115 protein-coding genes and 1 tRNA gene (1 of these 116 only partly in view) are annotated in these 112155 nt (G+C 67.5%); 63 read left to right on the top strand and 53 right to left on the bottom strand.

The genetic code is table 11. From position 1 onward, the window contains the following. Positions 1-524, top strand: the 3' end of a protein-coding gene (locus QLH51_RS05230; protein WP_125656247.1) for an amidohydrolase. Its footprint begins 1147 nt before the window's first position; 524 of the gene's 1671 nt are visible here — the last part of the coding sequence; its start codon lies beyond the left edge, outside the window; the stop codon is at positions 522-524. Between the two features lie 107 nt (positions 525-631). Next, positions 632-1297, top strand: a complete 666-nt coding sequence (locus QLH51_RS05225) for a L,D-transpeptidase family protein (RefSeq protein ID WP_125656250.1) — start codon at positions 632-634, stop codon at positions 1295-1297. Between the two features lie 172 nt (positions 1298-1469). Here the strand turns inward: QLH51_RS05225 and ctrA are convergent, their stop codons facing one another. After that, positions 1470-2171 (bottom strand): response regulator transcription factor CtrA, encoded by a 702-nt coding sequence (gene ctrA / locus QLH51_RS05220; RefSeq protein ID WP_055792254.1) that lies wholly within the window; start codon positions 2169-2171, stop codon positions 1470-1472. Positions 2172-2362: 191 nt separating this feature from the next. Then, positions 2363-3265, bottom strand: coding sequence for a LysR family transcriptional regulator (locus QLH51_RS05215; RefSeq protein ID WP_125656253.1), 903 nt, complete (start codon positions 3263-3265; stop codon positions 2363-2365). Positions 3266-3356: 91 nt separating this feature from the next. On the opposite strand from QLH51_RS05215, the gene QLH51_RS05210 reads away from it, so the two are divergent. Next, positions 3357-4055 (top strand): pirin family protein, encoded by a 699-nt coding sequence (locus QLH51_RS05210; protein ID WP_125656256.1) that lies wholly within the window; start codon positions 3357-3359, stop codon positions 4053-4055. 18 nt (positions 4056-4073) lie between these two features. Next, the gene (gene wrbA, locus QLH51_RS05205; protein ID WP_125656259.1) at positions 4074-4676 is read left to right on the top strand and encodes an NAD(P)H:quinone oxidoreductase; all 603 of its coding nucleotides are present in this window, start codon (positions 4074-4076) and stop codon (positions 4674-4676) included. Positions 4677-4721: 45 nt separating this feature from the next. Here wrbA and QLH51_RS05200 read toward each other — a convergent pair whose 3' ends face one another. Together QLH51_RS05200 and QLH51_RS05195 are read right to left on the bottom strand one after the other, a co-directional pair. Then, positions 4722-5801, bottom strand: a complete 1080-nt coding sequence (locus QLH51_RS05200; protein ID WP_164516102.1) for a hypothetical protein — start codon at positions 5799-5801, stop codon at positions 4722-4724. A 44-nt stretch (positions 5802-5845) separates the two neighbouring features. Beyond that, positions 5846-6565, bottom strand: coding sequence for a M15 family metallopeptidase (locus tag QLH51_RS05195; RefSeq protein ID WP_125656265.1), 720 nt, complete (start codon positions 6563-6565; stop codon positions 5846-5848). Positions 6566-6640: 75 nt separating this feature from the next. On the opposite strand from QLH51_RS05195, the gene QLH51_RS05190 reads away from it, so the two are divergent. From QLH51_RS05190 to QLH51_RS05175, 4 genes are all read left to right on the top strand, one after another. Further along, positions 6641-7294 (top strand): RluA family pseudouridine synthase, encoded by a 654-nt coding sequence (locus QLH51_RS05190; protein ID WP_125656268.1) that lies wholly within the window; start codon positions 6641-6643, stop codon positions 7292-7294. A 1-nt stretch (position 7295) separates the two neighbouring features. Continuing rightward, complete coding sequence (arfB, locus tag QLH51_RS05185; RefSeq protein ID WP_125656271.1) at positions 7296-7721, top strand: alternative ribosome rescue aminoacyl-tRNA hydrolase ArfB; 426 nt, start codon at positions 7296-7298, stop codon at positions 7719-7721. Positions 7722-7779: 58 nt separating this feature from the next. Further along, positions 7780-8262, top strand: coding sequence for a GAF domain-containing protein (locus QLH51_RS05180; RefSeq protein ID WP_125656274.1), 483 nt, complete (start codon positions 7780-7782; stop codon positions 8260-8262). Between the two features lie 125 nt (positions 8263-8387). Further along, on the top strand, positions 8388-9497 hold the full coding sequence (locus QLH51_RS05175) for an RcnB family protein (RefSeq protein WP_206428923.1): 1110 nt from the start codon (positions 8388-8390) through the stop codon (positions 9495-9497). Between the two features lie 4 nt (positions 9498-9501). Here the strand turns inward: QLH51_RS05175 and QLH51_RS05170 are convergent, their stop codons facing one another. Both QLH51_RS05170 and QLH51_RS05165 read right to left on the bottom strand, forming a co-directional pair. Next, positions 9502-10791, bottom strand: a complete 1290-nt coding sequence (locus QLH51_RS05170) for a M20/M25/M40 family metallo-hydrolase (protein ID WP_125656277.1) — start codon at positions 10789-10791, stop codon at positions 9502-9504. Between the two features lie 789 nt (positions 10792-11580). Beyond that, positions 11581-12036, bottom strand: coding sequence for a universal stress protein (locus QLH51_RS05165; protein WP_125656280.1), 456 nt, complete (start codon positions 12034-12036; stop codon positions 11581-11583). A gap of 129 nt (positions 12037-12165) precedes the next feature. Between QLH51_RS05165 and QLH51_RS05160 the strand changes: the two genes are divergently transcribed. The 7 genes from QLH51_RS05160 (at position 12166) to QLH51_RS05130 (ending at position 18499) form a co-directional block, all read left to right on the top strand. Further along, positions 12166-13521: a pyruvate dehydrogenase complex dihydrolipoamide acetyltransferase gene (locus QLH51_RS05160; RefSeq protein WP_125656283.1), complete on the top strand. Its 1356-nt coding sequence runs from the start codon at positions 12166-12168 to the stop codon at positions 13519-13521. After that, positions 13522-13746, top strand: coding sequence for a hypothetical protein (locus tag QLH51_RS05155; RefSeq protein WP_125656286.1), 225 nt, complete (start codon positions 13522-13524; stop codon positions 13744-13746). Continuing rightward, positions 13730-14122, top strand: a complete 393-nt coding sequence (locus tag QLH51_RS05150; RefSeq protein ID WP_206428924.1) for an acyl-CoA thioesterase — start codon at positions 13730-13732, stop codon at positions 14120-14122. Before QLH51_RS05155 ends, QLH51_RS05150 begins: the two co-directional genes overlap by 17 nt. A gap of 83 nt (positions 14123-14205) precedes the next feature. After that, entirely contained in the window at positions 14206-14619 is a 414-nt protein-coding gene (locus QLH51_RS05145) for an endonuclease domain-containing protein (RefSeq protein ID WP_206428925.1), read from the top strand. After that, the gene (gene lpdA / locus QLH51_RS05140) at positions 14612-16024 is read left to right on the top strand and encodes a dihydrolipoyl dehydrogenase (protein ID WP_125656289.1); all 1413 of its coding nucleotides are present in this window, start codon (positions 14612-14614) and stop codon (positions 16022-16024) included. Before QLH51_RS05145 ends, lpdA begins: the two co-directional genes overlap by 8 nt. Positions 16025-16090: 66 nt before the next feature. After that, a complete protein-coding gene (locus tag QLH51_RS05135; RefSeq protein ID WP_125656292.1) occupies positions 16091-17482 on the top strand; it encodes a porin in 1392 nt (463 codons plus the stop codon). A gap of 396 nt (positions 17483-17878) precedes the next feature. Further along, positions 17879-18499, top strand: a complete 621-nt coding sequence (locus QLH51_RS05130; protein ID WP_125656295.1) for a hypothetical protein — start codon at positions 17879-17881, stop codon at positions 18497-18499. Positions 18500-18776: 277 nt separating this feature from the next. On the opposite strand, the gene mfd is transcribed toward QLH51_RS05130, so the two are convergent. Both mfd and QLH51_RS05120 read right to left on the bottom strand, forming a co-directional pair. Next, the gene (mfd, locus tag QLH51_RS05125) at positions 18777-22235 is read right to left on the bottom strand and encodes a transcription-repair coupling factor (RefSeq protein ID WP_125656298.1); all 3459 of its coding nucleotides are present in this window, start codon (positions 22233-22235) and stop codon (positions 18777-18779) included. A gap of 167 nt (positions 22236-22402) precedes the next feature. Then, the gene (locus QLH51_RS05120) at positions 22403-22669 is read right to left on the bottom strand and encodes an FAD assembly factor SdhE (RefSeq protein ID WP_125656301.1); all 267 of its coding nucleotides are present in this window, start codon (positions 22667-22669) and stop codon (positions 22403-22405) included. Between the two features lie 69 nt (positions 22670-22738). Here QLH51_RS05120 and recG point away from each other — a divergent pair, with 69 nt between their 5' ends. Next, positions 22739-24799, top strand: coding sequence for an ATP-dependent DNA helicase RecG (recG, locus tag QLH51_RS05115; protein WP_125656303.1), 2061 nt, complete (start codon positions 22739-22741; stop codon positions 24797-24799). A gap of 275 nt (positions 24800-25074) precedes the next feature. Continuing rightward, positions 25075-25515 (top strand): DMT family transporter, encoded by a 441-nt coding sequence (locus QLH51_RS05110; protein ID WP_125656306.1) that lies wholly within the window; start codon positions 25075-25077, stop codon positions 25513-25515. A 170-nt stretch (positions 25516-25685) separates the two neighbouring features. On the opposite strand, the gene tyrS is transcribed toward QLH51_RS05110, so the two are convergent. Then, complete coding sequence (tyrS, locus tag QLH51_RS05105; RefSeq protein ID WP_125656309.1) at positions 25686-26909, bottom strand: tyrosine--tRNA ligase; 1224 nt, start codon at positions 26907-26909, stop codon at positions 25686-25688. Between the two features lie 101 nt (positions 26910-27010). On the opposite strand from tyrS, the gene QLH51_RS05100 reads away from it, so the two are divergent. From QLH51_RS05100 to QLH51_RS05085, 4 genes are read left to right on the top strand one after another with little or no spacing between them, the layout of a single operon-like run. Continuing rightward, a complete protein-coding gene (locus QLH51_RS05100) occupies positions 27011-28132 on the top strand; it encodes an anhydro-N-acetylmuramic acid kinase (RefSeq protein ID WP_125656312.1) in 1122 nt (373 codons plus the stop codon). A 10-nt stretch (positions 28133-28142) separates the two neighbouring features. Then, a complete protein-coding gene (locus QLH51_RS05095) occupies positions 28143-29315 on the top strand; it encodes a hypothetical protein (protein ID WP_125656315.1) in 1173 nt (390 codons plus the stop codon). Between the two features lie 35 nt (positions 29316-29350). After that, on the top strand, positions 29351-30445 hold the full coding sequence (locus QLH51_RS05090) for a DUF2336 domain-containing protein (protein ID WP_125656318.1): 1095 nt from the start codon (positions 29351-29353) through the stop codon (positions 30443-30445). After that, positions 30442-31854, top strand: a complete 1413-nt coding sequence (locus tag QLH51_RS05085) for a PAS domain-containing sensor histidine kinase (RefSeq protein WP_125656321.1) — start codon at positions 30442-30444, stop codon at positions 31852-31854. The genes QLH51_RS05090 and QLH51_RS05085 overlap by 4 nt, the downstream gene beginning before the upstream one ends. Positions 31855-31881: 27 nt before the next feature. Here the strand turns inward: QLH51_RS05085 and QLH51_RS05080 are convergent, their stop codons facing one another. From QLH51_RS05080 to gltX, 13 genes are all read right to left on the bottom strand, one after another. Beyond that, a complete protein-coding gene (locus QLH51_RS05080) occupies positions 31882-32463 on the bottom strand; it encodes a biliverdin-producing heme oxygenase (RefSeq protein ID WP_125656324.1) in 582 nt (193 codons plus the stop codon). A 105-nt stretch (positions 32464-32568) separates the two neighbouring features. Then, on the bottom strand, positions 32569-34269 hold the full coding sequence (locus QLH51_RS05075) for a hypothetical protein (RefSeq protein WP_125656327.1): 1701 nt from the start codon (positions 34267-34269) through the stop codon (positions 32569-32571). 42 nt (positions 34270-34311) lie between these two features. Next, positions 34312-35388: a protein-glutamate methylesterase/protein-glutamine glutaminase gene (locus QLH51_RS05070; RefSeq protein ID WP_125656330.1), complete on the bottom strand. Its 1077-nt coding sequence runs from the start codon at positions 35386-35388 to the stop codon at positions 34312-34314. Position 35389: 1 nt separating this feature from the next. Beyond that, positions 35390-36238 carry a CheR family methyltransferase gene (locus tag QLH51_RS05065; protein ID WP_125656333.1) on the bottom strand — a complete coding sequence of 283 codons (849 nt, stop codon included), beginning with the start codon at positions 36236-36238 and terminating at the stop codon, positions 35390-35392. Positions 36239-36304: 66 nt separating this feature from the next. Beyond that, positions 36305-36778 (bottom strand): chemotaxis protein CheW, encoded by a 474-nt coding sequence (locus QLH51_RS05060; protein ID WP_125656336.1) that lies wholly within the window; start codon positions 36776-36778, stop codon positions 36305-36307. Next, positions 36775-38559 carry a methyl-accepting chemotaxis protein gene (locus QLH51_RS05055; RefSeq protein ID WP_125656339.1) on the bottom strand — a complete coding sequence of 595 codons (1785 nt, stop codon included), beginning with the start codon at positions 38557-38559 and terminating at the stop codon, positions 36775-36777. The genes QLH51_RS05060 and QLH51_RS05055 overlap by 4 nt, the downstream gene beginning before the upstream one ends. Positions 38560-38580: 21 nt before the next feature. Beyond that, the gene (locus QLH51_RS05050; protein WP_125656341.1) at positions 38581-39096 is read right to left on the bottom strand and encodes a chemotaxis protein CheW; all 516 of its coding nucleotides are present in this window, start codon (positions 39094-39096) and stop codon (positions 38581-38583) included. Beyond that, positions 39083-41035: a chemotaxis protein CheA gene (locus tag QLH51_RS05045; RefSeq protein ID WP_125656344.1), complete on the bottom strand. Its 1953-nt coding sequence runs from the start codon at positions 41033-41035 to the stop codon at positions 39083-39085. The genes QLH51_RS05050 and QLH51_RS05045 overlap by 14 nt, the downstream gene beginning before the upstream one ends. Then, complete coding sequence (locus QLH51_RS05040; protein ID WP_125656347.1) at positions 41032-41400, bottom strand: response regulator; 369 nt, start codon at positions 41398-41400, stop codon at positions 41032-41034. Before QLH51_RS05040 ends, QLH51_RS05045 begins: the two co-directional genes overlap by 4 nt. Beyond that, positions 41397-41705 (bottom strand): STAS domain-containing protein, encoded by a 309-nt coding sequence (locus QLH51_RS05035; RefSeq protein ID WP_125656350.1) that lies wholly within the window; start codon positions 41703-41705, stop codon positions 41397-41399. The genes QLH51_RS05040 and QLH51_RS05035 overlap by 4 nt, the downstream gene beginning before the upstream one ends. A 266-nt stretch (positions 41706-41971) precedes the next feature. After that, positions 41972-42178 carry a hypothetical protein gene (locus QLH51_RS05030; protein WP_125656354.1) on the bottom strand — a complete coding sequence of 69 codons (207 nt, stop codon included), beginning with the start codon at positions 42176-42178 and terminating at the stop codon, positions 41972-41974. 1 nt (position 42179) lies between these two features. Then, positions 42180-43463, bottom strand: a complete 1284-nt coding sequence (gltA, locus tag QLH51_RS05025) for a citrate synthase (protein WP_125656356.1) — start codon at positions 43461-43463, stop codon at positions 42180-42182. An 18-nt stretch (positions 43464-43481) separates the two neighbouring features. After that, positions 43482-44912: a glutamate--tRNA ligase gene (gltX, locus tag QLH51_RS05020; RefSeq protein ID WP_125656359.1), complete on the bottom strand. Its 1431-nt coding sequence runs from the start codon at positions 44910-44912 to the stop codon at positions 43482-43484. A gap of 63 nt (positions 44913-44975) precedes the next feature. Here gltX and QLH51_RS05015 point away from each other — a divergent pair, with 63 nt between their 5' ends. Next, positions 44976-47123, top strand: a complete 2148-nt coding sequence (locus tag QLH51_RS05015) for a ComEC/Rec2 family competence protein (RefSeq protein ID WP_206428927.1) — start codon at positions 44976-44978, stop codon at positions 47121-47123. A 135-nt stretch (positions 47124-47258) separates the two neighbouring features. Here the strand turns inward: QLH51_RS05015 and dcd are convergent, their stop codons facing one another. From dcd to QLH51_RS04995, 4 genes are read right to left on the bottom strand one after another with little or no spacing between them, the layout of a single operon-like run. Further along, on the bottom strand, positions 47259-47813 hold the full coding sequence (gene dcd / locus QLH51_RS05010) for a dCTP deaminase (protein ID WP_110149249.1): 555 nt from the start codon (positions 47811-47813) through the stop codon (positions 47259-47261). Beyond that, positions 47810-48253 carry a cytidine deaminase gene (locus QLH51_RS05005; RefSeq protein ID WP_125656362.1) on the bottom strand — a complete coding sequence of 148 codons (444 nt, stop codon included), beginning with the start codon at positions 48251-48253 and terminating at the stop codon, positions 47810-47812. The genes dcd and QLH51_RS05005 overlap by 4 nt, the downstream gene beginning before the upstream one ends. Next, positions 48250-48918, bottom strand: a complete 669-nt coding sequence (locus QLH51_RS05000; RefSeq protein WP_164516103.1) for a GH25 family lysozyme — start codon at positions 48916-48918, stop codon at positions 48250-48252. Before QLH51_RS05000 ends, QLH51_RS05005 begins: the two co-directional genes overlap by 4 nt. Next, complete coding sequence (locus tag QLH51_RS04995; RefSeq protein ID WP_125656367.1) at positions 48918-49400, bottom strand: UPF0262 family protein; 483 nt, start codon at positions 49398-49400, stop codon at positions 48918-48920. Before QLH51_RS04995 ends, QLH51_RS05000 begins: the two co-directional genes overlap by 1 nt. 91 nt (positions 49401-49491) lie before the next feature. On the opposite strand from QLH51_RS04995, the gene QLH51_RS04990 reads away from it, so the two are divergent. From QLH51_RS04990 to QLH51_RS04945, 10 genes are all read left to right on the top strand, one after another. Next, on the top strand, positions 49492-51003 hold the full coding sequence (locus QLH51_RS04990; RefSeq protein WP_125656370.1) for a replicative DNA helicase: 1512 nt from the start codon (positions 49492-49494) through the stop codon (positions 51001-51003). A 232-nt stretch (positions 51004-51235) separates the two neighbouring features. Then, entirely contained in the window at positions 51236-52432 is a 1197-nt protein-coding gene (locus QLH51_RS04985) for an MFS transporter (protein ID WP_125656375.1), read from the top strand. Beyond that, positions 52429-53487, top strand: coding sequence for a sugar phosphate isomerase/epimerase family protein (locus QLH51_RS04980; protein WP_125656378.1), 1059 nt, complete (start codon positions 52429-52431; stop codon positions 53485-53487). Before QLH51_RS04985 ends, QLH51_RS04980 begins: the two co-directional genes overlap by 4 nt. Beyond that, positions 53484-54647, top strand: coding sequence for a Gfo/Idh/MocA family protein (locus QLH51_RS04975; RefSeq protein WP_206428928.1), 1164 nt, complete (start codon positions 53484-53486; stop codon positions 54645-54647). Before QLH51_RS04980 ends, QLH51_RS04975 begins: the two co-directional genes overlap by 4 nt. Next, positions 54644-55021, top strand: a complete 378-nt coding sequence (locus tag QLH51_RS04970) for a c-type cytochrome (protein WP_206428929.1) — start codon at positions 54644-54646, stop codon at positions 55019-55021. Before QLH51_RS04975 ends, QLH51_RS04970 begins: the two co-directional genes overlap by 4 nt. Further along, positions 55018-55932 (top strand): hydroxypyruvate isomerase family protein, encoded by a 915-nt coding sequence (locus QLH51_RS04965; protein WP_125656380.1) that lies wholly within the window; start codon positions 55018-55020, stop codon positions 55930-55932. Before QLH51_RS04970 ends, QLH51_RS04965 begins: the two co-directional genes overlap by 4 nt. A 14-nt stretch (positions 55933-55946) precedes the next feature. Beyond that, complete coding sequence (locus QLH51_RS04960; RefSeq protein ID WP_125656383.1) at positions 55947-56774, top strand: 3-keto-disaccharide hydrolase; 828 nt, start codon at positions 55947-55949, stop codon at positions 56772-56774. Then, positions 56771-57346 (top strand): gluconate 2-dehydrogenase subunit 3 family protein, encoded by a 576-nt coding sequence (locus QLH51_RS04955; protein ID WP_125656386.1) that lies wholly within the window; start codon positions 56771-56773, stop codon positions 57344-57346. The genes QLH51_RS04960 and QLH51_RS04955 overlap by 4 nt, the downstream gene beginning before the upstream one ends. Continuing rightward, a complete protein-coding gene (locus tag QLH51_RS04950; RefSeq protein ID WP_125656388.1) occupies positions 57343-58176 on the top strand; it encodes a sugar phosphate isomerase/epimerase family protein in 834 nt (277 codons plus the stop codon). Before QLH51_RS04955 ends, QLH51_RS04950 begins: the two co-directional genes overlap by 4 nt. A 24-nt stretch (positions 58177-58200) precedes the next feature. Further along, positions 58201-59877 (top strand): GMC oxidoreductase, encoded by a 1677-nt coding sequence (locus QLH51_RS04945; RefSeq protein ID WP_125656391.1) that lies wholly within the window; start codon positions 58201-58203, stop codon positions 59875-59877. A 300-nt stretch (positions 59878-60177) separates the two neighbouring features. On the opposite strand, the gene QLH51_RS04940 is transcribed toward QLH51_RS04945, so the two are convergent. The 9 genes from QLH51_RS04940 to QLH51_RS04900 form a co-directional block, all read right to left on the bottom strand. Further along, on the bottom strand, positions 60178-60651 hold the full coding sequence (locus QLH51_RS04940) for a hypothetical protein (protein ID WP_125656394.1): 474 nt from the start codon (positions 60649-60651) through the stop codon (positions 60178-60180). 55 nt (positions 60652-60706) lie between these two features. Beyond that, a complete protein-coding gene (locus QLH51_RS04935; RefSeq protein ID WP_125656397.1) occupies positions 60707-61492 on the bottom strand; it encodes a phosphoadenylyl-sulfate reductase in 786 nt (261 codons plus the stop codon). Further along, positions 61485-61910 (bottom strand): DUF934 domain-containing protein, encoded by a 426-nt coding sequence (locus QLH51_RS04930; protein ID WP_125656400.1) that lies wholly within the window; start codon positions 61908-61910, stop codon positions 61485-61487. The genes QLH51_RS04935 and QLH51_RS04930 overlap by 8 nt, the downstream gene beginning before the upstream one ends. Beyond that, positions 61907-62314 (bottom strand): Rid family hydrolase, encoded by a 408-nt coding sequence (locus QLH51_RS04925; RefSeq protein ID WP_125656402.1) that lies wholly within the window; start codon positions 62312-62314, stop codon positions 61907-61909. The genes QLH51_RS04930 and QLH51_RS04925 overlap by 4 nt, the downstream gene beginning before the upstream one ends. Continuing rightward, a complete protein-coding gene (locus tag QLH51_RS04920) occupies positions 62307-63941 on the bottom strand; it encodes a nitrite/sulfite reductase (RefSeq protein WP_125656405.1) in 1635 nt (544 codons plus the stop codon). Before QLH51_RS04920 ends, QLH51_RS04925 begins: the two co-directional genes overlap by 8 nt. A gap of 147 nt (positions 63942-64088) precedes the next feature. Continuing rightward, on the bottom strand, positions 64089-64385 hold the full coding sequence (locus tag QLH51_RS04915; RefSeq protein ID WP_125656408.1) for a DUF2849 domain-containing protein: 297 nt from the start codon (positions 64383-64385) through the stop codon (positions 64089-64091). Next, positions 64382-65170, bottom strand: a complete 789-nt coding sequence (gene cobA / locus QLH51_RS04910) for a uroporphyrinogen-III C-methyltransferase (RefSeq protein ID WP_125656411.1) — start codon at positions 65168-65170, stop codon at positions 64382-64384. Before cobA ends, QLH51_RS04915 begins: the two co-directional genes overlap by 4 nt. Before the next feature lie 227 nt (positions 65171-65397). Next, complete coding sequence (gene astD / locus QLH51_RS04905; protein WP_206428930.1) at positions 65398-66840, bottom strand: succinylglutamate-semialdehyde dehydrogenase; 1443 nt, start codon at positions 66838-66840, stop codon at positions 65398-65400. 49 nt (positions 66841-66889) lie between these two features. Next, a complete protein-coding gene (locus tag QLH51_RS04900; protein ID WP_125656413.1) occupies positions 66890-68395 on the bottom strand; it encodes a protein adenylyltransferase SelO family protein in 1506 nt (501 codons plus the stop codon). A gap of 18 nt (positions 68396-68413) precedes the next feature. Between QLH51_RS04900 and QLH51_RS04895 the strand changes: the two genes are divergently transcribed. From QLH51_RS04895 to QLH51_RS04880, 4 genes are all read left to right on the top strand, one after another. After that, positions 68414-69292, top strand: coding sequence for an alpha/beta fold hydrolase (locus QLH51_RS04895; protein ID WP_125656416.1), 879 nt, complete (start codon positions 68414-68416; stop codon positions 69290-69292). After that, entirely contained in the window at positions 69289-70425 is a 1137-nt protein-coding gene (locus QLH51_RS04890) for a glycosyltransferase (protein ID WP_125656419.1), read from the top strand. Before QLH51_RS04895 ends, QLH51_RS04890 begins: the two co-directional genes overlap by 4 nt. Positions 70426-70577: 152 nt before the next feature. Then, the gene (locus QLH51_RS04885) at positions 70578-71981 is read left to right on the top strand and encodes an NAD(P)H-dependent flavin oxidoreductase (protein WP_125656422.1); all 1404 of its coding nucleotides are present in this window, start codon (positions 70578-70580) and stop codon (positions 71979-71981) included. Next, positions 71981-72439 carry a hypothetical protein gene (locus QLH51_RS04880; protein WP_125656425.1) on the top strand — a complete coding sequence of 153 codons (459 nt, stop codon included), beginning with the start codon at positions 71981-71983 and terminating at the stop codon, positions 72437-72439. Before QLH51_RS04885 ends, QLH51_RS04880 begins: the two co-directional genes overlap by 1 nt. A gap of 34 nt (positions 72440-72473) precedes the next feature. Here QLH51_RS04880 and QLH51_RS04875 read toward each other — a convergent pair whose 3' ends face one another. Further along, positions 72474-72668 (bottom strand): hypothetical protein, encoded by a 195-nt coding sequence (locus QLH51_RS04875; RefSeq protein WP_125656428.1) that lies wholly within the window; start codon positions 72666-72668, stop codon positions 72474-72476. Between the two features lie 126 nt (positions 72669-72794). On the opposite strand from QLH51_RS04875, the gene QLH51_RS04870 reads away from it, so the two are divergent. Then, positions 72795-73472, top strand: coding sequence for a glutamine amidotransferase-related protein (locus tag QLH51_RS04870; RefSeq protein WP_125656430.1), 678 nt, complete (start codon positions 72795-72797; stop codon positions 73470-73472). Positions 73473-73874: 402 nt separating this feature from the next. Next, positions 73875-74372: a hypothetical protein gene (locus QLH51_RS04865; RefSeq protein ID WP_125656433.1), complete on the top strand. Its 498-nt coding sequence runs from the start codon at positions 73875-73877 to the stop codon at positions 74370-74372. Positions 74373-74387: 15 nt separating this feature from the next. Here the strand turns inward: QLH51_RS04865 and QLH51_RS04860 are convergent, their stop codons facing one another. The 3 genes from QLH51_RS04860 to QLH51_RS04850 all read right to left on the bottom strand — a co-directional run bounded on the left by QLH51_RS04860 (position 74388) and on the right by QLH51_RS04850 (position 76839). Beyond that, a complete protein-coding gene (locus QLH51_RS04860) occupies positions 74388-75212 on the bottom strand; it encodes a hypothetical protein (protein WP_125656436.1) in 825 nt (274 codons plus the stop codon). An 82-nt stretch (positions 75213-75294) separates the two neighbouring features. Continuing rightward, positions 75295-75819, bottom strand: coding sequence for an HIT family protein (locus QLH51_RS04855; RefSeq protein WP_125656439.1), 525 nt, complete (start codon positions 75817-75819; stop codon positions 75295-75297). A gap of 18 nt (positions 75820-75837) precedes the next feature. Next, positions 75838-76839, bottom strand: coding sequence for a 2-hydroxyacid dehydrogenase (locus QLH51_RS04850; RefSeq protein ID WP_125656442.1), 1002 nt, complete (start codon positions 76837-76839; stop codon positions 75838-75840). Positions 76840-76937: 98 nt separating this feature from the next. On the opposite strand from QLH51_RS04850, the gene QLH51_RS04845 reads away from it, so the two are divergent. Further along, the gene (locus QLH51_RS04845) at positions 76938-77420 is read left to right on the top strand and encodes an SH3 domain-containing protein (protein ID WP_125656445.1); all 483 of its coding nucleotides are present in this window, start codon (positions 76938-76940) and stop codon (positions 77418-77420) included. A 161-nt stretch (positions 77421-77581) separates the two neighbouring features. Next, positions 77582-79777, top strand: coding sequence for a S9 family peptidase (locus QLH51_RS04840; protein ID WP_283514402.1), 2196 nt, complete (start codon positions 77582-77584; stop codon positions 79775-79777). A gap of 19 nt (positions 79778-79796) precedes the next feature. Here the strand turns inward: QLH51_RS04840 and QLH51_RS04835 are convergent, their stop codons facing one another. Further along, a complete protein-coding gene (locus QLH51_RS04835; protein ID WP_164516104.1) occupies positions 79797-80087 on the bottom strand; it encodes a hypothetical protein in 291 nt (96 codons plus the stop codon). A gap of 100 nt (positions 80088-80187) precedes the next feature. Further along, the gene (locus QLH51_RS04830) at positions 80188-80562 is read right to left on the bottom strand and encodes a DUF6402 family protein (protein WP_125656454.1); all 375 of its coding nucleotides are present in this window, start codon (positions 80560-80562) and stop codon (positions 80188-80190) included. A 37-nt stretch (positions 80563-80599) separates the two neighbouring features. On the opposite strand from QLH51_RS04830, the gene QLH51_RS04825 reads away from it, so the two are divergent. Both QLH51_RS04825 and QLH51_RS04820 read left to right on the top strand, forming a co-directional pair. After that, positions 80600-81625, top strand: a complete 1026-nt coding sequence (locus QLH51_RS04825) for an aspartate-semialdehyde dehydrogenase (RefSeq protein WP_125656457.1) — start codon at positions 80600-80602, stop codon at positions 81623-81625. A gap of 82 nt (positions 81626-81707) precedes the next feature. After that, on the top strand, positions 81708-82409 hold the full coding sequence (locus QLH51_RS04820) for a methyl-accepting chemotaxis protein (protein ID WP_206428932.1): 702 nt from the start codon (positions 81708-81710) through the stop codon (positions 82407-82409). Between the two features lie 210 nt (positions 82410-82619). Here QLH51_RS04820 and QLH51_RS04815 read toward each other — a convergent pair whose 3' ends face one another. After that, positions 82620-83159, bottom strand: a complete 540-nt coding sequence (locus tag QLH51_RS04815) for a YitT family protein (RefSeq protein WP_125656462.1) — start codon at positions 83157-83159, stop codon at positions 82620-82622. Between the two features lie 250 nt (positions 83160-83409). Between QLH51_RS04815 and QLH51_RS04810 the strand changes: the two genes are divergently transcribed. Continuing rightward, positions 83410-84168 carry an alpha/beta fold hydrolase gene (locus tag QLH51_RS04810; RefSeq protein WP_206428934.1) on the top strand — a complete coding sequence of 253 codons (759 nt, stop codon included), beginning with the start codon at positions 83410-83412 and terminating at the stop codon, positions 84166-84168. Positions 84169-84298: 130 nt separating this feature from the next. Here QLH51_RS04810 and QLH51_RS04805 read toward each other — a convergent pair whose 3' ends face one another. Next, positions 84299-84967: a glutathione S-transferase family protein gene (locus QLH51_RS04805; RefSeq protein WP_206428935.1), complete on the bottom strand. Its 669-nt coding sequence runs from the start codon at positions 84965-84967 to the stop codon at positions 84299-84301. A 77-nt stretch (positions 84968-85044) separates the two neighbouring features. On the opposite strand from QLH51_RS04805, the gene QLH51_RS04800 reads away from it, so the two are divergent. After that, a complete protein-coding gene (locus tag QLH51_RS04800) occupies positions 85045-85662 on the top strand; it encodes an exopolysaccharide biosynthesis protein (RefSeq protein ID WP_125656465.1) in 618 nt (205 codons plus the stop codon). 130 nt (positions 85663-85792) lie between these two features. Here QLH51_RS04800 and yihA read toward each other — a convergent pair whose 3' ends face one another. The 6 genes from yihA to QLH51_RS04770 form a co-directional block, all read right to left on the bottom strand. Further along, positions 85793-86461 (bottom strand): ribosome biogenesis GTP-binding protein YihA/YsxC, encoded by a 669-nt coding sequence (gene yihA / locus QLH51_RS04795; protein WP_125656467.1) that lies wholly within the window; start codon positions 86459-86461, stop codon positions 85793-85795. After that, complete coding sequence (gene yidC / locus QLH51_RS04790) at positions 86458-88155, bottom strand: membrane protein insertase YidC (protein ID WP_125656470.1); 1698 nt, start codon at positions 88153-88155, stop codon at positions 86458-86460. Before yidC ends, yihA begins: the two co-directional genes overlap by 4 nt. Positions 88156-88177: 22 nt before the next feature. Continuing rightward, complete coding sequence (gene yidD / locus QLH51_RS04785; protein ID WP_125656561.1) at positions 88178-88390, bottom strand: membrane protein insertion efficiency factor YidD; 213 nt, start codon at positions 88388-88390, stop codon at positions 88178-88180. A gap of 29 nt (positions 88391-88419) precedes the next feature. Further along, entirely contained in the window at positions 88420-88755 is a 336-nt protein-coding gene (rnpA, locus tag QLH51_RS04780; protein ID WP_125656473.1) for a ribonuclease P protein component, read from the bottom strand. A 5-nt stretch (positions 88756-88760) separates the two neighbouring features. After that, positions 88761-88895 (bottom strand): 50S ribosomal protein L34, encoded by a 135-nt coding sequence (rpmH, locus tag QLH51_RS04775; RefSeq protein WP_055760664.1) that lies wholly within the window; start codon positions 88893-88895, stop codon positions 88761-88763. A 95-nt stretch (positions 88896-88990) separates the two neighbouring features. Further along, entirely contained in the window at positions 88991-89341 is a 351-nt protein-coding gene (locus QLH51_RS04770) for a hypothetical protein (protein ID WP_206428936.1), read from the bottom strand. A 77-nt stretch (positions 89342-89418) separates the two neighbouring features. Between QLH51_RS04770 and QLH51_RS04765 the strand changes: the two genes are divergently transcribed. The 4 genes from QLH51_RS04765 to QLH51_RS04750 all read left to right on the top strand — a co-directional run bounded on the left by QLH51_RS04765 (position 89419) and on the right by QLH51_RS04750 (position 92095). After that, positions 89419-90924, top strand: coding sequence for a YifB family Mg chelatase-like AAA ATPase (locus tag QLH51_RS04765; RefSeq protein WP_125656476.1), 1506 nt, complete (start codon positions 89419-89421; stop codon positions 90922-90924). 147 nt (positions 90925-91071) lie between these two features. Further along, positions 91072-91530: a DUF805 domain-containing protein gene (locus tag QLH51_RS04760; RefSeq protein ID WP_125656479.1), complete on the top strand. Its 459-nt coding sequence runs from the start codon at positions 91072-91074 to the stop codon at positions 91528-91530. Positions 91531-91578: 48 nt separating this feature from the next. Then, positions 91579-91663: transfer RNA gene (locus QLH51_RS04755), tRNA-Leu, on the top strand. A 60-nt stretch (positions 91664-91723) separates the two neighbouring features. Continuing rightward, positions 91724-92095, top strand: coding sequence for a PilZ domain-containing protein (locus QLH51_RS04750; protein ID WP_125656482.1), 372 nt, complete (start codon positions 91724-91726; stop codon positions 92093-92095). Between the two features lie 38 nt (positions 92096-92133). Here the strand turns inward: QLH51_RS04750 and QLH51_RS04745 are convergent, their stop codons facing one another. The 4 genes from QLH51_RS04745 to QLH51_RS04730 form a co-directional block, all read right to left on the bottom strand. Beyond that, the gene (locus QLH51_RS04745; protein ID WP_206428937.1) at positions 92134-93600 is read right to left on the bottom strand and encodes a tryptophan halogenase family protein; all 1467 of its coding nucleotides are present in this window, start codon (positions 93598-93600) and stop codon (positions 92134-92136) included. Positions 93601-93605: 5 nt separating this feature from the next. Further along, on the bottom strand, positions 93606-94634 hold the full coding sequence (locus tag QLH51_RS04740; RefSeq protein ID WP_125656488.1) for a cupin-like domain-containing protein: 1029 nt from the start codon (positions 94632-94634) through the stop codon (positions 93606-93608). Then, positions 94631-95311, bottom strand: a complete 681-nt coding sequence (locus QLH51_RS04735; RefSeq protein ID WP_283514388.1) for a SapC family protein — start codon at positions 95309-95311, stop codon at positions 94631-94633. Before QLH51_RS04735 ends, QLH51_RS04740 begins: the two co-directional genes overlap by 4 nt. A gap of 119 nt (positions 95312-95430) precedes the next feature. Continuing rightward, the gene (locus QLH51_RS04730) at positions 95431-98574 is read right to left on the bottom strand and encodes a TonB-dependent receptor (protein WP_125656494.1); all 3144 of its coding nucleotides are present in this window, start codon (positions 98572-98574) and stop codon (positions 95431-95433) included. Between the two features lie 360 nt (positions 98575-98934). Here QLH51_RS04730 and QLH51_RS04725 point away from each other — a divergent pair, with 360 nt between their 5' ends. From QLH51_RS04725 to QLH51_RS04655, 15 genes are all read left to right on the top strand, one after another. Next, positions 98935-100416 (top strand): methyl-accepting chemotaxis protein, encoded by a 1482-nt coding sequence (locus QLH51_RS04725; protein ID WP_125656497.1) that lies wholly within the window; start codon positions 98935-98937, stop codon positions 100414-100416. Positions 100417-100456: 40 nt separating this feature from the next. Continuing rightward, a complete protein-coding gene (locus tag QLH51_RS04720) occupies positions 100457-100720 on the top strand; it encodes an STAS domain-containing protein (RefSeq protein WP_125656500.1) in 264 nt (87 codons plus the stop codon). Between the two features lie 14 nt (positions 100721-100734). Next, positions 100735-102879, top strand: coding sequence for a chemotaxis protein CheA (locus QLH51_RS04715; protein ID WP_125656503.1), 2145 nt, complete (start codon positions 100735-100737; stop codon positions 102877-102879). Beyond that, positions 102876-103739 (top strand): CheR family methyltransferase, encoded by an 864-nt coding sequence (locus QLH51_RS04710; RefSeq protein ID WP_125656506.1) that lies wholly within the window; start codon positions 102876-102878, stop codon positions 103737-103739. The genes QLH51_RS04715 and QLH51_RS04710 overlap by 4 nt, the downstream gene beginning before the upstream one ends. Next, entirely contained in the window at positions 103736-104773 is a 1038-nt protein-coding gene (locus QLH51_RS04705) for a protein-glutamate methylesterase/protein-glutamine glutaminase (protein ID WP_125656509.1), read from the top strand. The genes QLH51_RS04710 and QLH51_RS04705 overlap by 4 nt, the downstream gene beginning before the upstream one ends. Then, a complete protein-coding gene (locus QLH51_RS04700) occupies positions 104761-105315 on the top strand; it encodes a chemotaxis protein CheD (protein WP_443018816.1) in 555 nt (184 codons plus the stop codon). The genes QLH51_RS04705 and QLH51_RS04700 overlap by 13 nt, the downstream gene beginning before the upstream one ends. A gap of 32 nt (positions 105316-105347) precedes the next feature. Continuing rightward, on the top strand, positions 105348-105710 hold the full coding sequence (locus QLH51_RS04695; RefSeq protein ID WP_125656515.1) for a response regulator: 363 nt from the start codon (positions 105348-105350) through the stop codon (positions 105708-105710). A 23-nt stretch (positions 105711-105733) separates the two neighbouring features. Then, complete coding sequence (locus QLH51_RS04690) at positions 105734-106171, top strand: chemotaxis protein CheW (RefSeq protein ID WP_125656518.1); 438 nt, start codon at positions 105734-105736, stop codon at positions 106169-106171. Between the two features lie 34 nt (positions 106172-106205). Further along, positions 106206-107207 carry a chemotaxis protein CheB gene (locus QLH51_RS04685; protein WP_125656521.1) on the top strand — a complete coding sequence of 334 codons (1002 nt, stop codon included), beginning with the start codon at positions 106206-106208 and terminating at the stop codon, positions 107205-107207. Further along, positions 107204-107485 (top strand): hypothetical protein, encoded by a 282-nt coding sequence (locus tag QLH51_RS04680; protein ID WP_125656524.1) that lies wholly within the window; start codon positions 107204-107206, stop codon positions 107483-107485. The genes QLH51_RS04685 and QLH51_RS04680 overlap by 4 nt, the downstream gene beginning before the upstream one ends. Before the next feature lie 627 nt (positions 107486-108112). Continuing rightward, on the top strand, positions 108113-108925 hold the full coding sequence (locus QLH51_RS04675) for a hypothetical protein (protein WP_283514381.1): 813 nt from the start codon (positions 108113-108115) through the stop codon (positions 108923-108925). A 4-nt stretch (positions 108926-108929) separates the two neighbouring features. Next, entirely contained in the window at positions 108930-109280 is a 351-nt protein-coding gene (locus QLH51_RS04670; protein ID WP_164516105.1) for a hypothetical protein, read from the top strand. Beyond that, a complete protein-coding gene (locus QLH51_RS04665; protein ID WP_164516106.1) occupies positions 109277-109591 on the top strand; it encodes an ASCH domain-containing protein in 315 nt (104 codons plus the stop codon). The genes QLH51_RS04670 and QLH51_RS04665 overlap by 4 nt, the downstream gene beginning before the upstream one ends. Next, positions 109588-110988, top strand: a complete 1401-nt coding sequence (locus QLH51_RS04660; RefSeq protein WP_125656532.1) for a hypothetical protein — start codon at positions 109588-109590, stop codon at positions 110986-110988. Before QLH51_RS04665 ends, QLH51_RS04660 begins: the two co-directional genes overlap by 4 nt. Before the next feature lie 3 nt (positions 110989-110991). Beyond that, the gene (locus QLH51_RS04655) at positions 110992-111405 is read left to right on the top strand and encodes a hypothetical protein (RefSeq protein WP_164516107.1); all 414 of its coding nucleotides are present in this window, start codon (positions 110992-110994) and stop codon (positions 111403-111405) included. Positions 111406-112155: the final 750 nt, after the last annotated feature.

Here is a 112155-nt window from a genome sequence, read left to right as displayed (position 1 = left end):
CGCAGGTGATCGATCCCGCCGACCTGCCGCGGCTGGGACGCAACGGCATCGTCGCATCGATGCAGCCGGTCCACGCGACCGGCGACCGGACCATGGCCGAGGCGCGGCTGGGGCCGGCGCGGCTGACCGGCGCCTATGCGTGGGCGACGGTGCTGCGCGATGGCGGGCGGCTGGCGTTCGGGTCGGACTATCCGGTCGAGAACCCGAACCCGTTCGTCGGCTGGGCGGCTGCGTTCACCCGCGAGGATGCCAATGGGCAGCCGCCGGGCGGGTGGCGGCCGGAGGAAAAGGTGACGCGCGAACAGGCGTGGAAGGCGTTCACCCAGGACGCAGCGTTCGCCGGGTTCGCGGAACAGCGTTTCGGATCGCTGCTGCCGGGGCAGAAGGCGGACTTCATCGTCGTCGATCGCGATCCGGTGACCGCGACGCCTGCGGAACTGCGGACGACCAGGGTGATCGAGACATGGGTCGGCGGGTACAAGGCGTGGCCGTTGAAGGAGGAGCCGAAGGCGACCGGGCGCTGAAAGTCATCCCGTGGCGGGGAGGATTAATGTGCCATCGCGGTACGGTCTGGATTGCCGGGGTGCGCGACCGGGGCGCTTGCCCTACATGGGTCCGGACAGGAGGATCGATGCGAGCGTCTTTGCGAACCGGATTGGGCGTGGCGTTGCTGGTCGGCGTGGCGGGCGCGACCGCGGGCGGGGCGGCGATGCTGCTGGGTGCGGCCAGGCCTGCGCCGGCCGCACTGGTCGCAAAAGTGGCGGCAGCGCCGATCGCCCGCCCGAGTCCGCAACCGGTCGCAACGCCGATCGCCCAGTCCACCCCGGCACCGGAAGCGATGGTGGTCCGCCGCGTGCTCGATATCGACGGGCCGTTCACCCATGGCCGCTGGGTCTGGGACGAGGACGGCGCACCGGCCACCGGCAAGCTGGTGGTGACCATCGACCTCGATGCGCAGGTGCTGTCGGTCTTCCGCGACGGCTATGAGATCGGCGCGGCGGTGGTGCTGTACGGCGCGGACTGGAAGCCGACGCCGCTCGGCGCGCTCAAGATCACGCAGAAGGATGCCGACCATGTCAGCAACCTCTATGGCGCGCCGATGCCGTACATGCTGCGGCTGACCAACGACGGCATCTCGATCCACGGCAGCGACGTGCAGGAAGGTGCGGCGACGCATGGCTGCATTGGCGTGCCGACGGCGTTCGCGAAGAAGTTGTTCAACGCGGCGCGGCTGGGCGATCGGGTCATCATCACCAACGGCAAGCGGTTGCAGATGGGTGGGGCGATTACGGCGTAGTTGGCCGCATTATCCGCCATCCGTTCGCTCCGAGCTTGTCGAGAACCGTAGTCGAGAAGGGGGCGCCCCGAACGGGGTTGCCCCGAACGGGGTGTTCTCGACAAGCTCGAAGCTGCTCGAACCGAACGGGGTAGGTAGCAACGAAGGCAGAGGTAGCGGTCGGGCAGCCGCCTTACGCGACCGCCGCCTCCACCATCTCGTCCGGTTCGCGCAGCACATAGCCGCGGCCCCAGACGGTTTCGATATAGTTGTCGCCTTCGCATGCCATGCTGAGCTTCTTGCGCAGCTTGCAGATGAAGACGTCGATGATCTTGAGTTCGGGCTCGTCCATCCCGCCATAGAGATGGTTGAGGAACATTTCCTTGGTCAGTGTCGTGCCCTTGCGCAGCGAGAGCAGCTCGAGCATCGCGTATTCCTTGCCCGTCAGGTGGACGCGCGCGCCGTCGACGTCGACCGTCTTGGCATCGAGATTCACCGAGAGCTTGCCGGTGCGGATCACCGATTGCGAATGCCCCTTCGACCGGCGGACCACGGCGTGGATGCGCGCGATCAGTTCCTCGCGGTGGAACGGCTTGGTCACGTAATCGTCGGCGCCGAAGCCGAACGAGCGGACCTTCGAATCCATCTCGTCAATGCCCGACAGGATCAGGACCGGGGTCTGCACCCGCGCCACCCGCAGCTTCTTCAGCACGTCATAGCCGTGCATGTCGGGCAGGTTCAGGTCGAGCAGGATGATATCGTAATCGTACAGCTTGCCCAGATCGAGGCCCTCTTCGCCCAGATCGGTCGTGTAGATATTGAATCCTTCGGTCGTCAGCATGAGCTCGATCGCCTTGGCGGTCGTCGGCTCGTCCTCGATCAACAGCACGCGCATCGGCTTACTTCCCCCGTTTCGCGGCGCGCTATCGTCCCTGACCGGCGCGCGACAAAAACATTAACGTAAAGACCTATGAAGGCAAAAGGTTAATTTCTTCCTAATCGAAAACACTTCGTAAATTCCGTTGGTTAAGCGGAAAGAAGGTTCCAGTCCCAGAAACGGCCGGATGCGGCGAAGGTTTAGGGAAATCAACGCAGGTTGCACGACCGCCGGAATCGGTCGGACAGATAGTCGATCAGCGCCTCGACCCGTGCCGGACGCAGCGTGCCGGGCGGGGTCAGCAGGTGCAGCGCCACGCCGCCGCTGCTCCATTCGGCGAGCACCGGTTCCAGCCGGCCTGCGGCGATATCGGCATCGACGAGAAAGTCGGGCAAGCGCGCGATGCCGAGTCCGGCGCACAGTGCGGGCAGCATCGCCTCGCCATTGTTGGTCGCCAGCGGACCGGTGGGGCGGACCGCGACCTCCTCCTCGCCGCGGCGGAAGTGCCAGATCGGGTTGGGGAGGTTGGTGTAGCCGAAACAGTCATGGTCGCCGAGATCGGCGGGATGCGTCGGGCGGCCGCGGGCATCCCAATAGGCAGGCGCGGCGACGATGCGGATCGCGACGGGGGCAAGGCGGCGGGCGCGCAGCGTGCTGTCGGGCAGGTCGGCGATGCGCAGCGCCACGTCGATCCCCTCCGCGACGATATCGACCTTGGCATCGGACAGCGTCAGATCGATCTCGACGCCGGGATGCAGTTTCAGAAAGTCGGCGATGGCGGGCGCGACATGGGCGAGTCCGAACGACATCGGCGCCGCGACCCGGACCAGCCCGGTCGGGGCGGCGGCGGCATCGCGCGCCTGTTCCTCCGCGCCCTGCGCCTCGGCGAGGATGCGCGCGGCGCGTTCGGCGAGCGACTGGCCGGCGTCGCTGAGCGTCAGGCGGCGCGAGGTGCGGTGGAACAGCGTGGTGCCGAGCGATGCCTCCAGCCGGGCCACCGCCTTCGACACCGTCGCCTTCGACACGCCGATCGACTGGGCGGCGGCGCTGAACGACCGATGTTCCACGACGCAGGCGAACATCGCCCAGGCTTCGAAATCGGGTAGTCGCATATGCCCTCCGTGCGAAACGATCGGTTTCCGACGTTTCCATTTACGTCATGATCGCGCCGCCTATCTTGGGGGTCAAGCAAGGAGATCGACGATGATCGAGAAACGCAATTTCGACAGCCTGGGCCATGCCGATCACGGCTGGCTGAACGCCCGCCATCATTTCAGCTTCGCCAATTACCACGATCCGGCGCGGATGAGCTGGGGCGCGATCCGGGTGTGGAACGACGACGAGATTGCCGCCAACAGCGGCTTTCCGGCGCACCCGCACAAGGACATGGAGATCATCACCTATGTCCGTTCCGGCGCGATCACCCATCAGGACTCGCTGGGCAACAAGGGCCGTACCGCCGCCGGCGACGTGCAGGTGATGAGCGCGGGCACCGGCGTGCGCCACGCCGAATATAATCTCGAGCCCGAGACGACGCGGATCTTCCAGATCTGGATCGAGCCGCGGCAGAAGGGCGGCGCGCCGGCATGGGGCGCCAAGCCGTTTCCCAAGGGCGAGCGGTCGGGGAAGTTCGTCACGCTGGCCAGCGGCTTCGACGAGGATGGCGACGCGCTGCGCATCCGGGCGGAGGCGCGGGTACTGGGCGCGACGCTGAACGCCGGCGAGAGCGTGGAACACAGCGTGGGGGCGGGGCGTCACGCCTATCTCGTCGCGGCGACCGGTGCGTTCACGATCGACGGCGTGGCCTTTCAGGCGCGCGACGGGGTCGCCTTGTCGGGCGGGCAGACCGTCACCATCACCGCGACCGAGGACAGCGAGATCGTCCTGGTCGATTCCGAATAACCGCAAGGGAGTAACCCCATGTCGAAGGTACTGGTTCTCTATTATTCGTCCTATGGCCATATCGCGACGATGGCCGACGCCGTCGCCGAAGGCGCTCGGGCCGGCGGGGCCGAAGTCGATGTCCGCCGGGTGCGCGAAACCGCACCCGACGAGGTCGCCAAATCGGCGGGCTTCCGGGTCGCCGATCATCACGACCTGCTGACCGATCCGAACGAACTGACCAACTATGACGCGGTCATCGTCGGCACCGGCACCCGTTATGGCCGGATGTCGAGCCAGATGGCGGCGTTCTGGGACACGACCGGCGGCGTGTGGGCGAAGGGTGGCCTTGTCGGCAAGATCGGCGGCGCCTTCACCTCCACCGCGACGCAGCATGGCGGGCAGGAGACGACGCTGTTTTCAATCATCACCAACCTGTTGCACCATGGCATGACCATCGTCGGGCTCGACTATGCCTATGAAGGCCATACCGGGCTGGACGAGGTCAACGGGTCGACCCCCTATGGAGCGTCGACGATCGCCGGTGGCGACGGCAGCCGCCAGCCGACCGAGATCGAACTGGGCGGCGCGCGCCATCAGGGCAAGCGGATCGCCGAGCTGGCGACGAAGGTGTTCGGGTAATCGAAGGGGGCGGCCGATGGGTCGCCCCGCTTCATCAAACTCGCTTCAGACGACGATGCAGTCGAGCGACAAGGACGTAGAATCCTTGCCGCCGCGTCCAAGGCGCCAGCGCTCGGCAATTGGGGCCTCGGCAAGTAGTTCGGGCGGGCCGTCGTCAAACTCGCCATACCACCATGCACCGTTGTCTAGCGAACGCAGGGTCGGCATTATGGCTTCGGCCACATCAAAGATTCGCTTCGTTCGCAGTTCGGACGTCTGGTCGTCAGTTCCGTCAGGGAAAGGAGCAACGGGACGGACCGATAGGGGGCGGTCGAATGCCTGCTGGGCAAGCGCGCCGTCGACGCCCACGAAACTTGCCAGATAGCTCGCCACCCGTTGAGCAACGCGATACCCCGGCCGGGCGCGGCCCGGCCCCCGGGGTGGCGGGCCGCTCGCCCATGCAGCCAAGCTGCGTTGCAGACGAACCTTGGCGATCTCCCCGATCAATCTTCCACCGATGTCGCGCGCTTCGAATGGAACCGGTTTGGATCGAATTTCTCGATGGCGGGGGTTGAGGTTGCTGACCGCGATAGCGCGTTCGATCCCATTGACGATCGGGTTATGTGCCGCGGCGGCATCGACATCCGGCACCGCGAAGAACAGTGTATTTGCAAGCAGATTTCCCAGCGCCCGTCGAACCTGCCGGTCTTCCGTCAGAAGGGGGAGTGCATAGATCGCACTATGCGGTGTGCCGGAAGCGATACCGGTCGCCCGCAACCGGCCATGCTGAGTCTTGTCGCTATTGTTATTGATTCCGAACAGCACATGCCGCGTCATGCTGCTTTTGGGCGAACCAAACGTGCTCCCGGGATACAGTGAATATGTCAGTTGCTTGCCCAGCTTGAATTGCAGGAAGGCAACTCGCGCCGGTCGTCCGGTAATGGCCGGCAAGTCCAGAGGTATATCCCATCCGTGGTGCTTCTCGCCCTTCAGACTCAGTCCCGTCGCATAGATTGAAGGGCCGACTACCGTCGAAGGTGCCATCGGACGGGGCATTGCACCCCACAGGATCGACCATATTCCGTGGCCCAACGACAGCAGTTCATGCGTCGTGTTGATTTCAAGTGTCTTTTCGGTCAGTCCCATGGCGACCGGGTCATATCGGCCGGTTTGGCAAACGACAGCGTTATTCAGTCCAATCCGGGTGCGGCCGGAAACCGCGTCCGCGCCTGCAGGAAGATCGCGCGGGCCGGTGCCGCACCTGCTTCGGTCGCGGCGGTGCCGACCCAGCGCCAGTGCCATGGCTCCCATTTCACCTGCTGCCGGTTGCCCCCCGGGAACGACATCTCGAACCCGTATTTCGCGGCATTGGCGCGCAGCCAGCGGCCGGCGGTGGTGGCGGCGAAGCAGGCTTCGGCGTTGCAGGCGGTCGAGGTGCTGGTGCCGAAATCGATGACATAGCCGGTCGAATGCTCGCTGTGCCCCGGTGGCGCGGAGGCCCAAGCGCGTTCGGCGAAGCTGCCCGACCCGTTCACGCCGATTCCGCCGCAAAAGGTGATGCGTTGCAACGCTTCCGACCGGTGGCAAGATACCGCGCGCAGCGTGCCGGCGACCGCCGGATCGGCATCGGCGGCGGCGAGCAGGCGGGCCAGATCGGGCAGCATCGCCGGATGCACCTTGCACGACCCGCCGAGCGTCGCCGGCGCCTCGATCAGCGCCGTTGCCGGCATGTCGGGATAGGGGAAATGGTTGAAGAGCCGGCCGTCGCCGGTCCGCTGCACGGTGCCGCGATTGCACAGCGCGACCGGTCCGGTCTGCGGTGCCGGCTGCACGGGCACCACGACCCGCGGCGGCGCGGTCGGCGCACAGGCCGGGAGGACGAGACAGGCGAGGAGCGGGGATCGGCGCACAAAAGTCTCCGGCAGGCGCGGCGGGGCCGCATACGCGCACTGGCATGGTGTCGCCAACGATGGCAAGGGAGCGCAATGCTCGACGACCTGGTACTGTTCATCGATGGCGAGGCGATCGTCCTCGACAAGCCCGCCGGCCTGCCGGTCGATCCGCCACGCGACGGGTCGCCGAGCATCGTCGCGCGGGCCGGCGAACTGCGCTTCACCTTTCAACGCGAACCGACACCGGTACACCGGCTGGACCGCGATACCAGCGGCTGCCTGTTGCTCGCGCGCAATCCCAAGGCGCATGCGCGGTTCCAGCAGGCGTTCGAACAGGGGCGGGTGACGAAGCGCTATCTGGCGATCCTCGACGGCATTCCGGCCGGCGAATCGGGTGAGATCGACCTGGCGCTGGCGAAGGTCAGCACCGCCGAGACCGGCTGGCGCATGGTCGGCGATGCGCAGGGCAAGCCGGCGCGGACCAACTGGCGCGTGCTGCGCACCATCGACGACCGGGCGCTGGTTGCGCTGTTCCCCGAAACGGGGCGCACCCACCAGATCCGCGTCCACATGGCCGAGGGGCTGGGCTGTCCGGTGGCGGGCGATCCGGTGTACGGCCGGGGCGGACGGTCGGGGATGCTGCTCCACGCCGTCGGACTGACGATACCGCGCGACAACAAGCCGGCGATCGACGTGACCGCGCCGTGGCCGAAGAGCTTCATCGCGGCGGGGTTCGACGAGGCCTGACATGCCGCGCATCCCGATCACGCGGTCGATTTCGATCGATAGCGGCGAGCTGGTGGAGAGCTTTACGCGCGCGTCGGGGCCGGGCGGGCAGCATGTGAACACGACCGACAGCGCGGTGCTGCTGCGCTTCGACGTCGTCGCGTCGCCGGGGTTGCCGGAGGCGGTCAAGCATCGGCTGGCGGTGCTGGCCGGATCGCGGCTGACCAAGGACGGGGTGCTGACGCTGCGCGCCGATGCGTCGCGCTCGCAGGAGATGAACCGGCGCGAGGTGCGCGAACGGCTGTTCGACCTGATCCGCGAGGCGACGATCGTTCCGAAGAAGCGCCGCGCGACCAAGCCGACCAGAGCGTCGCAGGTGCGGCGGGTCGATGCGAAGAAGGGGCGGGCGCAGGTCAAGGCGGGGCGGGGGAAGGTGAAGTTCGACTGACGTCGTCCCCGTGCCGGAGAGGATTGTGTGCCGCCAGCCCGGCGCTACATACACGCCCATGTACCAGTTCGACATTTCCGGCGGCGCCAAGGGCGACCTGTATCGCGATCTCCTCTCGGCGCTCGATGCGCTGACGGCGGACGAGCGCGACGCCATCGCCAACATGGCGAACGCGTCGGCGCTGTTGATGCAGTATCTGCCCGACCTGAACTGGGCGGGCTTCTATCGGCTGGTCGGGGACGAGCTGGTGCTGGGGCCGTTTCAGGGCAAGGCGGCGTGCATCCGCATCGCCATGGGCCGTGGGGTTTGTGGGACGGCGGCGGAGCGGCGGACGACGCAGCTGGTCGCCGACGTCCATGCCTTTCCGGGGCATATCGCCTGCGATGCCGACAGCCGCAGCGAGCTGGTGGTGCCGATCGTGGTCGACGACCGGCTGGTCGGGGTACTCGATCTGGACAGCCCGTTGCCCGGACGCTTCGATGCCGCGGACCAGGCGGGATGCGAGGCGCTGGTCGGGTTGCTGGCGTCGCGGATCGGCTGATCTGCCCCGGGGCGGGACGGTCCGCAGGGCAATCGATGGATTGGCCGGGAACCGGGGGGCGTGGTAAGGTTTCGGCAACCATAGTCATGCCCGCAGGGTGCGGGTTTCAGGGAGCCGACCGGCCGATGCGCACGCCGACCTTTGCCGCCGCCATGGCGATGTTCGCCACCACCGCCCTGTCGGGCGGGGTCGCCCAGGCGCAGCGCGTGGGGCAGGCGCCCGAGGCGCGGCCGGGGCGTCCGGCCTTGTATCCGGGACAGGCGCGGGTCAATCTGCCGGGGCCGCGTTGGGGCGGGAAGGTGCGCGGGCGCTGGTATGGCGGCAATTACGCGCCGGGTGGCTGGGCGGCGTATCGCACGCCGGTGCGCGGCTGGATGCTGCCGCGCTATTGGGTCGCGCCGAGCTTCTTCGTGCAGGACTGGCCGGTGTACGGGCTGACGCGGCCGCAACCGGGCTATGGCTGGTATCGCTATTACGACGATGCGGTGCTTGCCGATCGTGACGGGCGGGTGGTCGATTACCGCCGCGGGATCGACTGGGACGGGCGCGACGATGGCCGCTATGTCCGCGACGACCGCGCCTATGACAGCTATCGCGCGCAGCCCGACCTGCCGCCGCCGCCGGTGGTCGCGCGCCGTGACGACGGGGTCGGCGGGGCGGTGATCGGTGGCGTGGCGGGGGCGGTCGCCGGCAACGTCATCGCCGGACGCGGCAATCGACTGGGCGGGACGGTGCTGGGCGCAGGGGTAGGGGCGCTGTCCGGGACCGCGATCGACCGGGCGGAGGACCGCCGTGCGTCGCCGCCGCCTCCGCCGTTGCCACGGCGGGAACTGCAGCCGGGCTATGGCGCCGACTATCCGCTGCCCGGCGACGAGATGCCGGTGGCGCCGGACGATGGCTATTATGGCGAGCCGGGCTATGACGCGCCACCGCCGGGGGTGGTGTTCGGCCCGATGCGCGAACAGGTGCAGCCGGTCCGTCCCCGCGCGCGCGGTGGCTATGTCGAGCGGCATGTCGGCGCGCCGCCGGTCGCGCGCAGCTATACGACGACCACGACGACCGAAGGGCCGGGGGGGTATGTCGCGGACGGATATTATTATCCGCCGCGCACGGTGACGACGGTGACGGTCGAAAGCCAGCCGGTGGTCACGACCACGACCGAGGAGGTCGTGACTTATACGTCGGAGCGCCGGGCACCGCGCCGGGTACAGCGCTCGAAGCTGTTGCGGCGGTAGGCGATCAACGCGGGGCGCGTCCGGCAAAGGTCGGGACGCTCTCCGCGCCGCCGGCCGACAGCGACGAGACGGCGACGAAGTGATCGTCGACGATCACGCCCCTGAGCACTGCCTGCGCGCCGGTGACGTCGCGGCTGTCGGTCCAGCCCTGCGCATCGTTGCGCCGCCAGCGGATGCGATAGCCCGCCGCATTCGCCACGGGCGACCAGCGGACGGTCGTATCGGTCGATAGCGCGCCGTCGATCGATACGCCGGTCGGTGCGGCCGGGGCTGCGGCGAGGCGGGCGATCGTCGCGACGTTGATCGCGGTCACCTTTGCCAGATAGGGGAAGTCCATCCGGTCGATCGTGTCGCCATAGATGCGCGTGCCGTCGCGGCGCAGGTCCTGATGCTGCGCATCGTAATTCTCGACGCCGACCGAGAAACGGATCGCGGGATAGCCGAGCTTCAGGAAGGGTTCGTGGTCGCCACCGCGGCCGAACCGGTCGGGGCGGCGGTCGAGAAACACGTCGAGGCCGCCGGGCAGCGTCGCCGCGACCGAATCGACCGTCTTGGCCAGCGCGCGCGACGGACCGTCATCCTCGCCGCCCGCAGCGCGCCGGGCGATTTGCTGCTCGATCGTTTCCGAAGCGCGGATGCCTTCGGAAAAGACGCGGACGCGGTCGGCGACGCGGCGGCCGTCCTGGCCCAGCGTGTTGCCGACGATGTCGTTGTTCAGCACGGCGGTGACGGTCCAGCCGCGTTCCTTCGCGGTTTCGGCGAGGAGTTGCGCGCCCCACAGTCCCTGCTCCTCGCCCGACAGCGCGGCATAGACGATGGTCGCATCGAACTTCTCCTTCGACAGGATGCGCGCGGCCTCCAGCACCAGCGCCACGCCCGATGCGTCGTCGTTCGCGCCCGGCGCGTCGCTGGTCGCGTCCATGACGTTGCTGACGCGGCTGTCGATATGGCCCATGACGATCACGACGCGTTTCGGGTCGCTGCCCTGCTGGAACCCGAGCACGTCGACGACCTTTACCCCGTTTGGCGCACGCGGGCCGGTGAAGCCGCGCGCGATGTTGGCGACGGTGATGCAGTCGCCGCAGCCCGATCCGATCCGCGTCAGTTCGCTGGCGAACCAGCGTCGCGCCGCGCCGATGCCGCGCTTTGGATCATCGGGGTCGGAGGCGGTGTGCCGCGTGCCGAACGACACCAGCGTCGCGACATCGGCGCGCAGTCGTTCGCGGCGGGGGGTGTCGCGCGCGTCGGCGGCGGTGGCGAGGAACAGGGCGGACAGCAGGAGGATCGATCGCATCGGCGGAGGATGACGCCATCGCGAACCGGGTCAACCGGTTTCGCGCGATACCCATCCTCGCGTAAAACCCATCATCCAAATGGGCAATCGTGCAGAAATAGAATGTTCGGTTTCGTTTTTTGCAATTGCTAACGGATGCGTTGCGATGCACAACGACTGTGCCTTTCAGGCATCCTCTCCTAAAACTTTTCAAGGGTCGGTTCGCCGGCCCTTTTTTTTGTGCGCGCTCCGCGCTAACGGCCTCTCACCAGCGCTGCGCTGAATTATAAGAGAGGATGTGCCGGATACCCGGCGAACAGCAGCAGCCCGCGGGGGATCGAGCGCGAATCGCAGCTCTCCCCCGCACGGTATCCCTGAACATCGGCGGATCGCCATTCCGGTCCGGACGGCTGGAGTATTCGATTCGTCATACGGGACTTGTTCGGGGTTCAACGCGCGGCCAGCGGTGGAACTGGATGCTCCGGGGACCTATCGTTCGGCAGGGCGCACCCCGGAACAGGTCGAGACCTCTGCAGAAGCCTTCAATCCGTGTGCCGGCGAAGGCCGGGGTCCAGTTCGAAGACTTTTCCGTATCTTGCCAATGCCCCCAACTGGGCCCCGGCCTTCGCCGGGGTGCGGCGAGGAATCGGCTCTGTTCGAGACGTTCGCAGGGGTCTCGAACAGCTCCGGGATGACAAGAGGGCTGTAGAGAGCGTCCAGCCGGATCATGAAAGTGCTGGCGCGGTCAACGCACCGACATTGCTGCCGATCACACCCGTGTCGAACGCGACGTGCAGTCATGGCCGGACATCAGCTCAGCCGGTCGATCCCTGCGCGGTCGAGGCTGCCGGGAACGATCATCAGCGGCACGGGCAGCGCGCCGGCGTCGGTGCCGGCGAAGTGGGTGACGAGGGGGCCGGGCGATCCGGTCGCGGCGGCGCCCAGCACCAGCGCGGCGATCTCGGGATTGGCGGCGATCATCTCGCGCACGATTCGCGGGCCGTCGCCGATCCGCACCGTCAGATGCGGCTGCAGCCCCGATTCGGCGATCAGCGTGCCCGCCGCCGCCTGTACCAGCGCCTCGGCGCGTTCCTTCGCCTCCTCCTCGATCGTCGCCTGCACGCCGCCCCATGGCGCGAACTCCTGCGGTTCGACCAGCGCCAGCACCTCGACCCCGCCATTGGTCTTGACCGCACGCCGCGCGGCGAAGCGCAGGGCGACCGCGCTTTCCGGGCTTTCGTCGACGACCACAAGATATGTACGCATGTGCCTTCCCCTGACGCTACGGTTCATGCGCCGGTTCGGTCGCGGGGCGCAAGGGTGGTGGCGGGGCTTGACCCGGAGCCGCCCGGCGGCGAAGAGGCGCTCACGAGCCTGAGAGGACCACTCTGCCCCATGCCGATCGAGATCAAGATGCCCGCCCTGTCCCCCACCATGGAAGAGGGGACGCTGGCCAAATGGCTGGTGAAGGAAGGTGATACCGTCAAGTCAGGCGACATCATGGCGGAAATCGAAACCGACAAGGCGACGATGGAATTCGAAGCCGTCGACGAAGGCACGATCGGCAAGGTGCTGGTGGCCGAGGGCACCGACAATGTGAAGGTCGGCGCGGTCATCGCGATCCTGCTCGAGGAAGGCGAGGACGCCTCCGCCATCGACGCGGCGCCCACGAAGGCCGAAACCCCCGAGCCGGCCGACGACCAGTTCAAGGGCAAGCCCGACGCGACCGATCCGAACAAGACCGGCAGCGAGGCGAAGCCCGCGCCCGCCGGCACGTCGGACCATGGCCGCCCGGCCGGTGCCGGTGCCGCGCAGGCCGATGGCGGTCGCGTGAAGGCGAGCCCGCTGGCGCGTCGCATCGCCGCCGACAAGGGCCTCGAACTGTCGGGCATCGCCGGCAGCGGTCCCAACGGCCGCATCGTCAAGGCGGACGTCGAGAACGCCAAGCCGGGTCAGGCAAGCGGACCCAAGGCCGAAGCAGCCGCGCCCGCGCCGCAGGCTGCGGCATCGGCCCCTGCCGCCGAAGCGCCCAAGCCTGCCGCGGTGTGGTTCGACGATTCGATCCCGCACACGGTCGAGAAGCTGTCGAACATCCGCAAGACGATCGCGCGTCGCCTGACCGAATCGAAGCAGCAGGTGCCGCACATCTATCTGACGGTCGACATCCGTCTGGATGCGCTGCTCAAGCTGCGCGGCGACCTGAACAAGTCGCTCGACGCACGTGGCGTGAAGCTGTCGGTCAACGACCTGCTGATAAAGGCGCTGGGCGTCGCGCTGGAGAACAGTCCGAAGTGCAACGTCACCTTCCTCGGCAACGAGATGGTGCAGTATGCGCGCGCCGACGTGTCGGTGGCGGTGTCGACGCCGACCGGCCTCATCACGCCGATCATCCGCGATGCCGCGAACAAGGGAGTCGCGAAGATCAGCAGCGAGATGAAGGACCTGGCGGGCCGCGCCAAGGAGAACAAGCTGAAGCCCGAGGAGTATCAGGGCGGCACCGCGTCGCTCAGCAACATGGGCATGTTCGGCATCAAGCAGTTCGAGGCGGTCATCAACCCGCCGCAGGGCATGATCCTGGCGGTCGGTGCCGGTGAGAAGCGCCCGTACATCGTCGACGACGCGCTGGGCGTGGCGACGGTGATGACCGCGACCGGCAGCTTCGACCACCGCGCGATCGACGGGGCGGACGGTGCCGAGATGCTGAAGCTGTTCAAGGCGCTGGTGGAGTCGCCGCTCGGCCTGATCGCGTAAATGCGCACCCGGCTGCTGACCGAGATCGTGCATGTCGTCGCGGGGATCGCGGCGGCATGGGCGATCGGGTCGCTGTCGGCGTGGTCGTATCCGCTGGGGCGGCGCGATATCTGGACGGTGACATGGGTGGCGATGGTTGTCGTGCTGGTGCTGGGCGTCCGGCAGGTGCAACGCGCGATGGCGGACGAACGCGCGAAGGGGGCAGGGTATGATGGTCGACGATAACGCCACCCCGCCGACCGGCCAGCCCGCGCTGCGTGTGACGGCGATGCCGGCGGACACCAACCCCTATGGCGACATCTTCGGCGGGTGGATCATGTCGCAGATGGACATGGCCGCAGGGCTGGTCGCGGCACGCCATTCAAAGGGGCGGGCGGTGACGATCGCGGTCGACGCGATGCAGTTTTATGCCCCCGTCGCGGTCGGCGACGAAGTGTCGGTCTATACCGATCTGGTCAAGGTCGGCCGTTCGTCGATGACGATCGAGGTCGTGGCGTGGCGCCGCGACCGCTTCGGCGAGGCGCTCGATCGGGTGACGCAGGCCCGCTTCGTGTTCGTTGCGATCGACGACGACCGCAGGCCGCGGGCGATCGAGGGGTGAGCGGCGTGGCGTCGATTCCCTCCCCCCGCGTGGGGGAGGGAGGGGCCCGCCGCGAAGCGGTGGGAGGGAGAGGGGGTGTTCCCTTGGCCCGTGCCCGCACCATGCGGAGCAATCCGACGGATGCCGAACGCGCGCTGTGGCGGGTGCTGCGCAACCGGCGACTGGCAGCGTACAAGTTCCGCCGGCAACAGCCGATCGGACGCTACATCGTCGATTTCGTCTGTTTCGAACGACGGCTGATCGTCGAAGCCGATGGATCGCAGCACATCGACAGCGCCTATGATCGCGACAGCGACCACTGGCTGACCGAAGAGGGCTTTCGCGTCCTGCGACTGTTCAATACCGATATTCTCGACAATCCAGAGGGCGTCTGCACCGCGATCCTCGTCGCGCTGCACGGCGTGGGGAACGGCATCGAGCCGTCCCCCACGCCACCCCTCTCCCCAGCCCTCCCCCGCAAGGGGGGGAGGGAGCCCCAGGAGCATTTGAATGGCTGATACCTATGACCTCATCGTGCTCGGTTCGGGCCCCGGCGGCTATGTCGCGGCGATCCGTGCGAGCCAGCTGGGCCTGAAGGTCGCGATCGTCGAGCGCGAGCGGCTGGGCGGCATCTGCCTCAACTGGGGCTGCATCCCGACCAAGGCGCTGCTGCGGTCGGCCGAAATCTATCATTACATGATGCATGCCGCGCAGTACGGCCTGTCGAACGAGAAGCCGTCGTTCGACCTCGCCAAGGTGGTCGATCGCAGCCGCAAGGTCGCGGGCCAGCTGAACGCGGGCGTAAAGGGGCTGATGAAGAAGAACAAGGTCGCCGTCCACGAGGGCGTCGGCACGATCACAGCGAAGGGCAAGCTGTCGGTCAAGCAGGGCGACAAGACGACCGAGCTGGAAGCGAAGCACATCATCATTGCGACCGGCGCGCGCGCCCGCGACCTGCCGTTCGCCAAGGCGGATGGCGCCAAGATCTGGACCTATCGCCACGCGATGGTGCCGCCCGAAATGCCGACGAAGCTGCTGGTCATCGGATCGGGCGCGATCGGCGTCGAGTTCGCCAGCTTCTACAACGACATGGGCGCCGACGTGACCATCGTCGAGATGCTCGACCGGATCATGCCGGTCGAGGATGCCGAAGTCAGCGAGTTCATGCACAAGGCGCTGACCAAGCAGGGCATGACGATCAAGACCAAGTCGGGTCTTGAAAAGCTGGAAGCCAGCCCGGCGGGCGTGAAGGCGGCGATCAAGGGGCCGGACGGCAAGGTCGAGCAGGTCGAGTTCAGCCACGCGATCGTCGCGATCGGCATCGTGCCGAACACCGAGAATATCGGGCTGGAGACGCTGAAGATCGAGGCCGAGCGTGGCCACGTCAAGACCGACGGCTATGGCAGGACCAATGTCGATGGCATCTGGGCAATCGGCGACGTGACGGGTGCCCCGTGGCTGGCGCACAAGGCGAGCCATGAGGGCGTGATCGCCGCCGAGGCGATCGCCCAGGCGCTGGGCAACAAGGACGTGCATCCGCACGCGATGGACAAGAACAACATCCCGGGCTGCACCTATGCCCGGCCGCAGGTCGCCAGCGTGGGCTTCACCGAGGCGAAGGCCAAGGAAGCGGGCTACAGCGTCAAGGTCGGCAAGTTCCCGTTCATCGGCAACGGCAAGGCGATCGCGCTGGGCGAGGCCGAGGGCTTCGTGAAGACGGTGTTCGATGCGAAGACCGGCGAGCTGTTGGGCGCGCACATGGTCGGTGCGGAAGTGACCGAGATGATCCAGGGCTATGTCATCGCCCGCCAGCTCGAAACGACCGAGAAGGAACTGACCGAAACGGTGTTCGCGCACCCGACGATTTCCGAATCGATGCACGAGTCGGTGCTGGGCGCATACGGCCGCACGCTGCATATGTAGGACGTCATCGGAGCGTCATAATCGGCTCTTGACCCGTGCCGTGCCGCAGCGGCATGGCGCGGGTCCATGAAGTCCTTCCTGCCCGCGGCGATCGTCGCATCCTTCGTGGTCACACCGCCGGCCGCGGCGCAGACGGTGCAGGAATTGCAGCGGCAGATCGACGAGCTGAAGGCGGTGATCGCCGAGATGAAGGCGGCGCAGGCGGCCGCGAAACCGCCCGTCATGGCCGCCGCGCCCGCGACCCCGCCGGCCCCGGCCGCGCCGGAATCCGCCGTGCCGACGCAGGTCGCCGCCGCGCCGGCCGCTGCCGCCGCACCGCAACACGAGCAGTGGTACGACCGCATCCGCCTGCGCGGCTATACCCAGTTGCGGCTGAACGAGATCATCCGCGGCGACCGGACCGCGCCCGACGGCGTCGCACGGCTGCGGTCGGTGCACGACAGCGGCATCGGCGACGACACCGGCTTCACCTTTCGCCGTATCCGCCTGATCCTGCAGGGCGATCTGGGCGACCGGGTGTCGTTCTACCTCCAGCCCGACTTCGCGACCGCGGTAACCAGCCAGTCGGTCGGCGAGCGGCGCGAGGGGTTCCTGCAACTGCGCGACGCGTATGTCGACGCGTTCCTCGATCGCGACAAGCGGTTCCGCCTGCGCTTCGGCCAGTCGAAGGTGCCGTTCGGGTGGGAGAATATGCAGTCGTCGTCCAACCGGCTGACGCTCGACCGCAGCGACGCGATCAACAGCGGCGTGCCGAGCGAGCGCGATATCGGAGTCGTCGCCTATTACACGCCGACCTATGTCGAGGACATCTGGGAACGGCTGACCGACGACGGGCAGAAGCTGTTCGGCAATTACGGCGCGTTCGGCGTCGGCATCTATAACGGGCAGGGGATCAATCGCGAGGAAGCGAACGACGCGGTGATGGCGGTCGCGCTGGCGACATGGCCGTTCGAGATCGGCGGGGGCCGGGTGCTGGAGGTCGGCGGCAGCGCCTATACCAACCGCGTCCAGCCCGAGGTGCGCACCGGCGGGGTGAGCGAGGCGAGCTTCGCCGACGACCGCGTCGGGCTGCACGCGATCCTGTATCCCGCGCCGTTGGGGTTCCAGGCGGAATGGAACTGGGGACGCGGGCCGGAATATGACCGGGCGCTGCGCGCGATCACGACGAAGCCGCTGCACGGCGGCTATGTGCAGGCGATGGCGCGGATCAAGGCGTCGCCGGTCGGACCGTTCATGCCCTATGCCCGGTGGCAGACCTATCGCGGCGGGTGGAAGGCGGCGGTCAATGCGCCGCGGCTGGAAACCGACGAGATCGAGCTGGGGATCGAGTTCCAGCCGGTGCCTGCGCTGGAATGGACGATCGCCTATGCGCGGATGGACCGCGCCGAGGCGGACGAGCGGCGTTTGGGGCGCGCCGAGGGCGATGTGTTCCGGACGCAGTTGCAGTTGAATTATTAGGACTTTCAGGGCGTCGCGCCGCCAAAGGTCACAAAAGTCACACTCGTGCGCCATTTGCGCGGGGTGGGTAGCGGCAGTGTCAAAGAGCGCGGCCGGGCAATAGCTGGCGCGGAGACTGGCAGGAGTACGGACTGTAGGAAAGCAGGGTTTCCTTGTGGGATCGCCTGTCCGTTCGTCGATAGACAATGGGTGGCCGCCCGCGACGGGGTGGAACTTAATCAACGGATGGCAACCCGGGCCTTGTTCTGCGGTCCGAACGAGAGGGAGCAGTTGATGCCCCGTACCCGGGTAACCGTAACGCCGCAGCAGGTCCGCCGCCGGGCATTGGCGATCGCCCGCGTCCTCAAGATTTAAGCGACCAGCTACGCCGGACGTGAGCGCCAAGCATATCACATCATGTCGCATCTGGCGGGCATGCCGACCGTCCGGGATAAGGCACGGCGACGCGCCTATGGGACAGAAGTGCTGGAGAATGCCGCGAAGTTGATGCCGCTGGACCACCCCAGGAATGGTCAGTTCCATTGGCGACTTCGCGAGTTGGTTATTTCGATGCAGGAATTTCCAGCTTGGCACGCCATCCTTCGCAAGGACAATAAGTCGCTGGTCAATGACTATCTGAACCTTCGGCTGATAGTGGGTGGGATGAGCCTGGCAGGAATGGGTGGCCTTGCAGGTATCGGCGGTGATGCGATCAAGGGGGGGATTGCTGGCGGACAACGCGCCGCTACTGCCAGTGCCGGCCGCGTAGGAAATGTCGTCCGGGGCGCCCTAAGCGGCGGACGAGGCGCTGCTACCGGTGGATTGGCCGGTACGCTTGGTTTGGTATGGGTCGTAGGATCCGTGGCATATGTTGCAATCGAGCAGAACATGATCGACCTCGGTAATGAGATCACTCGAAGGTATCAGGAGCAAAAGATGCCGGTCGAGCTCTATCAAAAGGCGTTTGGAGAGGATGTGCCAGTGCCGGAACAGTTCCTGACGCGCGTGCCGAGATTAAGGGATTTCTTGTTTGGCTGAGTTGTACGTTGTTGATCGTTCTGGTGTTCCTTATTCTGCAGGACGTGATCTCCGGCATTTGGTTGCGAATGATTACTTCGGGCATAATCGTAATCGTTCTAGCCATCATCGTGCCGGCAAACCTTGCGGAGATTCGATCACGACGGTAAAGTGCAATTGGCAAAAGTGACGAGGTGCCTTTGGCGGAGGGTGTGCGGTAACGGCTCCTGTCATGTTCCGTTACCAAAAGATGCCGGCCGTTGCAGGAGTGGCGTCTGGTGCAACGGGAAAGCCGCTGCTACCCCGCCGCCTTCGCGAGTCCCCGCGAAATCTGGAGTGCGGCGTTCAGCCGGGCCTGTGGGTCGCCGAAGTTGCGGCTGATGACCAGTCGCATGTCGGGGCGGAGTTTGGCGGTGCCGTTGAGCTTGTCGACATAGGCGAGCAGCCCCTCGACGCTGGGGAATTTGTCCTCGTGGAAGCTGACGATCGCGCCCTTTGCGCCGACGTCGATCTTGGCGACGCACGCCTTTTTCGCGTTCAGCTTCGCTTCGATCAGTTGCAGCAGATTGGCGGTGGCGACCGGTAGCGTGCCGAAGCGGTCGATCAGTTCGGTAGCGAAGGCGTCGATGCCGGCGCGGTCCTCGACATCGTTGAGGCGGCGATAAAGGCCCATGCGCAGGTCGAGGTCGGGAACATACTCCTCCGGGATCAGAATCGGTGCATCGACGGTGATCGCGGGCGAGAAGTCCTTGGGCTTGTCGTCGCGCAGGCCGCCGGCCTTGGCGTCGAGGATCGCCTCCTCCAGCATCGACTGGTAGAGTTCGAAGCCGACTTCCTTGATATGGCCGGACTGTTCGTCGCCGAGCATGTTGCCGGCGCCGCGAATGTCGAGGTCGTGCGACGCAAGCTGGAAGCCGGCGCCGAGCGATTCGAGGTCGGACAACACCTTCAGCCGCTTTTCCGCCGCTTCGCTGACCAGCCGTTCGGGGGGTGTGGTCATGTACGCATAGGCGCGGGTCTTCGACCGGCCGACGCGGCCGCGCAGCTGGTAGAGTTGCGCCAGGCCGAACTTGTCGGCGCGGTTGATGATGAGCGTGTTGGCCGAGGGGATGTCGAGGCCGGATTCCACGATGGTGGTCGATACCAGCAGGTCGTAGCGCTTGTCGTAGAAAGCCGACATGCGTTCCTCGACCTCGGTCGGAGCCATTTGCCCATGGGCGACGACGTAGCGGATTTCGGGAATTTCCTGCGTCAGGAACTTCTCGATATCGGGCAGGTCGGCGATGCGCGGGGTGACGAAATACGCCTGCCCGCCGCGATAATGTTCGCGCAGCAACGCCTCGCGCAGCACCACCGGGTCCCATGGCATGATGTAGGTGCGCACCGCGAGGCGATCAACCGGCGGGGTCTGGATCACCGACAGTTCGCGCAGGCCCGACATCGCCATCTGCAACGTGCGGGGGATCGGGGTGGCGGTGAGCGTCAGGACGTGGACGTCGGCCTTCATCGCCTTCAGCCGTTCCTTGTGCGTCACGCCGAAACGCTGTTCCTCGTCGACGATGACGAGGCCGAGGCGCTTGAAAACGACCTGTTTCGACAGCACGGCATGGGTGCCGACCACCACGTCGATGGTGCCATTGGCGAGGCCGTCGCGGACCTTCTTCGCCTCGGTCGCGGTGACGAGGCGGCTGAGGCGGCCGATTTCGAGCGGGAAGCCTTCGAAGCGGGCCTTGAAGTTGTTGTAGTGCTGGCGCGCGAGGAGCGTGGTCGGGCAGACGATCGCGACCTGCATCCCGGCCATGGCGGCGACGAAGGCGGCGCGCAGCGCCACCTCGGTCTTGCCGAAGCCGACATCGCCGACGACCAGCCGGTCCATCGGGCGACCCGCGCCCAAGTCTTCGAGGACGTCGGCGATGGCGCGTTCCTGATCGTCGGTCTCCTGATAGGGGAAACGGTCGACGAAGGCGGGATAGCCGCCGCTGTCGGGTTCGGCGATATCGGCGGGGCGCATCGCGCGCTTGGCGGCGGTGGCGATCAGGTCGCCCGCGATCTCGCGGATGCGATCCTTCATCCGCGCCTTGCGCCGCTGCCATGCCTCGCCGCCCAGACGGTCGAGCGATGCGCCTTCCTCGCCAGCGCCGTAGCGGCTGAGGACTTCGAGGTTCTCGACCGGCACGTAGAGCTTGTCGCCGCCGGCATATTCGAGCTGGACGCAGTCGTGCGGGGCCTTTGCCACCGGCACCTGCGTCAGCCCGACATAGCGACCGATGCCGTGGTCGGCATGGACGACGAGGTCGCCGGGCGACAGGGTGGCGAGTTCCTGGAGAAAGGCGTCGGTATTCTTGCGGCGTTTGGCGCGGCGGACGAGGCGGTCGCCGAGCATGTCCTGTTCTGTCAGCACCGCGAGCGTTTCGGCGGTGAAGCCGTGGTCGAGCGGCAGGACGACGAACGACACGGTCGACTTCGCGCCGCCCAGCGCCTGCTGCCACGTCTCGACGGTCGACACGCCGGTCAGGTCGTGATCGGCGAGCAGGCCCATCAGCCGTTCGCGCGCGCCCTCCGAATAGCTGGCGAGAATCGGCTTGCGACCCTGTTTGCGCAGCGAAGCGATATGATCGACGACGGCTTCGTAGATATTCGCCTGTTGCGTGCGTTCGGGGGTGAAGTCGCGGGGGCCGTCGACCTCGAAATCCAGCGAGGTGGCGCTGTCGGGGGCGTGGAACGGCGTGACCTGATGCGCGGCGGTGTCCGACAGGCGGTCGGTCCATTCCTCCACCGACAGGTAGAGCGCATTGGGGAGCAGCGGGCGGTAGCTGCCCGGATCGCTGGTCTGCGCGCGGACACGGTTGGTGTGATAATCGGCGATCGATTCGAAACGCTGTTCGGCGGCGGCGGGGACGCCGGCGTCACGGACGATGACCGCTTCGGGGGAAAGGTGGTCGAAGAAGGTTTCCAGCCGGTCTTCGAAGAAGGGCAGCCAGTGTTCCATGCCCGACAGGCGGCGGCCGTCGCTGATCGCCTGATAGATCGGATCGCCGGTCGCGGTCGCGCCGAATTTCTCGCGGTAGCGGGTGCGGAAGCGCTTGATCGAGTCCTCGTCGAGCAGCGCTTCGGAGGCGGGGAGCAGGGTGAAGCCGTCGACGCGGCCGGTGGTGCGCTGGTCCTCTGGCGAAAAGGTGCGGACGGTTTCGATCTCGTCGCCGAAGAAGTCGAGGCGCAGGCCGACCTCGGAGCCCGAGGGCCACAGGTCGACAAGGCCACCGCGCACGGCGAATTCGCCCGCGTCGTGGACGGTATCGACGCGGTTGTAGCCGTTGGCCTGCAACAGCGCGGACAGGCGGGGGAGCGAGATGCGCTCGCCCGGGGCGAGGCGCGCGACGAGTTGGCGGATGCGGAACGGGGTCAGCGTGCGCTGGCTGGCGGCGTTGACGGTGGTGACGATCAGGCGCGGGCCCTTTGCCGCACCCTGCATCGCGTGGAGTGCCGCGAGGCGTTCGGCCATCGAGCGCAGCGTGGGGCTGGCCCGGTCATAGGGCAGGCAGTCCCATGCCGGGAATTGCAGGACGACCAGGTCGGGGGCGAAGAACGGCGCGGTCGTGGCGACGGCGCGCATCGCCGCTTCGTCGGGCGCGATGTAGATCAGGTCGCCCTTCGCGCCGCGCGCGAGGTCGGCGAGCAGGACAGGGAGAAAGCCGCCCGGAACGCCCGCAAGGGTCAGCGAACGGGGAGCGGAGAGGATTTTGGAGAGGTCGGGCATCGGGTTCCTGATCGGCGACGGCCATCGCGCATGTGCCGTTTGCCCTGAGTAGCTATTGAGCTTGTCGAAAGAGCGTATCGAAGGGTGGGTTCCGCACGGTGCTTCGATACGAGCCTTCGACAAGCTCAGTCTCTACTCAGCATGAACGGATTTTGTTCAATCTCCAGTCAGCGGCTGACCGGCACGAAATCCATTTTCCGCATCGCGTGCAGCACCGGATGGTCGAACGGCGCAGGCGCGGGCTGGACGCCCATCGCCCATGCCATGATGTCGACATCCTGTTCTTCGAGGAACACCTCGAACCAGTCCATGTCGGCGTCGCTCCACGTCGCCGAATGCGCATCGAAATAACCGCCGATCATCAGGTCGGCTTCGCGGGTGCCGCGATGCCAGCTGCGGAATTTCAGGCGCTTGAGGCGGGTTTCGCGGTCCATGGGCTTCCAATAGCGATTGACCGGCGGACGCTGGAAGCGGACGCCGGTTAGGATTAGGGCGAGATAGTCATGCGTCCCGATCTGCTCAACCCGCTGTTTGCCGAAGTCACCTCGTTAAAGGGGGTCGGCCCCGCGCTGGCCAAGCCGCTGGAGCGGTTGAAGCTCGGCCGGGTGGTGGATGTCGCGTTCCACCTGCCGACCGGCTGGGTCGAACGGTTGAAGCGCGACGAACTGATGGTGCAGGATGCCGGGCGGGTGATCGCGATTCCCCTGACCGCGACCGATTACCGGGTCAGCGCCGGGCGGGGACCGACGCGGGTGCAGGCGGCGGACAAGCACGGCAATATCGTCAACCTGACGTATTTCGGCGGATCGTCGGGATGGGTGAAGAAGCTGTTCCCGCTGGGCGAGACGCGGATCGTGTCGGGCAAGCTGGAGACGTACGGGCAGGAATTGCAGATGGTCCATCCCGACCATGTGCTGCCGGTGGACGAGGCCGACAGCCTGCCCGAGCGCGAGGCGATCTATCCGTTGTCGGAGGGGCTGACGTCGCGCCGGGTCGGGCAACTGGCGGCGCAGGCGATCGAACGCGCGCCCGAGATGCCCGAATGGATCGAGCCGAGCCTGCTGGCGAAGCATGACTGGCCGGCGTGGAAAGCGGCGCTGGCGCGCATCCATGCCGATCCGGCCGATGCGAAGGCGCGCGAGCGGCTGGCCTATGACGAGGTGTTCGCCAACCAGCTGGCGCTGTTGCTGGTGCGCGGCGAGGCGCGGGCGCGCAAAGGGCGGTCGCTGACCGGCGACGGGCGGCTGCGGGCGAAGCTCGACCTGCCGTACCAGCCGACCGGCGCACAGTCGCGGACGATCGGCGAGATCGAGGGCGACATGGCGCAGACCCAGCCGATGCTGCGGCTGCTGCAAGGGGACGTCGGGTCGGGCAAGACGCTGGTCGCGCTGATGGCGCTGCTGATCGCGGTCGAGGGCGGGGCGCAGGGGGCGTTGCTGGCGCCGACCGAAATCCTTGCGCGGCAACATTATGCGACGTTGCAGCGGCAGCTGGCCGGGACCGGTGTGACCGTCGCCGCGCTGACCGGACGCGACAAGGGGCGGGTGCGCGAGGGCGTGCTGATGGGGCTGGCCGACGGGTCGATCGATATCCTGATCGGCACGCACGCGATCTTTCAGGAAGCGGTCGGATATCGCGACCTGGGGCTGGTGGTGGTCGACGAACAGCATCGCTTCGGCGTGGCGCAGCGGATGATGTTGCAGGCCAAGGCGGTGCGCCCGCCGCACCTGCTGGTGATGACCGCGACGCCGATCCCGCGCACGCTGACGCTGGCGCAATATGGCGAGATGGACGTCAGCCGGCTGGACGAGATGCCGCCGGGGCGTGAGCCGATCGAGACGGTGGTGATGTCCGAGGACAAGCTGGACGCGGTGGTCGACGGGCTGGCGCGGCACCTGTCGGCGGGGAAGCAGGCGTATTGGGTGTGCCCGCTGGTCGAGGAGAGCGAGAAGTCCGACCTCGCCGCCGCCGAGGCGCGGGCGGAGGTGCTGCGGGCGCGCTTCGGCGACAAGGTGGCGCTGGTCCATGGGCGGATGAAGCCGATCGAGAAGGACGCGGTGATGGCCGGGTTCTCGGCGGCGCGCGCGGGTGTGCTGGTGGCGACGACGGTGATCGAGGTGGGCGTCGACGTGCCGAACGCCACGCTGATCGTGATCGAGGCGGCGGACCGGTTCGGGCTGGCGCAGTTGCACCAGTTGCGCGGGCGCGTGGGGCGCGGCGGAGGCAAGTCGGTATGCCTTTTGCTGCGGGGGAACGCGCTGTCGGAGACGTCGCGGGCAAGGCTGGCGCTGATGCGCGAGAGCAATGACGGATTCCGGATCGCCGAGGAGGATCTGCGGCTGCGTGGCGGCGGCGAGCTGCTGGGGACGCGGCAGTCGGGGGAGGCGATGTTCCGGCTGGCCAGCCCCGAAATGCTGGCCGAGCTGCTGCCAGTCGCCAATGCCGATGCGCGGTTGCTGGTGGATCGTGATGGCGGGCTGGAAGGGCCGCGCGGGCAGGCGGCGCGGGTGGCGTTGTACCTGTTCGAGCGCGATGCGGGGGTGGGGCGGTTGCGGTCGGGGTGACTCTTTCGTCACTCCCGCGGAGGCGGGAGTCCATATGCGCTGACGTTGCGGATGGAGCCGGACGGTTGGCGTGTATGGATTCCCGCCTTCGCGGGAATGACGATTTGGGAGCGGGTGCTCGCCCGAACCAACCGTCATTCCGGCGTAGGCCGGAATCCATTGTGTCGGGTGCTGGCGATCGTTCGCAACGTCACCTATCCATGGATTCCGGCTTTCGCCGGAATGACGTTGGGGTTGGTTGCGCGGTTGCGTCGCAGCCGATAGCGCAAGTGCCCATGAACGTCCTCGCCCCGCTCATCCTCGCCCTGCTCGGCGGTATCGGCCTTGCCGTGCAGCCGCCGACCAATGCGGCGCTCGGGCGGAGCGTCGGGTCGGTGCTGCTGGCGGCGCTGGTGTCGTTCGCTGTGGGGACCATGATCCTGATCGGGGTGTGGCTGGTCGCCGACCGGACGCCGCTGGCGAACCTGCGCGAGGCGCGGCCGTGGATGTTCCTCGGCGGGGCGTATGGCGCGTTCTTCGTCACGGCGGCGGCGTTTGCCGCGCCGCGGTTGGGGCTGGCGTCGATGCTGACGATCATGATCGCGACGCAGCTGATCGCCGCGCTGGTCATCGACCGGTTCGGGTTGATCGGACTGCCGCGGACGTCGATCAGCGGGTTGCGGCTGGTCGGGGTGGCGCTGGTGCTGGTGGGCGCGGTGCTGGTTCGGCGGGGGTAGGTCGTCCTACCTTACGCTCACTCCGTTTGCTTCGAGCGTAGGTTCGAGCCTGTCGAGAACCGTAGTCGAGAAGGGGTGCCCCAAGCGACCCGTTCTCGACGGACGCTTCTCGACAGGCTCGAAGCTGCTCGAACCGAACGGGTGGGCGGGGGGTGAGGGTAGGGTAAGCCCTACGCCGCCGGCGTCAGCAGGCCGTGATGCTTCTTGCCCGCCGACACGCGCACCGGCGAGTCGACCGCGATCACCTGTGCCTCGTCGACGACCTTCTCGCCATCGACGCGCGCGCCGCCGCCCTTGATGAGGCGGCGGGCCTCGCCCTTCGACGCGGCGAGGCCGAGTGCCACCAGCGCGTCGACGACGTTGATCGCGCCTTCGACGGCGAAGGTCGGCAGCGTGTCGCCCGCCGATCCCTCCTCGAAGGTGCGGCGGGCGGTTTCGGCGGCTTGCGTCGCGGCGTCGGCACCGCGGCACATCGCGGTGGCTTCGTTGGCGAGGATCTTCTTTGCCTCGTTGATCTCGGCGCCCGGCAGCGCTTCCAGCCGGGCGATCTCGTCGAGCGGCAGGTCGGTGAACAGGCGCAGGAAGCGGCCGACGTCGCGGTCGTCGGTGTTGCGCCAGAACTGCCAGTAATCGAAGTGCGGCAACTGGTCCTCGTGCAGCCAGACCGCGCCCGACATGGTCTTGCCCATCTTGCCGCCGTCCGCCGTGGTGATGAGCGGGGTGGTGACGCCGTACACCTCGGTCCCATCCATGCGGCGCGCCAGTTCGATGCCGTTGACGATGTTGCCCCACTGGTCGCTGCCGCCCATCTGCAACCGGCAGCCGTGGCGCTGCGCCAGCTCGCGGAAGTCATAGGCCTGCAAGATCATGTAGTTGAATTCGAGGAACGACAGCGACTGTTCGCGCTCTAACCGCAGTTTCACCGAATCGAACGACAGCATCCGGTTGACCGAGAAATGCTGGCCGACCTCGCGCAGGAAGGGGATGTATTCGAGCGCGTCGAGCCAGTCGGCATTGTCGACCATTACCGCGTCCGACGGGCCGTCGCCGAAGGTCAGGAAGCGTTCGAAGATGCGCTTGATCGACGCGACGTTGCTGGCGATGCCGTCCTCGGCGAGCAGCTTGCGCGCCTCGTCCTTGAAGCTGGGGTCGCCGATCTTGCCGGTGCCGCCGCCCATCAGCACGATCGGCTTGTGCCCGGCCTGCTGCATCCGGCGCAGCAGCATGATCTGCACGAGGCTGCCGACATGCAGCGACGGCGCGGTCGGATCGAAGCCGATATAGCCCGGCACGACCTGCTTCGCGGCCAGCGCGTCGAGGCCGGCGGCGTCGGTCAGCTGATGGATATAGCCCCGGTCGGACAGGGTGTTCAGCAGGTCGGAAGCATAGGTCATGCGCGCGTCTTTAGCGTCGCGATCGTACGCAAGTCCACGTATCTCGACTTGATGGGGCTGTGCGCGATACTAGGGGCAGTTAACGCGACCGGAGTTGCCCCATGCTTGCGATCGGCTTGATGTCTGGAACCTCGCTGGACGGCATCGACGCCGCGCTGATCGAGAGCGATGGCGAAGGCGGGGTGCGGCCGATCGCGTTCGTCGGCACGCCCTATGCCGACGCGGATCGCGCGGCACTGGTGGCGGCGACCGAGCTGGCGCTGCTGCTCGACGACCCGGGCGAGCATCCGTTGATCGCGCGGGCGGAGGCGGTGCTGACGCGCACCCATGCCGATGCGGTCGCCACGCTGCTGGACAAGGCGGGCGTCGAGGCGCGGGCGGTCGATGTGATCGGCTTTCACGGACAGACGGTGGCGCATCGCCCGGACAAGGGCTGGACGTGGCAGTTGGGCGACGGCGCGGCGCTGGCGACGGCCACGGGCATCGACGTCGTCGCCGACCTGCGCGTCGACGACGTGAAGGCGGGCGGGCAGGGGGCGCCGCTGCTGCCGATCTATCATGCCGCCCGTGCGGCGGGGATGGAGAAGCCGGTTGCGGTGCTCAACCTCGGCGGGGTCGGCAACATCACATATGTCGGCGAGGGCGACGAACTGATCGCGTTCGATACCGGGCCGGCCAACGGGCTGGTCGACAGCTGGGTCGAGGCGGAAAGCGGCGCGCGCTACGATGCCGGCGGGGCGCTGGCGGGATCGGGGCAGGTCGATCAGGCGGTGCTGACGGCGATGCTCGACCACCCCTTCTTCGACCTGGCCCATCCCAAGTCGCTCGACCGGCACGACTTCACGATCCAGCCGGCGCGCGGGCTGTCGGCGGCGGATGGCGCGGCGACGCTGACCGCGTTCACCGCCGCCTGCGTGGCCGAGGCGGTCGACCGGTTGCCGGCGCGGCCGAAACGGCTGCTGGTCGGCGGCGGCGGGCGGCACAATCCGGTGATGCTGGCGATGATCGCCGAGCGCACCGGGCTGGCCCCCGAACCCAGCGACGCGTCGGGATGGGACGGCGACGCGCTGGAGGCCGAAGGGTTCGCCTATCTGGCGATCCGGTCGCTGAAAGGGTTGCCGATCACCTTTCCGGGGACGACCGGGGTGGCCGCGCCGATGACCGGGGGAACGCTGTACCGCACGCAGCGCACGGGACTGGCGCTTCGCGTCGTCAGCGCCTAACCGCAACGCGATGCTGACCGGCCTTATTTTCGCGACCGAGGAAGCCGAGCACCAGCCCGGCGTGCTGGCGGCGACGCTGCCGTTCGGCGGCATGACGCTGATCGAATATCAGGCGCGGCTGCTGGTCGCGGCAGGTGCCGGGCAGTTGCTGGTCGCGGTCGGGCGGGTCACGCCCCCGCTGGCGGCGGCGGTCAACCGGATCGGGCGGCGCGGCGCCACGGTCGATATCGTCCGCACCGCCGAGGAGGCGAAGGCGAAGGTGCATCCGCTGGCGACGCTGGTCGCGCTGGCCGACGGGCTGGTCACGACCGATGCGGTGATCGCGGGCATGGCGCTGGAGCCGACCGATACGCTGCTGGTGACGCCCAATGGCGATGCGACCGCGGTCGAGCGGGTCGATGCCGATCATTGCTGGGCCGGGGTCGCGACGCTGTCAATCGCGCGGCTGGAGGATGCCGCGCGGCTGCCGCCCGAATATGATTTTCAGTCGACGCTGCTGCGCGTCGCGACGCAGGCACGCGCCGCGCACGTCCTGTTGCCGGCCAAGGCCGCGCGGTCGGGGCATGGCGTGGAGCGCGACGCGGGCACGCTGGAGGTGCGCAGCAAGGACGTGCTGGCGTCGCTGGCCGAACAGCGCACCGGGTGGATCGACCGCTATGTCTTCACGCCGGTCACCCGGCTGCTGCTCCCGCTGCTGGTGCGGCGCAAGGTGCCCGATGTCGCGATCGGCGCGGCGGGCGGGGTGCTGGGCGTGGCCGGGCTGGCAGCGATCCCGTTCTGGAGCGCGGGCGCGGCGACGGTGCTGTTGTTCCTGTCGATGGTGATCCTGTCGGCGGGGTCGCTGCTGGGCTGGCTGCGCGGCGAGGACGAACATGCCGCATGGCAGGAACGCGGGCTGGAGATACTGGGCGTGGCCGGGGTGCTGGGTGTCGGGCTGGTCCAGTCGCTGATCGTGCAGACGGGCACGGCGGGCGTGCTGGCGGTGGTCGGGGTGGCGGCGACGATCCTCGCGCGGCGGATGCCGGTCGCCCGTCCTCCATGGGCGGCGACGCCGGCGACGGCGCTGGTACTGCTCGCACCGTTCGCGCTGGCCGGAACATCGACGATCGGGCTGGCGTTGGTGGCGCTTCATTCGGGGGCGACGCTCGCACATGCCATCGAAATCCTGCGGCGAGAGGCTTAGCTTCGCCTTAACCGGGTAAGGTTAAAGCCAGAACCATGTCCATCGATCCGGTCGATCCCCGTGAAGCCAGCGCTTCCGCCCTCCTGCTGCTCGACCATGTCGCGGCGGCCGAACGGGCCGGGCATCGGCGCCTGCGGGCGGCGGCGGACCATTTCCACGTGCCCGACGATGCGCGGATCGACGATCGCACCGCCGCCGCGCTCGATTCGACGATGCGCGCGACGGTTGCCGGGGTCGATGCCGGGATACGCGACCATGCCGCGCGGCTGCTGACGTCGCGCGGGGAAGCGGCGCTGGCGCAGGGGCTGCGCACGGCGGGTTCGCCGTTCGACCGGGTGGTCCGGGCCGGACTGTTCCGCGATGCCGCGCTGTTCGGCGAACTGTACGCAAGGGTGCGGATGGACGCGCTGGCACGCGCGCTGCCGGTTACGGTCGCGGCGGGCGGCGACGGGCCGACGATGGTCGCGCGGCTGGCGCAGGCGAGCGACCGGCTGATCGCGGGTGCGGCGGTCGGGATGCTGGCGGCGCAGGCGCGGCGCGCCAGCGTGGTCGATGGCGTGCCCGCCGCGGTCGACCTGATCCGATCGCACCATGCCCGCATCGCGTGGTGGGTCGCGGCGGCGCTGCGCGAGATGGCCGGGGCGGGTGACCGCATCGCCGAGCTGGACGCCGCGCTGGCCGAATCGGTGCGGCGCGCGATCGATGCGCAGGGCGAACTGGTGCCGCTGGAAATCGCCGCGATGCGGCTGGCGCTGGCGGTAGAGCCGCAGGGCGACGAGGTGCCGGCGCTGCTGGGCGAGGCGATCGGCGACGGGCGGCTGGTGTTCTTCACCGCGATCGTGGCGCGTGCCAGCGGGCTGGCGTTCGAACGCGTGCGCGACCTGGTGATCGATCCCGACAGTGCGCGCTTGTGGGTCGTGCTGCGCGCGCTGGCGGTCGATCGCGCGACGATCGCGCGGATCGGCTTCGCGCTGGCCGAGGCGGAACCGGTCCGCGACGTCGAGGCGTTCGCCGACCGGATCGACAGCATCATGGCGGTGACGCCCGGCGCGGCGCGGGTCGCGCTGGCGCCGATGGCGCTCGACGCCGAATATCATGCGGCGATGCTGGCGCTGGGGGCGGCCGCATGAACGACCACCGGCCAGGCGCTTCGCCCGCGATCGGGCGATTGTCGGCGGACGGGCTGTTGCTCGACGCCGAACCACGTCTGGCCGAGCTGAACCGCCGCGCCGGTGGTGCGCCGGGGCAGCCGGTCGCGGTGCCGCAGATCGCGGCGCTGGTGCGGCTGGTCCAGCGGCTGGGCATCGCGCTGACCCGTCCGATCGTTGCCGCCGATGGCGAGGACGATATCGCGCTGACCGTGCGTGCCGAGCCCGACGACCTCGGCATCCGGCTGGAGGTGGGCGGGTGGCAGGCGGGTGCGCCGTGGGAGGCCGAACCGGCGGTGCGGCGCGAGGCGGATTTCCTGCGCGCCGATGCCGACTGGCTGTGGACCACCGATGCCGGGCTGCACCTGACACATGTGTCGGACCATGCCGGAGCCCGCTTCGGCTTCGATCCGCCGGCGGTGCTGGGTCAGCCGATCACGCGGCTGTTCGCGCTGAACAACGATGGCGATGGTGGCTTTCCGATCCTGAGCGCGCTGGCGGCGCAGGCATGGTTCGACGGACAGGAGGCCGCGATCCGCGGCACGACGCACCGTGTCCGTCTGTCCGCCGTACCGCGCGTCGATGCGCACGGGCAGTTCGCCGGGTTCGACGGGGCGGCGCACAGCCTGCCCGACAGTCCGCCGGCGGTGCTGGCCGAGGAAACCTCCACCGACCTGCCCGACGGGTTCAGCCGTCGCATCGGCCGCGCGCTGCGCGATCCGCTGGGGCGGATCATCGCCAATGCCGACAGCATGTCGGCGCAGACCGAAGGGCCGCTGCGCGACGATTACGTCGCCTATGCCGCCGATATCGCCAGCGCGGGCCGGCACCTGCTGGGGCTGGTCGACGATCTGGAGGATCTGTCGGCGATCGAGCGCGCCGATTTCGCGGTGGCGGTCGAGGACATCGACCTCGCCGATGTCGCGCGGCGCGCGGCGGGGCTGCTGGCGGTGCGCGCGGCGCAGGGCGACGTGCGGATCGACCGGCCGTCGTTCGACGACAGCCTGCCCGCGAGCGGCGAGTTCCGCCGGGTGTTGCAGATCCTGGTCAACCTGATCGGCAATGCGGTCCGCTATTCGCCGCCGGGCGGCACGGTGTGGATCCGGATGGAGCGCGACGGCGACGATGCCGCAGTAATCGTCGCCGATCAGGGCAAAGGCATCGCCGCTGCCGACCAGGAACGGATATTCGCGAAGTTCGGGCGGGTCGATCCGACCGAGGCGGGGGGCAGCGGGCTGGGGCTGTATATCGCACGGCGGCTGGCGCGGGCGATGCACGGCGACCTGCTGGTCGACAGCGCGCCGGGGCACGGGGCGCGGTTCGTGCTGTTGCTGCCGGGGCGGTTCCAGGAGCCGTCAGCTATCCACGGCCGATCCGTTCACCCTGAATAGCCATTCGGGTTTAGCCGCTCGACCGCATCACGCGAACGCCGCCTCGGTCAGGTCGCGAAACCGGGCAAAGGCGGCGCGGGCAGCGGCGAACATCCGCTCCTCTTCCGCCTCCGTCATGTCGATCGCGTCGATTCGCGCGGTGAAGCGGCGCCAATGCGCCGCGCGGCCATCGGGATGGCCGGCAAGGTGGCGCGCGCCATGATCGGCATCCAGACCGATCCGCTGGGCCGCCTTCAGCAGGAACGCGGCCCCCAGCGATGATCCTTCCGCGACATAGAGCCAGCCGAGCGATGTAGACATGTCGACAGGATCAACCGGCGGTGCGTCGGGCACGGCGGGGGGCGGCAGTCCGATGGCGGCGAGATCGGCCGCGATCGCGGCCGAGCGGTCGCGCTCGGGCAGGTCGGGCAGTTCGACGCGGAGCAGGGGCGCGGCGTAGAGCGGCGCGAGCGCATCGTGGAACGCCTGCTGCGCGCGCAGGAACCGCACATAGCGTTCGCGCGACGCGAACGGATCGAGCGCCATGATCCGCGCATCGAGCCGGTCGTGGATCGCGGCGGTCGCGGCCTTCAGTCGCTGTGACCGGGTCGGGGAGGGAGTGGTAGCCATCCGGCCGCTTACCCGCTTCGTCCTCCATTCGGAAGGATCGGGTCGGATCGACATTCGCCGGGTCATGGAAGGGGCTGCCCGGAACGGCTGCCTGTCGAGCGGCCGCTAGAACAGCCCGTCGTCGTCGTCCTCCTCCTCGACCACCGCGCTCGCCACCACGAAGTCCGCCGGTACGTTGGCGGCATGGACGTCGCGTTCCTGCGCCATGGTGTAGAGCGCGCCGATCTGCGGCAGCAGCGTGCCGAGCGCGAACGTCGCCGCATCGGACAGCGCATCGACCGGCGGGGTCGCCGACAGCACGATCGCCGCCTGGCGCATGGTCGCGCCCAGTTGCAGCTCGGCGCCGATCTCGTCCGCGGCGATCGCCAGCAGCTCGGTCAGCTGCCGCGCGTCGTCACCGCCTTCGCGCACCGCCATGTCGGTGCGCTGGCATCCTTCGCGGATGACCACCAGCGCCTGCGCCAGCTTGTCGCCCATGTCGCTGTCGCCGGTCCCGGCCCGTTTCGCGGCGAGTGCGCCGTTGGTTTCGGCCAGTTCGGCGATCGGCCGCGCGACGCCGCGCATCGCATTGCCCAGCGAATGGGCATAGATGTCGACCTCGCCCGCGACGACCGACACCGCCTTGCCCAGTTCGCCATGACGGCGGCACAGCAGGCGGGTGTTGGTGGCGATGTCCTGTACGTTGAACTGCACGCGTTGCAGCTGTGCCAGCCGGCCGGTCAGTTCGTCGACCGTCTCGGCGATCAGCCCCAGCATCGCTGCCGAGCGCTGGTCGGCTTCCTGCAACTGCACGGTGATGACGGCGACTTCGCCGACCGCCTCCTCGATCTGGGTCAGGAACGGGCGGCCGTTGCGCCCGGCATCGTCCTCGATCAGGTCGAGCAGCGCGGCGGTATCGGGACGCAGCGCGCGGAGCGAGGCGACCAGCAGCGCGGCGTCGCGATCGAAATCGGCAGCACTGGTTTCGAGCAGCGCGGCGAGCAGGCGATGGATCACCGCCGTCACCTCGACCTGCGCGGCGGGATCGGGCAGGTCGAGCGTGCAGCCGTCGAGCAGTTGCAGTGCCGACACGACGTGTTCGATCCGCTGGCGGGTGCTGTCGCCGACCTGCAACGCGCCGAGCATCGTCGCGACCCGCCCCTGTACCGTCCGCGCGATCTCCGCCACCTGCCGCGCCATCGCGGCGACGTCGCCCAGATGGGTGTGGAGCGCCGCGGCGTCACGGACCAGCCGCCTGGGCACCGCCGGCAGGATCTTGGTCGCTTCGGCGGCGAGCAGTCGTCCGGCCTGTTGCACCGTGCCGACGCTGCCCGACAGTTCCTTCAGCTTGGCGAGGAAGGCTTCGAGATGCTCTTCCCCGGTGGCAAGACGTTGCCCCATGTTGTTGACGAAGCCCACGAAAGCGGCCTCGCCCGATGCGGCGATCTTGATGTTCATGCCATAGATATGCAGCACGCGCAGCGCCTGGCGCATGTCCATCACATGGTCGCGCAGCACGCGCGACGCCGCGCCGATCCGCGCCATGTCCTTGTCGCGCCCCGACTGGATATCGGGCAGCGCCTCGAGCTGGCCGGCGACGTCGGTCAGGCTGGAGACCGCGATTCCCGCCACGCTCTCGTCGAGCGCGCCGGTCACCCCCTCGATCGAGGTGATGATGCGGTCGATCGTCTCGATCGCGGTGGCGAGCGTCGAACCGGCGCGGACGAAGCGCGCGTCCATCCCCGCCGCGACCAGAGCCAGCGTGCGCTTCAGGTCGGACGGGTCGATCGCCTGCGCGTCATGGGTGTCGATGCGGAAATGCTGCATGGCGTCAGTCCTGGCGGAGTGGGAGGGTAAGGCGGGCGACGGTCAACGGACCGTCGCCTGCAGCAATTCACGCGCGATGGCGTGGAGCGGCACGACCTTGTCCGCCGCGCCGCGGGCGATCGCTTCCTTGGGCATCCCGAACACGACCGACGTCGTCTCGTCCTGCGCGAAGGTGCGGGCGCCGGCCTGTCGCATCTCCAGCAGGCCGCGGGCGCCATCGTCGCCCATGCCGGTCATGATGATGCCGACCGCGTTCGACCCGGCGTTGCGCGCGGCGGAGCGGAACAGTACGTCGACCGACGGGCGATGCCGCGAAACCAGCGGTCCTTCCCGGACCGCGACGACATAGCGCGCGCCCTGCCGTTCGAGCATCATGTGACGCAGGCCGCCCGGTGCGATCAGCACATGGCCGCGCATGACGGTGTCGCCGTCCTCCGCCTCCTTGACGTCGACCTGACACAGGCCGTTCAGCCGCTTGGCGAAGGCGCGGGTGAAGCTTTCGGGCATATGCTGGACGATGACGATGCCGGGCGAATTGGCGGGCAGCGCCTCCAGCACCTCGCGTAGCGCCTCGGTCCCGCCGGTCGAGGCACCGATGCACACCACCATCTCGGTCGTGCGGCTCATCGCGCGGCCGGTCGGTGGGGGGAGGACGGCGTCTGCGGTCAGCCTGGCGGCGGGCGCCGTCGTCCGGCCGGTCGCGGGCCGGCCGCGGACGCGGGCGCGGGCGGCGCCCTTCACCGTCTCGCGGATGCGCATCTTGGCGTCGTTCAGGTGATCGGCGACGCCCATGCGCGGTTTCAGGATCACGTCGACCGCGCCCGCCTCCAGCGCCTGGAGCAGCGTTTCCGATCCTTCCTCGACCAGCGACGAACACATCACCACCGGGATCGGACGCTGGCTCATCAGCTTGCGCAGGAAGGTGACGCCGTCCATCCGCGGCATCTCGACGTCCAGCGTGATGACGTCGGGCACCTCTTCTTGAATATAGCGCGCGGCGGCGAAGGGATCGGCGGCGGCGGCGATCACCTCGATCTCCGCGTCCTCATTCAGGATGGCGGTCATCGCCTGTCGCACGCTGGCGCTGTCGTCGATAACGAGGACGCGAATCTTGGCCATGTCAGACCTTCCGGAACACGGTGTAGGACGCGGTGGTGACCGGCAGGTCCATGCCGGCGATCGATTCCGAATGGCCGAGGAACAGGTAGCCGCCGGGCGCGAGGCGGTCGCACAGCCGGCGCACGACCCGTTCCTGCGTGTCCCTGTCGAAATAGATCAGCACGTTGCGGCAGAAGATTAGGTCCATCGGCTCGCCGACCGGATAGCTGGCGTCCATCAGGTTGAGGCGCGCAAAGCCGATCGCCGATCGCAGCGCGGGCACGATCCGTACCTTTCGAGCGCTACGGTCGAGCGAGGTGACGACATAGCGCTGGCGCAGCGTCGCCGGGACCGGATCGAGCAGATCGGCCGGATAGATGCCGCGGCGCGCGGTCTCCAGCACCGCGGTGTCGATGTCGGTGGCGAGGATGCCATAGTCGGGGCCGCCCCGTTGCGCGAACTGGTCGAGGATCATCGCCATCGTGTACGGCTCCGCACCCGTCGAGCAGGCGGCACTCCACGCGCGGATGCGGCGGCGACCGCTTTCCGCCAGCGCCGGCAGCGCGGTCTTCGTCATGAAGTCGAAATGGCCGGGTTCGCGGAAGAAATCGGTCTTGTTGGTGGTGACCGCGTTGATAAGGTGGACCATTTCCGCCGGATCGGCAGTGCCGTCGAACAGATGGTCGCAATATTGGTCCAGCGTCGCCATGCCGGTATCGCGCAGGCGCCGTTGCAGCCGCCCCTGCAACATCGTCGCCTTGGTCGCGGGCATCTTGATGCCGGTCTTGTCGAAGATCAGCGCGGACAGCTTTGCTAGGCGGTGCGGGCTGAGCCGATCGGTATCGGCGGCGGTGGCGGGCAGGGCGGACATGCGGGCGGGTTCCAGTCGTCGCGTAGGGGTGCGCCGCATCCGGTGAAGGACGCGGCGCGTTCCGGGTCAGGCAGCGTCGGCGATGACGGTGGCGTCGTCGGTTGAGAACACCTGCGCGACGTCGATGACGACGACGAAACCGTCGGGTTCGCGCACGACCCCGGCGATATGGTCGGACCGCCAGCGCATGCCGATATCAGGCGCCGGTTCCAGCCGGTCGCGCTCATAGGCGGCGACCGCGATCACCCGGTCGACGACGAGGCCGAGCGAGAGGGTGCGGTCGGCCAGCGCGAGGTCGACGATCAGCACCCGCGTGGCGAGCGTGGCATCGACCGGCGACAGGCCGAGGCGCGCGCGAAGGTCGATCATCGGCACGCCCTGACCACGCACGTCGGTGATCCCCAGCATCCATGCCGGGCCCCCCGGCACGCGGAAGGCGGGGCGATAGTCGAGGATTTCGCGGACCATGGTCACCGGGACCGCGAAGATTTCCTCGCCGAGGCCGAAGGTGACGACCTGGACCACGCCCCTGCCGGTCATGCGGCGCGTCCGAAATCGGCGTCGTCGCTGTCCGGGCCGCCCTGCGACAGGTCGAGCGCGAAGCCGCGGGCGCGGGCCTGCTGGTCGACGACCGAGTTCGAGCGGACCTTGGGTGCGGGCGCCTTGGTACGGACCGCGGGCTTGCGGGCGGCCGGACGGCGCGCGGCGGGGCCATCGGTCACCCGGAAGAAGGCGATGCTCTGCTGCAGTTCGTTGGCCTGTCCCGCCAGCTCCTCGGAGGTCGAGGTGATCTGTTCGGAGGCCGATGCGTTCTGCTGCGTCACCTGATCGAGCTGCTGGAGCGCCTGGTTGATCTGGCTGGCGCCGATATCCTGCTCGCGGCAAGCGGCGCTGATTTCCGACACCAGTTCGGCGGTACGACGGATGTCGGGCACCAGCTTGGTCAGCATCTCGCCCGCCTGCGCCGCTGCCTGCACCGTGTCGCTCGACACCGCGCTGATCTCGGCGGCCGCGCTCTGGCTGCGCTCGGCCAGCTTGCGCACTTCCGAAGCGACGACCGCGAAGCCGCGACCATGTTCGCCGGCCCGGGCAGCCTCGACCGCGGCGTTCAGCGCGAGCAGATCGGTCTGGCGCGCGATTTCCTGCACGATGCCGATCTTTTCGGCGATGGTCCGCATCGCCTTGGCCGCGCGGTCCACCGCGACGCCGCTGGCTTCGGCATCCTTCGACGACTGGCGCGCGATCTTTTCGGTCTGCGCGGCATTGTCGGCGTTCTGCTTGATGTTGGCGGCCATCTCTTCCATCGACGCCGATGCTTCCTCGGCCGATGCCGCCTGCTCGGTGGCACCCTGGCTCACCTGTTCCGACGAGGCGGAGAGTTCCTGGCTGCCGCCCGCCACATTGTCCGCGGCGGCAGACGCGTCGCCGACGACGCTGCGCAGCCGTTCGACCATCGACACCAGCGCATGGCCCAGCTTGTCCTTGTCCGACAGCGGCGTGTGGTCGACGGTCAGGTCGCCCTGCGCAATCTGGTCGGCCAGTGCCGCCGACTGCCGCAGCGCGAGCGTCATGCGGTGGACCGTATCGACGAGATCCTTGATCTCGTCGTTGGTCGTGACCTTCACCTCCTGGTCAAGGTCGCCGACTGCGACCGCATCGATCGCAACCGCGACGCGCTTCAGGCCACTGGAAACCAGATGCGAGATGTAGACGGATCCGGCGATGGCGATCAGCAGCGCGCAGGCCGCGGCGATCAGCAACGTGTTTCGAGCAGAAGCGTAAAGTGCGGAAGTGTCGGCCTTGGCCTCGCGCATCCGCAAGCGCTGCAGTTCGACAAGCTTGGTGATTTGTTCGGACATGCCCATGACGACGGTCCGCGCTTCACCCATCGACAGTTTCATCGCCTCGTCGTTCCGGTTGGCAAGGGCCAGCAGACGAATCCGTTCGTTGATCGCCTTGTACGCGGTCCAGCGCGGGAGAATCTCGGCCCAGATCGGCTTGCCCCGTTCGGTGGCCCTCGACATGCCCAGCGCGATCTTCTGGTCGACGCTGTTGCGCATCTCAATCATGCGATCGTCGAATTTCTTCTTTTCGACGGGATCGAGGGTGGCTGCTATATTCTTTTCGTTACGGACGACGCGTCCGGAGTCGGCATCGATCGACAAGGCAAGGTCGAGTTGTGCAGCCTGGACGCCGATCACCGCGCTGATTGCGTCGTTCAACGCGCTCGCGCGGCTGATACCGACGCCTACGACGACGATCAGCATCGAGATGAGAAGGGCAAAGGTCGCCCCCAGTTTCAGCTTGATAGTAGGACGCATCGGTTAAATCCCCCCGAAATTTCAATGGATAGCCGCGCCGGCAGTTTCGCTTCGCGCGATGGACAGGAAAATTGCCTCGAGATCGGGCAGGACCACGACGTCGTCGCCATGCCGGACCAGCGCGCGGACATGGTCGCGGCGCCAGCGCAGCCCGACGACGGGCGGTCCCTCGCTGGCGGTCGCATCGAACGTCGCGACCTCGTGCACCTTGTCGGTGCGCAGGCCGACGATCGTCGGTTCGCCGCCCAGGTCGATCTCGATCACGACGATCCGGCTGTCGGCGGTGGTCGCCGGGACGTCCATCCCAAAGGCGAGGTGCAGGTCGGCGAGCGGGATGATCCGGCCGCGAAAGTTCACGACATGCCGGACCAGCGCCGGGGCGCCCGGCACCCGCGTTTCGGGCATCATGTCGAGAATCTCGCGAACCAGGACCGCTTCCAGAGCGAAGCTTTGCCCACCGAGATCGAAGACGAGGACCTCGAGCCGGTCGTCGTGGTTCCATGGCACGGCGGTCGATTGCATGTCATCCGGCTGCACGCAGCGTCTCCTGATGCGGTTGGCCGAGCGCGATCATCTGGGCAATGTCGAGGATCAGCGCGACCTCGCCATCGCCGAGGATCGTCGCACCGGCAAAGGTCGCGACGCCCTGATGCAGCGTCGACATCGGCTTGATGACCGTCTGGTGGTTGCCGATAATCTGGTCGACGACCAGCCCGATGCGCCCCTGCGGGGTGGCGACCACCACGATCTTCTGGAACGGATCGGGCCGGGTATCGGTCGTGAACACCTCGCGCAGGCGCAGGAACGGCACCAGCTTCTCGCGCAGCGTTATCAGGCTGCGGCCGCGGTGACGCATATCGTCCTCGAGCGAGAGTTCGATACATTCCTCGACCGCGGTCAGCGGGATGACGTAGCGGCCGGTTCCGACGCGGACCAGCAGCCCGTCGATGATGGCGAGGGTGAGCGGAATGCGCAGGGCGATCAGCGAACCTTCGCCCTCGGTCGACTGGACGTCGATCGATCCGCGCAGGCCCTCGATCGTGCGCTTGACCACGTCCATGCCGACGCCGCGGCCCGACAGGTTGGTGACGGTCGCCGCGGTCGAGAAGCCGGGGGCGAAGATCAGTTGCAGCAGGTCGTGGTCGCTGAGCGGCTGGTCGGGCTGGATCAGGCCGTTCGCCTCCGCCTTTGCCCGGACGCGGGTGCGGTCGATGCCGCGGCCGTCGTCGCGGATGGTGATGACGACCTCGCCCCCCGCCTGATGCGCGGCGAGGCGGACGGTGCCGGCGGCGGGCTTGCCCGCGGCGGTGCGGTCGTCGGCGGTCTCGAGCCCATGATCGCAGCTGTTGCGGATCAGGTGGACCATCGGATCGAACAGCCGTTCGATCACGGTCTTGTCGACTTCGGTCGCCTCGCCCGCCGTTTCGAACTCGATCGCCTTGCCGGTATCGCGGGCGAGGTCGTGGATCAGGCGGCGGAAGCGCGCGAAAAGCGAGCCGACCGGGACCATGCGCAGCACCATCATGGTCTCGCGCAGTTCGCCGGCCAGTCGCTCGATCTCTTCGGAGATCGAGCGCAGGACAAGATCCTGTCCCCGGTCGGCGAGCTGCGACAGGCGGCTCTGCGCGATCACCAGTTCGCCGACGCGGTCCATCAGCGCGTCGAGCCGGCCGGCGGGTACGCGCACGCTTTCCTCGGCCTTGGCGGCCGAACGCGCGGCGGGGGTGTCGACGGCGACGGGCGGTGCGGCGAGGGCCGGTTCCTCCTCGACGGGCGCGGGCTCGCTTTCCGGTTCGTCGTCGAGCGCAAGCGGTGCGATGGCGAGTTCCATGTCGTCCATCACGAAGATGAAGACGTCCTCGATATCGTCGCGCTTGACGTCGCCGACCAGCGTGACGTCCCAGCCGACATGGCATTCGGTCGGGACCAGTTGCGACAGCGGCGGGACGGCGTCGGTGCGCGCGACGATGGTGCAGTCGGCCAGTTCGCGCAGTTCATCCAGCAGCATCAGCGGGTTGGTGCCGTTGGCCATCGCATCGAGCGGCAGCTTGAACGACACGGTCCAGCCGGCGCGGGCGGGCGCCCCTGGCGCAGCGGGCGTGATGCCCGACGCTTCGTCGATCGCCGCCTGCAACCGGGCGAGAATAACGTCGCCCTCCGCCTGCGGCGCATCGCCATCGACCAGCGCGCGCATATGGTCCTGCGCCGACAGGATCACCGCGACCAGCCCGGCGGTGGCGGGGACCTGTCCCTTGCGGACGCGGTCGAACGCGGTTTCGCAGTGATGGGTGAAGGCCGCCAGCGCATCGAAGCCGAACATCGCGCCCGACCCCTTGAGCGTGTGCAGCCCACGGAACACGGCGTTGACGAGATCGGTGTCGTCGAGGCGATGGCCGAGGTCGAGCAGGCCCTGTTCGACCTGATCCAGCACCTCGCCCGCCTCGACGCGGAAGGCGGCGACGGGATCGTCGATCACCGGCCGAGTACCTTGCGTGCGACCTTCACCAGCTGATCGGGGACGAACGGCTTCACCAGCCAGCCGGTCGCGCCGGCGGCCTTGGCCTGGTTCTTCATCTCGGGATCGGATTCGGTGGTCAGGAAGATGATCGGCACCCCGGCCTGCGCGGGCTGTTTGCGCAGTTCGCGGATCATCGACAGGCCATCCATGTTCGGCATGTTCAGGTCGGTGACGATCATGTCGAACCTGGTCGCCTCGGCCTTTGCCAGCCCTTCGACGCCGTCGCCGGCCTCGGTCACGCTGTAGCCGGCACCCGTCAGCGCGATGCGGATCGCCATGCGCAGGCTGGCGGAATCGTCGACGGCGAGAATGGAAGCGGTCATTGCAGCGGTACTCCGTGGAACCAGAAAGCGTTGTCGTCGGGGGTCATCGCGTCGGTGAACCCGGCACGGTGGAGAAGGGCGGTGAGCGTGTCGTCGGCGGGGGTTGCCAGACGGACGGCGGTGCCGCGCAGCCGGGCCTCGGCGCGCAGGCTCTCGATCAGTTGCACGACGCTGAGGTCGGGGGCGGTCAGCCCGGCGGCGTCGAGCACGATGTCCACATCCGGCGGCAGGTCGCGTAGCGCGTCGGCGACGGTACCGACCGACTCCATCGTCACGTCGGGCGGCAAGAAGATCGTAGACGGCATATGGTAGAACCCCCCGATGACTGGGAGTTGCTTCGCAGCGGCTGCTTAAGATCGATTTAAGCACGGCGCAGGCGCCAGCGGTCCCGAAGTTCCGGCGGATCGCCTGCGGTCGATGCCGTTAACCATGTCGTCGCGCGTTGCGCAGGTACGACGTCGGCGGCCGCGACGGCGGGTTAACGTTTGCGCGGCGTGAGCGTCATTCGAAAGTCTGAGAGGAAATATGCGCAAAATTCGCGCAGGGCCAGCCGCGGTGACGGCCGGCGCGATCAGCGGCGCGGCAGGCGGCGCGCGATCAGGATCAGCAGCAGGCCGAGCGCGGCGGTCACCGATCCGGTAATGACCCAGAGATACTGGTCGATCATGAAGGAACTGGCGGGCCAGCGGATGATCCCCATCCCCTGACCCAGCCAGAACAGTCCGACGAACGCGAGGATCGCGCCAACGATCGTGAGCGTGCGCCGGACGTAGCGCATGTCAGCGCTTGCCCACGGGTAGATAGTCGCGCTGCGTCGGGCCGGTGTAGAGCTGGCGCGGACGGCCGATCTTCTGCTCGGGGTCCGAGATCATCTCGTTCCACTGCGCGACCCAGCCGACGGTGCGGGCCAGCGCGAACAGCGCGGTGAACATCGTCGTCGGGAAACCGATCGCCGACAGGATGACGCCCGAATAGAAATCGACGTTCGGGAACAGCTTTTTCTCGCGGAAATAGTCGTCGTTCAGCGCGATCTCTTCCAGCTGCAGCGCGGTTTCGAACACGGGGTCGTTGACGCCGAGCGAATCGAACACTTCGCGCACGGTCTTCTGCATCACCGTCGCGCGGGGATCATAGTTCTTATAGACGCGGTGGCCGAAGCCCATCAGGCGGAACGGATCGTCCTTGTTCTTGGCACGGGCGATATATTCCGGAATGCGGTCGGGCGTGCCGATCTCGCGCAGCATGTTGAGCGCGGCTTCGTTCGCGCCGCCATGCGCCGGACCCCACAGACAGGCGATGCCCGCCGCGATGCAGGCGAACGGGTTGGCACCCGACGAACCGGCAAGGCGCACGGTCGAGGTCGAGGCGTTCTGTTCATGGTCGGCATGCAGGATGAAGATCCGGTCCAGCGCCTTCTCGACGACCGGGTTCACCTCATATTCCTCGGCCGGCACGCCGAACGTCATGCGCAGGAAATTGCCGGTGTAGCTCAGGTCGTTCTTCGGATAGATGAACGGCTGACCCACGCTGTACTTGTACGCCATCGCCGCGATCGTCGGCATCTTGGCGATCAGCCGGTGCGACGCGATCATCCGCTGGTGCGGATCGGTGATGTCGGTCGAATCGTGGTAGAAGGCCGACAGCGCGCCGACGACGCCGCACATCACCGCCATCGGGTGGGCATCGCGACGGAAGCCGCGGTAGAACCCCGCCAGCTGTTCGTGCAGCATGGTGTGGCGGGTGATCGTCCCGGTGAACTTGTTCAGTTCGTCGCCCGAGGGCAGTTCGCCGTTCAGCAGGAGATAGGCGACCTCCATGAAGCTCGACCCTTCGGCCAGCTGCCCGATCGGATAGCCGCGGTGGAGCAGTACGCCTTCGTCGCCGTCGATATAGGTCAGCGCCGAATCGCAGCTGGCGGTCGAGGTGAAGCCGGGATCGTAGGTGAAGGCGCCCGTCTGGGCATAGAGCTTGCGGATATCGATGACGTCGGGACCGATCGTGCCCGAGCGTACCGGCAAATCGACGTCCTTGCCCGCAACCTGCAATTTCGCGTTATCGGCCATCTGGCGTCTCCTGTCTCGTTATGCGGCCGGTGCGGCCATCTGGTCTTTGATGCGGCCCAGGCTCTCGTCGCGACCCAGCAGGGCGAGCACGTCGAAGATACCCGGTGAGGTGCGCGAGCCCGTCAGCGCGGCGCGAAGCGGTTGCGCGGCAGCACCCAGCTTCAACCCCGCCGCCTCCGCCACTTCGCGTACCGCAGCTTCGATTGTCTCCGTATCCCATGCTGCGAGTGCGTCAAGCGCGTCGTGCAACTGCGACAAAATCGCACGGGCGTCGGGCGTCAGTAGCGCGGTCGCGCCATCGTCCATTGCCAGCGGGCGGGAGCGGAAGAAGAAGGCGGCGTTGGCGGCCAGTTCGTTGATATCGGCCGCCCGGACCTTCAGCACCGGCATGGCGCGGTGCAGCAGATCGCGGTCGATCCCGGCCGGCAGGCGCCCGGCGACCAGGTCGGTCAGGCGGGCGTCGTCGGCTTCGCGGATGTAGTGGCCGTTGAGGTTCAGCAGCTTCTTGGTGTCGAAGCGCGACGGCGAACGGCCGACACCCGAAAGGTCGAACACCTCGGTCCCGCGTTCGCGGCTGATGATCTCCTCGTCGCCATGGCCCCAGCCCAGACGCAGCAGGTAATTGTTCAGCGCTTCGGGCAGCACGCCCAGTTCGTCGCGATATGCCTCGACGCCCAGCGCGCCGTGACGCTTCGACAGCTTGGCGCCGTCAGCGCCGTGGATCAGCGGGACATGGGCATAGACCGGATCGGGCCAGCCGCCCTCGACCGCGTCCATCGCGCGGATCAGTGCCAGCTGGCGGAAGGCGTTGTTGAGGTGGTCGTCGCCGCGGATGACGTGGGTCACGCCCATGTCGTGATCGTCTACCACGACCGCCAGCATATAGGTGGGCGTGCCGTCGGAGCGCAGCAGGACGAAATCGTCGAGTTCGGCATTGGCGACGGTGACGTCGCCCTGCACCTGATCGGAGATCGTGACCGAGCCTTCCTTCGGCGCCTTCAGGCGGACGACGAAGGGCGCGCCGTGTGGAGCGTCCTCCGGTGCGCGATCGCGCCAGCGGCCGTCGTAGCGGATCGGCTTGCCGGCCGCGCGCTGTCCGTCGCGTAGCGCGGTCAGCTCTTCGGGCGTGGCGTAGCAGCGATAGGCATGGCCGGCGTCGAGCAATTGCTTCGCGACGGCGGCGTGACGATCGGCGCGGGCGAACTGGAACACGGCGTCGCCGTCCCAGTCGAGGCCGAGCCAGCGCATCCCGTCGAGGATCGCGTCGATCGCGGGCTGGGTCGAGCGCGCACGATCGGTATCCTCGATCCGCAGCAGGAAGCGGCCGCCATGACGGCGGGCATAGAGCCAGTTGAACAGCGCGGTGCGCGCGCCGCCGATGTGGAGAAAGCCGGTCGGTGACGGCGCAAAACGGGTGACGACAGGCGTCGCGGAATTGGTTGCGCCCAAGCGCGGATGCTCCCAGACATCGGGTGGAACGATATGGCAAACTCAGCCGCGACCGCCCCTAGCATGGCACCCGGCACGCTTCAAACCGTGCGCCCCCCGTTCGGGTTCCTCGGGGCGCTGGAGGCGTTGGCGGAAGCCGAGCGGGGGCAATTGCCGCTGTGGATGCCGGTCGCGCTGGGCTCCGGCATCGCCGCGTGGTTCCTGTTGCCGGGGCAGGGGGCGTGGGCTGCGTTCCTGTTGCTGGCGCTGTCGGTCGCGTTGGCAGGGATGGTGCTGCCATGGGGAACGCGGACCGCGCGGGCGATCACGCTGGCGGGCATGCTGGCGATGCTGGGCTGTGCGCTGGTGTGGTGGCGGGCGGAGCGGGTCGCCGCGCCGGTGCTGGCGCGCCCGGTGGTGGCGGCGTTCACCGGCACGGTCGAACGGGTCGAACCGTTGCCGGCGCGCGACCTGGTGCGACTGACGTTGCGGCCGGGGATGGAGGCAGGGCTGCCGCCACGGGTGCGGGTCAATGTCGCGGAAACCGACGTGCCGGCGGGGATCGTCGCGGGTAGCCGCATCTCGCTCCGCGCACGGCTGATGCCGCCGCCGTCCGCCGCGCTGCCGGGTGCCTATGACTTTGCGCGGACCGCGTGGTTTCAGGGGATCGGCGCGACCGGGCGCGGCTTTGCGCCGATCCGGGTCGTCGCGGCGGGCGATGCCGGCAATGCCGGGCTGCGCGCGGCACTGACCGGGCATATCGTCGCACGGGTCGATGGCAGCGCGGGCGGAATCGCGGCGGCGTTCGTCACCGGCGACCGCGGGGCGATCGACGAAGTCGATGCGGAAGCGATGCGGCGGTCGGGGCTGGCGCACCTGTTGTCGATCAGCGGGCTGCACGTGACCGCGGTCGTCGTGGCGACGATGACGCTGGTGCTGAAACTGCTCGCGCTGTTCCCGCCGCTGGCGCTGCGCGTCCGGTTGCCGGTGGTGGCGGCCGGCGCGGGGGCGCTGGCGGCGCTGGGTTATACCTGGCTGTCGGGGGCGGACGTGCCGACGGTGCGGTCGTGCATCGCCGCACTGCTGGTGCTGGCGGCGCTGTCGCTGGGGCGCGAGGCGATCACGCTGCGGATGATCGCGACCGGCGCGTTGCTGGTGCTGCTGGTCCTGCCCGAATCGCTGGCCGGACCGAGCTTCCAACTGAGCTTCGCCGCGGTTACCGCGATCGTGGCGCTGCACGAACATCCGCGCGTGCGCCGGTGGTTCCTGGCGCGCGACGAGGCGGTGTGGCGGCGGTTGCTGCGCGGCCTCGCTTCGCTGCTGCTGACCGGGCTGGTGGTCGAGGCTGCGCTGATGCCGATCGGCCTGTATCATTTCCACAAGGCCGGGCTGTACGGTGCGCTGGCCAACATCGTCGCGATCCCGCTGACGACCTTCGTCACCATGCCGCTGGAGGCGCTGGCGCTGCTGCTCGATTTGGTCGGGCTGGGTGCGCCGGCATGGTGGGCGGTCGAGCGGTCGCTGGTGCTATTGTTGTGGATCGCGCACCGCGTGTCATCGGCACCGGGGTCGGTCGCCGCGCTGCCGGCGATGCCGGACGGGGCGTTCGCGCTGATGGTCGTCGGCGGGCTGTGGATCGCGTTGTGGCGCGCGCGGTGGCGGCGCTGGGGCGTGGTGCCGGTGGTGGCGGGGGCAGTCTGGGCGTTGGCGACGCCCGCGCCGGACCTGCTGGTGACCGGGGACGGGCGGCATCTGGCGCTGGCGACCGACGATGGCGGCATGGCGATCCTGCGCGACCGGGCGGGCGACTATGTCCGATCGACGCTGGGTGAGGGCGGGGGTGTTACCGGCGACCTGCCGCCGCTGTCCGGGCAACCGAATGCGCGGTGCAGCCCGGACCTGTGCGTCGCGACGCGCATGACGGGCGGGCGGCGCTGGACGATCCTCGCGACGCGCAGCGGCTATGCGGTGCCGTGGGCGGAACTGGTCGCCGCGTGCGCACGCGCCGATATCGTGGTCAGCGAACGGCGTCTGCCGGAGAAATGCCGGCCGCGTTGGCTGAAGCTCGACCGCAAGATGCTGGCGCGGACCGGCGGGGTGGCGGTGACGCTGTCGACCGGGCGGGTGACGACGGTGCGGCGCGGCGGGCAGCACCCGTGGGAGGTGCCGCAGACGATCGCCCCGCCGCGTGCCGTGAAGAATGCGCGTCTATTCCGATCTCGCAACACCTGACAAACCCGGATCGCAACAGACGTCGTCCCAGCGAAGACTGGGACCTTCCGGTGACGGCACAGGACAGGAGCCGCTCGAGGCCCCAGCCTTCGCTGGGGCGACGTTTCCTTCGAGCGCCTTCGACCGGTCGAAGTCTTACAACCGTGGCAGCGTCACGCCGCGCTGGCCCATATATTTGCCGGCGCGATCGGCATAGCTGGTGCCGCAGGGCTGGTCGCCTTTCAGGAACAGGAACTGGCATGCGCCTTCATTGGCATAGATTTTCGCTGGCAGCGGCGTGGTGTTCGAGAACTCCAGCGTGACATGGCCCTCCCATTCGGGCTCCAGCGGGGTCACGTTCACGATGATGCCGCAGCGGGCATAGGTCGACTTGCCGAGGCAGATGACCAGCACGTCGCGCGGTACGCGGAAATATTCGACGGTGCGGGCCAGCGCGAAGCTGTTGGGCGGGATGATGCACACGTCGGTCTTGCGATCGACGAAGCTGTTCTGCGCGAAGTCCTTGGGGTCCACCACCGCCGAATCGACGTTGGTGAAGATCTTGAACTCGTCCGACACCCGCGCGTCATAGCCATAGGACGACAGGCCGTAGCTGATGCAGCCCTCCCGGCGCTGCGATTCGACGAACGGCTCGATCATGCCGGTCGCCAGCGCCTGCTCGCGAATCCAGTGGTCCGACAGGATGCTCATGCGATTCCCCCAATGCCGAGATCGGCCGGTCCGAACGCGTGCGGCAGCAGGTCGGACAGACGATAGGTTTCGATGGTGCCGCCGCCCAGCCCGGCGCAATGGACGGCGAGGTCGCGGCCGCCCATCTGCGCCGCTTCGTTCAGCACCTGCCGGCAGCGGCCACAGGGGCGAACGGATACGACGTCCGCTGCCCCCATCCGACCGCCGACGATGCCGACCGCGACGATGTCGCCCAGCCGGCCGGCAGCGCTGGCGGTCGCGGTGGCAACGGTTTCGGCGCACAGCGACAGGCCATAGCTGGCGTTTTCGAAATTGGTGCCGGTGACGATCGAGCCATCGGTCAGCAGCAGCGCCGCCCCGACCGCGAAGCGCGAATAGGGCGCATGGGCATGGACGGCGGCGCGGCGGGCCGCGTCGATCAACGCTTCGGGATCGGTCATTGGGCGGCTACACTCCACGCGACGCTGTCGGCGACGCCTTCGACGCGCCGCTTCGGGTTCGCCTGCCACAATCGCCACGGCCGCGCCAGATAGTCGGGCTCGAAGAAGCGCCGCGTCGCCCAGAGCGGGCGGACGATCGCGTCGCTGACCCGGTACTCGGCCTCGAACGCCGGGGAGATGCGCAACATCATCGCCCGCCCGTCATGATATTCGGCCGGGGCGAGGAAGCCGCGGATCGCGGTCAGCACCTGCGCGCGCGTCGGCCGCGTTTCGCATCCGGCGGCGAAATCGAGCGCCAGTGCGGCGGGCAGCGCGTCGGCGGCACGCGGCACGGTGGTGAGATAGGCGGTGACCTGATCGGCGGTCGGTTCGCACAAGGAAAAGACGTGAAGCGCACCATGGCGCAGCCCGGCGGCATGGGCACCGTTCCAGTTCGCCTCGAACGCGGGATCACGCGCCGTACCGTTCGATGCGGTGACGAAGGCGAAGTCCGCGCCGCGCGCGCGCACCATCGGCCAGTCGACCGGTCCGTCGGCGGCGGCAACGCTCAGCCCCTGTACCGGAAAGCGCGTCGCATCGGGGCGCCATCCGAGCGACCAGCGCCAGGTGACGACGGCCGCGATCGCCAGCACTACGCCCAAGCCAAGGATCAACCGGGTCCGCATCATCCCTTGATATGCAGCACGCAGATCAGGGTGAACAGGCGGCGCGCGGTGTCGAAATCGATCGCGACCTTGCCGTCCAGCCGTTCGCGCAGCGCCTCGGCCGCTTCGTTGTGGATGCCGCGGCGGGCCATGTCGATCGTCTCGATCTCGTGCGGGGTCGCTTGGCGGATGGCTTTGTAATAGCTGTCGCAGATCGCGAAATAGTCGCGGATCGGGCGGCGCAGGCGCGCCATGCCGAGCACCAGCGTCTCGATCAGCGTGCCGTCCTCGCGCGCGATCTCGATCGCGAGGCGTCCTTCGGGTACCGACAGCGCGATGCGATAGGGGCCGGCATAGTTGTCCGGGGTTTCGCGTTGCGGGGCGAAATGATTCGCCTCCAGCAGGTCGAAGATCGCGATCCGGCGTTCCTGTTCGATATCGGCGCTGCGCCACAGGATGGTGCGCTCGTCGAGGGTCACGTCGATGATCCGGGGATCGGCCATGGCCTCCTGTTGCCGCTTCCCGGCACGGCGTCCACCGCAAAATGCGCTGTCAAGCGGTTGAGCGCGAGGCCAAGGTCTGGGACAAGGGGGCATGGCCACTGTTCACAGCATCGGCGGGGCAACACCCCCGCAACCCCCGCGCGTGCCCCACAATGTCGACGCGGAGGCGGCGCTGCTGGGCGCGATGCTGATCGACAACGGCCTTGCCGACGACATGGTCGAGCGGCTGGAGGCCGAGCATTTCTACGACCCGCTGCACGCGCGCATCTTCGAACGGATCCGCGACGTCCGCCGGACGGGGATGATCGCCAGCCCGGTGACGCTCAAGCCGATGTTCGATGGCGACGAATTGCTCGCCCCGCGCGGCGGTCAGAAATATCTCGTCGACCTGACGGGGTCGCAGGCGGGCCTGATCGGTGCGCGGCAGATCGCGCAGCAGATCTACGACCTGGCGCAGCTGCGCGCGCTGATTACCGTCGGTCGGACGCTGGTGGAGAATGCCACCGACACCTCGACCGAGGTCGATCCCAAGAAGCAGATCGAGGCGGCCGAGGAAGCGCTGTTCAAGGTCGCGGCCGAGGGCAGTTCGGCCAATGCGGTAAAGTCGTTCGCGCAGGCAACGACGATGGCGGTGCGCATGGCCGAGCGCGCGATGAACTCGGGCGGCGGGTTGTCGGGCGTCACCACCGGCCTCGATTCGGTCAACGGCCGGATCGGCGGCATGCACCACAGCGATCTCATCATCCTTGCCGGGCGGCCAGGCATGGGCAAGACGTCGCTTGCCACCAACATCGCGTTCAACGCCGCCCAGCGGTACATGGACGACCAGCGCGCGGGGATGGAAAAGGGCAAGTCGGTCGGCGCGAAGGTCGCGTTCTTCAGCCTTGAAATGTCCGCCGATCAGCTGGCGACGCGCATCATGGCCGAACAGGCGTCGATCAGTTCCGAAGCGTTGCGCATGGGCAAGATCCGCAAGGAGGATTTTACCCGCCTCGCCAACGCCGCCGCCGATCTCGAGCAGTTGCCGCTCTATATCGACGATACTGCCGGCCTCTCGATCTCCGGCCTGCATACCCGCGTCCGCCGGTTGCAGCGCAAGCTGGACGGCGAGCTGGGGCTGGTGGTCGTCGATTATCTCCAGCTGTTGCAGGGGTCGGGCAAGGGCAGCGACAACCGCGTGCAGGAAATCTCGGAGATTTCGCGCGGATTGAAGACGCTGGCCAAGGATATCGGCGTGCCGGTGATGGCACTGTCGCAGCTGTCGCGTGCCGTGGAACAGCGCGAGGACAAGCGGCCGCAGCTGTCCGATCTTCGCGAGTCGGGGTCGATCGAGCAGGACGCCGACATGGTGTGGTTCGTATACCGCGAGGATTATTATGTCGCGGCCAAGGAGCCCAAGCGACCCCGCGACGGCGACGATGCGCGGGTGTTTGAGGATCATGCCAAATGGGCGATGGATATGGAACGTGTCTATGGCCTCGCCGAGCTGATTATCGCCAAGCAGCGCCACGGCGCGACCGGCAAGGTCACGCTGAAGTTCGAGCCGCAGATCACGAAATTCAGCGATTATGCCGGCGGGGGTTTCAGCGGGCTGGAGGAATAGCCGCACCGGCACCGATCCGCGCATTGCCTTCACCGGCCACCATGACGCTACGGCCCCGCCGGGTGCGGTGCGGATTGTCGAAACAATGAATACGGTTACATCCGGCCTTTACAGCGCTGTCATACCTACCTAGCCTTCAGGACGATCAAGCAGACAAAAACCGCGGAGGGGATGGCGAATGGCCATAGCGGAGGACGTTGGGCGTCGTACGCGCGCATCGGTCGAAGGCGGGATGACCGCACGGCTGAGCGCACTGATGTTCATGCAGTTTTTCATCTGGGGCGCGTGGCAGGTCACGCTGGGCCTCGTCATGCAGACGGTCGGCATCGGCAACCTGATCGGCAACGCGTTCTCGATGGGGCCGATCGCGTCGATCGTCGGATCGCTGCTGCTGGGCATGGTCGCCGCGCGCTATGTCGCGCCCCGGATGCTGATGGTGATCCTGCATCTGGTCGGCGGCGTGCTGCTGTTCCTGATGCCCTCGCTCATCACGCCGGAACGCGGCGGCACCTTCGTGTGGCTGCTGCTGGGCTACATGATCCTCTACATGCCGACCGTCGGTCTGGCGAACACGATCGCGCTTAAAAGCTTCGGCACGCGGACCGACAATTTCCCCTTCGTCCGCGCGTTCGGCACGATCGGCTGGATCGCGTCGGGCCTCATCATCGGCTGGGCCGGGCTGTCGGCCAGCCCGCAGATATTCACCGTCGCGGCGGTCGTGTCGATCGCGCTCGGCATCTACAGCTTCACGCTGCCGGCGGTCGAGGCGGACCGGCCGCAGGGCGGCAGCGTGCTGGCGCAGGTGTTCTGCGTCGAGGCATTCGGGCTGATGCGGCAGAAGTCGTTCCTGATCTTCATCACCTGCGCGACGCTGATCTCGGTCCCGCTGGCGATGTACTACGCCTATGCCTCGCCCTATGTCGGCGCGGCGGGGATCGAGAATGTCGGCGGCACGCTGGCGATCGGGCAGATGTCCGAACTGGTGTTCATGTTCTCGATGCCGTGGCTCTATCGCCGCTTCGGGGTGAAGCCGCTGCTGCTGGTCGGCATGGCCGCATGGGCGCTGCGCTATGCGCTGTTCGCGATCGGTGACGGCGGCACGGGGCTGTGGGCGGTCTATCTGGGCGTCGCGCTGCACGGCGTATGCTACGACTTCTTCTTTGTCGCCGGGGCCATCTATGTCGGCACCATCGCCACGCCGAAGGGCGTCAATGCGCAGGCGCAGGGGATGTTGACGCTGTTCACCTATGGCGTCGGCATGCTGCTCGGCTCGCAGATCGGTGCGCTGCTCTATGCGCAGCTTCCCGCCAATCCGACGATCGCCGACTGGCAGGGCATGTGGGTCTATCCCGCCATCGCCGCCGCCGCGATCGCATTGCTGTTCCAACTCACCTTCCGCGACGATCGTCGCACGGAGACCGTGGCATGACGGGCATGAAGGGGCCGGGCATCTTCCTGGCGCAGTTCCTGGGCGATACCGCCCCGTTCGACACGCTGGAGAACATGGCCGAGTGGGCCGCCGGTCTCGGCTATATCGGGGTGCAGATCCCGTGCGACAGCCGGCTGATCGACCTGAAGACCGCGTCGGAAAGCCAGGACTATTGCGACGAGCTGACCGGCAAGCTGGCGGTCCACGGCATCGCGGTGACCGAGCTGTCGACCCATTTGCAGGGGCAGCTGGTCGCGGTCCATCCGGCCTATGACACGCTGTTCGACGGCTTCGCGCCGGCGGAAGTGCACGGCAAGCCGGCCGAGCGTCAGCTGTGGGCGGTCGAGCAGGTCAAGATGGCGGCGAAGGCCAGCGCGAAGCTGGGGCTGAAGGCGCATGCGACCTTTTCCGGCGCGCTGGCATGGCCGTACGTCTATCCGTGGCCGCAGCGTCCGGCGGGTCTGGTCGAGGAAGCGTTCGCCGAACTGGCGCGGCGCTGGACCCCGATCCTCGACGTGTTCGAGGACCATGGCGTGCATTGCGCGTTCGAGGTCCATGCCGGCGAGGATTTGCACGACGGCGCGACGTGGGAGCGGTTCCTCGATGCGGTGAAGGGGCACAATGCCGCGCGCCTGCTGTTCGATCCGTCGCATTACGTGTTGCAGCAACTCGACTATCTCGATTTCATCGACCGCTATCACGACCGGATTTCGTGCTTCCATGTCAAGGACGCCGAGTTCAATCCGACCGGACGGTCGGGCGTCTATGGCGGGTATCAGAACTGGGTCGATCGGGCCGGGCGGTTCCGGTCGCTGGGTGACGGGCAGGTCGATTTCTCGGGCGTGTTCAGCCGCATGGCGCAATATGGCTATGACGGCTGGGCGGTGCTGGAATGGGAGTGCGCGCTCAAGAACTCGGCCGACGGCGCGGCCGAGGGGGCGCCGTTCATCGATGCGCACATGATCCGCCTGACCGAACGGCCGTTCGACGATTTCGCGGCGAGCGGCGTCGACCGCGCGGCGATCCGGCAGCTGATGGGGCTGTCGGCGCAATGACCACGCGCCACGAACCGTTGAAGCTGGCGATGGCCGGCGGGGGCGAGGGCGCGTTCATCGGCGCGATCCACCGCAACGCCGCCGCGCTGGACGGTAACTGGCGGCTGGTCGGGGGGACGTTCAGCAGCGACGGCGCGCGCAACGATCGCAGCGGCGCGGTGCTGGGGCTCGATCCGGCGCGGGTCTATCCGACGATCGAGGCGCTGATCGCTGCCGAGCGCGCGCTGCCCGCGGGCGAGCGGATCGACGCGCTGGCGATCGTGACGCCCAACCACCTCCATGCGCCGATGGCGATCGCCGCGCTGGAGGCGGGTATCCACGTCTTCTGCGAAAAGCCGATGGCGATGAATTCGGCCGAGGCGCAGGCGATCGCCGCCGCGGCGGAACGCGGCGGTGCGAAGTTCGCGCTGGCATTCACCTATAGCGGGTATCCGCTGATCGAAGAGGCGCGCGTCCGGGTAAGTCGCGGCGATCTGGGAAAAATCCGGGTCGTTCAGGTCGAGTATCTGCAAGGGTGGCTAAGCCTGCCGATCGATGGCGAAGGTAACAAACAGGCTGCGTGGCGCACCGATCCGGCAAAGGCCGGGATGGGCGGCTGCCTGGGCGATATCGGCACCCATGCCTTTCATCTGGCCGAGCATGTGGCGGGCGTGCGCGTCGAATCAGTATGTGCCGACTTGACCGTGCATGTGCCCGGACGGCGGCTGGACGACGATGTCAGCGCGTTGCTGCGCTTCGACGGGGGCGCGCGCGGTACGCTGAAGGCCAGTCAGGTCGCGGCGGGCGAGGAGAACGGGCTGAAGCTGCGGGTGTCGGGCGAGCATGGCACGCTCGAATGGGCGCAGATGGAGCCGAACACGCTGACGCTGCGCTGGCTCGACCGGCCGACCGAGGTGGTGCGCGCGGGCGGGCCGGGGCTCAGCCCCTCGACGCAGGCGCTGCTGCGCACTCCGTCGGGCCATCCCGAGGGCTATATCGAGGCGTTCGCCAACCTGTATCAGGGATTTGCCGCGCAGTTGCAGGGCAGGGACGACCGGTTCGTGCCCGGCCTTGCCGACGGATTGCGGACGATGGCGTTCATCGAGGCGATGATCGCCAACGCCGCCGGCGACGACAAATGGACCCCGGTTTCGGGGCGCGTATCAGGAGAGTATCGATGAAGCTGTTGATGGGCATCGCCATCGCCGGGGCCAGCGCGACCGTCGCGCTGCTCGCCACCGCCACGCCGACCACCGCACAGACCCCGGCACCGGCCGCGTTCAACGCGTGCAAGGCGTGCCACACGGTCAACAAGGGCGGGCGCAACGGCATCGGCCCGAACCTGAACGGTGTGGTCGGACGCCCCGCGGCGTCGGTCGCCGGTTTCAACTATTCGCCGGCGATGAAGGCGTCGAAGCTGCGCTGGGACGCCAAGACGCTCGACGAATATCTGGCCGGCCCGACCAAGAAGGTGCCCGGTACGCGGATGCCGATCGCGACGCCCGATCCGGCGAAGCGTGCGGCGATCATCGCCTATCTGACGTCCGCCAAATGAGCGGGGTGTCGCGCCGCACGGTGATGGCGGGCGGCGCTGCGGCGACGCTGGCGGTTGGCGTCGGCGCGGCACAGCGTCCGCCGTCGAACGCCGCGCGCTTCTCGCTGAAATATGCGCCGCACGAGGGCAGCTTCGCCAGCCGCGGCGGGCGGATCGAACAGATCGCCTATGCCGCCGACCAGGGCTTCACCGCGTGGGAGGACAACGAGGCCGCCCTGCGCAGCGTCGCCGAACAGACCGCGATGGCGAAGGCGTTGCAGCAGCGGGGCATGACGATGGGGGTGTTCGTCGCCTCCATGCCGAAATGGGCGCAGTCGCGGCCGTTGCTGGGTGCCAATGACGGGGCGGAGCGCGAGGCGTTCCTTGCCGACATCCGCGCCTCGATCGACGTCGCCAGGCGGCTGTCGGCGACGCGGATGACGGTGGTCACCGGCTTCATGGACCCAAAGGTGCCGGTGGATATCCAGACCGCGCGGGTGATCGACGTGATGCGCCGCGCGGGCGAGATCGTCGCGCCGCATGGGATCGCGATGGTGATGGAGCCGCTGAACACCCGCACCAACCATCCCGGCGTCTATATGCAGACGATCGCGCAGGGCTATGCCGTCGCGCGCGGGGCGAACAGTCCGGGGGTGAAGATCCTTGCCGACCTGTATCACGAGCAGATCCAGTCGGGGAACCTGATCCCCACGCTCGACACCTGCTGGGACGAGGTCGGCTATATCCAGTTCGGTGACAATCCCGGCCGCAACGAGCCCGGGACCGGCGAGATCAACTATGCCCGGATCGTCCAGTGGCTGCGCGGCAAGCGCTATGCCGGGGTGATCGGCATGGAACATGGCAATTCGATCAAGGGTCGCGCGGGCGAGGAGGCGCTGGTCGCCGCCTATCGCCGGATCGACCAGGCTTAAACAGGGGAGGCGAGATGACGCTCCGCACGATGGTCGCACTCGGTGCGACGTTGATAACGCTCTCAACATCCGGTTCGGCGCAGGAGAAGCCGGGGTTCAAGGACACGCCGATGCTGCCCGGCGGGCAGTGGCGGGTGCATGATGCCGACCGGCCGGCGCCGGTAGTGGTGACGCCGGCGAAGCAGCCGGGCGGCGCGCCGTCCGATGCGGTGGTGCTGTTCGACGGGCGCTCGCTCAACGCATGGACGCCGCAGCGCAAGGCGTGGCCGATCACCGACGGCGCGATGACCGTGCCGTCGCGTGCCAGCGCCGGCGGCGAGAACGCGCTGGTGACGAAGCAGAGCTTCGGCGACGTGCAATTGCATCTGGAGTTCCGCAGCCCCAATCCGCCGACGAAGACGTCGCAGGATCGCGGCAACAGCGGCATCTGGTTCATGCAGCGCTACGAGGTGCAGATCCTCGATGGCTATCGCAACCCGACCTATGCCGACGGCACGGTCGGCGCGGTCTATGGCTTCAAGCCGCCGCTGGCGAACGCGGCGCGTGCGCCGGGCGAATGGCAGAGCTATGACATCGTGTTCGAACGGCCGCGCTTCGCCGCCGACGGGTCGCTGGTCCGGCCGGCCTATGTCACCGCGTTCCTGAACGGGGTGCTGGTGCAGAACCATCAGGCGATGCTGGGTACGACCGCATGGCGGCAGGTCGCGAAGTATACGGCGCATGGCGATGCCGCGCCGATCCAGTTGCAGGACCATGATTCGCCGGTGTCGTTCCGCAACATCTGGGTACGTCCGTTGCCCGAGGCGGCGATCGCGCAGGATTTGAAGGAGAATGTGAAATGATCGACCGCAGGACGGCGCTGGCCGGCGTCGCGGCGATGTTCGGTACCGCGCTCTACGCCCCGCTCGCGCGGGCGGCGGGTGCGCAGGGACCGGTCACGACGCCGGTGCCGGTCATCAGCGAAGGTCCGCCTAGCGCGGCGGTGTTCACGGCGGTGCAGCGCGCGGCGATGACGAGCCTGAGCGAACGGGTGTTGCCGACCACCGACACGCCCGGCGCGATCGCCGCCGGGGTGCCCGCCTATATCGAAAAGCTGCTGGCCGACTGGTCCTATCCGGCCGAACGCGTGCCGATCCTCGCCGGGCTGGACGCGATCGAGGCGAAGGCGATGGCGGACTACCGCGTGTCGACCGCCAAGGCGACGCCGGCGCAGCAGGACGCCTTGCTCACGCTGGCGATGAACGGGCAGATCGCGGGCGGCAAGCCGTTCTTCGAGGCGTTCCGTCAGCTCGTGATCGCCGGTTACTACACGTCGGAGATCGGCATGACGCAGGAACGCGAATACCTGCCGGTGCCGGGCGAATATAACGGCGCCTTTCCCTATTCCCAGGTCAACAAGGTCTACAGCGCATGATGATCGATCGCAGGAAGCTCCTGATCGGCGCGGGCGGCCTTGCCGCGCTTGCCACCACCCGTACGGCATCGGCGGCGCAGATCGGCGCGATCGGCATCCAGCTCTATACCGTGCGCGAACTGTTCCAGAAGGATCCGGTCGCCACGCTGACGTCGCTCGCCAAGATCGGCTATCGCGAGGTCGAATATGGCGGCGGCGGATACGACGCCATGGACCACAGGCTGTTGCGGCGGACGATGGACCGGCTGGGGCTGAAGTCGCCGTCGGTCCATATCGGCTACGACGCGCTGCTGGGGTCGTTCGCCAGGCAGGTCGAGATGGCCAAGACGCTGGGCGCCGACACGGTGATCCTGCCGTACATGACCGACCAGTATCGCAACGAGGCCGGCTGGACGCAGGCGCTGCCCAACATCAACCGCTTCGCCGCCGACCTGCGCAAGGCGGGGCTGGGCTTCGCCTATCACAACCATGATTTCGAATTCACGGTAAAGCCGGGCGGGGTGAGCCTGTACGAACGGCTGCTCAAGGCGACCGATCCGGCGCTGGTGAAGGTCGAGCTCGACCTGTACTGGGTCGGCCATGCCGGCGAGGATGTCGGCGCATGGATCGACCGGCTGGGGCCGCGGCTCTATGCCTATCACGTCAAGGACATGCGGCCCGATGGCAGCATGACCGCGGTGGGGGCCGGCAAGACCGATTTCGCCGCGCTGTTCCGCCGCCGCGGCAGCCGGGGCGTCCGCCATTTCTATGTCGAGAACGACGAGGCGCCCGCGCCCTATCTGCCCGACGTCACGACCAGCTACCGGACGCTTCGCGCCCTTCGCTACTGATAAAATTACCCTGGGAGGGGACATATGGCTGCCACCAACAGGTTCGACGCGATCGTCATCGGATCGGGCGTCAGCGGCGGGTTCGCCGCGAAGGAACTGACCGAAAAGGGCCTGCGCGTCCTGATGCTCGACCGCGGGCGCATGGTCGAACATATCGAGGGCTATCCGTACGACGGAAAGCCGGCGTACGAGGTCCCGGCACGCAACCAGATGCCCAAGCCGCTGATGGACAGCGACTATTTCATCGCCCGCCACGGCTATGTCGCGCCGAGCAACCGGTCGTTCTACAATGACGACCGGCTGAACCCCTATGCGTTCGACGAGGGCGACAAATTCTACTGGATCCGCCCCGGCGCGGTCGGGGGCAAGTCGCTGATCTGGGGCCGCTGGACGTTCCGCTGGAGCGCGGACGACTTCGCGGCGAACAAGCGCGAGGGCGTCGATGGCGAATGGCCGATCGGCTATGACGACGTCGCGCCGTGGTACAGCTATGTCGAGAAATATATTGGCGTGTCAGGATCGCGCGAGAACCTGCCGTACCTGCCCGACAGCGAGTTCCAGCCGCCGATGGACATGAACGTCGCGGAGAAGTGGCTGAAACAGCGGCTGGAGACCCAGTTTCCCGGGCGCAAGCTGATCCACACCCGCCTGTCGAACATGACCGAGGACAAGCCGGACCAGAACCGCAGCAAGTGCCAGTTCCGCAACCAGTGCGGCAATGGCTGTTCGTTCGGTGCCTATTTCTCGACCCAGGCGGTGACGCTGCCGGCGGCACGGGCGACGGGTCGGCTGACGCTGCGGTCCGACGCGGTGGTCACCAACCTCGAATATGACGCCGCGCGCAAGAAGGTGACCGGGGTCCGGTTCATCGACGCGAAGACGGGGCAGGCGGAGACGGTACAGGCCGGGCTGGTGTTCCTGTGCGCGTCGGCGATGGCGTCGACGCAGATCCTGATGAATTCGCGGATGGCCGGCGGCGGTCGCAGCCATTTCGACACCAGCGGGACGCTGGGCCGCTATGTCATGGATCACATCTTCCGCGTCGGGGCCGAGGGCGAAATCCCCGGCATGACCGACCTGATCGAATTCGGGCGGCGGCCGGGCGGGGTCTATGTCCCACGCTTCCGCAACCTGAACGGCGAGGAGGGTGTCGGCTTCCGCCGCGGCTATGGCTATCAGGGCAGCGCGCGGCGCGAACCGGCCGCGCCGGTCGGGTTCGGCAAGGACATGAAGCACGGCATGCGCCGCTACGGCCCGTGGAAGTTCGGGATGGGCGCGTTCGGCGAATGTCTGCCCTATGTCGACAATCGCGTGTCGCTGCATGCGAACAAGGTCGACCGCTTCGGCGTGCCGTTGATGCGGTTCGACGTGAAGTTCCGCGAGAACGAGCTGAAGATGATGGCCGACGCCCGCACGCAGGGCGAGGCGATGCTGAAGGCCGCCGGGCTGGTAAACGTCCGCAGCTATGAAGGCGAGCACGTGCCCGGCGACGCGATCCACGAAATGGGTGGCGCGCGCATGGGGATGGACCCGCGCAAGTCGGTCCTGAACGGCTGGAGCCAGGCGCATGACGCGTCGAACCTGTACGTCACCGATGGCGCGCAGATGGCATCGGTATCATGCGTCAATCCGTCGCTTACCTTCATGGCGCTGACCGCACGCGCGGCCGACCATGCGGTGCGGACGAAGGCCTGGGCGTAGTTTGGGGCGACCGAGAGGACCGTGCGAAGGCCTTCGATAGCCCCATGATTTGGCTGAATCCCGGCGAAGGCCGGGGTCCGGTTGGGAAGCGGTTGCGTTCGTTGCCGATGTTTCCCGATCAGACCCCGGCCTTCGCTGGCGGCAGAGTTTGATCCATCCCTGTTGAAACGGGTGTCATTCCGGCGAAGGCCGGGATCTTCCGGTGGTAGTGCGCAGCAGGAGCCGATGGAGACCCCGGCCTTCGCCGGGGTGACGGTTCCATGCCGATGGACCAAACTTCAGGATATGGCGGTTTTGCGGTCAGTCCGCGACCGGTGCCGTGACCACGCCGGTATCGGGGCGTAGTCCCAGCAGTATCAACAACGTGCCGGCCGCCGCCTCCAGATCGTCGATCGCGACGGTTCGTCCTTCGCCCTCGCGCGCTTCGAACCCGTTCTTGACGCCGAGATTGTCGAACGGGGTGAGCGTGGCCGTGTCGCCGGTGCGCTCGATATCCACCCGCAGCGCGTCGCGCATGAAGGTTTTGAAGTTCTTCACCGCCGCCGCGTCCTGGAACGGAATGAACTGGCGCTTCCACTGGTCGGCCGTCGGATCGGCCACATCGGTTCGCGATGCGTTCAATGCCTCCGATAGCGCATGGGCGACGACCGCCTTCTTCGCCGACTTACCGAACCATTTGGGATCGGTGGCGATCGTGTCGCCCGATGCGGTCCGCGATACGGGCGCGAGGATCAGGCGTCCGTTGGTGAAATAGGCGACGGCCGATTGGTGCATCGCGCCGCTTTGCGCCGGAACGCAGGCAGGGGCAAGCCGCCCCCCCCCAGCACCATCAGAAGCTCGGCAGGTTCGGGTCGCCGTCGGGTAGCGGGGTATGGATGCCGCATTCGACCTTTTCCCAGCCCGCCCAGCGCCCCGAGCGCGGGTCTTCGCCCGGCTTGACGCGGTTGGTGCAGGGCTGGCAGCCGATCGAGGGGAAACCCTGTTCGACCAGCGGGTGGCGCGGCAGGTCGTGCTGCGCGAAATAGGCGTCGATGTCCGCCGGGGTCCAGGTGATGAGCGGATTGACCTTCAGACGGCCGGCGGTGTCCGCGGTATCGATCTCGAAGCGGGGCAGGGCGGTGCGGGTGGCCGACTGGAACGCCTTGCGCCCGGTGAAGCTCGCATCGAACCCGGCCATGGCGCGGGCGAGCGGTTCGACCTTGCGCAGGTCGCAGCAGCCATCGGGATCGTAGGACCAGCGCAGGCCGGTCGCGTCCTTCGCCGCCAGCAGATCGGCATCGGGCGTCAGGTTGCGGAAGTCGGTGAGGCCGAGGCGTTCGACCAGCAGGTCGCGATAGGCGAGCGTTTCCGGGAAATGCTTGGCGGTTTCGAGGAACAGCACCGGCACCGACGGATCGGCGGTAGCGATCAGGTGCAGTAACACCGCAGACTCGGCACCGAAGGACGAAACCGCAGCGACGCGGCCGAGCAATCCCTCACCCAGCGCGGTCGTCAGCATCTCCTGCGTCGTCGCGTCGCGGAAGCGATCGTTCAGCGCATCGGCGTCGGATTGGGTAAAAGTTGGACCGACCGCGATCCGGTCGCGGATGCGGATTTCGGGGTCGGCATCAGCCATGACGCAGCTTCCACACCGGCACGGCGGGGTCGGCCGCGGCCTGATAGACCTGGTCGTAGCGGTCGAGCGCGCGGGCGAGCGCGGCGGCATCGACCGGCGCGGCCGGGGCGAAGCTGTCGAAGCCGCAGCGGCGCATCAGCGGAATCTGGTCGACCAGCACATCGCCCTCGGCCCGCAGTTCGCCGGCATAGCCCGCCTCGCGCAGGATGCGGCCGGCCGAATAGCCGCGTCCGTCGCGGAACTTGGGAAAGCTGACCTCCACCAGCGCCAGCCGGTCGATATGCGGCAGCAGCAGACGCGCGTCGTCGCCCGCCTCGATCCGGACGGCGGTCGCGTTCGACTGGCCGAGGAACGCGTCGAGGGTGACGGCAGGTTCGTCATGTGCGGTGTCGTCGCGCAGGCGTACCGGCTCGCTCATACGACATCTCCCGTACCGGCAAGGCGCGCCACGACCTTGATCTCGAACCGGAAGCCGGCGAGCCACGTCACGCCCGCCGCAGTCAGCGCGGGCAGGGGGCCTTCGCCCCAATAGGCGGGATGATGGGCGAACAGCAGCGGAAACACCGCGTTGGGATCGGTCGTGAACAGTTGCACGTCGATCACGTCGGCCGGGGTGCAGCCGGCACCGGCGAGCACGTCGCGCAGGTTGGCAAAGGCCAGCGCGACCTCGTCGGCCAGATCGGGTTCGGGCGTCCCGTCGGCACGCGCGCCGACCTGGCCCGACACGAACAGCAGGTCGCCGGCACGGACTGCGGGCGAATAGCCATGGTCGGCGTAGAGCGTATGCGGGCTGGCCGGGAAGACGGCGTCGCGCTTAGCCATAGATGGCCTCCTTGAACGGTTCCATGCCGATGCGGCGATAGGTATCGACGAAACGCTCGCCGCGCTCGCGTTCGGCGAGATAGCGGTCGGTGACGCGCTCGATCGCGTCGACCACCCCGTCCTCCGAAAAGCCGGGGCCGGTGATCTTGCCGAGCGACACGTCCTCCGCGCCCGACCCGCCGAGCAGCAGCTGGAAATTCTCGGTCCCCTTCCGGTCGACGCCGAGGATGCCGATGTGGCCGGCGTGATGATGGCCGCAAGCGTTGATGCAGCCGCTGATCTTGAGCTTGAGTTCGCCGAGGTCGCGCTGGCGCACGGGATCGGCGAAGCGATCGGCGATCTTTTGCGCCAGCGGGATCGAGCGGGCGTTGGCGAGGCTGCAATAATCGAGGCCGGGGCAGGCGATGATGTCGGTGATGAGGTCGAGATTCGCCTCGGCCAGCCCGATCGCGACCAGCCGGTCGTAGACGCTGCGCAGGTCGGCGGAGCGGACATGCGGCAGGACGATGTTCTGCGCATGGGTGACGCGCAGTTCGGCGAAGCTGTACGCTTCGGCGAGGTCGGCCATCGCATCGATCTGATCGGCCGACGCGTCGCCCGGGATGCCGCCGGCGGGCTTCAGGCTGATCGTGACGATCGTATAGCCTTCCCGCTTGTGGGCATGGGTGTTCTGGTCGAGCCATGCCGCAAAGCCGGCGTCGCTGCGGTCGACCGGCGCGTCGGCGCCGGTGTCGGCGAAGGCGGGATCGGCGAAGAAGGCGGCGATGCGGTCGAACTCGGCCTGTGGCGGGTCGATGCCCAGCGTCTTGATATGGGCGAATTCCTCGGCGACCTCGGCGCGGTACCTGTCCACGCCGATTTCGTGGATCAGGATCTTGATCCGCGCCTTGTACATATTGTCGCGGCGGCCGTAGCGGTTGTAGACGCGCAACGCTGCCTCGAGATAGCTCATCAGGTCGGGCAGGGCGACGAAATCGGCGACCAGCGGCGCGATCATCGGGGTGCGGCCCATGCCGCCGCCAACATAGACCTGCGCGCCGGCCACGCCGTCCTGTTCGACGATGCGCAGGCCGATGTCGTGCAGGCGCATCGCCGCACGGTCTTCGTCGGCGGCGATGACGGCGATCTTGAACTTGCGCGGCAGGTAGCTGAATTCGGGGTGGAAGGTGCTCCACTGGCGCAGCAGTTCGGCCCAGGGGCGCGGGTCGGTCAGCTCGTCGGCGGCGGCACCGGCGAACTGGTCGGAGCTGATGTTGCGGATGCAGTTGCCGCTGGTCTGGATGGCGTGCATCTCGACCCTGGCCAGCTTTTCGAGGATGTCGGGCGTGTCGGCCAGCCTGATCCAGTTGAACTGGAGGTTCTGGCGCGTGGTGAAGTGGCCATAGCCGCGGTCATAGGTGCGGGCGATATCGGCCAGCACGCGCATCTGCGTCGACGACAGCGTGCCGTACGGGATGGCGACCCGCAGCATGTAGGCGTGCAGCTGGAGATACAGGCCGTTCATCAGCCGCAGCGGCTTGAACTGGTCTTCGGTCAGATGGCCCGACAGGCGGCGTTCGACCTGGTCGCGGAACTCCGCGACACGGGCATCGACGATCGACTGGTCGTAGGTGTCGTACTGGTACATCGCTTCTTCCTAGATCCTCCCCGCCACGCGGGGAGGGGGACCATGCGCAGCATGGTGGAGGGGGTATGCCACGATCGCTGCCGGTGTGGACGGGGACGCCCCCTCCACCAGCCTGCGGCCGGTCCCCCTCCCCGTGCCGGGGAGGATTTAGATTACCCATGCTCCTGCATCGGGGTCGGCGGGTTTCAGCGTCAGGTCGCTGCGGACCGTCGGACCCAGCGCGCGGATGCGGTCCTTGATGTGCGCCGGGCGGGGGCCTTCGGGGGTTGCGACCGCGTCGATCACATAGGGGACGTTGACCCGCTGCGCCGCTTCCTCGCCATGGGCGATGCGTTCGCCATCCTCGCCGACGTCCGCCGCGTCCTCGACGTGGCGCGACCAGCCGCTGCCCGTCCACCACGTCACGTCGCCGGTGGCGAGGTCGTTGCCGGTCAGAAGTTTCATGCCAGTGCCCCCGCCGCCATGGCCCAGCTGCCGAGCTTGTCCTGCGCATCGGCCAGCTGCACGACCTCGCCGACGACGATCACGGCGGGGCTCTGCACCCCTTCGCGCGCGACCATCGGACCCAGGTCCGCCAGCAGCGTGCGCAGCGCGCGGGCATCGGCATAGGTGCCGCGCTCCAGCACGGCGACCGGCATGTCGGGCGCGACGCCATCGGCCATCAGCTTGTCGGCGATCGCTTCCGCCGTCGCCACGCCCATGTAGATCACCAGCGTACGGCCCTGTCCGGCAAGGCCCGACCAGTCCTGTTCGCTCAGCCCCTTGCACTGGCCGGCGACGAAGCTGACCGCCGACGACCAGTCACGGTGCGTCAGCGGCAGCATCGCGCCCGCCGCGCAGCCGAGCGCGGCCGAAACACCGGGGATCACCTCGACCGGCAGGCCGGCGGCACGCACCGCCTCGACCTCCTCGCCGCCGCGGCCGAAGATGAACGGGTCGCCGCCCTTCAGCCGGACGACGATCGCGCCGGTCTTCACATGGGCGACGATCAGCGCATTGATCGATTCCTGCGGCAGGGTGTGGCGCGCGCGCTGTTTCGCTACCGAGATGCGCTGCGCGGTGGCCGGCGCGAGGTCGAGCACGCGCGGGTCGATCAGCCCGTCATGGACGACGACGTCGGCGGTCTTCAGCGCCTCCACGGCGCGCACCGTCAGCAGCCCGGGATCGCCCGGACCGGCGCCGACGAGGATGACGCGCCCGCGCGCGGTGGGATCGAGTAGCGTAGCCATGATGGCGTAGATGCGGGCTGGGGTGGTTTCAGGCAACCGACGCTTGCTTGGGGCACGGGTAGGGATTGTTTAGCGAGAACTACTCTCCGCCAGACACGTCACCCCAGCGCAGGCTGGGGTATCTTGGTGGCGGCGCGCGGCGTTTCCCGACTGGGAGACCCGAGCCTGGGCTGGGGTGACGTTGGTTGCCGGGAGTCGCGCTGCTTGTCGGCGGCGGAAGCGACGTCCTATTCGTTGCGCAGGCCGATGCCGATCGATGCACGCGCCTGTTCGGCTTCGGCGGACACCACCGGATAGGCGCAATAGTCCGCGGCGTAATAGGCCGACGGGCGGTGGTTGCCCGACAGGCCGATGCCGCCGAACGGGGCGTTGGACGAGGCACCGTTGGTCGGACGGTTCCAGTTGACGATGCCGGCGCGGATGTTGGCCCAGAACCGGTCGTACAGCTGCGGGTCCTGCGAGATCAGCGAGGCGGACAGGCCGTAGCGGGTATTGTTCGCTTCCGTAATCGCATCGTCGAAGCTGTCGACCCGGAACAGCTGGAGCACGGGGCCGAACAGCTCGACGTCGCTGCGCTCGGCGGTGTCGGACATGTCGATGATGCCGGGGGTCAGGAACGGCCGCCCTTCGACCAGCCGTTGCAGGAAACGCAGCGGCCGACCGCCGCGCGAGGTCAGCGACAGGAAGCTTTCGGTCAGCTGGTCGGCGGCCTCGTTGTCGATCACCGGGCCCATGAACGGGGCGGGATCGGCATGGGGTTCGCCGATGATGAGGCGGTCGCACAGCCGGCCGATCTCCGCCAGCAACGGTTCCGCGAGCCGCCGTTCGACGATCAGCCGCCGCGCGGCGGTGCAGCGCTGTCCGGCGGAGGTGAAGGCCGATTGCACCACCAGCACCGCGGCGGCGTACAGGTCGGGCGTTCCCCACACGACGATCGGGTTGTTGCCGCCCATCTCGAGCGCGAGGATCTTGTCCGGGGTGTCGGCGAACTGGCGGTTGAGCGCGATGCCGGTGCGCGCCGATCCGGTGAACAGCAGTCCGTCGATATCGGGATGGCCGGCGAGTGCGCGCCCCTGCTCCGCATCGCCGATCAGCAGGCGGACACAGTCGTCGGGCACGCCGCCCGCGCGGTAGCAGTCGATCAGGAACGCGCCGGTCGCCGGCGTCTTTTCGGACGGCTTGAACACCACCGCATTGCCCGCGATCAGCGCCGGCACGATGTGGCCGTTGGGCAGGTGTGCGGGGAAGTTGTACGGCCCCAGCACCGCCAGCACGCCGTGCGGCTTGTGCCGCAGCGCCATGCGCGAGTTCATCGGCGATTCCAGCCGGCGCTGGCTGGAGCGGTCGCCATAGGCGGTGACCGAGATGTCGACCTTCGCGACGACCGATTCGACCTCGCTGCGCGCTTCCCACAACGGCTTGCCGGTTTCGCGGGCGATGACGTCGGCGAACGCTTCCGACCGGCCGCGTACGACGTTGGCGAAACGGCGCAGCGCCTCTATCCGATAGGCGAGCGACCGCGAGGCCCATCCCGCCCATCCGGTGCGCGCGGCGGCGACTTCGGTATCGGCAATGCCGATCGGGCCGCGCCACAGCGTCGCGCCGGTGGCGGGTTCGGTCGATACGAGTTCGGCCATCGCGGTGTTCAACTGCCCCCTGGTGTCGCGCATCCTGTGGACCCGAATGCGTTAAGACTTCATTTGCTACGAAGCGTTGGGGTCAGGCAAGCGCCGCGCCCATCCGGCGGATCGCGGCGACCTTTGCCGCGAACGGTGCCCAGTCGTCGCGTTCGGCGATGGCGGACCAGATCGCCTCCACCTCGTCGATCAGCATCGAACAGGGCCGGGCGTCCGACCAATAGGGATGGTCGCGTCCCTTGCGCGGGCGATAGTCGGACAGGTGCGCGCGAACCGCCTCGAACGGGGCCCAGTCGTCGCCTTCGGGTAGCCAGCCGCCGAACGCGTCGTGGAAGAAGCGGTCGATCGCCATGCCCGAGCCGGCGAGCGCGGCGGTGACCGCATCGGCGAGCGCGCGGTCGCCGTCGGGATCGCGCGGACGGACGCCCAGCCGCCACAGGATCGCGTCCGTCGCCGCCTGCGCATGGCGTGTCGGGAAGGTTTCGAGCACGGCGATCAATGGCGGGGCATCGACGACGGTGCGCAGCGCCACCGCCAGCTGCATGACGTTCCAGTGCATCGCGTCGGGCTGGCGACCAAAGGCGTAGAGGCCGTGATGGTCGAAATAGGCGGCGGTGAAGCCCGCGTCCCAGGTCGGGGCGAAGCGCCACGGACCATAGTCGAAGCTCTCGCCGGTCAGGTTGATGTTGTCGGTGTTGAGGACGCCATGGACGAACCCCGCGGCCATGAACCGCGCGGCGAGCGTCGCGACCCGGCCGACCGCTTCGTCGAACAGCTCGATCGCCGGATCGCTGCCGGGCGTGCGGTCGTAGAGGCGGGTCAGGACATAGTCGATCAGCCGGCGCATCGCGTCGCCGTCGCGTTCATAGGCCAGCCGCTGGAACGTTCCGATGCGGACATGGCTGTGGTTCAGCCGGACCAGCACGGCCGAGCGGGTGGGCGAGGGTTCGTCGCCGCGCACCAGTTCCTCGCCGGTCTCGACCAGCGAGAAGCTGCGCGAGGTGGGGACGTTCAGCGCCTCCAGCATCTCGGTCGCCAGCACCTCGCGCACGCCGCCCTTGAGCGTCAGGCGACCGTCGCCGAAGCGGCTGTACGGGGTCTGGCCCGACCCCTTGGTGCCGAGGTCGAGCAGGCGGTCGCGATGGTCGGTCGCCTGTGCGTAGAGGAAGCCGCGGCCGTCGCCGATATCGGGATTGTACGACTGGAACTGATGCCCGTGATAGCGCAGCGCGAGGGGGCGGGGCAGGCTGCCGGGAAGCGGCGTGAAGCGGGCGAAGTGGTCGATCCATGCCGCGTCGGACAGGTTTAGAACACCCCCTCCCGTATCCCCGCGCAGGCGGGGATCCAGGGTTTCGATCGCTGCTTGTGGTTCTGCCGGGCTCTGGACCCCCGCCTCCGTGGGGGTACGGTCAATTGCGGCGGTGTTGGTTGCTGGAACGATCCCGATCTCCGCCGCCGCACGATCGTTGCGGAAGCGAAGGATGTGCGCGGGAAAGTCCGCCGCCGTCACCGCGTCGTAAAAGGGATCGCCCAGGTCCAGAATATCGGTGCGGGGACGATAGCGAGCGGGTTGCGGGTTTTCGGCCATGCGGCGATATGGGGGGTGATGGCGCTTTTGGACAAGCAACGCTTCACCGATGGCTATTGGTGGTCGAACGACGGCCTCCGACTGCATTATCGCGACTATCCCGGGCGCGACGACCGCCCGGCGATCCTGTGCCTGCACGGCCTGACCCGCAACGCCCGCGACTGGGAGGACGTGGCCGACCGGCTGGCGGGCGAATGGCGGCTGATCGTGCCGGAGATGCGCGGGCGCGGCGAAAGCGGCTATGCGCGCGATCCGATGACCTATGTGCCCCTGGTCTATCTGCAGGATGTCGAGGCGCTGCTGAACCAGCTGGAGCTGCCGCGCGTCGTCGCGTTCGGTACGTCGCTGGGCGGAATCCTGACCATGCTGCTGGCGGCGACCGATCGCGACCGGATCGCCGCCGCGCTGCTGAACGATGTCGGGCCGGAGCTCGATCCCGTCGGGCTGGGGCGCATCCGCGGCTATGTCGGGCGGCAGGTCAGCCACCCGACCTGGATGCACGCCGCGCGGGCGGTGGGCGATGGCAATGGCGATGCCTATCCGGGCTATGCGGTGCACGACTGGCTGCACATGGCCAAGCGCCTGCACCGGCTCAATTCGGCGGGGCGGATCATCCTCGACTACGACATGAAGATCGCCGAGCCGTTCCGCGTGCCGGGCAACGAGGCCGGGCCGGACATGTGGCGCGCGTACGAGGCGCTGGCGGGCAAGCCGGTGGCGATCGTGCGCGGCGCGTTGTCCGACATCCTGCCCGCGAACGTCGCCGAGGCGATGGCGGTGCGGATCGAGGGGGCCGAGCTGACCATGGTGGCCGATGTCGGACATGCGCCGGTATTGACCGAACCGGCGGCGGTCGGCGCGATCGACGGTCTGCTGGCGCGGGTCGCGGCGGCATGAGCAGGCCGGTCCGCATCCTGCACCTGCATTCGTCCTTCGCCTATGGCGGCAAGGAAGCGCGCGCGATCCGGCTGATGCATGCATGGGGGCCCCATGCGGTACACACGATCGTGTCGGGCGTGCCCGAGCGGACCGAGGCGCGCGCGGCGATCGCCGACCATATCGCGTACGAGATCGCGCAGAACCCGCCGCCGCTGACCGGCAAGCCGTCGGTCGCGCGGTACGAGGCGATCGCGAAGTTCATGGCGCGGTTCGACCTGGTGCTGACATACAATTGGGGCGCGATCGACGGGGTGATGGCGAGGCGGGTGTTCGCGAAGGGCATGCCGCCGGTCGTCCATCACGAGGACGGCTTCAACGAGGACGAGGCGACCCGGCTGAACCCGGTGCGCAACCTGTACCGCCGGTTCGCGCTGGGCGCGGCGGAGGCGCTGGTCGTGCCGTCGCAGCGCCTGATGCAGGTCGCGCGCGGGCCGTGGAAACAGCCCGGCCATCGCCTGCACCTGATCGGCAACGGCATTCCGGTCGAACGCTATGCGCAGGATGTTGCGCCAGACGCGATCCCCGGTTTCCGCCGCAAGCCGGGCGAAGTGGTGATCGGCACCGTCGCGGGGCTGCGCGAGGTCAAGGACCTGCCGCTGCTGGTCCGGGCGGTGGGCGGGATCGCGGTGAAGGTCCGGCTGGTGATCGTCGGCGAGGGGCCCGAGCGGCAGACGATCCTCGACGCGGCCGAGGCGATGGGCATCGACGACCGCGTCCACCTGCCCGGATTTATAGCCGAGCCGTATCGCTATATGGGGCTGTTCGACATCTTCGCCCTGTCGTCGCGCAGCGAGCAGCAGCCGATTTCGGTGATGGAGGCGATGGCGACCGGGCTGCCGGTCGTCGCCCCGCCGGTCGGCGACATCATGGCGATGGTCACGCCGGAGAACCATCCGCACATGGGCATCGACCGGCACGAGGTTCACCTACGCGACCGGTTGCAGATGCTCGCGGTCGACGCCGACGCGCGCCGCCGGGTGGGTGAGGCGAACCTTGCCAAGGCACGAGCCGAGTTCGACGAGGCGAGGATGATCGCGGCGTACAAGGCGCTGTACGAGCGCGCGATCGGGCGGCCGGGGGCGTTGGGATAAGTTCGCGCCGTCACGGCGGGCGGGCACGAAACCGGACGCGGCGGGGCACTCCTCGCAATTTGCTCGCCTTCGCGCGTGGCAGCCATTAATGACGGCTGGATGCGGCGGGGCCTTTTGTCCGGTCCGCTTCGTGGTTCCCGCTGGAGGTTGCGTTGTTCAAAGGTCTGTCGCCCATCGTCTATAACGGCCGCGAAGTCTGGCCGCTGATCGAGGGGGGCAAGGGCGTTGCCGCGACCAACCATGCGTCGGCCGGCGCATGGGCGGCGGCGGGCGGTATCGGCACGGTATCGGCGGTCAACGCCGACAGCTACGATGCCGAGGGCAGGATCATTCCCCAGGTCTACAAGGCGCTGACCCGTCGCGAACGCCATGAAGAGCTGATCGAATACGCGATCGAGGGCGCGGTGCAGCAGGTGCGGCGCGCTTGGGAGATCGCGGGCGGCAACGGCGCGATCAACATCAACGTGTTGTGGGAAATGGGCGGGGCGCAGCGCATCCTGCACGGGGTGCTGGAACGCACCCGCGGGCTGGTGTCGGGCGTGACCTGCGGTGCGGGCATGCCGTACAAACTGTCGGAAATCACCGCGTCCTACGGCGTCAGCTATCTGCCGATCGTGTCGTCGGGCCGTGCGTTCCGCGCGCTGTGGAAGCGCGCCTATTCGAAGGCGTCGGAATGGCTGGCGGCGGTGGTGTACGAGGACCCGTGGCTGGCCGGCGGCCATAACGGCCTGTCCAATGCCGAGGATCCGTTGGCGCCGCAGGACCCGTATCCGCGCGTGCGCGACCTGCGCGCGACGATGCGCGAGGGCGGCATTTCCGACGACGTGCCGATCGTGATGGCGGGGGGCGTGTGGTACCTGCGCGACTGGAGCGACTGGATCGACAATCCCGAACTGGGCAAGATCGCGTTCCAGTTCGGCACGCGCCCGCTGTTGACGCAGGAAAGCCCGATCCCGCCCGAGTGGAAGGCGAAGCTGATGGAGATCGAGCAGGGCGAGGTGCTGCTGCACCGGTTCAGCCCGACCGGCTTCTATTCGTCGGCGGTGCGCAACCCGTTCCTGCGCCAGCTCGAAGCGCGGTCGGAGCGGCAGATCGCCTTTTCGCGGCAGGAGGCGGGCGACCATGTCTTCCAGCTCGACGTGGGGGTGAAGGGCAAGAACTTCTGGGTGACGCAGGGCGACCTGATGCGCGCGCGCGAATGGTACGGGCTGGGCTTCACCGAATCGCTCAAGACGCCGGACAATACGCTGGTGTTCGTGACCCCCGAGGAAAAGGGCATCATCCGCAAGGACCAAGCGGACTGCATGGGCTGCCTGTCGCAGTGCAGCTTTTCGAGCTGGGCCGACAGCGATACGAACTCGACCGGGCGGCTGGCCGATCCGCGCAGCTTCTGCATCCAGAAGACGTTGCAGGACATCGCGCATGGCGGACCGACCGACCAGAACCTGATGTTCGCGGGGCACGCCGCCTATAACTTCAAGCGCGATCCGTTCTATTCGAACGGCTTCGTGCCGAGCGTGAAGCAGCTGGTCGACCGGATCCTGACCGGGGATTGATGGCGGGGCTGTCAGCCGGTCACGTTGCGGCGCTGGCCGTAGCCGACGCCGTGTTGCGCGACGCGCGTAAGCCGTGGTGGGTGATCGCCGGCGCGGCGGTCGCTCTGCACACGCGCGAGCCGATCGTCGTCGATGACATCGATATATTGCTGGCTGTGGAGGACGTTCCGCTGGTTGCGGCTTTATCGGGCATTGTCCGACGAGAATGCGATGGTCACGCGCTTTTCCGATCGGACTTCTATGCCGCGGTTGCGATCGGGACTGTCACAATCGAGTTCATGGCCGGATTTCGATCGAACCGGCAGGGGCTATGGTGTGATGTCTGGCCCAGAACGCGGATATTCGTCCCGATCGGAAATCTATCGGTTCCGACCCCTTGTCCGGACGAACTGATCGAGATGCTGGCGGCGTTCGGCCGGCCCAAGGATCTGGCACGCGCAGCTCTACTGGCCGGCTGACCGGGGCGGTAGGCCACCCCGGCCAGCCGCCCGGTCAATCGTCGACGACCGTGCCGACCACCGCGCCGCCGACGCCGCCCACGGCTGCACCCTTTTCCACATTGCCGCCGGTGGCCGCCGCGATGCCAGCGCCGCCGGCCGCGCCGATCGCGCCCCCGCGCAGCGTCGAGCAGGCGGCGAGCGAGCTGCCGGCGGCGAGGGCGAGGACGATGGTTGCGATCTTCTTCATGGGGTTGCTCCTGTTTACGCTACGGCACGCCAATGGTTTTCCTTCGCAACGGTTCCAAACCCGTCCCATCGCAACACAAAGAAACATTGCAGGTGCCATTCAGTTTGCGCGCGATAGACTGCACCCATGAAATCCGCACTGATCGTCCGCCACGTCCCCTATGAAGGCTGCGCCGGGTATCGCGTACCGGTGGAGGCGGCGGGATATGCCATCGACCGGATCGACGTGACCGACCCGGCCTTCGCCACCGCCGACCTGACCGCCCCCGACCTGCTGATCGTGATGGGCGGCCCGATGGGGGTGTACGACGTCGCCGACCATCCGTGGATACCGGGCGAGATCGCCGCGCTGTCGCGGCGGCTCGACGCGGACCGCCCGACGCTGGGCATCTGCCTGGGCGCGCAGATGGTGGCGGCGGCGCTGGGCGCGGCGGTCTACAGGGGGACCGGCAGCGAGATCGGGTTCGGAGCCATCGACCTGACGCCGGTCGCATCGCCGCTGACGCATGTCGCGGACGTGCCGGTGCTGCACTGGCATGGCGACACGTTCGACCTGCCCGAGGGTGCCGAACTGCTGGCGACGACGCCGCGCTATCGGCAGGGGTTCCGGCGCGGGGTGAACCTTCTGGCGCTGCAATTCCATGCCGAGATGGGCGAGGATCCGCGGTTCGAGGCATGGGTCGACTATCTCGACTGCCCGAAGCATCGCGGTGCGCTGACCGAGCAGTATCGCACGCTGGGCCCGGCGGCGGTGCGCGCGGGGCAGGCGATGATCGCGGAGTGGCTGGCGGGCATCAAGCCCTAGGACCGATCGACATTCAGCGAATTGGAGCGCCATCCAGCAGGATCAGGAGCCTTTCTGGTTCACGTACCTCCGCGCAGGCGGGGGTCCAGAGCCACGAATGTTGTCCTGCCGTTACTCTGGACCCCCGCCTGCGCGGGTGTACGGCCTGAATGTCGATCGGTCCTAGGATTTCCGCCAAAGGTCACGAAAGTCACACTCGTGCGCCGTTGGCGCGTGACGGGTAGCGGCGGTGTCAAAGAGCGGGACCGTGACGGGCCGGCGGAGAGGTTGGCAGGGGGGCGGGCTGTAGGAAAGTGGTTCGTCGGGGCCCGGATCGGGTCCAGAGCAACGGCCGATCCGGCTGCTGGGCATCGGCTGCGGCCGTGCGGTACGATCGCGGCGAATCACATCTTGCGAGGTATCATGTCCGAACCACTGGTGTTCCGTACCGGATGGCCCAAGCGGCTGCTGAGCTGGTTCGCCATTCTGGGCGGTTCGGCGGCGCTGCTCGCGATCATCGACGCGATGGCGCGGCACTGGGCGACGCTGCCCGCGACCGAGATCTGGTCCGGCATGGCGATCGGCCTGTTCGTGCTGTGCTTCGTCGTTGCCGGGTTCGGCATCCAGGATTTCCACTGGCGGATCGAGGGCGACACGATCCGGGTGACGCAGTTCTACCGGACGAAGACGATCGATCTCGCCACCGTGGCGGGCTATGGAACGACGGTGGTCGTGGTCGGTGCGTTTCCGCTGACGCATGTTGACCTGTACGACGGACGATTGAAGCCGATCGATCGCCTGCCGATCAATGCCGGGGACCTGCCGCGTGCCGAAGCGTGGCTGTCGCGGCTCTTGCGCCCGGTCGTCGACGACGGCAGCGCGGCCGTGCCCCGCCGACGGTTCGCCGACGAGGAGGATTGAGGCCGCGCCGCGCGATCAGCCGCCGATGCGCAACCACAGGGCGGTCGCGTCGTCGCTGACCTTGAAGCGGGGATAGCGCAGGCAGGCGGCATCGTCCCGTTCGATGCCGCGCAATTCGGTGCCGAGCGCGGCCAGTCCGTTGGCGCGGACGGCGGCGAACAGGCTGTCGGCATCGTGGACGCCGTATGAATCGACCAGCGCGACCATGCCGTCGGTCATCAGCAGCAGTTCGTCGCCGACCGCCACGTCGAACCGCGCGGTCTGGAGGATCGCCAGCGCTTCCGCGGCATCGACGCCGAGGACACGCTGGTTGGCGCGCGATCGCGCGACGCGGCGGTCGTCGAGGATCGCCGGGGTCGACAGCTTCGCCGCGCCGATGCCGGGACCGAGTGCCGCCGCCTGCGCGCTTTCGCGCGTGCGGTTGGGGGCAGGGGTGCGCCAACGGATGGCGTCGCTGGTGGCGTGGAGGATCGAGCAGTCGCTGGCCCATGCCAGTTCCAGCACGTCGCCGGCGAACTGCACCACCGCGAACGAGGCGCGGGGCAGTTCCCACGGCCCCTCGGGTTCGCGACGGCGTTCGGCGTGGTAGCGGGCTTCCACCCGCGCGAACACCTGTGCGCAGGCATCGGTCAGCGTTTCGCCGACGGCGGTGGCGAAGGCGGCGTCGGCGGTCATCGCCAGCCATGCCGCGCCGCCCTGTTCCCCCAGCAGGCCGGGCCGGCAGAGGTCCGTCGCCCCGTCGATCACCCACGCCCGCCCGGCGGTACTGCCGGCGCGGTCGTCGTTGGGGATCAGCGGATCGCCGCACAGGCCGAGCGACTGGATCAGATCGAAATGCATGATATCCTCACGAAGCGGGCGGCGCTGCCTGTCAACGGCAATATGTTACGGTTGGCGGCCCGGTGGCGCGTCCGGCGACCCATCAGCCGGGCGGCAGGGCAGCCTTCAGTCGCCTGGCGATATCGTCCATTTCGGCGCGCGTCGCGTTGGGCCGGGGCGCCGGCGGCGTGTTCGGAGTGACGTGCAGGTGGAAGTGGCAGACATGCTGGCTGACGGCATTGTTCTGCTGCAAGGCAAAGCCGGTGCTCCCGAACGCGCGCTGCTGCGCGGTCGCGACGCGCTTCGCCATCCGCATCAGGGCCAGCGTGTCGCGGTCGTTCAGGTCGTACAGGTTCCGCACCGGCGCCCTCGGAATGACGAGCGCATGGCCGGGGCGCTTCCAGTCCAGCGGCACGATCGCGATGACCCGCCGGTCTTCGGCGATGATCGATACCGGCAGTTCGTGCCGAAGGATGCGGGCGAAGGGATTGTCGGTGCGATAGGGGGCGGACAGCGGGCAGACGATCGGCTTGTCCGCTTCGGATTGTCCCCCGGTGGCCGACGCGATCGATCCGACCGTCAGCACCGCGACCGGCATCAGGCCACCGGCGATCCACATCCACCGCATCGCGCTCCCCCCGTTTCTCTACCGCAACCCGTCCAGCACCTGATCGGGCGGTCGGTGGCCGTCGGCCCATACGCGGATGTTGGTGATGACCTTTTCGCCCATCGCCACGCGGCCCTCCAGCGTCGCCGATCCCATGTGCGGGGTCATGACGACATTGGGCAGCGCCAGCAGCCGGGGATCGATCGCCGGTTCGTGCGCCCAGACGTCGAGCCCGGCGCCGGCGAGGCGTCCGCGCTCCAGCGCGTCGACCAGCGCCTCTTCGTCGACGATGCCGCCGCGCGAGGCGTTGATGAGATAGACGTGGCGGCGCAGCCGGGCGATGCGGCGCGCGTCGAGCAGGTTCTCGCTGTCGGCGTTGCGCGGGGTGTGGATCGTCAGCAGGTCGATGACGCCCAGCATCTCGTCGAGATCGGCATGCCACACCGCGCCCAGTTCCGCCTCGACCGCCTGTGGAAGGCGGTGGCGGTTGTGATAGTGGATCGACAGGCCGAAGGCGCGGGCGCGGCGGGCGACCGCCTGTCCGATGCGGCCCATGCCGATGATGCCCAGCGCCTTGCCGCCGATGCGATGGCCCAGCATCCCGCCGGGGCTCCACCCCTTCCACTCGCCCGAACGCACCAGCTTCTCGCCCTCGGCCAGTCGCCGCGGGACGGCGAGGATCAGCGCCATGACCATGTCGGCGGTATCCTCGGTCAGGACGCCCGGCGTGTTGGTGACGAGGATGCGGCGGGCGTGCGCCGCCTTCAGGTCGATATGGTTCACCCCCGCGCCGTAATTGGCGATCAGGCGCAGGCGATCGGGCGCGGCGGCGATCAGCGCGGCGTCGATCACGTCGGTGACGGCGGGGACCAGCACGTCGCAGTCGGCCATCGCCGCGGCCAGTTCACCCCGCGAAAGGGCATGGTCGTCCTGGTTGAAGACGGTGTCGAACAGCGTCGCCATCCGCCCCTCGGTCGCCGCCGGAAGCCGCCGGGTGACCTGTACTCGGGGCGTGCGGGGCGGGGGGGAGGGTGCGGCCATGTCGCAGGATTGGCGGGTGGCAGGGCTTGCGTCAACGACTTGCCGTGACGCCCCGCTTGCCGATAGATGCGGGGCCATAGACAAACGGGGACGATATCATGCGCCTGGTCGGGCAATCGATCGCAGTGGCCGCGGTGCTGACGATGCTGGCGGCGGGTCCGGCGGAGGCGCAGCGCCGCAAGCCGCCCTATTACGCGTCGATCGCGGCGGGCGAGGCGCGGATGCGCAGCGGCCCGGGCAAGAACTATCCGACCCAGTGGGTGTACCGCCGCGCGGACATGCCGATCAGGGTCGTCGACGTCTATCAGGACTGGCGCCGGGTGGAGGACCCCGACGGCACGCGCGGGTGGTTGCAGGTCGGGTTGCTGAGCGATCGCCGCACCGGGTTCGTTGGGCGCGAGGTGCTGGAACTGCGTGCGTCGCCGCAGGCGGGTGCGGCGGTGGTGTGGCGCGCGGCGCCGGGCGTGGTCGGGCGGCTGTCGCGCTGCAACGGCGCATGGTGCTTCTTCGACGTGCGCGGGCGCGGGGGCTATGTCGAACAGGCGCGGCTGTGGGGGGTCGATCCGGGCGAGACGATGTAGGAGCGGGCGCGACGAAGCGGCTCCACATCCCCCATTTACCTCCGCCCGCCGTGCGACGATAACAGCTGATACGATCGGCGCGTCGGCGCCGGACTGGGATACGGGGCACTATGGTAAAATGGTTGATGGGCGCGGCGTTGCTGGCGATGGGTCAGGCCGGGATGGCGAGTGAACCGGCACAGCCGGCCGGGGCGGCCGCGCCGGCGAAGGCGGGCGAGCTGACGCTGGAGCGGGTGTTCGCCAGCCCCGACCTGAACGGCAGCCAGCCGCAGAACCTGCGCCTGTCGCCCGACGGCAGATACGTCACGCTGCTGCGCAACCGCGCCGACGAGCGCGAGCGGTTCGACCTGTGGGCGATGGATACGACCACGCGCACGTGGCGGATGCTGGTCGATTCGAAGAAGGTCGGCACCGGCGCCGCGTTGTCCGAGGCGGAGAAGATGCAGCGCGAGCGCGACCGCTCGCTGACCGGCAAGCGCGGCATCCTCGCCTATGACTGGGCGCCCGACGGCCAGTCGATCCTCGTGCCGCTGGACGGCGACCTGTACCTCGCCTCGATCGGCGGCGACGTCCGCCGGCTGACCAACAGCGAGAGCGGCGAGCTGAACCCGGTGGTCAGCCCCGAGGGCAGCTATGTCAGTTTCGTGCGCGACCAGAACCTCGTCGCGCTCGACCTGAAGACCGGCAAGGAAACCGCGCTCACCACCGAGGGCAAGGGCACGGTCCATTTCGGCGAGGCTGAATTCGTCGCGCAGGAGGAAATGGGGCGGCGCACCGGTTACTGGTGGTCGCCCGACGACCGCAGGGTCGCGGTGCAGCGCTTCGACGAGGCGCCGGTCGGCATCGTCACCCGCTCGGCGATCGGTGCGGAGGGGACGAGCGTCTACCAGCAGCGTTACCCGAAGGCGGGTACCGCGAACGTGCTGGTCGAGCTGTACGTGATGAAGGCCGATGGCACGGGGAAGGTGAAGGTCGATCTCGGCCCCGACCCCGACATCTATCTGGCGCGGGTCGACTGGACGCCGGATGGCAAGGCGCTGCTGGTGCAGCGGCAGAACCGGGCGCAGACGAAGCTCGACATGCTGCGCGTCGACCCTGCCACCGGCGCGGCCACCGTGTTGTTCAGCGAAGAATCGGGGCCGAAGAGCTGGGTCAACCTGTCCGACGCCTATCACGCGATGAAGGACGGCAGCCTGATCTGGTGGTCGGAGCGTGACGGATACGGCCATCTGTACCGCTGGAAGGCGGGCAAGTGGACGCAGTTGACCAACGGCAAGTGGATGGTCGCCGACCTCGCGGGTGTCGACGAGGCGAAGGGCAGGGTCTATTTCCTCGCCAACAAGGACGACGCGCTGGAGCGGCAGCTGTACCGCGTCGACCTGAACAAGCCCGGCGCGGTCACGCGGATGACCGAGGCGGGCTGGTCGTACGGTGCGTCGATGGATGGCAAGGCGTCGCGGCTGATCGTCACGCGCTCCAGTCCCGACCAGCCGGCGCAGACCTATCTGGCCGACAGCTCGGCCAAACGGATCGCGTGGATCAACGAGAATGCGCTGACCGGCGACCATCCCTACGCGCCCTATGTCGCCAGCCATCGCCCGACGCAGTTCGGCGAGATCAGGGCGGCCGACGGATCGACGCTGCACTGGAACATGATTACCCCCGTGCTGGAGACGGGCAAGCGCTATCCGGTGTTCTTCTCGCATTATGGCGGGCCGGGCAGCCAGGTCGTGCGCCGGGCATGGGGCGGGGCGCTGCGCCAGTATCTGGTCGATCGGGGATGGATCTGGTTCGAGATCGACAATCGCGGATCGCCCGAACGCGGCAAGGCGTTCGAGGACCAAATCTTCCGCGCGATGGGATCGGTCGAGGTCGACGACCAGATCGCCGGTGCCAATTACCTCAAGACGCTGCCGTTCGTTGCGGCTGACAAGATCGCGACCTATGGCTGGTCCTATGGCGGCTACATGACGCTCAAGATGCTGGAAAAGGCGCCGGGGGTATTCGCGGCGGGCGTGGCGGGCGCACCGGTGTCGCGCTGGGAATTGTACGACACCCATTATACCGAACGCTATATGGGCGATCCGCGGCAGGTGCCCGACGCCTATGCGACGTCGGCGACGGTGCCCGACGCGGCGAAGATCCGCGACCCGCTGCTGCTGATCCACGGCATGGCCGACGACAACGTCGTGCTCGAACATTCGACGGCGATGATGGCGGCGATGCAGAAGTCGGCGACGCCGTTCGAACTGATGCTGTATCCGGGGCAGACCCACCGCGTGGGTGGCGCGGGAGTGAGCGAGCATCTGTGGAAGACGATCCTGAACTTCCTCGATCGTCAGGTGAAGGAGAAATGACGGGGGCGGCGGTGGTGGCCTATGGCACCCGCCACTGCCCGGTGGCACGATCGTAGCGCACGGCGACGCCGATCGCCACGCCCTGCGCCGACCATCGTGTCGTCCCCGCACCGTCGAGGTAGAAGGGTGGGCTGACGGCAAGGGTCGCCCCGTCCGCAGCAGACGCCAGCCGGGCCACGGCATGGTCGCCGGAGTCATGGCCGGTAGACCGTTGCCACCGGTTCGGCCGATACAGTTCGATCCGCTCCTTTCGATCCGGCGAGGTTTCGATATCGATCAGGTCTCCGGCGCCGGTCAGTCGCATGCCCATCGGAACCCCAATGGCGATGCCGCCTGCCACGGCCATGGCGACCATCAACGCGGTTCGTTGCCGCCCGTTCATGGGCGCACCGCAACGATTACCTGCGGGATCAGACGTTTGCCCCTGTCGCAAGGAGCGTCTGCCGAGCCGCGGCGAACCGCGGGACGCGCATCGCCCACGCCATGGTTACACCGGTCGTGTCGATGGCCCGGGGCGGGGGCGGTCGCTGACCACGCTTCACCGGCGTCGGCATCACCCATTCGCGCCGCGCGAACCAGTTCTTCATCAGCTTCGCGCCGACTGGCCAGCCTTCATGGGGCATGGCGGCCGGAATATCGCTCAGATAGAAACCGGTGTGCGGTGGTCGAGGCATTTCGAACTCCCGATGGGTGCCCGTAGCGTGTCGCAGGAGGAGATTGGCGGCAAGCAGTTCTGCAACGCCTCGCCGATCGCGCGATCTGCTGGACTTTTCTTGCGGCTTCACTATGCGTCCGCGCAAGTTAAGAACGCGGAGTAAGCAAGTGGGATATCGGGTAGTCGTCGCGGGCGCGACCGGCAATGTCGGGCGCGAGATGCTGAACATCTTGGCGGAACGCGAATTTCCGATCGACGATCTGGCGGTGCTCGCCTCGTCGCGCTCGGCGGGCGAGATGGCCGATTTCGGCGAGACCGGCAAGCAGTACAAGATCCAGAATATCGAGCATTTCGATCCCGCCGGGTGGGACATGGCGCTGTTCGCGATCGGCAGCGAGGCGACCGCCGTCTACGCACCGAAGTTCGCCGCGGCCGGCTGTACCGTGATCGACAATTCGTCGCTGTACCGCATGGACCCCGACGTGCCGCTGATCGTGCCGGAGGTGAACCCGGAGGCGATCGACGGCTATCGCGTCAGGAACATCATCGCGAACCCGAACTGCTCGACCGCGCAGATGGTGGTGGCGCTCAAGCCGCTGCACGACGCCGCCACGATCAAGCGGGTGGTCGTCGCGACCTATCAATCGGTGTCGGGCGCGGGCAAGGCGGGCATGGACGAGTTGTTCGAGCAGAGCCGCAACATCTTCGTCGGCGACAGTGCCGAGCCGAGGAAGTTCACCAAGCAGATCGCGTTCAACGTGATCCCGCACATCGACAGCTTCCTCGACGACGGATCGACCAAGGAAGAGTGGAAGATGGTGGTCGAGACCAAGAAGATCCTTGATCCCAAGATCAAGGTCGTCGCCACCTGTGTCCGCGTGCCGGTGTTCGTCGGCCATTCGGAAGCGATCAACATCGAACTGGAAAACGAGCTGTCGGCTGAGGATGCGCAGAAGATCCTGCGCGAAGCGCCGGGCATCATGCTGGTCGACAAGCGCGAGGACGGCGGATACGTGACGCCGGTCGAATGCGTCGGCGAATTCGCGACCTATGTCAGCCGCGTGCGCGAGGATTCGACCGTTGAGAACGGCCTCGCGCTGTGGTGCGTGTCCGACAATCTGCGCAAGGGTGCCGCGCTGAATGCGGTACAAATTGCGGAATTGCTGGGTCGGCGGCACCTGCAAAAGGATTGAACGGTACGAACGCGGGCCGGTTTTCGGCGGTGGGCACGCATCTCCTAACGAAACGCTAACCAATTGCCGCCATGGTTTGCGCATGGATATGGAAGGCACCCGGGACGACGCGCTGCATCTGGGCGCGTGGGAGGCGATCTGTCGGTCGCAGGCGGTCATCGAGTTCGCGCTCGACGGCCGCGTCCTGTGGGCCAACGACGCGTTTCTCGGAACGATGGGCTATACGCTGGCCGAGGTGCGGGGCGCGCACCACCGGATATTCTGTTGCCCGGCCGAAGCGGCCTCGCGCGATTATGCCGCTTTCTGGCGCAAGCTGGCGGGCGGGGCGTTCGACAGTGGGCTGTACCGGCGGCTCGACCGGCGCGGCGGGGATGTGTGGTTGCAGGCGACCTACAACCCGGTGCTCGATGCCGAGGGACGCCCGGCGAAGATCGTCAAGATCGCGACCGACATGACGCGACAGGTGCTGCTGGAGCGCGAGGTGCAGGCGCGCCTTGCGGAGGGGCAGCAGTTTCGCGGCCGGCTGGAGGAGCAGGCCGGGGCACTGCGGCAGGTCATGACGCAGCTGTCGGGAATCGTCACGGCGATTGGCGACATTACGACGCAGACCCGGCTGGTGGCGCTCAACGCCGCGATCGAGGCGGCGCGGGCGGGCGAGGCGGGCAGCGGGTTCGCGGTCGTCGCGCGCGAGGTCAAGTCGCTGTCCGACGATATCCGCAGTGCGACCGAACGGGCGGCGGCGATGCTGCGCGATCATGAACAGGGGGTCGCGATCGCGGCCTGAGCGGACGTCGCGATCCGGCGGCCGGACGCTCTGGCTGTTTCGTCACCCCGGATCGGGTCAGGGTGACGCAGGTTGCGCGGATGGCGCTCCGCGCGCCCTCCCGGTGGTAGCGCGGAGCATGAGCCGATGGAGACCCCAGCCTTCGCTGGGGTAACGTTGCCATGCCGGTGGAGCAGACTCCGACGACTGGCGGGGCTTCGTTCGCCTCCCTCAATACCCCGTGTAGCGCCCCGGCCGGTGCCACGCGATCAGGATGCCGCTGATCGCCGCGGCGCTGAGCGCCGACCACGCCACCTGCGTCGGGGCGACCACCGCGAACGACGCGGCGAGGATGGCGAGATCGATCGCGATCTGCGTGCGGCCGGCGTTCCAGCCGCGGGTGCGTTGCAGCCACAGGGTGACGACTCCCGTGCCGCCGACGCCGGCATCGTGGCGGGCGAGCGCGAGGATGCCCATGCCGATCACCGTGCCGCCGGCGATCGCGGCGAAGGCCGGATGTACCTCGACGATGCGCAGATTGTAGCGCGCCATGGTGGAGAACAGCGCGATCCCGCCATTGACGGCGATGGTGCGCCACATGAAGCGCGACCCCATCGCCCGTTTCGCGAACAGGAAGAAGGGGATGTTGATGAGCGTGAACAGCACGCCGGTCGGCAGCGGGACCAGATAGGAGACCAGCAGCGCGACACCTGCGATCCCGCCCGTCACCAGCCCGGCAGCATGGAGCAGCGCGAGGCCGAGCGCGATCATCACGCAGCCGACGATGATCGCGTAGGCATCTTCGGACCGGCTGTGCGGAACGGCGCTGTGGGGCAGGGCGGGGGCGATGGCGGCGAACTCCGGTCAGGCCGGCATCCTTCCCCAAGGCTGTTATATTGTTGCGCGTGACCGTAGCGCGGTTCGCGGCGGGGGTGAAGCGGCAAAACGCGGTTCGGTACGCCTCGACACCCGCCGCCCGGCCGCCCATATCGCGGCGATCCCAACAGGCAAAGGCAGCATCGTGAACCCATCCAGCGTCGCCACCCATCGTTTCGCCAGCTTCGACGGCGTCGAGATCGCGTGGCACGAACTGGGCGAGGGCGAACCGGTGATGCTGATCCACGGCTATTTCAGCGATGCCGACACCAACTGGATCAAGTACGGCCATGCCGCGAAGCTCGCCGCGCTCGGGCGGCGGATCATCATGCCCGACCTGCGCGCGCATGGGCAGAGCGCACGGCCGCACGGCGCGGAGGCGTATCCGCCCGATGCGCTGGCGCGGGACGGCATGGCGCTGATCGCGCATCTCGGGCTGAGCGACTATGATCTGGGCGGCTATTCGCTGGGCGCGCGGACGGCGGTGCGGATGCTGACGATGGGGGCGACCCCGCAGCGGCTGGTGCTGAGCGGCATGGGGCTGGAAGGGTTGCTCGATACCGGACGGCGTGCGGCGCATTTCCGGCGCATCCTGACCAACCTCGGCAGTTTCGAGCGCGGATCGCCCGAATGGATGGCGGAGGCGTTCCTGAAGACCACCGGTGGCGATCCGGTGGCGTTGCTGGGCGTGCTCGACACGTTCGTCGATACGTCGCGCGAACAGCTGGCGGCGATCGGGCAGCCGGTGCTGGTGCTGGCGGGCGAGGACGACGACGATAATGGCAGCCATGCGGCGCTGGCCGGACTGTTGCCCGATGCGCGGCTGGTCGAGACGCCGGGCAACCATATGAGCGCGGTGGTGAAACGCGAGCTGGGCGACGCGATCGCCGAATTTCTCGCGTAGTTCCTCCCCGGCACGGGGAGGGGGACCGCCGCGAAGCGGTGGAGGGGGCTCTCCGCGCAACGCAACGACAGCGTATGCCGACTGCCCCCTCCACGAGCTTCGCTGGTCCCCCTCCCCGTACCGGGGAGGATTACTTCACCGCCTGCTCATACTGCTCCAGCACCCAATCCTCCTCCTGTGCGGCGGCGATCCAGTCCTGCATCCACGGATGGTTGATGAGGGTGATGATGTAGCCCATCGCGAAGCGCGGGCAGGGGAGCGAATAGGTCACGATGCGCGTCGCGACCGGCGCGAACATGATGTCGACCGCGCCGAATGCGCCGAACAGGAAGTCGCCGCCCTGGCCGAAGCGGGCACGCGCCTGCGCCCACAACTCGTAGATGCGCGACAGGTCGGCGAGCACGTCGTCGTCGGGCTGGGTGGGGTCATAAACCTGGCGGACGTTCATGCTGTGCTTGCGGCGCAGCGGCGCGAAACCCGAATGCATCTCCGCCGCCATCGACCGCGCCATCGCACGTGCGGCGGGATCGGCGGGCCAGAATTTGTCGCCGCCCGATTTCTCGTTCAGATATTCGACGATCGCCAGACTGTCCCACACGACGATGTCGTCACCGTCCCACAGGATCGGCACCTTGCCCGACGACGGCGCGAACTCGTCGCCCTCGCGCCGCTTGTCCCAGTCGGCGTCGTAGAGCGGCACGACGACCTCCTCGAACGACAGGCCCGACAGTTTGGCCGCCAGCCAGCCGCGCAGCGACCAGGAGGAATAGGCCTTGTTACCGATGATGAGCTTCAGCATGGGGCGAGTCGTGCCACGCGGCGGCGGGGCTGTCGACCCCGCCGGAACCGCAGGCGAAACGATCCGTTGCCAAGGCCATGGTCGAGAACGGAAAAGGCGGCGATCCGCACAGCGTGGGCGAGGTGCTCGACCGGTTGCAGGAACTGGGCGATGATGCCGGTGGCGACAAGGTCCGACTGGGAGACATGCTCGAGGCGATGGGCCACCGCGCCTATGGCCCGTTCCTGATCGTGCTGCCGATGATCGAGATTTCGCCGGTCGGTGGCATTCCCGGCCTGCCGACCGCACTGGCGGCGGTCCTTGCTTTGCTGGCCATCCAGTTGGTGCTCGGCCGCAAGCATCTGTGGCTGCCGGGGTTCCTCGCCAATCGCGGGATGAAGGGCGGCAATCTGCAAAAGGTTGTCGAGAAGGGCCGGCCGATCGCCAAGCGGATGGACAGGTGGTTCCACGGCCGGTTGCCGGCACTAACGAAAGGACCGATGGTCAAGGTCGCTGGAGTCGCGGTGCTGCTGCTGTGCCTGACCGTGCCGCCGCTGGAACTGTTGCCGTTTGCCAGCACTGCGCCGATGGCGGCGATCATGGCGTTCGGCATCGCGCTGCTGGTGCGCGACGGGGCGTTGATGATCGTCGCGTGCGCGTTGTCGGTGGGCGCGGTGGCGCTGGGGGCGGGGTTGTTCGCGACGAGGCAGGGGTAGGGCCGGTCCGGCATCCCTGCCACGCCCGTCACCCCAGCACAGGCTGGGGTGACGGGCGTGGCAGGCGCTGCGTGTTCCAACGGGGAGGCCCCAGCCTGCGTTGGCGTGACGGGCGTGGTCGGAGCCGAGGCTACCCGAGCGATTCGATCACCGCCGCGCGCAGTTCGGCGATGCCCATGCCCTTCTCGCTCGACGTCGAGATCACGTCGGGATGCGCCGCGGGGCGCTTGCGCACCTCGTCGCCGACCGCGGCATAGACCGCGTCCAGCTCGCTCGCCTTGATCTTGTCGGTCTTGGTCAGCACGATGCGGTAGCTGGTGGCAGCCTTGTCGAGCATCTCGAACACCTCGCGGTCGACATCCTTGATGCCGTGGCGCGAATCGATCAGCACCAGCGTGCGCTTCAGCACCTGCCGCCCGCGCAGATAGTCGTTCACGAGATAGCGCCACTTGCGGACCATGTCCTTGGGCGCCTTGGCAAAGCCGTAGCCGGGCATGTCGACCAGCCGGAATTTCAGCGGCGTGCCGATGTCGAAGAAGTTCAGCTCCTGCGTCCGCCCCGGCGTGACCGAGGTCCGCGCCAGCGAGGTGCGGCCGGTCAGCGCGTTGAGCAGCGACGACTTGCCGACGTTCGACCGGCCGGCGAAAGCGATCTCGGCCACCTCGGGCGGGGGCAGATGCTCCAGCGACGGAGCCGACTTCAGGAACTGGATCGGCCCCGCAAAGATCTTGCGTGCCGCCTCGGCCTGTTCGGGGTCGAAGCGGTCGTCGCCCGGTGGCGGGGGTGGGAGGTCGTTCACTTTGCCGGAGCCTGCTTGAGCGCCGGATGCCGCGAATAGAGCAGCTGCTGCTGCGCGATGGTGAGCAGGTTCGACGTGATCCAGTAGACCTGGAGGCCCACCGCGAACGGGGCCATGATGAACATCAGCACCCACGGCATCAGCCCGAAGACCTGTTTCTGCATGTCGTCCATCGGCGCCGGGTTCAGCTTGAACTGGAAGTACATCGAGATGCCCAGCAACACCGGCACGATGCCGATCGCGAGGAAGTGCGGGGGCGTGAAGTCGAGATAGCCGAACAGGTTCAGGATCGTTGCCGGATCGGGTGCCGACAGATCCTTGATCCAGCCGACGAACGGCTGGTGCCGCATTTCGATGGTCAGCAGCAGTACCTTGTACAGCGCGTAGAAGATCGGAATCTGGATCAGCGTCGGCAGGCAGCCGGCGACCGGATTGACCTTTTCCGTCTTGTACAGCGCCATCATCTCCTGCTGGAGGCGCGGCTTGTCGTCCTTGTAGCGTTCCTGCAGCACCTTCAGTTTGGGCTGGATCGCGCGCATCGCCGCCATCGAGGCGAACTGGCGCTGGGCGATCGGGAACATCAGGCCGCGGATCGTCAACGTCAGCAGGATGATCGCCACGCCAAAATTGCCGACCATGCGGAACAGCCAGTCGAGATAGGTGAAGATCGGTTCCTCGACGATGCGGAACCAGCCCCAGTCGATCGAGCGCGAGAAATAGGGCACGCCCTGTTCCTCATACGCGTTCAGCAGCTTGTTTTCCTTGGCACCGGCGAAGAAGCGCGCGCTCTGCGTCATCGCCTGCCCCGGATTGAGCGTGGCGAGGGTGGGCGAACGGTAATCGGCCTGGTGACGCTGGTCGCCGCCCTTCAGCGACAGCGCGTGCTGCGCGTTCTGATCGGGGATCAGCGCGGTCATCCAGTAATGGTCGGTGAAGCCGAGCCAGCCGCCCTTGGTGCTGAAGCTGGTCGGGGCGGCGTCGATATCCTTGTAGTCGACGTCGAACTTCACGCCGTTGCCCGCTTCGTAGATCGGGCCGACCTGGATCGTCATCGTATCCTTGTCGACCGGCGCGCCGCGACGGCTGAGCAGGCCGTAGGTGGCGACCTGCACCGGCTGCGCGCCGGTGTTCACCACGCTCTGGCGGACGGTGAACATATAGCCGGTATCGACCGAGATCTGCATCAGGTAGCGCTGGCTGCCCGCCTGCGTGGTCAGCGTGACCGGCGTTGTCGGCGTCAGCTTGTTGCCGCTGGCGGTCCACAGCGCGTCGGCGGGCGGGGGCGTGATGCCGGTGCCGCTCCAGCCGAACTGCGCGAAATAGGCATCGGTCGTGCCCGACGGCGACAGCAGCCGGACCGGCGGCGAATCCTTGGCGATGGTTTCCTGGTGCTTGACCAGCACGAGGTCGTCGATCCGCCCGCCGCGCAGGTTGATCGAGCCCCGTACCGCCGGGGTGTCGATCACGACGCGCGGGGTTTCGCGCAGCACCACCGCCCGGTCGCGAATCGCGTTGGCGGTGTCGGCGGCGGGATCGGTCGCGGGGTTGGCGACGGGCTTGCTCTTGCCGTCCTCCAGCTTCGTCACCGGAGGATTGGCGGCCGGGAAGAAATGGTTGGCGATATACGGCCAGCCGAACAGCACCAGCGCAGCCAATACCGCGAACAGCAGGAAATTCTTCTGATCGTTCTTCACGCGAGTTCCTCAGGCGTCAGTCTCAAGGCACGGGATCGTGGCCGTGCCCGCCCCAGGGATGACAGCGCGCGATCCGTTTCGCGGCCAGCCAGCCCCCCTTGACCGCGCCATAGCGGGCAATGGCGGTGATTGCATAGGCCGAACAGGAAGGTTGGTAGCGGCACGACGGCGGCAGGATCAGCGATGGTCCCAGCTGCCACGCGCGCGCGACCAGCATCAGCGCGCGGGCCGGAATGCCCGGGCGGGGCGCATCGCCCACGTCGCTCACCGGCGGACCTTGCGCAACGCCCTGGAAAGATCGGCTTTCAGGTCGTCGAACGGGCGTTCGATGCCGCTGTTCCGACCGATCAGCACGTGATCGGCACCGGCAATGCCCTGTTCGGGCAGCAGCTCTGCGGCAAGCGCGCGAAAACGCCGTTTCATCCGGTTGCGGACGACGGCGTTTCCGACCTTCTTCGATACGGTAATGCCGATTCGCATCGCCTGTGGCGGCGTATCGGCCAGTTCGTCCGCGGCACGCTGTCGCACCAGCAGGACGAAGCCGGGCATGGGCGCCCGGCGTCCGGCATTCGCCGCCAGATAATCCCGGCGGCGAAGCATTTTCCTCAGGCCGACAGCTTCTTGCGACCGCGCGCACGACGCGCCCGGATCACGTTGCGGCCGCCCGGCGTCGCCATGCGCGAGCGGAAGCCGTGACGACGGGCCCGTACCAGGTTGCTCGGCTGAAAAGTCCGCTTCATCACTCATTCCCCGGGTATTCAAACTGCCAGAACGTAAAAAGCCGCCAGTGACGGCGGCCGCGTGGCCAGCGCCTTAGCCACGGGTGCCCATGAAGTCAACGTCCGACCGTCAGGCCATCGGCGCGCAATCGCCGCCGCTTTGCGCTCGGCCGGCGCAGGGCCCTGTCCGACAGTGCCCGGACGCGCGGGTGGCGGCGCATCGCCCGCGCGAAGCGCACCCGCGCCCGGCGCGAATTGCGCAGGATCAATGCGGTGCCGGCAGCAAAGGTGAAGATACCGGCCGGACCCGGCAGCAACGCTACCAGCGGCGTCATCAGGATCAGCAGCATGCCGACGATCAACAGCAGGGCGCGCATCGTGACATGGCCCATGCCAGTGGGGCGTTGCGGGGGCAAGGCGGCGATCGAGCGCCGACCGGCATCGATCGCGTGCTTCTTCGATTCCACCCGTCGTATCGATCGGCCGTTCCCTCGCCCCGGAAAGCGGCTATGGACGTCGGGGGCAAACGGGGAACAGGGGCAGCATGGTCGCGATCGTATCGACGGCGGCGTATCTCGGGCTGGAAGCGCGACGGGTCGAGGTGCAGGTGCAACTGGCACCGGGCGTGCCCGCCTTCGTCGTCGTCGGCCTGCCCGACAAGGCGGTCGGCGAAAGCCGCGAGCGGGTGCGCGCCGCGATCGCCGCCATCGGCCTGTCGCTGCCGCCCAAGCGGATCACGGTCAACCTGTCGCCCGCCGACCTGCCCAAGGAAGGATCGCATTACGACCTGCCGATCGCGCTGGGCCTGCTGGCGGCGATGGGCGTGGTCGATGCCGAGGGGCTGGCCGAGCATCTGGTCGTCGGCGAACTGAGCCTCGACGGCCGGATCGCGGCATCGCCCGGCGTGCTGCTGGCGGCGATGCTGGCGAGTGGCGAGGGGCGGGCGCTGATCTGTCCGGCGGCGCAGGGGGCGGAGGCGGCATGGGCGGGGACGACGGTGGTGGCGGCGCCCGACCTGTTGTCGCTGCTGAACCACCTGAAGGGCGAGCAAATGCTGCGTACTCCGGTGCCGGGCGGGGCCGAGGACGGCTGGAGCGGCAACGACCTGAAACAGGTGAAGGGACAGGAGACCGCCAAGCGCGCGCTGGAGATCGCCGCGGCCGGCGGACACAACCTGCTGATGGTAGGACCACCGGGGGCGGGCAAGTCGCTGCTCGCCTCATGCCTGCCGGGCATATTGCCGCCGCTGGATGCGGCCGAGGCGTTGGAAGTGTCGATGGTCCAGTCGGTGGCGGGAACGCTGACCGGCGGGCGGATGACCCGCGCGCGCCCGTTCCGCAGCCCCCACCACTCCGCATCGATGGCGGCGCTGACCGGCGGTGGGCTGCGCGTGAAGCCCGGCGAGATCAGCATGGCGCATCTGGGCGTGCTGTTCCTCGACGAACTGCCCGAGTTCCAGCGCGCGGTGCTCGATTCGCTGCGCCAGCCGCTGGAAACCGGCGAGGTCAGCGTCGCGCGCGCCAATGCGCACGTCACCTTTCCGGCGCGGGTGCAGCTGATCGCGGCGATGAACCCGTGCCGCTGCGGGCATCTGGGCGATCCGGCGCTGGCCTGCGCCCGAGCGCCGCGCTGTGCCGCGGATTATCAGGCAAAGGTGTCCGGACCGCTGCTCGACCGGATCGACCTGGCGATCGAGATGGCGGCGGTCAGCGCCGCCGACCTGGTCCTGCCGCCGCCCGCTGAAGGTTCGGCGGAGGTGGCGGCGCGGGTGGCGGTGGCGCGCGCGGTGCAGCGGGAACGCTATGCCGCCGACGGGGTGCGGACCAATGCCGAGGCGGACGGCAGCGTGCTGGAACGTGCCGCGACGCTCGATGCGCCGGCCCGCGCGCTGCTGGCACAGGCGGCGGAGGCGATGCGGCTGTCGGCCCGCGCCTTCCACCGCGTGCTGCGCGTCAGCCGGACGATCGCCGATCTGGCGCAGGCGGACGGCGTCGGACGCGCGCATGTCGCCGAGGCGCTGAGCTATCGCCGCCGTCCGCCGACGAATTGAAGAGCGCGCCGACGGGCCATCATGTCTTACCGGGGCGGCCGTGCCGTAACGGGAGGGTGCCTGCGGGAAATGCGGCGATTTCGAGGAAACCTTTTGGCGGCTTCGCGGTTGGCACCGTTGCTATCCCGTAACGAGAGGGTTTTATCGATGGAATGGATGCTGCTGCCATTGAAACGGTATGCCGAATTTTCCGGGCGCTCGCGGCGCAAGGAATATTGGATGTTCGTGCTGGGTTACCTGATCGTGTTCATGATCCTCGGCGCGATCTTCGGGTTGCTGGGTGCGTTCTCGTCGAGCATGGCCGAGGTTCAGGCCGGATCGGTGAACGGTCCGCTGATGCTGGCGGTCGTCGTCCTCGGCATCCTCGGCCTCGGCATCCTGATCCCCTCGATCGCGGTACAGGTACGTCGGCTGCACGACCGCAACATGAGCGGCTGGTGGCTGCTCGGGATCTATGTCGTCAGCTTCATCCCGGTGGTCGGGTTCATCGCGTCGATCGGGTTGCTGGTCCTCCTCGCGCTGCCGGGCACGGTCGGTCCCAACCGCTTCGGTCCCGACCCCAAGGACCCCTATGGCAAGCTGAACGACGTCGACGTGTTCGCCTGATCCAACCGGTTGCGGGGGCACGCAGCTTGGGCTAACGGAGCCCGGCGTGCCCCTGTGGTGAAATTGGTAGACGCGTCCGACTCAAAATCGGATTCCGCAAGGAGTGCTGGTTCGATTCCGGCCAGGGGCACCAGTTTCCCGTCATCGATGTGTTAACCCGGCGTTAGCGTCCGATCGCCATGCTGTCGTGGCCATGAGCGATTCGTCGTCCGACCGGTTTCCTCCCCGCCCGCGGCGGGACAGCGTCATCCTGCACGCCCGGGTCGAGGCGGTCGACCGGGTGGCCGAATGTCGTGTCCGCAACCTGTCCGAATCCGGCGCCTGTATCGACGATCCGGCGGGACTGCCATCGGACGGGCGGGTGCTCGTCACGATGGGCACGCTGCACCATGTCGAGGGGCGGGTGCGCTGGGCACAGGACGGGCGGGCCGGCTTGCATTTCGCCGCGTCGCACATCGACGTCGCTGCCGCACGCCGGCCGCGCGGGACCGTCGCACCCGCACCGCAGAACCGCGCGGGATGGCTTGCGAACCTCCACAGTCCCTATCGCCGCGGCGACGACTGAGCTTCGGTTCGATTCCTGAATAGGGTTGGATCAAATCCTCAGTCGGGGCTGCGGCAATAGGCGTCGAGGAACTGCTGGTGCGTCGGCAGCTGTGCCACCGTTGCGGCGATGCCGCCGCGCAACTGGTCCAGTGCCGCGCCCAGTTCACCCGGCGGCATCGCCCTTGCCAGCGGATGCCAGGCGACGGGGGCAAGGCGCTGGCCCAGCATCACCTGCACCCATGATCCGACTCGGAACAGGTCGTCGGCGGACTGATAGGTATGCGCACCCTCTGCGAACAGCGCGATGCGTTCGGCGAGGCTGTCGGGCGGGGTGATCTCGCGCCGTTCGCGCCAGAAGGGGTCGTCCCGCTGGTTGAGGTGATAGTGCAGCAGCACGAAGTCGCGCACCGCCTCTATCTCGCGCCGGCCCTGATCGTTGAAGCGCGCGCGCGCCGCCGCGCCGGGATGGCCGAAGGGCAGCAGCTGCACCAGCCGGGTCAGCGCGATCATGACGAGGTGCAGGCTGGTGGATTCCAGCGGCTCGACGAAGCCGCTCGACAGGCTGAGCGCGACGCAGTTGCGTTCCCACGTTGCCATGCGCCGGCCGGTGCGGAAGCGGATCAGGCGCGGTTCGATCAGCGTCTCGCCCTCGATCGACGCCAGCAACCGCTCGCGCGCCGCGTCGTCGTCCAGATGGCGCGAGCTGTAGACCAGCCCGTTGCCGACGCGGTGCTGCAGCGGGATCTGCCAGCGCCAGCCGGCATCGTGCGCGATCGCGCGGGTATAGGGCGGGGCGGGGCCCACGCTGCGCGTCTGCACCGCCAGCGCGCGGTCGGTCGGCAGCCAATGGCCCCAATCCTCGAACCCGACGCCCAGCGTCCGTTCGATCAGCAGCGCGTGGAAGCCGGTGCAGTCGAGGAACAGGTCGCCCTCCACGCGCTGCCCGTCGTCGAGCACCAATGCGGCGATGTCACCGCCCATGGGATCGCGTTCGACCCGCGCGATCCTGCCCTCGATCCGGGTCAGCCCCTGCGCTTCGCTGCGCCGGCGCAGATAGGCGGCGTAGCGGCCGGCATCGAAATGATAGGCGTAGTTGAGCGGCGTGTCGGGACCGCCGACGAACCGCCCGGCCTCTGCCGCCTCGTGTTCGAGGCAATAGGCGCCGATCGGGGCGGCGGCGCCCTGTCGCTGTGCCTCCAGCCAGAAATGCTGGAAATCGCCCATCCATGTCGATCGGCCGACCTCGCCGAACGAATGGACATAGCGGTCGTCGCGCTGCGCCCATCCTTCGAACGCGATGCCCAGTTTGAAGCTGGCGCCGGTCGCGGCCATGAACTCCGCCTCGTCGAGGCCGAGCAGCGCATGGAAGCTGCGGACTGTAGGGATCGTCGCCTCGCCCACGCCGATGGTGCCGATCGCTTCGGATTCGACCAGCGTCACCTGCACCAGGTCGGCCAGCTGCCTGGTCAGCAGCGCGGCGGCCAGCCAGCCGGCGGTGCCGCCGCCGGCGATTACGATACGCATGGGGGTCATCGGTTCAACCGTTGCAGCAGACGTGCGCGCAGCCGCCGCGCGGCGGGTTCGTCGAGCGGGGCGAGATCGCCGTGGATCGCCATGGGCAGATGCGCGCGCGCGCCGTCACCGCCGCTCCAGACATAATGGTCGAACATCGCCGCCCATGCCGCGCGCTCGGCCGCGGGCCGTTCGCGCAGCGACAGCAGCGCGTGGAGCAGGGTCGTCATCGGGCTGTCGACAAAGGCCGGCACGTCGTTCCACCAATAGTTCATCAGCACGTTGAACGATGCCAGCGCCTCGACATTGTGCCACCACAGCGCGGGGTAGAACAGGACGTCGCCGGGTTCGAGATCGGCGACCTGTGCGTGGGCCAGCGCCTCGGCGAAGCGGGGATGGCGGTCGAGGTCGGGCGCGCGCAGGTCGACCATGCTGACAACCTGGCCGCCCGGTGTCGGCTCCAGCGGTCCCGGATACAGCTTCGCGACCTGATCGGGCGGGAACAGGGTGAAGCGCCGCCGCCCGACCACGCAGACGGCGAGGTTGTTCGACATGTCGTAATGCGTTGCCGCGACGGTGCGGTTGCCGATCCAGATGCTGGCGAGCGGCGGTGCCGCGCCCGACGACAATGGCGGCAGCGACAGGTCGTTGTCGGTGCGCAGGCCGGGCAGATAGGCGTCGAGATCGGTCGAACCGATATAGAAGGCCGGCGATTCCGGGTCGTCGAGATGCCGTTCGATCCGGTCGAGATAGGCGCAAAGGCCGATCCGGCCCGCGTCGAAATTCAGTCCCGACCAGTCGTCACGATAGAAGAAGCGCCCGCCGATCGCCGGATCGCCGGTATAGCCCACGATCGGCCGCCCGCCGTCGAACTGCTTCAGATAGGCGATGGCCGCCGCCGGACCCGCCCGGCCCGCGGCGACCAGAGGCCAGTCGGCGGCGATCCCGCGCAGGACCACCGGCTCGTTCGCCGCGACCAGCGCCACGGGCGAGAGGTCGGAAAGGCGAGCGCCCTCGATCACCCGGACGGGGCGGGGCGGTGTCATCCGCCGTGCCGCTGGCGACGACGATCGATCAGCCGCGGCATGTTGTCGAGCGAGGCGACCGCCATGAACGCCGCACGCAGCGCCCCGCTGCGGTGGAGCGTCGCCAGCGCATCGGCGTCCAGCGTGTCCAGCCGGTCCTCGTCGATGACGAAGATGCCTTCGACCGCGCAGGTCTGGCCGTCGCCCAGATCGATCTCGATCGTGGTCGGGCGCAGCAGCCGCGCCGCCTCCCATGCAGCGAACAGCGGGGCGTTGATCGCCTGCCCCTCGCGGATCACGTCCAGCACCGCCTCGATATGGGCAAGATACGGCGCGGTCCCGCCATGTTGCAGATAGAGCGACTCGCCGGCCTGTCCGACGCGCGGATCGTCGAGATCGACCTGCACGCCCTGTCCGTCGGGGGCGGGGGAGAAGGGGCCGCGCTGGCGGACGGCAGGAATATAGCTTGCCCGCCAGCCATCGGGCCCGAGAAAGAGATTGTCGTCGGGGTCGAGCCCGAGCAGCGCCACGGCGTAGAACCCGCCACGCTCGTCGCGGCGGAACAGGATCGGATAGTCGCGCTGCGCCGTTTCGAACTCGTTGGGGAACAGCAGCACCTGATTCACCGCGTCGCCATGCGCAGCACCATGCGCGACCGCGACGGTCAGGTCGTGGTGGTCGACGTTGTTGAGGGGCACGGGATGGGGCATCGGCGGCACGAACCTGCTGTAGAACGGGCGGTCAGGATACGGGGTGGCGCGGTAAAGGAAAGAGCCCGCCGCCGAAGCGGACGGCCCTTTCCAGTTACCTGGGCGCCCTAGAAACGGTAGCGCGCGCCCAGCAGGAAGCGCGGCTTCAGTTCCTGCGCGAACACCAGCGCGTTGCGATCGCGGCCGTACTGGACCAGCGGTTCGCTTGTCAGGTTCACGCCCTCGATCGACAGCGCCATCTTGTCGCTCAGATCGTAGCTGATGTTGAAGTCGAGCGTGCCGAACGGCGCCACGAACAACGGGTTGCGGCTGTCGCCCTGGTTGGTCGCGGCGAGGAACTTGTCGCGCCAGTTGTACGACACGCGCGCCGACAGCCCGTTCCTGTCGTAGATGATCGAGCCGTTGGCGCTGTCGCCCAGACCGGTCAGCGCGAACACGTTGACGCTGGGATCGGCGGCGATGTCCGCGTTCACGTCGCCATACACCTTGGTGTACGACGCCTGCACGCCGAAGCCGGTGTTGCCGAAGAAGTGCTGCCCGGCCAGTTCGAAGCCATAGATATGGCCGTCGCGGTTGTTCACCGGCTGCGACACCGCGAAGGTGTAGAGCGGGTCCTGTGCGTTGCCGAAGATGTCGACCGATTGCAGGATGCTGTTCACATAGTCCTGGTTCAGTGCGCCCGCCGCGTTCCGGTTCGCCTGGAAATTGGCGTCGGCCTGTGCGGTGTTGCCGCCGTTCTGGCTCAACAGCGCGGTGTAGGTGAAGAGGTTTACGTCGCTGAGGTCGGCGCCCAGCGCGCGCAGCCGGTCGGCCGCGGTGCCCGAGCGGGTGCCGGGCGCCCCCGACGACGGATCGCGCAGGTCGAACAGCGTGCGGTTGAAGACGCCCGTGCCGATGAAGTTGCGCACCCGCTTGTCGAAGAAGCCGAGCGAGACATAGCTCGACGGCTTGTAATACCACTCCACCGACAGGTCGAAATTGTCGGACACGAGCGGCAGCAAACCGGCATTGCCTGAGGAGCCGGTCGGCCGGCCGCCCAGCGCGACCGGACGGCTGGGCGCGCCCGCGGTGGTCGATGCGAACAGGTTGCCATAGTCGGGCCGCGCCAGCGTCCGGCTGGCCGAGGCGCGGGCGATGAAGTTGTCGAACACCTCGATGTTGAAGTCGATCGCGGGCAGCAGGTTGGTATAGCTGCCACGCTGCGACACCGTCGACGCCGACGAGGAGATGACCGACGAGAAATCGTTGTCGGCGTCCCATTTGATCGCCGACGGAACCGCCTGCAATGCGATCGAGCGGACCTTGGTCTCTTCGTAGCGGGTGCCGAAGACGAGGTTGGCGTTGCGGCCGGCGATCTCGCCCTTCCACGTGATCTGGCCGTACACCGCCCAGATCTTTTCGCCGACGCTGTCATAGTCGTTGGCGGTCGTGTTGATCGGATTGGCGGCGTAGAAGTTCGAGAAGATGTCGTTCAGCACGACCGCGTTGCCGCGGAAGGCGGTGCGCTTCTGATCGGCCGGGGTGAACCGGTCGAACTTGCAGTCGAGGCAGAAGGTCTTGACGACGTTCGAGGCAAGCCGCTGCACGATGCCCGGATCGGTGATGCCCCAGTCGCCCAGCTGCTGCTGCGTCTGCACCCGCTGGCTGGTCATGACCGCGTCGCTGTAGGTGCCGCCGAAGTCGAACCGGCTGCCGGCGCCCAAGTCCCAGCCGAGGTCGGCGCGACCGCCGTTGATCCGCTGCCGCTGCGTCGCGGTGTTGGTACGCGCGATCTGCGTGCCGAGGTCGCCGATGTCGAGGACGCCGTTGCCGTTGCCGTTGATCCGGTCGTTGATCGTCTGCGTCACCTGCGGAAAGCCGGTGCTGTAGTCGATCGCCTGGGCACTGATGACCGGCGCGCCGAGCGACAGCAGCGTCACCGACGTGCCGTTGGGCGCGTCCGGCGTCGACTTCGACACGGCATGATAGCCGTCGAGGTTCAGCGTCAGATTGTCGGTCATCTGCCATTTGCCGTTCAGCCCGTAGGACTGAAGCTGGGTCTTGGTCGCGCGGAACTGTTGTTCGAAGCCCTGATCCTTCACGCCGTTGATCGATTCCGAGATGAAGTCGGGCGTGGCGATCACGTCGTTGCCGTTGAAGCGGATCCGGCCGAACGGGCGGTTGAACCAGTTGGTCTGCTCGCTGCGCTGTTCCTCCAGCCGGTTCTGCGCGAACAGCGCGTCGGCGGTGAAGGTCAGCCGGTCGGTCGGGGCGAACTGCGCCACCGCCTGTCCGTTGATGCGCTGGCGCTTGTTTTCGGAGAACTGGTAGCGGCTGTCGTTGGGGACCAGCGTGAACGGGGTGGTCGGGCGGTTCTCGATCTGGGTCTGCCCGTTGACGTACGGGCCGGCGGGGTTGAGCACGTCGGCGGTCGGGACCACCGTGAAATAGTTGGGCGCGCTCTGGGCCGAGGTGCTGTCGCGCCGCTGGAAGCTGCCGAACACCGACAGGCCGAAGGTGCGGGCGTCGTTGCGCCAGCTGACGAGGCCCGACACTTCGGGCAGCACGCGGGCGCCGACGCCGTCATTGGTGCTGACGTCGTGCAGCGCCTTGGCACCGACCGACCCGGTCAGCCCGCCTTCGCGCGAATCGAGCGGCCTGCGGGTGACGACGTTGATCGCAGCGCCGATGCCGCCCGACGGGATCGCCGCGCGGCCGGTCTTGTAGACCTCCAGCGCGGAGACGCCCTCCGACGCGAGATTCTGGAAATCGAACGAACGGCCGGTGCCGCGCGCGAAGTCGCCCGCGCCGCTGGTGTCGACGTTCGATGCCGGCAGCTGACGGCCGTTCAGCGTGACGAGGTTGAACCCGCCCGAGAAGCCGCGGACCGAAACCTGCGATCCTTCGCCGTTCACCCGGTTGATCGATACGCCGGTGATGCGCTGTAGCGATTCGGCGAGGTTGGTGTCGGGGAACTTGCCGATGTCCTCGGCGCTGATCGCGTCGACGACGCCCGCCGAATTGCGCTTGATGTCGATCGCGCGGTTGAGCGAGGCGCGGATGCCGGTGACGGTGATTTCGGCGCCATCCTCGACCGGGTCCTGGCCGGTCTGCTGGGCGGTGCTACCGTTGGTGCCCTCGGTCGCGCCGGGCTGGGCGTTGACGGCGGTGTCGCCGGTCTGTGCCGCGGCGATGCCGGGCGCGATGAACAGCGCTGCGAGCGCCAAGGTCGATGACGAGCGCGCGAGCGTGCCGAGAAGGTGACCCCTCATGCATATTCTCCCCTAGGATCGTGGTGCGGTTACGTCCGCCCATCTGTGTGCCGGATGATCCGACTGTGGTAACGCTACCACGTTGTCTACCGCTGTCAACTCATCGGTTGGCGCAACAAAGAAAGAATATCGGATAACCCGGGCACAGGATCGAACGCGGGTGCCTTGCATCGAGGAGCCCGATCGAGACCGGAGCGCCATGCGGAACGGGTGGGTCGACGGACCGGATCATACCAACGGTTGAGCGGTCCGATGCCGCCATTAACCAGAAATTATACACCGTGTCCTATCCATGACGGTGAGAGGAAGTCCGCCCGGGGGGGTGGCTTCCCCGGGGGTCATCCCATGGGAGCAGGACGCATGATAGGTTGGTTCCGCAAAGCTGCGCCGGTACGCCAGAAATTCGTCGTACTGGGCGTGGTCTATACCACCTTGGCCGCAATCCCGGTCGCGACGACCGCGCTGGCATTGTCGGACGCGCTTCCCGCCGGGACCCTGCTGGCGATGGCGGGCGGCGCACTGGTGCTGACGATGCTGATGTCGGTGCTGTTCCGCACGGCGATCTGCGATCCTTATGTCAGTTCGGTCGAACAGATGGAGGGAATCGCCGCGGGCGATTTCGCCTCGCCGATCCGGTATCTCGATCATAGCGACTGCGTCGGGCGCATGTCGAAGGCGATGGAAGTGTTCCGTGCGAACGGGCAGGCCGTGAAGAACGCGACGGCGACGCAGCAGCAGGTCGTCGGTGCGTTGGGGCAGGGGCTGTCGCGCCTTGCCGCCAGCGACGTCAGCTATCGCATCGACGAGACGTTCCCGGCCGATTACGAACCGCTGCGCCGCGACTTCAACGCCGCCATGCAGGCGGTGTCGGAAGTGCTGGCCGCGGTGCGCGAGGCGACCAGCGGCATCAACAACGGCGCCAACGACATCCGCGACGCGTCGGACGACCTGTCGCAGCGCACCGAACAGCAGGCCGCCAGCCTGGAGGAAACCGCGGCGGCGATGGACCAGATCACCGGCACCGTCCGCGAGACCGCCGTCGGCGCGACCCGCGCCAACAGCGTGGTCAGCGAGACCCGCGCCGAGGCCGAGCAGTCGGGCGACGTGGTCCGCCGCGCGGTGGAGGCGATGAACGGCATCGAGCGCGCCTCGGCCGAGATCGGCGACATCATCACCGTGATCGACGGCATCGCGTTCCAGACCAACCTGCTCGCGCTGAACGCCGGGGTCGAGGCGGCCCGGGCGGGGGATGCGGGCAAGGGCTTCGCCGTCGTCGCATCGGAAGTGCGCGCGCTCGCCCAGCGCTCGGCCGATGCCGCCAAGGACGTGAAGGCCAAGATCAACGCATCGTCGGAACAGGTGGCGACCGGCGTCGAACTGGTCAGCGAGACCGGCAAGGCCCTGCAACGCATCATCGGCCGCATCGGCGAGATCAGCACGCTGGTCAGTAGCATCGCGACGTCGGCCGAGCAGCAGGCGACCGGGCTCCAGCAGGTCAATACCGCTGTCAACGAGATGGACGGTGTGACGCAGCAGAATGCGGCAATGGTCGAACAGGCCACCGCCGCCGCCCGCAGCCTCGCCGAGGAAGCGCAGGAGCTGGCGCGTCATGTCGACCGCTTCAACCTCGGTGACGGCGCCCCCACCGCCTTCGCACCGGCGCCCGCGCACCACACGCCCGTCCGTCACGCTCCGACGCAGAGCGCCGTCCACCGGCTGCAGGCCCGTGTCGCACAGGTCGGGCGCGACATCGCCGCTCCGCCGCGGCGCAAGGTCGCGGCAGCGGGGGGCGCATCGTCTGCCGCGGCGGTGGCCGCCGACGACGACTGGACCGAATTCTGATCCGCCCGACCACCGGTACCCTTCATCGACGGACTTGCTCATGACCATCGCCCTGCCTGCCGTGCTCGACACCCCCGCCGCGACGGCGCTGCGCCAGACGCTGCGCGACGCCATCGCCGCGGGCGGTCCCGTCGCGATCGACGCATCGGGGGTCGAGCGGATCGGCCAGGCGTGCCTGCAGGTGCTGGCCGCGGCCGAAGCCGCCGCCGAGGACGCCGAACTCGACTTCCGTATCGTCGGCGCGAGCCCGGTGTTCGCCGACACGGCGTCGCTGGCGGCCCTCGACACCCTCCTCGCCGCCTGATTCCGGAGCGACCCATGGACCTCGACGCAATCCAGCAGATCTTCTTCCAGGAGTGCGAGGAAGGGCTCGCCGCGATGGAGAGCAACTTCGCGGCGCTGCGTGACGGCGACCGCGATTCCGAGACGATCAACGGCGTGTTCCGCTGCGTCCATTCGATCAAGGGCGGTGCGGGCGCGTTCGGCCACGAACGGCTCCAGGCCTATACCCACCAGTATGAGACGCTGCTCGACCTGATCCGCAACGGCACGCTGGAACTGACGCCCGCGCTGCTCGACGTGGTGGTCGGTGCGTTCGACATGCTGGCCGATCATGTCGCGGCCGCCCGCGACGGCGACACGCCGCCGTCCGACGGCGCGACGCTCGAACGGCTGACGGTCGCGGCCGGCGGCGATGCCGCCCCGCCGGCGGCGAAGGCGGCTGCACCCGAAGCGGCACCGGTCGCCCAGATCTCCGACGATTTCGACGACCTGATGTCGATGCTGGGCGACGTCGCCCAGTCCGAGGACGGGGCCGATGCCGCCAATGGCTGGCGCCTGCGCTTCGCGCCGGGACCAAGGGCGTTCGATCATGGCGCCGAGCCGCTGCTGCTTCTGCGCGAACTGACGATGCTGGGCGGCAAGGTTACCGCCTGCGACCGGGGCGAGCTGCCGACGCTGGACGCGCTGGAACCCGAATGTGGCTATCTGGTGTGGGACGTGGCGCTGCCGGCGAGCGTCGCCGAGGAGGATATCCGCGCGGTGTTCGAGTTCGGCGACCCGTCGGCGATCACCCTGACCCGCGGCGATGCCGAACCGGCGATGGCGCAGGACAGCGTCGATGCGCTGTTCGACCTGCTCGATTCGGTCGCGGCGCCCGCGGTCGTCGCCGACGAACCCGCACCGCCGCCCGCTCCGGCGCCCGCGCCGGTCGCCATCGTCGAAGCGGTCGAGGAAAAGGCCGCCCCGCGCGCCGCCGCTCCCACGCCTGCCGCCGCCCCGGCGGCGCAGACGATCCGCGTCGACCTCGACAAGCTCGACCGACTGGTCAACCTGGTCGGCGAGCTGGTCATCACGCAGGCGATGCTGGCGCAGCGGCTGGCCGAGAACCAGATGGGCGGCATTTCGGAGCTGAGCGACCTCGAACACCTGACGCGCGAGCTGCAGGAATCGACGATGGCGATCCGCGCGCAGCCGATGAAGACGGTGTTCAGCCGTGTGCCCCGCATCGTCCGCGAACTGGAGGGCGAGACCGGCAAGCGCGTCCGCCTCGAGGTCGATGGCGAGATGACCGAGGTCGACAAGACGGTGGTCGAGCGCATCGGCGAGCCGCTGACCCACCTGATCCGCAACGCCGTCGACCACGGGCTCGAAATGCCCGACGTCCGCGTCGCCAACGGCAAGTCGGCCGAGGGCGTCGTGCGCCTGTCGGCCGCGCACCAGTCGGGCCGGATCGTCATCACCGTGTCCGACGACGGGCAGGGGATCAACCGCGCCCGCGTGAAGGCCAAGGCGATCGAACGCGGCATCATCCTGCCCGACGCGGTGCTAAGCGAGGAGGAGATCGACAACCTGATCTTCGCGCCCGGCTTCTCGACCGCGGCGGTCGTGTCCAACGTGTCGGGCCGCGGCGTCGGCATGGACGTGGTGCGCAAGAACATCCAGGCGCTGGGCGGCCGCATCGGCATCCAGTCGCGCGAGGGCTTCGGGTCGAGCTTCTCGCTCAGCCTGCCGCTGACGCTGGCGGTGCTGGACGGGATGATCGTGACGGTCGGCGACCAGACCTTCGTCATTCCGCTGAGCCACATCGTCGAGAGCCTGCGCCCCGACGAGGTCGCGCTCAGCCGGCTGGGTCCCGACGGCACCGTGCTCGACGTACGCGGCGCCTATGTGCCCGTCCTGCGGATCGCCGACTATCTCGGCATCGACGGGGCGCAGCGCAACGCGACCGATGCGGTGCTGATCGTGGTCGAGGGCGACCATGGCCAGGCCGCGCTGCTGGTCGACACGATCCAGGACCAGCGGCAGGTCGTCGTGAAGAGCCTCGAAGCGAATTACCAGGCGATCGACGGCGTGGCCGGTGCGACGATCCTCGGCGACGGGCGCGTTGCGCTGATCGCCGATGTCGACGCGCTCACCTCGCGCGGCGGGCGCTATGCCGGCCGTTCGGCATTGGCCGCATGAGCCGCTCCGCCGCCCTCGATGACAGCCGCGCGCGCGAATTCGACTTTCGCGCCGCGGACCACCGCGCGATCGCCGCGCTGGTGTATGACGAGGTCGGCATCCTCCTGCCCGACGGCAAGGCGCAGCTGGTCTATGGCCGGATCGCGCCGCGCGTCCGCGCCTGCGGCCTCGGCAGCTTCGCCGACTATGTCACGCTGATCGGTCGCGATACGGTGGAGCGGGCGCGCGCGATCGATGCGCTGACGACCAACCACACCAGCTTCTTTCGCGAAAACCATCATTTCGAGGATTTCGTCGACCGCATATGGCCGGCGCTGGTCGACCGCGTCGCCGGGGGCGGGCGGGTACGGCTGTGGTCGGCGGCGTGTTCGAGCGGCGAAGAACCCTATTCGTGGCTGATGGCGATGTTCGGCGCCGATCGCAGCACGGCGCAGCGCTTGCTGAAGGGCGACCTGAAGATGCTGGCGACCGACGTGTCGCCCAGCGTCCTCGCGACCGCGCGCGCCGGGCAGTATTCGAAGGAAACGATGCGGACGATCCCCGCATCGCTCCGCGCGGCATGGACCCGGGGGGAGGGCGACGACCTGGTCGTCGATCCGGTGCTGCGCGACGCGATCGCGTTCCGGCCGCTCAACCTGCTCGGCGACTGGCCGATCAAGGGGCGGTTCGACACGATCTTCTGTCGCAACGTCATGATCTATTTCGACGAGCCGACGAAGGAGCGCCTCCTGGCGCGGCTCGCCGACCGGCTGGAGGTGGGGGGCATGCTGTATATCGGGCATTCGGAGCGGTTGATCGGTGCGGTGCAGGGCAAGTTCCGCAGCATCGGCCGGACCGCGTACCAGAAGGTCGCCGCATGAGCGTCCGCACGCTGATCGTCGACGATTCGCTGGCGATGCAGGCGATCATCCGCCGCCGGCTGCTCGCCGATCCGGGGATCGAGGTCGTCGGCACCGCCGCCAGCGCCGACGAGGCGCGGGCGCAGATCAAGGCGCTCGACCCCGATGTCGTGACGCTCGACATCGAGATGCCGGGGATGAGCGGGCTCGACTTCCTCGAACGGCTGATGCGGCTGCGCCCGACGCCGGTCGTCATGCTCTCGACGCTGACCGCGCAAGGGGCGGAGGCCAGCCTGACCGCGCTGGAGCGCGGCGCATTCGACTGTTTCGACAAGAAGCGCCTGATGGGCGGGGCCGATCAGGCCGGTACCATCGAGCTGAACGATCTGGTGCGCGCCGCCGCCACGTCGCGGCCTGCCGCCCGCAGCACCCCGATACGTACCGCGGCACCGGTGCAGGAGCGGGCGAGCTATACCCCGCGGCCCGGCGCGATGATCGCGATCGGCGCATCGACCGGCGGGGTCGAGGCGCTGATCGAACTGCTTTCGACCTTTCCCGCCAACTGTCCGCCGACGGTGATCGTGCAGCACATGCCGGCGACCTTCACCCCCAGCTTCGCCGCGCGCCTCAACCGGCTGTGCGCGCCTGCCGTCGAGGAAGCGCGCCCCGGCGCGATCCTGGCGGTGGGCAAAGTCTATCTGGCGCCCGGCGGCGAACGGCACCTGGAACTGGGCGGCGCGGGCGATCGTCGCCATTGCCGGCTGGTCGAGGCCGACAAGATCAACGGGCATCGCCCCTCGGTCGACCGGCTGTTCCATTCGGTCGCGCGGCTGGCGGGCGGCGATGCGACCGCTGCGATCCTGACCGGCATGGGCTGCGACGGGGCGGAGGGGATGAAGGCGATGCGCGCCGCAGGGTCGATGACCTTCGGCCAGGACAAGGCGACCAGCGTCGTCTACGGCATGCCCGCGATCGCGCATCAGATCGGCGCGGTCGCCGAACAGCTGCCGCTGCGCCGCATCGCCGCCCGGCTGTTGCAGGAATGTGCCGCATGACGACCTTCGCTCACCGCGACGGCCTGCGTCGACGGACCGTCGCGCAGGGCGAGACGCAGGTCAGCCACGAACCCGATGTCGTGCTGACGACCGTGCTGGGCAGTTGCGTCGCGGCCTGCTTCTACGATCCGGTCGCACAGATCGGCGGCATCAACCATTATCTGCTGGCCGACGGCACCGCGACCGACGCCGCATCGATGCAGCGTTACGGCGTCTACGCGATGGAGGTGCTGATCAACGCGATGCTGGCGGGCGGTGCCGCCCGGTCGCGGTTGCGTGCACGGATTTTCGGCGGTGCAACGATGCGTGAAGGATTTCGCGATATCGGTGGTGCCAACATCGCCTTCGCCCGTACTTTCCTGCGCGAGGAACGGATCGCGCTGGTCGGGGAGGATGTGGGGGGCACGAGCGCGCGGCGCGTGGAATTTCGCGCGGCGGTGGGACTGGCACGGTGCCGGTCGGTGACCGAGGCGGCACCGCCGATCGTCGTGCGCCGGCCCCCGCCGCCGCCCGCCGCCGTCGGCGACGTGGAATTTTTTTGATGACCGAATTCGTACCGAGGGGACCTCTAACCGTGGCAAAGACGATCATGACCGTCGACGATTCGCCCAGCATGCGGATGTTGTTGCGGGTCGCGCTCAACGATCTGGGATACAGCGTCGTGGAGGCCGAGGACGGCGTCCATGCGCTGGAAAAGCTCGACGGGTTCCAGCCTGACCTGCTGATTACCGACATCAACATGCCGCGCATGGACGGGTTCGGCCTGATTTCGGAGGTTCGCGGGCAGGGGCGCCGCAGCCTGCCGATCCTGGTGCTGACCACCGAAAGCTCGGACGAGAAGAAACAGCGCGCGCGCGACGCCGGTGCCACCGGCTGGATCGTGAAACCCTTCCATCCCGAAAAGCTGGCCGCCGCCATCCGGCGCGTCCTGCACTGATCCGACCGCCCGAGGAACCGACCATGTCCCGCCAACTCATCACCTTCCAGCTCGGCGACCAGATCCTGGGCGTCGACATCATGGCGATCCGCGAGATCCGCGCGTGGTCGCCGGCCACCCCGCTGCCCAATGTTCCGCCCTATGTCCGCGGCGTCGTGAACCTGCGCGGCGTCGTGCTGCCGGTGTTCGACCTGCGCCACCGGCTGAACTGGGGCCTGACCGATCCGTCGGCGCGCCACGTCATCATCGTGGTGCGGATCGGCGAGCAGTTGCAGGGAATCATCGTCGACGCGGTGAACGACATCGTGTCGGTCCATCCCGACGCGATGCAGCCGGTGCCCGACATGGGCGACACCGAAGCGTCGCGCTTCCTCGACGGCCTTGCGACGATCGACAACCGGATGATCCTGGTGCTGGCGCTCGACCGTCTGGTCGACCAGCCGATCGCCGAAGCAGCCTGACGTACCGCGTAACAGTTTTAGGGACTATCACATCATGCCCAGCACCAAGGTTCTCGTCGTCGACGACTCGTTGACCATGCGAGCGCTGATCTCCGGCGCGCTCGAGCGAATTCCGGGGGTCGAGGTCGTCGGGCTGGCCGATGGCGCGGCCGAGGCGCGATCGATGGTCGCGTCGCTCAAGCCGCATGTCATGACGCTCGACGTCGAGATGCCCGGCATGAGCGGCATCGAATATCTGGCAGAGATCATGGAATCGAAGCCGATGCCGGTCATCATGTTCTCCACCCGCACCACAGACGGCGCGGGCGAGACGATCGAGGCGCTGCGGCTGGGCGCGATCGACTGCCTGCCCAAGCCGCGCGTCGCCGCGCCGGCCGAGCTGAACGCGATCATCGCCAAGCTGGGCAAGCGCATCAAGTCGGCCCGCAACGCGCCGATGAAGGGGGCCAGGAAAACCACCTCCGCCGCACGGCCGATCGACTGGAACGGTCGCCTGCTGGTCGTCGGCGGCGATGCGTCGAGCACCGCGTCACTGTTCAACCTGTTCGGCGAATTTCCGGCCAACTGCCCGCCGACCATCGTCGTCCAGCACCTCGGCCCCGGCTTGGTCGAGGGCATGGTCGCCAAGCTCGGTTCGCAGGTCGCGCCGAAGGTCGTCGTCGCGCAGGACGGCATGGCGATCGAACAGGGCACGATCTATTTCGCGCCGCAGGGCGACCATCACCTCGTCATCGACGCCTGGCCCTCGGGCAAGCTGCGCCTGCTGGCACGCGATCCGGTGGCGGGCGAGCGTCCGTCGATCTCGCTGCTGTTCGCCGCCGCCGCCAAGGCGGCCGGATCGAACGCGGCCGGCGTGCTGCTGATCGACGGCAGCGAGGATGGCGGCGGCGGGCTGAAGGCGATGCTGGGCGCGGGCGGCTATGCCTTTTCCCCGGCCGAGAGCGGTGGCGGCCACACGCTGGCGCGCGGCATGGTGACGCAGCCGGTGGCGGCCGACGGCCTTGCCGCCGGCATCCTGAAACTGTGCTCGAAATGAGCGCGCTGGCCATGCAGCCGCTGCCACCGCCCGCGCTGGGCGAGGCGATGGCGGGGGAGCTGGAGCGCGCATCGCGGATGCTCGGCGACCTCGCCTTCGAACTGGGCAGCGACGAAGCGACGCTGCGCCGGCATTTGACCGGGTTGCAGTCGATCGATCACGTCACGCAGATCCTGCTCAACCTCGCCACCGTGCTGCGCGCGGGCGAGGGGGCGGACCAGCTGGCCGGGGTAACGCTGGAGGATCTGGCGGCGCGGTTGCGGGCGAGCCTGAACTGACTGGTGCCCCACAATGAACAAAGATGGGCACTCAGATCATTGGCAAATTCAACTGACCCGGAGATAGCACCGGCAATCCAAGCTCAACCCGCATTTACAGGCTGGACGTAATTCACGTTGGCTTGACGACATCGACCCAAAAGTGGACGTTCAGGTCGCCCCGCTCGCTTCCCAGCTTCGGTCGTTCATTCATGTTCGCCCGACGCCTCGACCAGCGATGGTGAAATTGGCGAGAAGTGGGACTTTCCTGCCATTCGGGAGCGGATGTCAAACGACTTGTCGTGTCAGAAGCCGACGTTCAGCGCTAGTCCGACCGGCATCGCAGGACGACATGGCCGGCCTTCAGTTTCTAATGCACAGTTCGGAAGCTATCGTTCGATCAGTCATCTTAGGAAGGAGTTTTGGCTGTTTCGTCCCTTCTATCCAAGAGGGTGAGCTTCGCGAAGCTATGAGGCCGGTGGTGGTCGCCACCCTCGCTAGGGTCACTCGCCACTTCAACATGATGCACGATTGTGCCACCATTCTTGCAGGGGCGGAATAATTGGGGGAAGCTGATAGGTGGCCTGGCGACGATTGCCAGTACGGCGTTCGACATTCGAAACGCGGGGACGCTTGCGTATACCGGGATTGGCAGGAAGCCCGTTTGAGATTGCAACGGGCGGTTCCTATACTCGACCACCAAGCGATCTGCTGGTCCAGATCAAGGCAGGCCTGCCGGTGGCGATCTTCGCCCTCGAATATGCATCCGGCCGAATTGCCAAATTATGGCCCCGCTACAGCAAGGCGATCGAACATGATGGGCGGAGCTTTCGCGTAATGGCAGCATTGAGCGCCGCCGAGGTCAGCGCTGCCTGCGCACTGCTGGCGCGAGCCCATCCGCAAGGTGCGTCGCGGCACGGCATGCTGATATCCCTGTATGAGGAATTTACAGATGGTTCGCGCGCCTTGGTCGGCGTCACGCAGCTTGGTGAGTATTTTCACACGCATTTCCCCGGCCGGGCCCAGTTCGGGCGGCCGATTCTCGGCAAGGGTTATGCGGCGATCACACGCGGCGATGTCGTGAAGTCGATTCCGATTACGGCAGCCAAGCGATTCGCGCTTCGCAAGAAGGACCGCTGCAACGGTCTGGGAGAAATCCTTGCCCGCGAAGCGCTGGTTGTTGCCGGCAATTATCGCTGGCCACCGGCCGGTGTCGTTGAGGTAAGCCGGCATATGGCTGCGAGGAAATTCTTCGACACCTGTTGTGGAACTTCACGTGACTTTTTATCTCGTTCAGGATATGTTCCAGTCCCGCTCGCAAAATGGCTTCGTCATGGCATCCTCAATCACCGCATTGCAGTTGAGCTTACCGATCGACCTGTGCCAGGATATTATTATGCCGACGTCCGCAGCGCCGAAAGACCCGCCTCGATCAAACGAGCCCTCGAAGCCCTCGAGTGACCGGTTGTTCGTGCCGCTGTCGAGCGATCCGTTCGCTTGGTTTAGCTCAGGAAAAAAGACCTGGGAACTGCGCAAGCGCGGACGTCAATATACCTGCAGTCATGTGCGGCGCGGTCGGGATGTCGAGTTGCGGCGAGGCTATACCGATGCCGAATCGGCGCTATGGGGCGAGATCATCGAGGTTCTCGAGGCCGACAGCATCGAAGCTTTCTTCAAATGCGTGCACTGGCACGCGGTGTTGCCCGAAAGCGGCTCGCTCGACGAGGCGATTGCGGATGCACGCCGCATCCTGAATATCGACAAAGGGGAGGATGCCCCGGTGCTGGGTTTCAAGGTCGAGCTTGCCCGTCCGTGAAGCGGATCGGCCTAAAGTCAGCCTATTTTCCACTAGTCGCCAATGGCCAGAAGCGATCGACGATTCGTGCTGGCGCGAAGACTGATTTGGTCGGCCCGGCGATGCTCGTCGCGGGATCGCAGTCGATCGCGATCGCGATTTCCGAGGTGGTGGTGAAGCCCTATGCAGCACTGACCGAGGACGATGCGCGTCTCGACGGGTTCGCCAGCCTTGCGGAACTGATCGCGGCGCTCGAAAGTTTCTACCCTTATCTTGGACCTGCCGATCCGGTCAGCATCCTGCATTTCGAGCCGATGGAAATAACGCGATGAGCAAAGTCGTCGTGCATGCTGCCTATGTGCTCGATGACAAGGCGAAGGGCGGGTTCGACGAGAAGTTCGGTGATTTTCTCGAGCAGGTCGGTCGTGACCTGCTGGTTGGCACCTTCGCCGATTTCCACAAGAGTATTTTTCCGAGCGCCGCTAATGCCGATGCATTTCAGAAGCGGGCCGCCGAGGCTGCGGCGTGCCATGACGATCGCAATGATGCCGATGTGGCAAAGAATATTTTCGGGTTCCGTGTTGAATTCGACACGAGTTTGTTCGCCGACCCTGACTATGCCCTTCAGCGGCTGATCCATACCCTTGCGAGCGACATATTCCTGCGACGGATCAGCGATCATGCCGGTTTTGTAGCCGTAAAGACCATCGACTTCGGCGCGCTCAAGGGCACAATCGAAGCCGCCTATCGCCCGCAGAGCAACGATCGCGCAAAGATCCGGCAAGCTTTTGCGCTCGGCGATCATAAGCCGTTGCTAGCCTTCAGCCTCAAGCCGCGCAGTTGTCTGTCGGATGACGATTATTATGCGATCACGCGGCAGGCGTTCGACAGCGGCTGTGACATCGTCGAGCTCGATACACGCGACCTTTTGCTGCACGGTGCCGACCGACTGGCGCTTTTCGAAACGTTGACGTCACTGGCGCTCGATATGTCGAAGGGTCGGATCTGCCGTTTTTCTGCCAATCTGTCGGGTCCACCGCGGGTGATCGGGCCGATCTACGAGCGTCTAGCCCAATTGCATGAGGCTCAGGCCCCGGAAGGTCCCTGGGTGATCAAGGTTGATGGCAATCTCGATGGGCTGTCTCTGGTCCAAGCCATTCGGGCTGGCCAATTCACGGCTTATGCGCAGCCGATCATTACTTGCTACCCGGTACTTAAATATGCGCTCGAACGCGCACTTGGCCCGAATGGGTTCGTTCGCATGCTCGCAATGAGCGGTGTCGATGTCATTTATCCAGGCCAGTCTCCCAGCTTCGGCAATGCAAATGGGCGGATTGATACTCAGCGTGTGGCTGCGGCCAAGCAGCATTATCAAACGATGGATATGGGCGGATATCCGCTGCTCAGCGTTGCCGGCGGCGTCGCAATCAATTCGGTTCATGCTTGCTTATCGGTGCTGGGGCCCGATATCGCCTTTTTCGTCGGCGGCGGAATCGCGACTAGCAAGCACGGCATCAAATCCGGTGCCAGCAACTTTGCCCGGGCGATCGAATATGCCTGCCTCGATCTGTTCGAAGGCCAGAACGTCAACGGTCTTGAGGCCAAGTTCGTCGACTTGTCGAAAGTCTATTTCGACAATGGCAAGGTTCCAGAGGAATATGAATTCATACGTCCGACCACGCTCAAGGCTATCGCCGGTCGCTACAAATCGACCAGTCTGGAAAGCTGAAGCGTGATGGAGATACTGACTATCATCGCGATCCAGCTTAAGGGAAGTTTGGTGTTTCTGCTCGGCCTCGGCGGCATGTATACGACGGTTCGGGCGCTGATCACCGGCATGGTGACCCTCCCCGAGATCGACACAACGCGCGCCTCGATCGAGCTCGAAGCAAATCGGCTGGTCTTACAATTACGGGGGCTGGCGCTGGCAAGTGTCCTGCTGTTCATCGCGGCTGTCTGGATGTATTTTGCTGGTCCGATCGCGAGCATCGATGCGGATATGCTCAAGGCCAGCAAAGCGGTCCTCACCTCGGCACAAGTTTATAGCATCATAGCGCTGGTGATGATTGCGATCATCCTCGCTTTCATCGAATTGCGGGCCACGGTCCTGCGGACCCGCCTTGGAAAATTGTCGACTGCGAAATAGCGGGCAATACGTTGAACAGACGACATGATCGATCGCTCGGCGCGTTGGTTCGCCAGGTATCGCGCTTCACCGAGTAACATGAACGAGCGGCTGCTCTTGGGCCCGATTAAGCACCTCTTTAGCGACCGGAATGGGCGCGTTGCTGCCATGCCGTTTTGCGCTGAGCGAATGGCGGGTTCTGGAGCAAGCTGTCGTCCAAAGCCCAATCGGCAAACGACGCATTTTGGTCGCGAACTGCCGCTCTGCCCTCCTGTCCTGATGACCCATTTGTCGACACTCGCTGGCGCTTTTCGGCTTCCGAACTCCGGTCATTGGTTCATGTTGCGGGAGCGCTGGTCGAATGGCTCGGTATGGGACAAAGCCGTCATTCCCAAGTTCTGGCCTGAATGTCAGGTCTTGCCGCGAGCAGACATTCGGCGTTTGCTAGACCTCCCTCGCGCGGCGGCCGCGACTGGGTCGATAGCGGACTAGCAGCCTATAAGTTTTGGATCGCTAAAGTAGACACACTTCCATCTAGCTAATGACCGGAGCGGACATGCGCTCGTGTCATTTGTCGAATGGGATGTTTTCCATCGATATGGCGACCGGCGTTGTTTCTCGTCCAGCTGGTCAGCGCGCTTGAACGTAAGCGTGGCCGGCAGGCCGCCTTGCGGTAGCATTGGCATCCGGGATGCTTGTCGCCTTTGACGAGGGCGCGGACGGTGCGGGAAGTTTTCGGTACGACGACTGGTCATACGAGCACTCGTATGA

Origin of the sequence: Sphingomonas sp. 2R-10 (assembly GCF_030062225.1) — a bacterium.
Taxonomy (GTDB): domain Bacteria; phylum Pseudomonadota; class Alphaproteobacteria; order Sphingomonadales; family Sphingomonadaceae; genus Sphingomonas.
This window is presented reverse-complemented; position numbering and strand designations above follow the sequence as displayed.

Coding starts and splice junctions, on each gene's coding strand:
- QLH51_RS05225 (WP_125656250.1), top strand. CDS start 632: ATGCGAGCGTCTTTGCGAACCGGATTGGGCGTGGCGTTGCTGGTCGGC.
- ctrA (WP_055792254.1), bottom strand. CDS start 2,171: ATGCGCGTGCTGTTGATCGAGGACGAGCCGACGACCGCCAAGGCGATC.
- QLH51_RS05215 (WP_125656253.1), bottom strand. CDS start 3,265: ATGCGACTACCCGATTTCGAAGCCTGGGCGATGTTCGCCTGCGTCGTG.
- QLH51_RS05210 (WP_125656256.1), top strand. CDS start 3,357: ATGATCGAGAAACGCAATTTCGACAGCCTGGGCCATGCCGATCACGGC.
- wrbA (WP_125656259.1), top strand. CDS start 4,074: ATGTCGAAGGTACTGGTTCTCTATTATTCGTCCTATGGCCATATCGCG.
- QLH51_RS05200 (WP_164516102.1), bottom strand. CDS start 5,801: ATGGGACTGACCGAAAAGACACTTGAAATCAACACGACGCATGAACTG.
- QLH51_RS05190 (WP_125656268.1), top strand. CDS start 6,641: ATGCTCGACGACCTGGTACTGTTCATCGATGGCGAGGCGATCGTCCTC.
- arfB (WP_125656271.1), top strand. CDS start 7,296: ATGCCGCGCATCCCGATCACGCGGTCGATTTCGATCGATAGCGGCGAG.
- QLH51_RS05180 (WP_125656274.1), top strand. CDS start 7,780: ATGTACCAGTTCGACATTTCCGGCGGCGCCAAGGGCGACCTGTATCGC.
- QLH51_RS05175 (WP_206428923.1), top strand. CDS start 8,388: ATGCGCACGCCGACCTTTGCCGCCGCCATGGCGATGTTCGCCACCACC.
- QLH51_RS05170 (WP_125656277.1), bottom strand. CDS start 10,791: ATGCGATCGATCCTCCTGCTGTCCGCCCTGTTCCTCGCCACCGCCGCC.
- QLH51_RS05165 (WP_125656280.1), bottom strand. CDS start 12,036: ATGCGTACATATCTTGTGGTCGTCGACGAAAGCCCGGAAAGCGCGGTC.
- QLH51_RS05160 (WP_125656283.1), top strand. CDS start 12,166: ATGCCGATCGAGATCAAGATGCCCGCCCTGTCCCCCACCATGGAAGAG.
- QLH51_RS05155 (WP_125656286.1), top strand. CDS start 13,522: ATGCGCACCCGGCTGCTGACCGAGATCGTGCATGTCGTCGCGGGGATC.
- QLH51_RS05150 (WP_206428924.1), top strand. CDS start 13,730: ATGATGGTCGACGATAACGCCACCCCGCCGACCGGCCAGCCCGCGCTG.
- lpdA (WP_125656289.1), top strand. CDS start 14,612: ATGGCTGATACCTATGACCTCATCGTGCTCGGTTCGGGCCCCGGCGGC.
- QLH51_RS05135 (WP_125656292.1), top strand. CDS start 16,091: ATGAAGTCCTTCCTGCCCGCGGCGATCGTCGCATCCTTCGTGGTCACA.
- QLH51_RS05130 (WP_125656295.1), top strand. CDS start 17,879: ATGTCGCATCTGGCGGGCATGCCGACCGTCCGGGATAAGGCACGGCGA.
- mfd (WP_125656298.1), bottom strand. CDS start 22,235: ATGCCCGACCTCTCCAAAATCCTCTCCGCTCCCCGTTCGCTGACCCTT.
- QLH51_RS05120 (WP_125656301.1), bottom strand. CDS start 22,669: ATGGACCGCGAAACCCGCCTCAAGCGCCTGAAATTCCGCAGCTGGCAT.
- recG (WP_125656303.1), top strand. CDS start 22,739: ATGCGTCCCGATCTGCTCAACCCGCTGTTTGCCGAAGTCACCTCGTTA.
- QLH51_RS05110 (WP_125656306.1), top strand. CDS start 25,075: ATGAACGTCCTCGCCCCGCTCATCCTCGCCCTGCTCGGCGGTATCGGC.
- tyrS (WP_125656309.1), bottom strand. CDS start 26,909: ATGACCTATGCTTCCGACCTGCTGAACACCCTGTCCGACCGGGGCTAT.
- QLH51_RS05100 (WP_125656312.1), top strand. CDS start 27,011: ATGCTTGCGATCGGCTTGATGTCTGGAACCTCGCTGGACGGCATCGAC.
- QLH51_RS05095 (WP_125656315.1), top strand. CDS start 28,143: ATGCTGACCGGCCTTATTTTCGCGACCGAGGAAGCCGAGCACCAGCCC.
- QLH51_RS05090 (WP_125656318.1), top strand. CDS start 29,351: ATGTCCATCGATCCGGTCGATCCCCGTGAAGCCAGCGCTTCCGCCCTC.
- QLH51_RS05085 (WP_125656321.1), top strand. CDS start 30,442: ATGAACGACCACCGGCCAGGCGCTTCGCCCGCGATCGGGCGATTGTCG.
- QLH51_RS05080 (WP_125656324.1), bottom strand. CDS start 32,463: ATGGCTACCACTCCCTCCCCGACCCGGTCACAGCGACTGAAGGCCGCG.
- QLH51_RS05075 (WP_125656327.1), bottom strand. CDS start 34,269: ATGCAGCATTTCCGCATCGACACCCATGACGCGCAGGCGATCGACCCG.
- QLH51_RS05070 (WP_125656330.1), bottom strand. CDS start 35,388: ATGGCCAAGATTCGCGTCCTCGTTATCGACGACAGCGCCAGCGTGCGA.
- QLH51_RS05065 (WP_125656333.1), bottom strand. CDS start 36,238: ATGTCCGCCCTGCCCGCCACCGCCGCCGATACCGATCGGCTCAGCCCG.
- QLH51_RS05060 (WP_125656336.1), bottom strand. CDS start 36,778: ATGACCGGCAGGGGCGTGGTCCAGGTCGTCACCTTCGGCCTCGGCGAG.
- QLH51_RS05055 (WP_125656339.1), bottom strand. CDS start 38,559: ATGCGTCCTACTATCAAGCTGAAACTGGGGGCGACCTTTGCCCTTCTC.
- QLH51_RS05040 (WP_125656347.1), bottom strand. CDS start 41,400: ATGACCGCTTCCATTCTCGCCGTCGACGATTCCGCCAGCCTGCGCATG.
- QLH51_RS05035 (WP_125656350.1), bottom strand. CDS start 41,705: ATGCCGTCTACGATCTTCTTGCCGCCCGACGTGACGATGGAGTCGGTC.
- QLH51_RS05030 (WP_125656354.1), bottom strand. CDS start 42,178: ATGCGCTACGTCCGGCGCACGCTCACGATCGTTGGCGCGATCCTCGCG.
- gltA (WP_125656356.1), bottom strand. CDS start 43,463: ATGGCCGATAACGCGAAATTGCAGGTTGCGGGCAAGGACGTCGATTTG.
- QLH51_RS05015 (WP_206428927.1), top strand. CDS start 44,976: ATGGCACCCGGCACGCTTCAAACCGTGCGCCCCCCGTTCGGGTTCCTC.
- dcd (WP_110149249.1), bottom strand. CDS start 47,813: ATGAGCATCCTGTCGGACCACTGGATTCGCGAGCAGGCGCTGGCGACC.
- QLH51_RS05005 (WP_125656362.1), bottom strand. CDS start 48,253: ATGACCGATCCCGAAGCGTTGATCGACGCGGCCCGCCGCGCCGCCGTC.
- QLH51_RS05000 (WP_164516103.1), bottom strand. CDS start 48,918: ATGCGGACCCGGTTGATCCTTGGCTTGGGCGTAGTGCTGGCGATCGCG.
- QLH51_RS04995 (WP_125656367.1), bottom strand. CDS start 49,400: ATGGCCGATCCCCGGATCATCGACGTGACCCTCGACGAGCGCACCATC.
- QLH51_RS04990 (WP_125656370.1), top strand. CDS start 49,492: ATGGCCACTGTTCACAGCATCGGCGGGGCAACACCCCCGCAACCCCCG.
- QLH51_RS04985 (WP_125656375.1), top strand. CDS start 51,236: ATGACCGCACGGCTGAGCGCACTGATGTTCATGCAGTTTTTCATCTGG.
- QLH51_RS04980 (WP_125656378.1), top strand. CDS start 52,429: ATGACGGGCATGAAGGGGCCGGGCATCTTCCTGGCGCAGTTCCTGGGC.
- QLH51_RS04975 (WP_206428928.1), top strand. CDS start 53,484: ATGACCACGCGCCACGAACCGTTGAAGCTGGCGATGGCCGGCGGGGGC.
- QLH51_RS04970 (WP_206428929.1), top strand. CDS start 54,644: ATGAAGCTGTTGATGGGCATCGCCATCGCCGGGGCCAGCGCGACCGTC.
- QLH51_RS04965 (WP_125656380.1), top strand. CDS start 55,018: ATGAGCGGGGTGTCGCGCCGCACGGTGATGGCGGGCGGCGCTGCGGCG.
- QLH51_RS04960 (WP_125656383.1), top strand. CDS start 55,947: ATGACGCTCCGCACGATGGTCGCACTCGGTGCGACGTTGATAACGCTC.
- QLH51_RS04955 (WP_125656386.1), top strand. CDS start 56,771: ATGATCGACCGCAGGACGGCGCTGGCCGGCGTCGCGGCGATGTTCGGT.
- QLH51_RS04950 (WP_125656388.1), top strand. CDS start 57,343: ATGATGATCGATCGCAGGAAGCTCCTGATCGGCGCGGGCGGCCTTGCC.
- QLH51_RS04945 (WP_125656391.1), top strand. CDS start 58,201: ATGGCTGCCACCAACAGGTTCGACGCGATCGTCATCGGATCGGGCGTC.
- QLH51_RS04940 (WP_125656394.1), bottom strand. CDS start 60,651: ATGCACCAATCGGCCGTCGCCTATTTCACCAACGGACGCCTGATCCTC.
- QLH51_RS04935 (WP_125656397.1), bottom strand. CDS start 61,492: ATGGCTGATGCCGACCCCGAAATCCGCATCCGCGACCGGATCGCGGTC.
- QLH51_RS04930 (WP_125656400.1), bottom strand. CDS start 61,910: ATGAGCGAGCCGGTACGCCTGCGCGACGACACCGCACATGACGAACCT.
- QLH51_RS04925 (WP_125656402.1), bottom strand. CDS start 62,314: ATGGCTAAGCGCGACGCCGTCTTCCCGGCCAGCCCGCATACGCTCTAC.
- QLH51_RS04920 (WP_125656405.1), bottom strand. CDS start 63,941: ATGTACCAGTACGACACCTACGACCAGTCGATCGTCGATGCCCGTGTC.
- QLH51_RS04915 (WP_125656408.1), bottom strand. CDS start 64,385: ATGAAACTTCTGACCGGCAACGACCTCGCCACCGGCGACGTGACGTGG.
- cobA (WP_125656411.1), bottom strand. CDS start 65,170: ATGGCTACGCTACTCGATCCCACCGCGCGCGGGCGCGTCATCCTCGTC.
- astD (WP_206428930.1), bottom strand. CDS start 66,840: ATGCGCGACACCAGGGGGCAGTTGAACACCGCGATGGCCGAACTCGTA.
- QLH51_RS04900 (WP_125656413.1), bottom strand. CDS start 68,395: ATGGCCGAAAACCCGCAACCCGCTCGCTATCGTCCCCGCACCGATATT.
- QLH51_RS04895 (WP_125656416.1), top strand. CDS start 68,414: ATGGCGCTTTTGGACAAGCAACGCTTCACCGATGGCTATTGGTGGTCG.
- QLH51_RS04890 (WP_125656419.1), top strand. CDS start 69,289: ATGAGCAGGCCGGTCCGCATCCTGCACCTGCATTCGTCCTTCGCCTAT.
- QLH51_RS04880 (WP_125656425.1), top strand. CDS start 71,981: ATGGCGGGGCTGTCAGCCGGTCACGTTGCGGCGCTGGCCGTAGCCGAC.
- QLH51_RS04875 (WP_125656428.1), bottom strand. CDS start 72,668: ATGAAGAAGATCGCAACCATCGTCCTCGCCCTCGCCGCCGGCAGCTCG.
- QLH51_RS04870 (WP_125656430.1), top strand. CDS start 72,795: ATGAAATCCGCACTGATCGTCCGCCACGTCCCCTATGAAGGCTGCGCC.
- QLH51_RS04865 (WP_125656433.1), top strand. CDS start 73,875: ATGTCCGAACCACTGGTGTTCCGTACCGGATGGCCCAAGCGGCTGCTG.
- QLH51_RS04860 (WP_125656436.1), bottom strand. CDS start 75,212: ATGCATTTCGATCTGATCCAGTCGCTCGGCCTGTGCGGCGATCCGCTG.
- QLH51_RS04855 (WP_125656439.1), bottom strand. CDS start 75,819: ATGCGGTGGATGTGGATCGCCGGTGGCCTGATGCCGGTCGCGGTGCTG.
- QLH51_RS04850 (WP_125656442.1), bottom strand. CDS start 76,839: ATGGCCGCACCCTCCCCCCCGCCCCGCACGCCCCGAGTACAGGTCACC.
- QLH51_RS04845 (WP_125656445.1), top strand. CDS start 76,938: ATGCGCCTGGTCGGGCAATCGATCGCAGTGGCCGCGGTGCTGACGATG.
- QLH51_RS04840 (WP_283514402.1), top strand. CDS start 77,582: ATGGCGAGTGAACCGGCACAGCCGGCCGGGGCGGCCGCGCCGGCGAAG.
- QLH51_RS04835 (WP_164516104.1), bottom strand. CDS start 80,087: ATGGGCATGCGACTGACCGGCGCCGGAGACCTGATCGATATCGAAACC.
- QLH51_RS04820 (WP_206428932.1), top strand. CDS start 81,708: ATGGATATGGAAGGCACCCGGGACGACGCGCTGCATCTGGGCGCGTGG.
- QLH51_RS04815 (WP_125656462.1), bottom strand. CDS start 83,159: ATGATCGCGCTCGGCCTCGCGCTGCTCCATGCTGCCGGGCTGGTGACG.
- QLH51_RS04805 (WP_206428935.1), bottom strand. CDS start 84,967: ATGCTGAAGCTCATCATCGGTAACAAGGCCTATTCCTCCTGGTCGCTG.
- QLH51_RS04800 (WP_125656465.1), top strand. CDS start 85,045: ATGGTCGAGAACGGAAAAGGCGGCGATCCGCACAGCGTGGGCGAGGTG.
- rnpA (WP_125656473.1), bottom strand. CDS start 88,755: ATGCTTCGCCGCCGGGATTATCTGGCGGCGAATGCCGGACGCCGGGCG.
- rpmH (WP_055760664.1), bottom strand. CDS start 88,895: ATGAAGCGGACTTTTCAGCCGAGCAACCTGGTACGGGCCCGTCGTCAC.
- QLH51_RS04765 (WP_125656476.1), top strand. CDS start 89,419: ATGGTCGCGATCGTATCGACGGCGGCGTATCTCGGGCTGGAAGCGCGA.
- QLH51_RS04760 (WP_125656479.1), top strand. CDS start 91,072: ATGGAATGGATGCTGCTGCCATTGAAACGGTATGCCGAATTTTCCGGG.
- QLH51_RS04750 (WP_125656482.1), top strand. CDS start 91,724: ATGAGCGATTCGTCGTCCGACCGGTTTCCTCCCCGCCCGCGGCGGGAC.
- QLH51_RS04745 (WP_206428937.1), bottom strand. CDS start 93,600: ATGCGTATCGTAATCGCCGGCGGCGGCACCGCCGGCTGGCTGGCCGCC.
- QLH51_RS04740 (WP_125656488.1), bottom strand. CDS start 94,634: ATGACACCGCCCCGCCCCGTCCGGGTGATCGAGGGCGCTCGCCTTTCC.
- QLH51_RS04730 (WP_125656494.1), bottom strand. CDS start 98,574: ATGAGGGGTCACCTTCTCGGCACGCTCGCGCGCTCGTCATCGACCTTG.
- QLH51_RS04725 (WP_125656497.1), top strand. CDS start 98,935: ATGATAGGTTGGTTCCGCAAAGCTGCGCCGGTACGCCAGAAATTCGTC.
- QLH51_RS04720 (WP_125656500.1), top strand. CDS start 100,457: ATGACCATCGCCCTGCCTGCCGTGCTCGACACCCCCGCCGCGACGGCG.
- QLH51_RS04715 (WP_125656503.1), top strand. CDS start 100,735: ATGGACCTCGACGCAATCCAGCAGATCTTCTTCCAGGAGTGCGAGGAA.
- QLH51_RS04710 (WP_125656506.1), top strand. CDS start 102,876: ATGAGCCGCTCCGCCGCCCTCGATGACAGCCGCGCGCGCGAATTCGAC.
- QLH51_RS04705 (WP_125656509.1), top strand. CDS start 103,736: ATGAGCGTCCGCACGCTGATCGTCGACGATTCGCTGGCGATGCAGGCG.
- QLH51_RS04700 (WP_443018816.1), top strand. CDS start 104,761: ATGTGCCGCATGACGACCTTCGCTCACCGCGACGGCCTGCGTCGACGG.
- QLH51_RS04690 (WP_125656518.1), top strand. CDS start 105,734: ATGTCCCGCCAACTCATCACCTTCCAGCTCGGCGACCAGATCCTGGGC.
- QLH51_RS04685 (WP_125656521.1), top strand. CDS start 106,206: ATGCCCAGCACCAAGGTTCTCGTCGTCGACGACTCGTTGACCATGCGA.
- QLH51_RS04680 (WP_125656524.1), top strand. CDS start 107,204: ATGAGCGCGCTGGCCATGCAGCCGCTGCCACCGCCCGCGCTGGGCGAG.
- QLH51_RS04660 (WP_125656532.1), top strand. CDS start 109,588: ATGAGCAAAGTCGTCGTGCATGCTGCCTATGTGCTCGATGACAAGGCG.